Here is a 115343-nt window from a genome sequence, read left to right as displayed (position 1 = left end):
GCCGCTCGGCGATGTCCTCCACCACGGCGTTGAACTTGGCCTTCTCGGTCTTGTAGATCACGTCCGGCCGGTCCTGCCGGACCATCGGCCGGTGGGTCGGGATCGTCACGACGCCGACCTTGTAGACCTTGTTGAACTCGCCCGCCTCGGTCTGGGCCGTGCCGGTCATGCCGGAGAGCTTCTCGTAGAGGCGGAAGTAGTTCTGGAGGGTGATGGTGGCCAGGGTCTGGTTCTCCTGCTTGATCTCCACCCCCTCCTTGGCCTCGATGGCCTGGTGCATGCCCTCGTTGTAGCGGCGGCCGTGCAGGATGCGCCCGGTGAACTCGTCGACGATCAGGACCTCGCCGTCGCTGACGATGTAGTCCTTGTCGCGCTTGTAGAGCTCCTTGGCCTTGATGGCGTTGTTGAGGTAGCCCACCAGCGGGGTGTTGACCGACTCGTAGAGGTTGTCGATGCCCAGCCGGTCCTCGACCTTGGCCACGCCGCGCTCGGTGACCGCGATGGTGCGCTTGGAGTGGTCGACCTCGTAGTCGCCCTCGCCGTCCTTGCCGGGCTGGAGCCGGGCCACGACGCCCGCGAACTCCGAGTACCAGCGGGCGGAGTGCTCGGCCGGGCCGGAGATGATCAGCGGCGTGCGGGCCTCGTCGATCAGGATCGAGTCGACCTCGTCGACCACCGCGAAGTTGTGGCCGCGCTGGACCAGCTCCTCCTTCGACCACGCCATGTTGTCGCGCAGGTAGTCGAAGCCGAACTCGTTGTTGGTGCCGTAGGTGATGTCGCACTCGTAGGCGGCCCGGTGCTCGGTGGCCGGCCGGTTGGGCAGCACCACGCCGACGGTGAGGCCGAGGAACTCGTGCACCCGGCCCATCCAGGCGGCGTCACGCTGGGCCAGGTAGTCGTTGACCGTGATGACGTGCACGCCCTTGCCGGAGAGCGCGTTGAGGTAGACCGGCATGACCGAGGTCAGGGTCTTGCCCTCGCCGGTCTTCATCTCGGCGATGTTGCCGAAGTGCAGCGCCGCGCCGCCCATCACCTGGACGTCGTAGGGTCGCTGACCCAGCACCCGGGCGGCCGCCTCGCGGCACACCGCGAACGCCTCCGGCAGCAGGTCGTCGAGGGTCTCGCCGTCGGCGAGCCGCTCCTTGAACTGGTCGGTCATGCCGCGCAGCTCGTCGTCGGTGAGGTTGACGTAGTCGTCCTCGATCGAGTTGACGGCGGCGGCGATGGCCTTCAGCCGGCGCACCATACGGCCCTCGCCCGCGCGGAGGACCCTTTCCAGAATCGACACGGATCAACGCTCCCCTAGACAGTCTCGACCCATCGTAGGCGCTTCGTCGGCGCGATGGTCACTGGTGGCGGCCCTCCGAGCCGGCGAAACCGACATAACACGCTGGACTCGCGCCGCCCCGCCGAAATCCGGTTACGCCGTCCGCGAACGGCCGGCACGATGGCTCGGGTGGAACCTGTGGAGATCACCGAGGACGGCCTGTTGCTTCGACCCTGGCGGCCGACCGACGCCGAGGCGGTGCACCGGGCGTGCCAGGACCCGGACATCCAGCGCTGGACCACCGTACCTCGCCCGTACCTGCCCGAACACGCGCACAGGTTCGTGAGCGAGGTGGCCCCGGCCGACTGGGCGACGGGCGACGGGGCGCCGTTCGCGGTCTGCGACGCCGCCAGCGGCGAGCTGCTCGGCTCCTGCGGGCTGGTCTCGATCGACGCCGGCCTGCGCTCGGGCGAGGTCGGCTACTGGACCGCGCCCTGGGCCCGGGGCGCGGGCGTGAGCGTCCGGGCCGCCCGGGCCGTCGCCCGCTGGGCCTTCGACTCGCTGAAGCTGCGCCGGCTGATCTGGCAGGCCGAGGTGGGCAACCACGCCTCCCGGCTCGTCGCGCTCCGGGCGGGTTTCCGCGTCGAGGGTCGGCTGCGCCTCGCCGACCCCGCCCCGGACGGCGGCGCCGAGGGCTGGATCGGCTCGCTGCTCCCCGGCGAGGTGCCCGCCCCCGGGGAGACCGGTCCGGCCGGGCCGGGCACCCTGGAGGCCCGTCGCGCCGCCGTCTTCGGCGGGCCCCCGCCCGTCCTCTTCGCCACCGGCGGCACCACCGAGGTGCGGCTGCGCCCGATGGAGGAGCGCGACCTGGACGCGATCGTCGACACCTGCCGGGACCCGGAGACCATCCGGTGGACCAGCGTGCCCGACCCGTACGAGCGGGCGGACGCCGAGTCGTACCTGGGCTACACCCGGAGCACCTGGGCCGGCGGCACCAGCGCCTGCTTCGTGGTCGCCGACGCCGACGACCGGTACGTCGGCACGATCGACCTGCGGCTCTCCCCCACCGACCCGCTGCTGGCCGACGTCGGCTTCATGGCCGACCCCCGGGCCCGGGGCCGGGGCCACCTGCCGGCCGCGCTGACCGCGCTCAGCGCCTGGGGCTTCACCACGCTGGGCCTGGCCCGGATCGAGTGGCGGGCCAACGTCGGCAACACCGCCTCCCGACGGGTCGCCGAGAAGGCGGGCTTCACGGTCGAGGGCACCACCCGGGGCGGGCTCACCCACCGCGGCGAACGGGTGGACGCCTGGGTCGGCGCGCTGCTCGCCGGGGACCTGACGTGACGCCCGAGGTGATCGAGGCCGACGCGGTGCGGCTGCGGCAGTTCCGCCCCGGCGACGTCGCCGACCTCGCCGCCGGCTGCGGCGACCCGGTCAACCTGCGGTTCAACCCCGGCATGCCACGGCCGTACACCGAGGCCGACGCCCGCTGGTGGATCACCGAGGGCGCCCCCGCGGCCTGGGCCGCCGGCGGGGCCGCGTACGCCATCGCCGACCCGGCCACCGACCGGCTCGTCGGCGGCGCGGGCCTCGGCCAGGTCGTGGCGCCGCGCCGGCAGGCGGAGGTGGGCTACTGGGTCGCGCCGTGGGCGCGGCGGCGCGGGATCGCCACCGCCGCGACGCGGGCCCTGGCCGACTCCGCGCTGCGGCACGGCATCGACCGGCTGGAACTGATGACCCACGCCGAGAACCCGGCCAGCCAGCGGGTGGCGCTCGCCGCCGGCTTCCGCCACGAGGGGGTACGCCGGGCGGCCGGCCAGCTGCGCGGCGGCGGCCGCACCGACCTGCTCGCGTGGGTACGGCTCGCCGACGACCCGCCCGGTCCCGCGCCCCGGATCCTGCCCGACCTGCCCGACGGCCGGCTCACCGACGGCGTGGTGACCCTGCGCCGGCTCGGTCCGGACGACGTCGACCTGATGTACCGCCTGCACACCCGGCCGGAGGTGGTCGCGAACCAGGCCCCGCCGGTGCCGCCGACCCGGGCGGCCATCGAGCGGCGCTGCCTGCTCGCCGAGAGCGCGTGGCTCACCGGCACCAGCGCCCGCCTGCTGATCCTCGACGCGGCCACCGGCGAGCCGGCGGGCAGCTGCGGGCTCAGCCTCTCCGACCCGGAGGCCGGCGAGGGGTCGGTCGGTTACGCGCTCCTGCCCGAGCAGCGGGGACGCGGGCTGGCCACCAGGGCGGTGCGGCTCCTGGCCGGCTGGGCGTTCGGCCCGGCCGGGCTCGCCCGGCTGGTCGCCGGCACCGTGCCCGAGAACACCGCCTCGCACGGGGTGCTGGAGCGGGTGGGGTTCCGCCGGGAGGGCCTGCTGCGCGGGCGGCTCCCGGGACTCGCCGGCGCCCGGCTCGACGACCTGGTCTTCGGGCTGCTCCCCGACGAACTGCGCTGAGCCCTCCGCCCGGGCGCACGGGCGGCGTCGACCTCGGGGCGCCCGCCCGGAGCCCGGCCCGGGCGCCCCGGGCGGCCGTGGTGGCGGCGAGGGGCCGCCACCACGGCGCCCGACGGTCAGACGGCGAGGGAGATGATTCCGTAGTCGTAGGCGTGCCGCCGGTAGACGACGCTCGGGCGGCCGGACTCCTTGTCCTGGAACAGGTAGAAGTCGTGGCCGACGAGTTCCATCTGGAACAGGGCGTCGTCGACGGTCATCGGCTCGGCGGGGTGCACCTTCTCCCGCGCGATGTGCCAGGGCTGGTCGCGCTCCTCCTCCTCGACCCGTTCGGCGACGGCGGTGGCCGTGCCGGCGCCGTCGGGGGACGCGCCCAGCGGCGCGTCGAGGCCGGCCACGGGTAGGCCGGCGGTGGCGGCGGCGACGGAGAGCGGCGCGTGCCGGCCACGGTGGACGCGGCGGCGGTCGGCCGCCCGGCGCAACCGGGTGTCCAGCTTGGCGATGGCCGCGTCGAGCGCGCTGTAGAAGTCGTTCGTGCAGGCCTCCGCCCGGATCACCGGGCCACGGGAAACGCAGGTGATTTCGACGCGCTGGCAGTGGTCCGCCTGGCGTGGATTGCGCTCGTGAAACAGCTCTACATCGACACGAATAAGTTTGTGGTCGTAGCGTTCGATCTTTGCGAGTTTCTCCGCCACGTGCACCCGGTAATGATCCGGCACTTCGACGTTACGGCCCTTGACCACGATGTCCATGTGACCTCCCTAGTTCGGACGGTCGTTCGTTCCGGCATCCGGTCGCACGCCCCCGGGGGAGGTCCCACGCGGCGTCGACCGGTCAGTGCGGCTACGCCTCCTTTCACCACCGGGGGCGGGTGGAAAGACCTCCTACCCCCGACAGGAAAACGCTAACTCCTGTTCGCCCGACAGTCACCCCCGGTCGCCGGGACAGCCAATAATTTTTCACAGCTCATACACCAACGGGTGAAACGGAAACACGCACCGTCACGACGTGCGCCGTTTCTCGGTCGCGGCGAGCACCGCGGCGACCGTGGGTGACAGCCCGCTCGCGGTCAGCGCCCGCCCCACCGCGGCGAGGGTGGCCCCGGTGGTCAGGATGTCGTCGAGCACCACCACCGCCGCCGCGTCGGGCCCGGACGGGACCCGCGGGCGGACCCGGAAGGCGGCCTCGGCCGCCGCCGCCCGGCCGGCGCTGTCCAGCGTCACCGAGTCGGGGCGGGGCAGGGCGCGCAGGGGTCGCCGCACCCGCACCGGCCAGCCCGCCCGGCGCAGCCGGTCCGCACAGTGCCGGGTCAGCCGGCCGAGGTGGTCGCCGTACCGGGCGCGGGCCGCCGCCGCGGTGTCCGGCACCGGCACCAGCGTCACCGGGCGGACCTCACCCACCGCCGCCGCCACGACCTCGGCGAGCAGCGCCCCCAGCGGCCGGGCCAGCCCGTGCCGGCCGTGGTCCTTGTACGCCAGCAGCGCCTCCCGCAGCGGGCCGGCGTACGGGCCGAGGGCGACGCAGGGCGGCAGGTCGGGCGGGGCGGGAGTGGGGCGTACGGCCCGGGGACGCAGCGCGCCCAGCGCCGTCACGCACTCCGGGCAGACGCCGTGCCGCAGCCCCGGCCGGCGTTCCCGGCAGCCGGCGCACTCCACGGGCAGCACCAGGTCGGTGAGGTCCGCCCAGAGCCCGCCGAGATCCCGCACGGAGATCAGTAGAGGAAGAAGGGGGCGGTCGGGTTGCCGGCCCGCGCCCCGGCCGAGGGCGGCGCGACCTCCTGCACCTGCTCGGGCTGGATCCGCTCGAACGGGCCGCTGCGGTAGGCCACCCCGTTCGCCTCGTACATCGCGGCGCCGAGGCGGCCCACCGCGTTGGCCGGGTACGCGGCCAGGTGCGTCACCCGGGCGCCGATCTTGTCCTCCAGCCGGCTCTCCCGCGCGCCGTCCACGCTGACCTCGTAGACCGCCGGGCGGCCGACCGCGCCCGCGAGGACCAGGGTGTTCTCGCCGAACCAGTCGACGGCCGACAGGTTGGTCAGTCGGGTGTGCAGCCGCCGGGCCGGGCCGGGGGTGCCCCCCGCGCCGTCGGGGTTGAGGGCGGCGACGTAGAGCGTGCCCCCGGCGATGACGGCGATCCGGTGGCCGTCCGACGAGGCCGCCACCGCGGTCACCGGGCCGGGTACGCCCAGCGACACGGCGGTGAACTGCGCCTGGGCGTCGAAGCGGTACAGGCTGCCGTCGGCGACCACCAGCCCGGCCGACTGCCCCCGGTACGTCGAGCGCAGCCAGACGGGCCGGCTCATGGCGGCGTAGCCCTTGGCGCTGCGGGTGAACGCGGTCACCTGGTCCGTGCCGATGCCGACCGAGAGCCGCTGACGGCCGGCGTCGGTGACCACCAGCGCCGCGAGGATCCGGTTGTCGGCGCGGCTGAGCCCGGCGGAGACGACGTTCCGGTTCGCCTCGGCGTCCACGGGCACCGGGCCGCTCGGCTCACCGGCGTAGGCCAGCGGGTGGATGGCGCCCTCGTAGACGCAGAACCGCTGGAAGCTCTCCGTGAAGTGGTGCACCGGACGCTCGCGGCGGCGCCGCTCCAGGTCCGGGATGAACTCCTGGGACTGGTTGCGGATCTTGATGTCGAGCGGCCCGTCGAGGTCCGGCAGCGACCAGGCGAGCTGCGTGCCGAGCTGCTCCAGCCGGACCTTGTCCTCCGGCATCTCCAGGTCGACCTCCCAGCGGCCGTCCGTCCGGGTGGCGTTGTTGATCAGGCGGGTGCCGTCCGGCAGCCTGCTCACGGCCGTGCCGAGCCAGGCCGAGGGGCCGGCGGTCAGCCACTTGACCACCTCGCTCACCCGCCGCTCGTCCGGCACGGCGAGGGGCAGGTAGCGCTGGTCGGGGACGAGCCGGCTGCGGTCGTTGTTCCAGAAGTAGATCGTCCGGCTCTGGTAGTACGTCTCCAGCGCCTCGACGCTGAGCAGCAGCGCGGTCGGCGGGTTCGCCACGTACAACCCCCCGTCCGTCAGGCCCTCCTGCCCGGGCTGGCTGCGCAGCTCGAAGGTGTACGTCGTGGTGCTCGTCTCCGGCGGGGCCAGCGTGCCGTCGGTGCGCAGCTGCCCGACCTGCTGCACCTTGAGGGTGACCTCGGTCCGGTCCGGGGCGTACACGATCACTGGCTCCTCGGTGAGCCGGACGACGGCCAGCGCGACCTCGCTGCCCTGCTTCACCTGGAGGCGGTCGCGGTCGGCCGGCGTGATGAACTGCCGGACGCGCTGGTAGGCCCGGTCCGGCTCGCCGGCCGCGGCGGCGAGGAAGTTCTCGACGAACTGCTCCGCGTCGGTGCCGCCCGCGCTCCGGCTCGGGGGCTCGCCCCGGCTGCCGCTGGTCGAGCCGGCCTCCGCCGCCGGCCCCGGCCCCTTCACCCGGACCTCGGTGTTCTCCGGGATGCCGCAGCCGGCCGCGCCGCCCAGCAGCAGCGCCCCGCCGAGCAGGCCGGCGAGCAGCCGGCGCCTCACGACCCCACCTCCGCGTGCCCGCCGTTGCCCGGCCGCCCGGGACCGACGCTCAGCGCGCCGTCGGCGCCCGGGCCGATCGCGAGCGCGCCGTCGGTGCCGGGGCCGATGGCCAGCAGCCCGCCCGCCCGGGGGCCGCCGAAGGGCAGCGCGGCGTCGGCCGGCACCAGCCGCAGCGGCGAGGTGGTCAACCGGTCGCCGGCCCGCGACGGCAGGGTGAGCCGGAACTGGGCGCCCTGCCCGGGCGCCCCCCATGCCTCCAGCCAACCGCCGTGCAGCCGGGCGTCCTCCAGGCTGATCGACAGGCCGAGCCCGGTGCCGCCGGTCTGCCGGGCGCGGGACGGGTCGGCCCGCCAGAAGCGGTTGAACACCAGCTTCTCCTCGCCCGGCTTGAGCCCCACCCCGTGGTCGCGGACGGTGATCGCCACCGCCGTGTCGTCCACCCCGAGCGTGATCAGCACCGGCTTGCCCTCGCCGTGCTCGACGGCGTTGCCGACCAGGTTGCGCAGCACCCGCTCCACCCGCCGGGGGTCGACCTCGGCGATCACCGGGGTGCCGGGGACGTCCAGCTCGATGGCCACCCCGACGCGCTCGGCGAGGCCGGCCAGCCGGTCGGCCACCCGGTGCACGACCGGCACCAGGTCGGTCGGCTCGGAGTCCAGCATGGCGAAGCCGGCGTCGAAGCGGCTGATCTCCAGCAGGTCGGTCAGCAGCTCCTCGAACCGGTCCAGCTCGGCCTGGAGCAGCTCGGCGCTGCGGGCCACCGCCGGGTCGAACTCGTCCCGCTCCGCGAAGATCAGGTCGGCGGCCATCCGGACTGTGGTCAGCGGGGTGCGCAGCTCGTGTGAGACGTCGGAGGTGAAGCGGCGTTGCAGCCGGGACATCTCCTCCAGCCGCAGGATCTGCCGTTGCAGGTTGGTCGCCATCTGGTTGAACGACGCCGCGAGCAGGGCGAGGTCGTCCTCGCCGTCGACCACCATCCGCTGGTCGAGCAGGCCGGCGGAGAGCCGCTGGGCCGTGCGGGCGGCCACCCGCACCGGGGTCACCACCAGCCGGGTGACCAGGCCGGCGAGCAGGGCGAGCAGGAGCACCAGGGCCGCTCCGGTGGCGGCCACGGTGTCCCGGACGTCGGCGGCCGTGGCGTCCTGCCGGGCCAGCGGCACGAGGTAGTAGAGCTCCACCTGGCCGAACCGGGTGGGCACCGGCGAGCCGTAGACCAGGTATTTCGTGCGCTCCTCGCCGAGGCGCCCGGTGCGGATCTGGCTGGCGACCTTGCCACCGGCGACCGTCTCGCGCAGCTCCCGGCTGATCAGCGGGCGGACGTTGACCGCGGGCGAGGACCGGGGCTGGATCGCGTCGGTGTGGTTGTCGGCGGCGAGCGCCACGATCACGCCGGTGGTCTGCTGCGGGTCACCGCCGGCCAGGTAGTTGACCGTGCCCTCGATGGTCTCCTGGAACTGCGTGTCCTGCGGCTGGTTGTAGAGGCCGAACTGCTTCGCCGCGTAGTCCGCGCCGCTGCCCAGCCGCACCCGCACGTCGGTCTCGACGTTCTCCACCAGGATGCCGGTGATCTTGTCGGCGATCAGGTAGGCGAAGCCGCCCACCAGCAGGCTGGACGCGACCAGTGTGATGGTCACCACCCGCAGCTGGAGCGACCGCCGCCAGGCCTGGTGCAACCCGGCGAACAGGCGCGCGGCCCGGCCGTGCACGCCACGCCACAGCTCCCGCGCGGCGGGACGCCGGCGCGGAGCTGCCGTCGGGGGGTCCGGAATCGGGGAGGTGGCCACAGTGTGACCAGGCTATCCGGTGCCCGCCTTGTAGCCCACGCCCCGCACGGTGAGGATGATTTCCGGCCGCTCCGGATCCGGCTCGATCTTGGCCCGCAGCCGCTGCACGTGCACGTTGACCAGCCGCGTGTCCGCCGCGTGCCGGTAGCCCCAGACCTGCTCCAGCAGCACCTCGCGGGTGAAGACCTGGCGCGGCTTGCGGGCGAGCGCGACCAGCAGGTCGAACTCCAGCGGCGTCAGCTTCACCTCCTCGCCGTTGCGGCTGACGGTGTGCGCCGGCACGTCGATGGTGATCTGGTTGCCGGGCGGCCCGATGGTCAGCATCTCCGGGGCGACGTCCTCGCCACGGCGCAGCCGCGCCCGCATCCGGGCGACCAGCTCCTTGGGCTTGAACGGCTTGACCACGTAGTCGTCGGCCCCGGACTCCAGGCCGAGGACCACGTCGACGGTGTCGCTCTTGGCGGTCAGCATGACGATCGGCACCCCCGACTCGGCCCGGATCGACCGCGCCACGTCGATGCCGCTCATGCCGGGGAGCATGAGGTCGAGCAGGACGATGTCGGGGCGGTTCTCGCGGAACGCGGCCAGCGCCCGCTCGCCGTCGGCGACGAAGGAGGGCAGGAACCCCTCGCTGCGCAGGACGATGCCGAGCATCTCGGCGAGCGCGGGGTCGTCGTCGACCACCAGTACCCGGGCTCTCATGGGGTTAATGTTTGCATCCCCTTCAGTTCGGTGGGATCCGCGTCACCCGGCACGGTACTGCCGTGGGACGTCGCCGCCCAGCAACCGGTGCCCGGCGTCGCCGTCCCGACGTGCGGGTCCACCCGATCGGAACGGGCGTGTCACCATGATCCCCGGGTGCGCCGTCACGCGCCACCGCCGCCCGTCCCCAGGAGTACGCGTGCCCGACGCCGGCCCGACCGCCGTGCTCCCGCGCCGCCCCCTCACGGTCGGCGAGCTGCTGGACTCCGCGGTCCTGCTGCTGCGCGGCCAGGCCCGGGTGCTGGTGCCGGTCGCCCTCGCGCTGGCCGTGGCCGAGCAGCTCCTGCTCTACCCGCTGCGGCTCGCCGCCGGCACGGCGCCGCCCGTCTGGTTCCTGGAATTCGGGCGGTTCGGCGCGTACTGGCTGCTGCTGGCGGTGGGCGCGGCGACCGAGGCGGTGATCGTCCTGCTGCTCGGCAACCCGGCGGCGCGGGCCGCCGGGGCCGCGCTGTTCGGCCGCGCGGTGGGCCCCCGGGAACTGCTCCGCCCGGCCGGCGCGCGCTGGGGCGCCACCGCGCTGCTCGCCGTCCTGGTCGGCGTGGTGATGTGCGGGTTCGCGCTGTTCGGGCCGGCGTGGATCGTCGGCTTCGCCCTGCTCGGCGCCGTCGCACCGGCACTGGTCGTCGACCGGGTGCACCCGCTGCGCGCCCCGCTGCGCGCCGCCGCCCTGGCCGTGCGCGGCGCCGGCCGGGCCGGCTGGATCCGGCTGCTCGGCTACCTGGTCTGGTGGATCGTCCGCCTCGGCCTCGGCATCGGCGTCTACGTCGGGCTGGACTCGTTCGACCTCGTCGACCGGGCCTGGGCGGGGTGGCTGTCGCTGGCCGTCTGGGCGGGCGTCAACAGCGTCGCCTACCCGGCCCTGGCCTGCCTGGACGCGGTGCTGCACCTGGAGACCCGGATGCGTACCGAGGGGCTGGACATCCGGCTCTCCCGGGCCCGTCCGGGCACCCCGGAGACCGTCCTGCTGGCGGCCGGGCGATGAGCTTCAGCCGGTGGTGGACCGAGACCACGGCGGCGCTCGGCGACCAGGTGCCGCTGCCCCTGGTCGCGCTGCTGCTGGTGCTAGCCGCGGTGCTGGTCGCGGCCGGCTGGTACACGTTCCCGGCCTGGGTCCCCCGGCGGCTGCCCCGGCTGCGCCGCCGTCGCCGGAAGGCCTCGGTCCCGGACGCCCCGACGCCGGTCGTCCCCGCTCCCCGCGAGCCGGAGCTGCCGGCCGCCGCGTACGTCTCCCTCGCGGACCGGCTCGCCGCCGAGGGCCGGTACGCCGAAGCCGTCCGGGAGCGGCTGCGCGCGATGGTCCGGGAGCTGGCCCTCCGGCGCGTGGTGCAGCCGCAGCCCGGCATGACAGTCGTCGAGCTGGTACGTGCCGCGACGGAGAGCCGACCGCAGGTCAACCCGCCGCTGAGCGCCGCCGGCGCGATCTTCTCCGAGCTCTGGTACGGCCAGCGCCCCGCCTCCGCCGAGCACGACCACCGGATGCGGGAGCACGCCGCCGACCTGGAACGGGTGCTGACCGGCCTACCCGAGGACTGGCCACGACCATGAGCGCACAGGCCACCGCCGTCGCACCGGCGGCACGCACGGACGCCGCCCCCCGGCGACGACGCCGCCGGCACCGGCTGCTGATCCCGCTGGGCCTGGCCGCGCTGCTGCTGACCACCACCCTGGTCACCCACGCGGTCGACCAGCCCGACCCCGGCGACCGGGGGTTCCTCTCCCCCGTGGCGACGGGGGACGACGGCGGCAGCCGGCTCGCCGACGCGCTGCGCGAGCGGGGCGTCACCGTGCAGCGGGAGACGGACACGCTGCGCGCCCTGCTGGCCGCCCGCAACCAGGCGGCCACGCTCTTCGTGCCCGCGCCGGCGCTGCTGCACCCCGACACGGTCGGCGCGTTGGACTCGCTGCCCTCGACCACCAGGCTGGTGCTGGTGGACCCGCCGCGGCGGGTGCTGGAGACGGTCCGGCTGCTGCCGGTGGAACCGGCCGGCCGCCGGTGGGCCGCGCAGGCGGTGGGGCCGGACGCGCGGGGCCTGCCCTGCCCGCTGCCCGAGCTGCGCGACCTCGGGCGCGCGGCCGTCGGGCTGCAACGCTACGAGCTCGCCCCGGGCGCGTCCGCGCCCGTCCGGTTCTGCTTCGCCGACGGGCTCGCCCTGCTGTCCCGGGTCCCCGAGAGCACCGTGGCGGTGGGCGCCAGCGATCCGTTCCGCAACGACCGGATCGACGAGTGGGACAACCGGGCGTTCGCCACCGCGTTGCTCGGCGGGCCCGGTCGGGTGGTGTGGCTCGACCTGGACGGCCCCGAACCCCCGCCGGTCTTCGGCGACGGCAGCAGCGGCAGCCCGGCCTGGTCGCCCACGCCGGGCGGCTCCACCGGCAACGGTGGCCCCGGCAGCGGCACCGGGGACGGCACCGGCGACGGGCGCCCCGGCGGCCCGGCGGGCCCGGGCGGGGACTCCGACGACGAGAGCGAGGACGCCGACGGGAGCACCTCCCGCGCCGACCGGCCCGACCCGCCGAACCCGCTCTGGTCCGCCTTCCCCGGCTGGCTGTGGGCGTTGCTGGCCCAGCTCGCCGTGGCCGCCCTGCTGGCCGCGCTCTGGCGGGCCCGCCGGCTCGGCCCGCCGGCGGTGGAGCCGCTGCCGGTCACGGTCCGCTCGGCGGAGACGGTGCTCGGCCGGGCCCGGCTCTACGAGCAGGCCGGTGCCCGGGGCGCGGCCGCGCGGACGCTGCGGACCGCCGCCCTGGACCGGCTGACGCCCCGGCTGCACCTGCCGCCGACCGCGCCGCCGGCCGACGTGGCCGCCGCGGTCGCCGCCCGCACCGGCGACGATCCCCGGTGGACCGACGAGGTGCTGCACGGCGTCGAGCCCGAGACCGACCAGGAGCTGCTGGACCTGGCCCGCGCGCTGGACCGGCTGACCCGCGCCGTCGCCCCGCCGCCCGCCGACGGGCCCCCACCGGCCGCCCCGCCGCCCGCCGGGGGCCCGCCCCCGCCCGCCGCACCGCACCCGTACCGAGCCGAAGGAGACCCCCGGTGACCCGACCCGCCGGCACCGCCGAGCCGCCGACCACCGACCCCGTCGACCCCCGCGCCGCCCTGCACCGGCTGCGCGCCGAGGTCGCCAAGGCGGTCGTCGGGCAGGACGCGGTGGTCACCGGCCTGGTGATCGCCCTGCTCTGCCGGGGGCACGTGCTGCTGGAGGGCGTGCCGGGCGTGGCCAAGACCCTGCTGATCCGCACCGTGGCCACGGCCCTCGACCTGGGGTCCAAGCGGGTGCAGTTCACCCCGGACCTGATGCCGGGCGACGTCACCGGCTCGCTGATCTTCGACCCGCACACCGCCGCCTTCACCTTCCGCGAGGGGCCGGTCTTCACCAACCTGCTGCTCGCCGACGAGATCAACCGGACGCCGCCGAAGACCCAGTCGGCGCTGCTGGAGGTGATGGAGGAGCGGCAGGTCTCGGTCGAGGGCGAACGGCGGCTGCTGCCCGACCCGTTCATCGTCGCCGCCACCCAGAACCCGATCGAGTACGAGGGCACCTATCCGCTGCCGGAGGCGCAGCTCGACCGGTTCCTGCTCAAGCTCACCGTGCCGCTGCCCAACCGGGAGGAGGAGCTGGGCGTGCTCCGCGCGCACCACGCCGGCTTCGACCCGCGCGACCTGGGCGCCGCAGGCGTACGGCCGGTGGCCGACGCGGCCGACCTGGCGGCGGCCCGGGCGGCGGTCGGCCGGGTGCACGTGGCCGAGCCGCTCTTCGGCTACATCGTCGACCTCTGCCGGGCCACCCGCAACACCCCGGCGCTGGAGCTGGGCGCCTCGCCCCGGGGCGCCACCGCACTGCTCAACACGGCCAAGGCGTGGGCCTGGCTGGCCGGCCGCGACCACGTCGTGCCGGACGACGTGAAGGCGGTCGCCCGGCCGACGCTGCGGCACCGGCTGCGGCTGCGCCCCGAGGTGGAGCTGGAGGGCGTCGGCGTGGACGCGGTGCTGGACACGGTGCTCGCCACCGTGCCGACGCCGCGATGACCTGGCGGGCGGCGCTGCTGCTGGCGGTCGGCGCGCTGACCCTGCCGGCCTGGCCGTCGCCGTTCGCCGGGCTGCTGGTGATGACCGGGGCGGTGCTGCTGCTGGTGCTGCTCGACCGGGCGCTGGCCGCGCCGCCGGGCGCGCTCACGGCCGCCCGGCAGGGGGACCGCGCGGTCCGGCTCGGCGGCACCGCCACCGTCGCGCTGCTGCTGCACAACCCCTCCGGTCGTACGCTGCGGGCCCGGGTCCGCGACGCGTGGGTGCCCTCCGCCGGCGCCCGCCCCGACGTGCCCCCGACGCAGCTGGTACGCGTCGAGCCGGGCGCGACGGTGGCGCTGCCCAGCCGGCTCACGCCCCTGCGGCGGGGCGACCGGCCGGCGGTGGCGCTGACCGTGCGTTCGTTCGGGCCGCTGGGGCTCGGGTTCCGGCAGCGCGCCGGCCGGCCGGCCACCCCGCCGTGGACGGTGCGCGTGCTGCCCCGCTTCGACTCCCGCCGGCACCTGCCGGAGAAACTGTCCCGGCTGCGGGTCATCGACGGCACCCAGGTGAGCCGCGGGCGGGGCCAGGGCACCGAGTTCGACACCCTCCGCGAGTACGTGGTCGGCGACGACGTGCGGTCGATCGACTGGCGGGCGAGCGCGCGCCGGGCCGACGTGCTGGTGCGCACCTGGCGGCCGGAGCGGGACCGCCGGCTGGTGTGCGTGCTGGACACCGGGCGGACGTCGGCGGTGCGGGTCGGCGACGAGCCCCGGCTGGACACCGCGATCGACGCCGCGCTGCTGCTCACCGCCCTCGCGGCCCGCGCCGGCGACCGGGTCGACCTGCTCGCGGCCGACACGGCGGTCCGGGCCACGGTCACCGGCAGCGGCGGGCCGGCCCTGCTCCCCCGGGTGGTGCACGCCCTCGCCCCGCTCCAGCCGACGCTGGCGGAGACGGACTTCGACCTCATCGCCGGCGAGCTGCTGCGCCGGCAGCGGCAGCGCAGCCTGGTGGTGCTCTTCACCGCGTTGGAGGCCGGCGCCCTCGGCGAGGGGCTGCTGCCGGTGCTCCCTCGGCTGGCAGCCCGGCACAAGGTGGTGATCGCGGCGACGCACGACCCGGTGCTGGCCGCCCTCACCGGCACCGTCCCGCAGCGCCCGTCGGACGCCTACGCCGCGGCGGCGGCCTGGCGGGCGCTCGCCGAACGCGACCGGGTGCGCACCGCCCTGGGCCGGCACGGCGTGACCGTCGTCGACGCCCCGGCGGGCAGGCTGGCCCCCACGCTGGCCGACACCTACCTGCGCCTCAAGGCCCTCGGTCAGCTCTGAGGCGGATCGGCGGCGTGGCGGCGCTGCTCGGCGGTGGCCCGGCGACCGAGGACCACCACGTACGCCAGGAAGGCGAGCCAGACGGCGGCGCCCACGGCGACGCGGAGCGGAACCGGCACGGGCGCGGGGGTCACGAACGCCTCGATGACGGCGGAGACCGCGAAGAGGCCCACCAGCCCGACGGCGACCAGGACGCCCTCGCGTCCCGCCCGGGCCACCGCCTGCCCCCGGGTGAGCTGCGTCGGCGGCGCGATCCACGCCCACCCGATGCGCAGGCCCACCCCGGCGGCCACGAAGACCCCGGTGAGCTCCAGCAGCCCGTGCGGGGTGATCAGGCCGAAGAAGACGTCCGCGCGGCCGTAGGCGACCATCACCCCGCCGACCACGCCGATGTTGAGCGCGTTCTGCCAGAGCAGGTAGAGCACCGGGACGATCAGCACCCCGGCGGCGAGGCACTGGGCGGCCAGCCAGGCGTTGTGCGTCCACAGGTGGAAGGCGAACGTCGGCGCGGCGAACTCGGTGTAGTAGCCGGCGAAGCCGGACTCCACCAGGTCGGCGGCCGCCTCGTCGCCGATGAAGGCCGCCGCCGTCCCCGGGTTGCCCGCCACGAACCAGATCAGGAAGAGGCTGAGCAGGCTGAACCCGGTCGCCACCCCGCACCACCAGGGCCACGCGCGGTAGACCGCGCCGGGGAAGCCGGCCACGAAGAACCGCCCGACCGCCGCCCACGACGGGCGCGGGCGGCCGGTGAGCCGGGCCCGGGCGCGCAGCACCACCTGGGAGAGCTGGCTGACCAGCGCCGGGTCGGGTGAGCGGCTGCGCAGCACCGACAGCTGGGTGGCCGCCCGCTGGTAGAGGGCGACCAGCTCGTCGACCTCGGCGGCGTCGAGCCGGCCGCGCCCGGAGAGCTCCTCCAGCCGTCGCCACTCCCCGCCGTGTTCCGCGACGTACGCGTCGAGATCCACCGTCACCCCCGTCCGGCGATCATAGTGTTCACTGTCGGGGTGAGAGCACAACCACGACCGCCGGCCCGACCCGCCCCGTGGGGTGACGCCGGGCTGGTCAGCGGGGAGGCCGTGGAGCTGGACGTCCGGGCCGCCCGGATCGGTTCCCGGGTGCTCGCGCTGCTGCTCGACGTCCTGGCCCAGGCGGTCCTCATGCTGGTGCTCTCCATGAGCGTCGGCGTCGCGCTGCTCAACCTGCCGGAGGGGCTGGTCGACGGCGCCCTGGCCGGCGGGCTCGCGACGGTGGGCCTGATCCTGGTGCTGGTCGGCTACCCGGTGCTGTGCGAGCGGTTCAACCACGGCCGCACGCTGGGCAAGATGGCGGTCGGCCTGCGGGTGGTCAGCGCCGACGGCGCTCCGGTCGCGGCGCGGCAGTCGCTGATCCGGGCGCTGGTCGGCGTGGCCGTGGAGTGGCCCGGCCTGGTGCTGCCGCTGTTGAGCTGGGTGGCCGGGGTGGCGGTGATGATGACCGACCGGCGCGGGCGCCGGCTGGGCGACCTGGTGGCGGGCACGCTGGTCGTGCACACCCGGGCGGCGACCGCCTGGCGGCCCGTCCCCACGGCGGTGCCCGCGCTGGCGGGCTGGGCGGCCACGGTGGACCTGAGCCGGCTGGACGACGCCCTGGCGTTGGCCGCCCGGCAGTACCTGGCCCGGGTCCACCAGCTGGCGGAGCCGGCGCGCGGGCGGCTGGGGCGCGGGCTGTGGACCGAGATCTCCGCGGTGATCACGCCACCCGCGCCCCCGGGCATGCCCGAGTCGGTCTACCTGGCCGCGGTCCTCGGCGAGCGGCACCGGCGGGCGAGATACCGGCTGGGGCTCGGCCGGACGGCCGCCGCGACGCTCTGGCCGGAACTCGTGCCCGGTCCGCCCGCGCCGGCCGCCGCGGCCCCGCCGCCCGCCGCTCGGCCCGGGACCGACGCGTCGCCGGGCACGATCCGGCCGGCGGCGCCCGACCTCGCCCCGGTGGCCGGGCCCGCCGTGCCGGCGCAGGCCGCTCCGGCGCTACGACCGGCGGTCGTGCTGTCGACGCGGGACGGCGGCGCCTCGGCGTCCCCCGCCGGCACCCGGTCCGACGCCGGCTCCTGAGCGGCGGCCCGGTCCGGCCGGGCAGGCGGGGCGGGCGTCGGCTGTGGCAGGATCCGGCTCGCCCCTACGGAGACAGGATGACCGTGGCCGACGACCTGTTCACCCCCACGATCGCACCGGCGGCGTACGAGGTGCGACGCCCGCCGTGGCGGCCCCAGTCGCTGATCTTCCCGGCCGCGTTCGGCGGCCCGACGGCCGTCACCGTGCTGGCGCTGGTCAACGGGCGTCGCCTGGGGGTGTCCCGCCCGGCCCTCCTGGCGGTGCTCGGCACCGGGCTGGCCGGGCTGGTCGCCCGGCTGACGATCACGCTCGCGTTCTTCGACGACGGGGGCAACCGCCCCGTACGGCTGATCGGGGCGCTGGCCGGCGGGCTGGTCTGGCTCGTGGCAGCCGCCACGCAGAAGCGCCTGTTCCGGGCGTACGAGCTGCGCGGCGGCCAGCCCGCGTCGCTGTGGCTGCCCGGCCTCGGGGCGGTGTTCGTGCTCGGCTTCGCCGAGGCCGTGCTGGTCTTCCTGGTGGCCGTCGCGTGACCGCCCCGGAGTTGCAGCTCGCCCGGGTGGCCCAGTTGCTGGAGGTGAACCGCCCGGAGCAGGCCCTGGCGGAGGTCGACCGGCTGCCCGCCCCGCTGGCCACCAGCCTGCTCGCGTTCCGGCTGCGGGCGGGCGCGCTGACCGTGCTCGACCGCTGGGACGACGTGGTCGCCGTGGCCCGGCAGGGGCTCGCCGAGCACGGCCCGGACGCCGAACTGCTCGGCCGGCTCGGCCTCGCGCTGCGCCACCGCCGCGAGCACGCCCTCGCCGAGCGGGCGCTGCTCGACGCGCTCGCCATCGAGCCGGAGAACCCGTGGCTGCTCTGCCAGTACGCCGACCTCTGCTCCGCCGTGGGCCAGACCGACAAGGCGGAACGCCTGCTGGCCCGCGCGGCGGCGATCGCGCCGAACGCGCCGGTCGTCTTCGCCTCCCGGTTCCAGCTCGCGTACGCCCGGGGTGACGACCGGGGGGCCGAGCGGGTGGCCCGGGAGTTCCTCGGGGCGTGGCCGGACAACCCGGTGGCGCTCGCCCTGCACGGCGTCGCCGCCGCCCAGCGCGGCCGAATGGGCACCGCGCACCGCGCCTTCGGCCAGGCGGCGGCGCACGACCCGACCGACGCCGACTACGCCGACGCCGCCTGGGAGACCCGGGTGTACGCGCACCCGCTGCTGCTGCCGTTGCGCCCGCTCTACCGGCTGGGGATCTTCCGCACCTGGATGCTCGCGGTCGGCACGATCGTGCTGCTCAGCGCCGCCGGCCTGAACGTGCTCGGCGCCCTGTTCGCCGTGGCCTGGATGCTCTTCTGCGTCTGGTCGTGGATCGCTCCGCCGCTGGTGCGCCGGATGGTGCTCGGCCGGTGGCGGTCGTGAGGGCGTTCGGGCCCTGGCTGGCCGTCCTCGCCGCGGTGCTGCTGCTCGACGCGCTGGGGCTGCGGACGCTGGCCGCCGTGGTCTCGGTGGCCTGGCTCGTCTGGTGCGTGTGGAGCTGGGTCCGCCCCGCCCGCCGCCGCTCCCACCGGGACTGACCGCCCGACGGCACGCGTCCGCCCGCGCGGACGCCGGCCGGCCCGGCCCCCGTGCCGGCGCGCGTCCGCCCGCGCGGCAACGCCGGCCGGCTCGCCCCCGTGCCGGCGGCGCGCCCGCCCCGCAAACGCCGACCGGGCCGGCCGCTCGGCGGGGAGCGGTCGGCCCGGTCGGTGCGGCCGGGGTCAGTACCGGTAGTGCTCCGGCTTGAACGGGCCCTCCACGGAGATGCCGAGGTAGGCCGCCTGCTCCTTGGTCAGGGTGCTCAGCTTGGCGCCGAGCGCCTCCAGGTGCAGCCGGGCGACCTTCTCGTCGAGGTGCTTGGGCAGCACGTAGACGCCGATCGGGTATTCGTCGGTCTTGGTGAACAGCTCGATCTGGGCGATCGTCTGGTTGGCGAACGAGTTCGACATCACGAAGCTCGGGTGGCCGGTGGCGTTGCCCAGGTTCAGCAGGCGGCCCTCCGACAGCACGATGATGGCGTGCCCGTCGGCGAACTTCCAGAGGTCGACCTGCGGCTTGATGTTGACCCGCTCGACGTCGGAACGCTTCGCCAGGCCGGCCATGTCGATCTCGTTGTCGAAGTGGCCGATGTTGCCGACGATGGCCTGGTGCTTCATCCGGGCCATGTGCTCGTTGGTGATGACGTCGAAGCAGCCGGTGGCGGTGATGAAGATGTCCGCCTGCTCGACCACGTCGTCCAGGGTGGCGACCTGGTAGCCGTCCATCGCCGCCTGGAGCGCGCAGATCGGGTCGACCTCGGTCACCACGACCCGGGCGCCCTGGCCGCGCAGCGACTCGGCGCAGCCCTTGCCGACGTCGCCGTAGCCGAGCACGACCGCCATCTTGCCGCCGATGAGCACGTCGGTGGCCCGGTTGATGCCGTCGATCAGCGAGTGGCGGCAGCCGTACTTGTTGTCGAACTTGCTCTTCGTCACCGAGTCGTTGACGTTGATGGCGGGGAAGAGCAGGGTGCCGGCGCGGTGCATCTCGTAGAGCCGGTGCACGCCGGTGGTGGTCTCCTCGGTCACGCCCTTGATGCCGGCGGCGATCCGGGTCCACCGCTGGCCGTCGGAGGCGAGCGAGCGGTGCAGCACGCCGAGGATGACCGCGTACTCCTCGGAGTCGGCCGACTCGACCGGCGGGACGGCGCCGGCCTTCTCGAACTCGACGCCCTTGTGCACCAGCAGGGTGGCGTCGCCGCCGTCGTCGAGGATCATGTTCGGGCCCTGCCCGTCGGGCCAGGCGAGCACCTGCTCGGTGCACCACCAGTACTCCTCCAGGCTTTCGCCCTTCCAGGCGTAGACCGGGACGCCGGCCGGGGCCTCGGGGGTGCCGTCCGGGCCGACCACGATCGCGGCGGCGGCGTGGTCCTGGGTGGAGAAGATGTTGCAGGACGCCCAGCGGACCTGCGCGCCGAGCGCGACCAGGGTCTCGATCAGGACGGCGGTCTGGATGGTCATGTGCAGCGACCCGGTGATCCGGGCACCGGCGAGCGGCTGGGCGTCGGCGAACTCACGACGGATCGCCATCAGGCCGGGCATCTCGTGCTCGGCGAGCTGGATCTCCTTGCGCCCGAACTCGGCGAGCGACAGATCCGCCACCTTGTAGTCGCCCTCGGCGAGAGTGCTCGGCCGGGCCTCGGACGGCGTCCCGCTGGCGGACGCCGGGAGGGTGCTGGTCATGGAATCTCCTGTCGGACGATGTGCTGCGCGACCATTCACCTTACGCTCGCGGACCGCAGTCGCGAGGACCGGCCGGTGAAGAGAGCACGAAGACATCAGCGGACAGCGCACGGGGCGGTCGGTCGTGGACGGTGTCCCGTCCGCCAGCCGCCCGCCCCGTGCATCCCCCCGGTTTGGTTCCCCCGCACGTTCTCGGACCGTCGTCGCGATAACGCTGCGTACTCATAGGGTCACACTGCGCCAGTGGCAAGTCAAGCCATTCCGGGAAAGTCGGACTTGCGCCGTCGCCCCGCGCCTCAGCGCAGGCCGCAGCTCGCCACGTACGCCTGCCCCGCGCCGCCGAGGCGCAGCGGCCCGGCGGCGGCGCTCCCGACGGCCGCCCGCCCCGGCCCCAGCGTCACCGCGCCGGCCCCGTCGTCGGCCGAGACCTCGCCGGAGCCGCAGAGCACCACCCGGGGCCCGGGCACCTCGACGGTCACCTGGGGCAGCCCCGCGCCCACCGTCACCCGGTGCAGCGCGAAGTCCTCCACCGGCACCGGCCAGGTGACCACGCCCGGGGCCACCTCCAGCGGCGGCACCACCGGGTCGCGGAGCACCTCGAAGCGCAGCACCCGCAGCAGCTCCTCGACGTCCACCCGCTTCGGCGTCAGCCCGCCGCGCAGCACGTTGTCGCTGGCCGCCATGATCTCCACGCCGGTGCCGCGCAGGTAGGCGTGCAGGTTGCCGGCCGGCATCCAGATCGCCTCGCCGGGCGCCAGCCGCACCCGGTTGAGCAGCATCGCCACCAGCACCCCGGGGTCGCCCGGGTAGGCGGCGGCCAGGTCCCGCGCCAGCTCGGCGTCCGGCCCCGCGACCGGCGCCGACGCCACGGCCGCCACCAGCGCGTCGCGCCGGTCGGCGGGCCAGGTCAGCAGCAGCCGTACGGCCTCGCGCAGGCCCGCCGGCCCGGTGCGCAACGCCGCCAGCACCGGCTCCAGCGCGGGTACGCCGAAGCCGGCCAGCGCCGCCGCCGAGGCGGCCGGGTCCCGGAAGCCGCAGAGCGCCTCCATCGGCGAGAGCGCGACCAGCAGCTCCGGCTTGTGGTACGGGTCGACGTAGTTGCGCTGCCCGTCGGGGCGGGCCGCGTCGGCGGCGTGCCCGGCGCGGGCCTGCTCGGCGTCCGGGTGCGCCTGGAGGCTCAGCGGGGCGTCGGCGGCGAGCACCTTGAGCAGGAACGGCAGCCGGGTGCCGAACCGGCCGACGAGCCGCTCGCCGAGCCAGTGGTCCGGCTCGGCGAGCAGCAGGTCGGTGAGGCTCACCCGGTCACCGTCGCGGTCGACTGCGGCGGGGCCGCCCGGGTGGGCGCCCAGCCACAGTTCGGCCTCCGGGCCGTCGCTCGGCACCGGCCGCCCCTGCAACTCGGCGATGGCCGAGCGGGAACCCCAGGCGTAGTCGCGGATCGGTCCGTGCAGCAGCTCCACCGGTCAGCTCCCGGGCCGCCCGGCCGCCTCACCCGGCTCGACGCCCGGCCCGGCGGGCGACGCGGTCCCGGCGCCGGCCCGCTCGGCGGCGACGCTGTAGATGTCCGGCTCCAGGTAGATCACCCGGGCGGTCGGCACGGCGGCGCGGATCCGGGTCTCGACGGTGTTGATGCTGCGGGCCAGCACCTCGGCGGTGTCGCCGGACGGCACGGCGACCTTGGCGGCCACCATCAGCTCCTCGGGGCCGAGGTAGAGCGTCTTCATGTGGATGATCCGCTCGAACTCGGGACCGTCGGTGACGGCCTTCTCGATCGCCGCGACGTCCTGCGCCTCGGCGCCCTCGCCGAGCAGCAGGCTCTTGGTCTCGATGGCGAGGATGATCGCGATCACCACCAGCAGCACACCGATCATCGCGGTGCCCACCGCGTCCCACCGGCCGTTGCCGGTGATCAGCGTCATGCCGACGCCGAAGAGCGCGAAGACCAGGCCGACCAGCGCGCCCAGGTCCTCCAGCAGCACCACCGGCAGCTCGGGCGCCTTGGCCCGCCGGACGAACTTCACCCACGACTGGTTGCCCCGGACGAGGTTGGACTCGACGATCGCGGTGCGGAAGGAGAACGTCTCCATGATGATCGCGGCCACCAGCACCACGACCGGCACCCAGTGCCACGAGGTGATGCCCTCCTCGTGCGACCACTTGTGGTACGCCTCGTAGAGGGCGAACAGGCCACCGACGCTGAACAGCACGATGGACACGATGAACGCGTAGATGTAGCGCTCCCGGCCGTAGCCGAACGGGTGCTGCGGGGTGGCGGCCCGCTTGGCCCGCCGCCCGCCGAGCAGCAGCAGCCCCTGGTTGCCGGAGTCGGCGACCGAGTGGATCGACTCGGCCAGCATCGACGACGATCCGGTCAGCAGGAACGCGACGAACTTGGTGACGGCGATGCCGGCGTTGGCCAGCAGGGCGGCGACGATCGCCTTCGTACCACCGTTGGCGCTCACGCCGTCGCTCCGTCGTGTCGCGCGGCACCGCCGGGCATCGGCGCGGTGCGCCGCTCGACCCGTTCCCTGCTATCGCTCACTGGTTTGCCAGCTCCTTCATCTCGGTGATGGCCGGCACGGCCATCGGGTCCAGTCCGTGTGCCAGGGCGAGGTAGATCGAGGCGAAGTCCGGCACGGCGACCAGCGAGGCGAGCCGCTCCAGCGCGGAGCCGCCCTCGGCGGTCACCACGTCGCAGCGCACGCCCCGCCGCTCGGCGAGGGTCTGCACGGCGTCCGCGCGCCGCTCCTCGACGTCGAGGGGCTCGTCGGCGTCGTCCTCCGGGTTCAGCCCGCCGTCGCGCAGCAGCACCAGCCGCAGCCGGGTGCCCGACGGCTCCTCCTCGTCCGGGTCGGCGAAGATGTCCCGCTCCCCCTCGGCCAGGCCGCCGAAGACGCCGTCGAGCAGGCCGACCCGGCCGCGCCCCGCCTCGCCGAGCGCGCCGCTGACCACGGGGTAGCGGGCGTTGGCGGACAGGGTGTCGCCGAACCGGCGGGCCGCGACGGTCGCCAGCGGCGACGAGCCCCAGACGATCGGCACCGAGCCGGCCAGGCCCAGGGCCAGCGACTTCGCCGGGTTGACGAAGGACTCGGCCGTCGGACGGCAGCGATCGGCGTCGGCGTCCAGCCGGGCCGCCGTCTCCGCCAGATCCGCCTCGTTGACCTTCACGAGCCCGAGCGTACGGGCGGCGAGCAGGACCGGCACGGTGAGCGCCCACAGGCTGGCCCGGGCCGGGGCGCGCCGGGGCACCGGGATGAACGGCGCCCGGGCCCGCTCGGCCACGGACTGCAACTGCGAGTCGGGCGCGCCGACGGCGACCAGCCGGGCACCCCGCCGGTGCGCGGCCTCGGCGGCGCCCAGCGCCTCGGGGCTGCGACCGGAGGCGCTGACGGCGATGACCACGTCGGCGGCGCCCACCCAGCCGGGCACGCCGGCGCTGCGGTGCGGGATGACCGGCACCGGGCAGCGCGGCCCGGCGACGGTGGCCAGCACGTCACCGGTACGCCCGGCGGTGCCGATGCCGGCGATGACGACCGCCCGGGGGCGCCCCTCGTCGGCGAGCACCTGGAGGTTGGCCTCGGCGGCCAGGGCGGCCGTCTCGCGGACCTGCGCCCCGGCGGAGGCGGTGTGCCGCAGCATGCCGCCCGGGTCGCGCTCGGCCAGCGCGGCCGGGTCGTCGAGGAGTGCCTCGTCGGGCTCGCGCCGGCCGCTGACTCCGGCCGTACCGTCGATCATGACTGCTCCGCGGGGCCGCGCGCCTCGTCCAGCAGCAGCACCGGCACGTCGTCGCGGACCTCGAAGATCCGGCCGCACTCGGTGCAGGTCAGCGTCTGCGCCTGCGCGTCGTAGTCGAGCGGGGCGTGATGCGTGTCCGGACAGGCGAGGATTTCCAGCAACTGCGGGTCCAGGGCCACGGCGCGGCTCCTTCCACGTATGCGGTTTCACCGACCGACGGTGCCGACCGGCGCAGGCGATCTTATCGGCGAACCCGGTCGAGCACCTCGTCACGGAGGGCGGCCATCCGCTCCCGCGTCGGGGCCTCGACGTTGAGCCGCAGCAGCGGCTCGGTGTTGGAGGCGCGCAGATTGAACCACGCGCCGTCCGGGAAGCGCAGGGTGAGCCCGTCCAGCTCGTCGGCGTCGGCCTGCGGGTACGCGGCCCGCACCTCGGCCACCTTGGCGGCCTGGTCGGCCACCGTCGAGTTGATCTCGCCCGAGGCGACGTACCGCTCGTACTCGCTCGCCAGCACGGAGAGCGGCAGCGACTGCTCGCCCAGGGCGGCCAGGGTGTGCAGCGCGGCGAGCATGCCGGTGTCGGCGAACCAGAAGTCGCGGAAGTAGTAGTGGGCCGAGTGCTCGCCGCCGAAGATCGCGTTCGTCCGGGCCATCTCCGCCTTGATGAAGGAGTGCCCGACCCGCGCGACGACCGGCTCGCCGCCGTGCTCGCGGATGATCTCCGGCACGGCACTGGAGGTGATCAGGTTGTGGATCACCGTCGAGCCGGGGTGCTTGGCCAGCTCGCGGGCCGCCACCAGGGCGGTGATCGCCGACGGCGAGACCGGCTCGCCCCGCTCGTCGACCACGAAGCAGCGGTCGGCGTCGCCGTCGAACGCCAGGCCGATCTCGGCGCCGTGCTCGACCACCGCGCGCTGGAGGTCGACCAGGTTGGCCGGGTCCAGCGGGTTGGCCTCGTGGTTGGGGAAGGTGCCGTCCAGCTCGAAGTAGAGCGGCACGATCTCCAGCGGCAGCGCCGGCAGGACGGTGTCGCCGAGCACGGCCGGGACGGTGTAGCCGCCCATGCCGTTGCCGGCGTCGACGACCACCTTCAGCGGCCGGATGCCGGAGAGGTCGACCAGCTGCCGCAGGTACGCCGCGTAGTCGACCAGCAGGTCGCGGCGCTCGACCGGCGCGGACGGCGGCTCGGCCGGGTGGGCCTCGCCCTTGTCCAGCAGGGCCTGCGCCCGCTCGCGGATCTCGGCCAGCCCGCTGTCCTGCCCGATCGGGCGGGCCCCGGAGCGGCACATCTTGATGCCGTTGTACTGCGCGGGGTTGTGGCTGGCGGTGAACATCGCCCCGGGCAGCCCCAGCGCGCCGGAGGCGTAGTAGAGCATGTCGGTCGAGGCGAGGCCCAGCTCGACGACCGCGCGCCCCTCGGCGCGCACGCCGGTGGCGAAGGCGGTCGCCAGCCCCGGACCGGTGGCCCGCATGTCGTGCGCGACGAGCACGGCCTCGCCCTGCTCGCCGAAGCCGTTCAGCACCTGCGCGAAGGCCGCGCCGAGGGCCTCGGCGGCGCGCTCGTCCCACTGGTCCGGCACCGTCCCACGGACGTCGTAGGCCTTCACGATCTGGGACAGATCAGACACCGGTCTCGCTCCTTGCGCCGCAGGTCCTCAACGGGCTGAGCGTATCGGAGGGGCGCGGCGCGGCCCGGCTCAGCCAGGGAGCCGGGGCATGATCACGGTGTGGTCGCCGCCGCCGGCCTCCGGCGGCGGGTCACCGGGCCCACCCTTCGCGGGCGGCACGGACGGCGGCGGCCCGTACTGCCCCGGCACCGGGGGCACCGGCCGCGGGCCGGCGGGCGGGGCCGACACGGGCGGGGAGTCGGGCACCACCTGGGTGGCCTCCGGGGCCGGCGCCGGGCGGCTGCCGTACACGCCGCCGGCCGGGCGCGGGGCGGGTGTGCCGCCGTACAGGCCGGGGGCGGGGGGCTGCTGCCCGTACACCTGGCCGGGTGGGCCGGGGGCGGCGGCCGGGCCCTGCCCGGAGCGGTAGGTCGTGCCGCCGGGGTTGTGGGGCAGCGGGACGTGGCCCGGGTCGCCCGCCGGCTCCTTGTCCGCCCGCGAGCGGCGGAACAGCAGGACGATGAGCAGGATCCCGACCGCGACCATGGCGATGCCGAAGAACATGATCACGGAACCGCCGGAGGACTCCTCCTCGGCGGCGTTGCTGACGGCGCCGGCGCCCTGGCCGGCGGCGGCCAGGCTCGGGTCCGCCCCGGCGGCCCGCACCTCGGTGGCGGCCGCGCTGGGGGTGGGCGACGGCTCCTTCGAGGGCTTCGGCGTCGGCGAGGGCGTCGCCCGGTCACCGACCACCCGGGACGCCACCGCGCCCCGGCCCAGGGCCCGCCCGAGCGCGTCGCTGGCCACGCCGCTCACGGTCAGCCGGCCGCCCGGCACCTCCGCCGCGAACGCCACCCGGTAGCGCACCGTGATGCCCTTGCCCTTGCAGAGCCTCGGGTTCAGCGGCGAGGTGGCCGACGTGGCCGCGCTGCCGCGACCCCCGGAGAGCGGCACCGGGAACCAGCGTCCGCCCACGTAGACCTGCACGCTTGCCTGGTCGGCGCGCAGGCCGGCCAGGCGCAGCCCCAACGCGGTACGCAGCAGCACGCAGCCGTCGCTGCGCTTGCGCACCTCGATCGAGACGCCCCCGGCGGAGCCACCGGCGGTAAAGCTGCCGGCCGAACGCACCCGGACCGAGTCGCCCTCGGCGAGCGCCGGCGTCGCGCCGAGCGCCACCAGGCCGCCCAGCAACGCGCAGACCGTCGCGAGCCGCGCCGCGTGCCGACGTACCGCCATGATCACCTCGCCGTTCCTCCCCCGACGGGGGTCCGCCGGTCAGGCTACTACCGGTCCCGGTCGGAGCCCGGTCATTGAGCGCTCCGGATGTGCGCCGTATTACCCCCGCGGCCCGGCCTGCGCACCTGGCTGGCGGCGGGACTGTTCGCGCGCCCGGTGGCCCGGGGCCGCCGAACCGGCGGCGGCCCCAGGTGGCGGGGTGGGTCCGTGGTCGCCGAACCGGCGGTGGCCTGGGTGGCGCGGGGCGGTGGGCCCGGGGTCGCCGAACCGGCGGTGGCCTCAGGTGGCGTCGGCGGTGGGACGGGGCCGCCGAACGGCGGCGGCCTCAGGTGGCGCAGGCGGTGGGTCCGTGGTCGCCGGACTCAGGTGGCGCGGGCGGCGGGTCCGGCGGCCAGGGCGTCGCGGCAGAGCCGGTCGGCGGTACGGGTGGTCTCCGGCAGCCGGTAGCGCGGCGTCAACGCCAGCACCCGCGCGGTCGCCTCGTCGAGGCTCATCCGGTGGCCGACGCTGACGAAGACCGGCTTGACGCCGTCACGGGTACGCAGCACCCGACCCACGACCTCGCCCCCGTCGCGCAGCGGCGCCCACGCGCCCCGACGGTCGGCTGGCGGCGTCCACTCGCCCAGCAGCGGCGTCTTGCCCACGCCGATGGCCGGCAGGCCGGTCACCACACCCAGGTGGCAGGCGAGCCCGAACCGGCGCGGGTGGGCCAGCCCGTGCCCGTCGCAGACCAGCAGCTCGGGCCGCACGGTCAGCCGGTCGAGCGCGTCGAGCAGCGCGGGCAACTCGCGGAAGGCGAAGAGCCCCGGGACGTACCCGAACGCGGGCCGGCCCACGCTCACGGCCGAGTCGACCACCGCGAGGGTCCGGGCGTCCAGCACGGTCACGGCCGCCGCCAGCCGGTCACCGCTCTCGGCGTACGCCACGTCCAGGCCGGCCACCGTCGCGGGCTCGGCCGGGCCGGGCCCGACCAGGTCCACCAACGGTCGCAACCGCTCCTGTACGGCCAGCGCCTCCGCCACGCTGCCCGGCACCACCATCCGGACGTCCGGCGCCCCGGTCGTCTCCACGGGCCCGGCTCCCGATCCGCCCGACGTCACGACGACCTGTCCGTGCGCTGGCTGACGGCGCCCTGCTGGTGAGCGTCCTGCTCGCCGGCGTTATCGCTGACGGCGTCCTGCTCGTGGTCGTCCTCGTCGACGTCCTCGGCGCTGCCGGCCCCCAGGGCGACGGCGAAGGCCACGCCCATGGCGATGCCGACGCCGACGCCGGCCGCCCCGTCCAGTGCGGCCAGGCCGACGACCAGACCGAGCATGAGGCCGACCGGCCACGTCCAGACGTTGGACCGCCACCTACCGGTGCCGGACGACTTCTGCCCAATGTCTGATTCAGCCATTTCGCCATGGTATTCCGGCCCGGCAACCCGCCCCGATCCCGTAACCCTCAGCGGCGGACCGGATCGGCCTTAACGCGGTGGAGCTTCGGCGCGTCCTGCTGGTCATCGTCCGCCGGAACCAGCCCTTCTTCACCTCCGCCAGATGCCCGGACAGACCGAGCAACGACAGCGTCGGCGACGATACGGCCCTCCGGCGAGCACCTTTCCAGGTAAGCGCACTTCAGCTCACAGGTGAACCGTTGGCCCCACAGAGGCACTACGCCTCTTCCAAACCCAAGCTAGGGTCCGCGGCCGGATCGCCCAGCTGCCGGAGTTGCTCCTCGAACATGACGAACGTCCTGCGTTGAATTCCGGCGATCAGGGCGAGCTCGGTGGGATTCGGGTAACGCCTCTCGCGAGCCACCCCGTCTTGAATCGCCCGGACCGTTTCATACAGAGCGAAGATGGGACCCTCGCCGCGAAGGTAGTACCCACGGTCATGCTCAGTGCGTTGGATGAACTCTTCACGGGTCAGTTCCTCAACCTCATCGCCTTCACCGACAAGCAACTTGGTGATCAGGTGATTCGCCGGAACCCAGCCTCCCGTGTCCTTCGACAAGCGCCAGCCAGCGACACCTCCCCCGCCCGTTCGGACGAGTTTCAAGGGGGATTCGTAGTAGCTGTAGAAGGCCGGGAAAACGAAGCCAGGAGGCATCTCCATCACAGTCATTCCTCCCTCCGGTTATCGCCCATCGCCCGCCAATAGGCTTCCTGCCCTTCGCGGCTCAGCCCGTACCGCACGGCTTGCTCTGTCGGGGTGAGTGGTCGGTTCTGCGCTTCGGCGAGGGCCTCGATATCTCGCCGGACCTCGTATAGAGGATGTTCCCACTTGGCGACCTCGTCGATGGCGGCAAGGTGCAGGCGGAGCTCAGCAACGTGTCCGTTCGACATCCGGAGGTTAACGAGGATGTCGCGGTACCCGCTGCGCATCGGTCTCAGGAAGCGATCTTTAATGCCCACGATCACAACTTTGCGGTTCCGATCCAGCTCATCCAAAGCATTGTAGAGATCTTCGAGCCGCTGGAACTCCACCTTCGCCGCTGCTAGGTCCTTGAGCCGAGAGGCGTCGTTCTCGTACTCGACAAGCTTGTCCTTCACCCGGTCTATACCCTTCGGCTTGGCGCGCCAGCCTGGCCTGCCTACGCCACCGGCCAGACTAGTCGCCATCCGGTTCAACTCCCGCTGAGCGTCCTTCGACTCAGCAAAGAGACGTTGCACGAAAGCCCACCGGTAGCCGTCGTCGTGACGCCTCGTCGTGTCAAAGCCCATCTGCACCGGCGATTGTCCTCGAGCTGCGACACGTTCGCTCAGCAGCCGCTGTTCATTAGTGAGCTCCGCAGGTCGCGGGGAGGCTACGCCTTCTCCGATGACAGCCTCTGCGCCTCGCCGATCGATGTCATTGAGGACGAAGCCGAGGATGTCGATCGCCTGCTGCTGGCCGGCTAGATGGAGCATCGTCAACGGCCGAGCGGTCATCGAAGTCAGCAGGTCGGGCGTAGCAAGGATCATCCGCGCCAGGTCGGGCTGGTGGACAAGTTGACGGACCAGCGCCTCGGCGAGCATCGGCTCCCCGCGGGGCGGTTCCTGCCAGCTTTCGTTCAGCATCCGCTGCACGCGTGGATCCGCAAACAGCCGCGCCACGTCTCCGGCGCCCGCTTCGTCGAGTTGCGGTACGAGTCGCCGAAGTGCCGGTGGGTCGATCCCGGCCGCGACCTCGGCCGGCGTCACGCCGGCAGCGAACACCCGCTCCAGATCGGGCTCCGCAGCCAGGATCGCGGCGACGGGGATGGCGTTCCCCGCCCGCTTCGCCTGTGCGCGTTCCCGCGCCGCCCGTAGCTCCTCGGGCGAGGCGTCGCTCCGTTCGGGGGCAAGTCCCGTTTCGTGGGGCTGTCGCGGGAGCCCTGGTGACACCGACCCGTCGGACGGAGCCGAACCCGGCCCGTCGAGCAGGTGTACGCGGTTGAGGTGCAGCTCGCCGTACCCCTGGTCGGTTTCGACGGGTGGGTACTGCGGTAGGTCCGGTCGCTGGCTGAACCGCCCCCGCCGTAGTCCGCCCAGCGGCATCGGTCTGCCGTCCGAACCGAGCACCAGGACCTCGGTGTCTACGGCGTTGTGCGGGTGCGGAAAGCCGTGGTGCCGGTACAGGGGCGTGGTCGACACGGCCTGGGTCTGCGGGTCGAGGTAGAGGATGGTGCCGTTCTGGTTGAGGGCGACCCAGATGTGCGAACCGCCCCGTTCCCAGCTGTTGACGACGAAGGCGAAGCTGCCGTGGCCCCCGAGGCGGAGCTGGTCGTGGAGGTTGCGGTAGCCCGTGTCGATGGCCCGCTGCCGCTCGGCGCCCTGGATGTCCTCCGTCGGCTGGCAGAGGCGCTGGAAGCGCCCCCCGGTGATGTCCTCCACCCGTCCCATGCCGTCCCGCTCGCCGTGGATGGGGCGCGTGACGTCGCCAACCACGTAGGCGTCGAAGGTGCGGGGAGCGGCCACCCTGGGTCGGCCGTGCATCCAGGTGTCGAACAGCGACAGGGTGCAGTCGATGCAGTTGATGCCACGGGTCGGGTCGGCCCGAGGTCCCCCGTCGTTGACCAACCCGAACCAGCGGCCCACGCGCGGGTCGGCGTTCCGCCGGACGCTCCCGTCAGGCTCACGGGGCATCTGCCGTTCGATGTCGGTCTGGTGCAGGGCCAGCGGCGGACGCAGACCGCCGGGCTGGCCGTAGTTCCGTGACCGGTCGATCGGTGGCGGGTAGTCGTCGCCCGTCAGCGCCGAGCGGTCGGCGGTCTCCACGGCGCCGTACGCCAGATCGCCCACGTCGTCGTTGATCCGGTGGAAATCCGTACCACTGACGGCAACGACGCCCGGAGCGGCCACTCCGGCGAGGACCCTTTCCGCCATGTCGTTCTGCTGGTGATACCAGCGCTCCCGGTCACGGGCCCCCAGGAAGTAGCGCTCGGCGGTGGCGCGATGCCCGGCCTGTGCCAGGCGACGACCCTCGCTGACCAGCCACCGGGCTTCGTCGTAACTCCGTTCTGCGGCTTGGCGTAGTCGCGCCGCGCTGTCCAGACGGCGATTCTGCTCATGATTCGTGCGCTGGAACTCGAAGTGCCCCCGATAGCGGCGTCGCTCGAAAGCGTCCTGGTCCGCGGCCCACCTGGCGGCGTACCACTCGGGCGTACGCGGACGCGGTGGTGGCTGCCCTGCCGCTCTTGACGGGTGTGGTGCCGCCTCGGATGGTCGGTCTGTCGATGGCGGGTCCACGGGCGCCCCCGGCGCCACGTCTGGGGCGCGCAGGGCCCCCACCTGCGGGCCGCTGGTTCTCGCGACCGTCTCGCCGTACGGCGCCGGCCCCGTGGTGGTCACCGGGGACGCCTGCGTCGGGATACCGGCCAGCGGTGGGTTCAGCCCTGAGCCGTTGGGCGCGGGTCCGCCGGTCGTCGGCGGAGCGGGTGCCGTGACACCCGTGTTCTGCGCGGCCAGCCCCGTGCCGGGTAATGATTCGCCGACAGGACCAGGGACCGCTGGCAGGGCAGGAGCAACCGTCGCAGGTGCCGGCGGCGCGACGGAGGAGAGCGTCGGGTCGAGCGGAGCCCTCGACGCATCGACCTGCGACGCCGGGAGTACGGACCGATCCCCGGAGTCGACGCCAGGTATGGGCGGTGGAACGTTTCGTGCTTCCGCGAGCCCACCCTCAACTGTCGGGCCGGCCACGTGTGCAGCGGAGACGGCGTCGGCTGCCTGAGCCGGCGTGCTGGACGAAGCCGCGCGCTGCTCGGCGATCCGGCTGCCGGACTCGGCTGCACCAGCCTCGGGAGACGCAAGCGTCCCGGTCGCGGCTCTGGCCTCGACCGACGACGTCTCGACGCCGAGGGCAGACACTGACGGGGGCGTCGCCCCGTCCGACGTCGAGAGCGCGTGGCGGGACGCCTCCACGCCCGGCATCGAACCTGCTATGGAGGTCGAGGGCTGTCCGGAAGCCCCACCGTCCACGGAGATGGAAGGCATCCCGGCCAGGGCGCTCATCTGTCCGTTGAGCCGGGCCTGCAACGCCGCGTCGGCCTGGGCGGTGGCGGAACCACGGGCACCGGACGCCGCCGCGCGGGCCGCGTCCTCCACGGAGGTCAGCCCCTGGCCCGTGGCGAGGCTCGCGGCCTGGTCGGCCATCACCTCGCCGGCCATCTCGCGGCCGAAGTGCTCCCCGATCCGTGCGCCCCGCCCAGTGGCGTGCCGGCCGAGACCGGCCAGCGGTGCCACCGCCCCGCCGGCCATGCCGCCGAGCGCCGTGGTGCCCAACTCCGTCACGTCCAGCCCGTGCCGGCGGCCGGTCGAGTTCTGGTACGCCTGGGTGGCGAGGTTGATGCCGCTCTCCTCGGCCGCCTCCGACGCCCCGCTGAGCGCCGCACGGCGACTGAACCCGCGCACGCCGCCCTTGGTGACCTCCTTCGCCGCCCGCTCGCCGGCCTCCTTGAGCCCTTGCTTGATCGACTTGCGGGCCAGCTGTGCCATTAGCCGCTTGAAGATCTGCTGCACGATCAGCCTGGTGGCGGTGATCGCCGCCCCGGCGGCGGGCGAGGCCGCGCCCGCGGTGAGCACGGTCGCGACGGCCAGCGACAGCAGCTCGACCACCAGGATGCCCAGCTCGATCCAGACCTCGAGCTTGGCGCCCTCGATGTCGCAGCCGCACTCCTCCACCAGCCGCCCCAGCTCGGTGCTGACGGCGAGCAGCACGGGCAGCGGCGCCTCGTCGCCCTCCGCCACCCGACGCCAGGCGGTGTCGAAGGCGGCGGCGACCGCCCCGACGCCGCCGTACCCGCTGCGCACCTCGCCAGCGGCGGCGACGGCGTCGGCCCGCGGCCCGGCCAGTGCGGCGGCCACCGCGTACCACTGGTCGGCGAGCTCCCAGACCGCGCGTTCGTTCCCCTCCGGCCACTCGACACCGATGACCCAGTCGAGGGCCTCGTAGACCCAGCCGGGCAGCTGCCAGGGCGAGTAGTCGAGCGGGTGCGGGATGGGGCTCGGCAACAGACTCATCCGGGTCTCCTCAGCGGATCAGCGCTGCTGGTGCCGGTCGCCGACGCGGCCGAGGCGGCCCGCACTCGCCGCGTCCGTCCGCAGGTTGGCGTCCACCGACCGGACCACGTCGGTGCCGAGGCCCTCCAGGTGCCGGCCCACGCCCTCCCACGTGCGCAGGACCAGCTCCTCGAAGCCGCGGTACTTCTGCTCGAACGCGGCCCCGATGTCGTCCTTGCCCCATAGCGACCGGCCGCTCGCTGCTGCGATCGCGCCGCCCACCTGGCGGCGCCGTGCCGTGATCGCCTCGCCCGACAGCGAGAGGTCGACGCCGCCGCGCCGGGCGCGCTGCGGGTCGAGCCAGAGCTGGCCGTCCATCACTCGCTCCGGCGCAGCACGGCGTCGGCCCGGCCCAGCAACGAACCGAAGTCACCCGTACGCAGGAAGTCCGTCGCCCCGGAGCCGGCGGGCAGGTAGCCGGCCACGAGATCCTGGGTGGCGGCGACCGCGGCGGCCCCGGCCCGGTGGATGGTGGCGGTGACCTTCCGGCTCAACGCCTTGGCGTCCCGGTCATGGAAGACGGAGGGGTGCAGTTCCACCGAGATCACCTCGCCCCGGGCACCCGCGGTGGCGGTCACCTGGCCGTCCTCTGAGCGCTCGGTCACCCGCAGCTCGGCGAGCCGACCCTGCAGTTCGTCCAGACCGGACCTCAGTCGCTGGTAGTCCCCGTACACCTCGTCGAACCGCGCCCGCAGCGCGCGATTGGCGTCCCGGTCCACACTCTCGGCCAACGCCACCCTCCCCCGGTTACCGTCGGTAGGGCGAACCATACCGGGCGCCATGAATCCGTGGGGGTCCGGTACTTTCAAGCTGTGATCGATCGCCAGCAGGCCGAACAGCTCGCCGCCGTGTGGGCCCGCCGCGAGTCACAGCGCCTGGGACACGAGTGCCGCCCGAGCGTCGACGAGTTCGACCTCGGCTACGTCATCATGTCCACCGTGCCCGTCGAGGCGAGGACGGTGCCGGGCGACCTGCCGACCACGGTGGTGGACAAGCTGACCGGCGAGGTGACCACCTGGCCGCGCGTGCCGGTCGACGTGGTCGCGCAGATGTACCGCCGGAGCCGACCGGACGGCCCCGGGGTTCCCCGCACCGTCGACCCGGCGAGCCAACTGCTCCGCGAGATCCGCCGGTTGCCGACCCCCGGCACGGCGGCGCACCTGACGGTCGAGGGGCGGCTGTTCCGCGCGCAGGGCGCCAAGGGCGACGTCACGCTGAACCACCACCCACTGGTGCGGTCCTACCTGGACGAGCTACCTCCCGGGCACCTGGTACGCGGCGGCGACCGGCACGCCGAGCTGATCGTCGTCTCCGACGTCCTGCACGACTACGACCACCGCCGCGCCGCCGAGGGCATCGCGCCGCTCGGCATGGCCGACGCGGAGATGCTGTTGGGCAGTGCCCGCTTCGAGGTCTTCCGGGTGCGGGAGCCGGGCGATCCCTATGGCGGCAGGGCGGAGAGGGCCTGCGACTCGTGCGTCAACTTCCTGGTCCACTTCAACGCGTTGTCGTGGGCTGACCTGGCCTTCACCTCGGAGTGGCATCCGCAGCCACAGCACCCGCATCATCCGGGCCGCTTCCCGCCCGCCGTCGGCGACGCACTCATGGACGCCGGCTGGGAGGACAGCGAGTTCAACCCCGCCCTGGCCGCCGGGGCGATCCGGGAGACATGCGAGGTGGCCGGTCAACGACACCGTCACGAGCCCTTCCCGGCGGCGGAGCGGGCGCTGACCGCCTTTCCCGCGATCGTGAGCAGCCGCCGGGGGCCCGGCGAGCAGGTCTGGATCAGCCGGTTCACGACCAACCCGCTTCGGAGCGCGCACTCGGCCGACACGCTCGCCGACTTCGCCGCCGTGCTCGGGACGAGGCTCTTTCCCGTCGGGTCCGAGCACGGTGACAGCATCTTCGCCGTTGACGAGCGGGGTCGGATCTTCGCGTTGGACCAGGCCGGCGAGTGGTTCCTCGGCGAGGACATCGACGCTGCGCTGACCACCCTGCTGCTCGGCCGGGCGCCGGCCCGCGTCCGCGACGACGGCACCTGGTGAGCGGACAGCGCCCGGTGAGCGGACGACGCCTGGTGCGCGGGCGACGCCTGGTGAGCGGGCGGCAGCCGGCGGGCCGCTACAGCGGCAGGCCGGTCAGCACCATGACCCGGGGCTCCGTGTAGTCGTCCATGGCGCTGCGCAGGCCCTCGCGGCCGACGCCGCTGCCCTTCACCCCGCCGTACGGCATCTGGTCGGCCCGGTACGACGGCACGTCCCCAACGATCACCCCGCCCACCTCCAGGGCGCGGTGCGCCGCGAAGGCCGTGTCGAGGCGGTGGGTGAAGACGCCCGCCTGCAATCCGTACGCCGAGTCGTTGACGGCGGCGAACGCGGCCTGGTCGTGCGCGACGCGGGCGACCACCAGCACCGGCCCGAAGACCTCCTCGGCGCAGACCCTGGCGTCCGCCGGCACGCCGGAGAGCACGGTCGGCGGGTAGGTCGTGCCCTCGCGCCGGCCGCCCACCTCGATGGTGGCGCCGGCGGTGACCGCCTCGTCCACCCACGCCTCCACCCTCTGGGCGGCCTCGGCGGAGATCAGCGGCCCGACGTCGGTGAGCGGGTCGGACGGGTCGCCGACGCGTAGCTCCTGCACGGCCGCGACGAGGCGGGGCAGGAACGCGTCGTAGAGCCATTCGTGCACGTAGACCCGCTGCACGGCGATGCACGACTGCCCGGCCTGGTAGTTGGAGAACGTCGCGATGCGGTGCGCGGCGAAGGTCAGGTCCTCGTCGGTGTTCCAGTCCTCGCAGATCACGGCGGCGGCGTTTCCGCCCAGCTCCAGGGTGACGTGCTTCTCGGGCACGGAGCGGCGGATCGCCGCGCCGACCGGCCCGGAGCCGGTGAACGAGACCACCGGCAGCCGGGGGTCGGTGACCAGCTCGGCGGCGCGCTCGTTGGGCAGCGGCAGGACCGAGAACATCCCCTCCGGCAGGTCGGTCTCGGCGAGCAGCTCGCCCAACAGCAGCGCCGACAGCGGGGTGGCGGGGGCGGGCTTGACGATGATCGGGGCGCCGACCGCGATGGCCGGGGCGACCTTGTGCGCGACGAGGTTCAGCGGGAAGTTGAACGGCGCGATGCCGAGCACCGGCCCCCTGGGCGCCCGCCGGACCAGGGCGATCCGCCCGGTGGCGGCAGGGTCGGTGTCGAGGCGTTGCAGCTCGCCGGAGAAGCGGCGGGCCTCCTCGGCGGCCCAGCGGAAGGTGGAGACCGCCCGCCCGACCTCGGCGCGGGCCCACTTCAGCGGCTTGCCGTTCTCGTCGGTGATCAGCCGCGCGACCTCCTCGGCCCGCTCGGCGAGCCGCCGGGACACGTGGTCCAGGGCCGCCGCGCGGGCGTGCGCGGGCAGGGCCGCGGCCGCCGCGGCCACCCCGGCGGCTGCCGCGACGGCCGCCTCGACCTGGTCGGCGGTGGCCAGGGTGGTACGACCGACGGCGCGCCCGTCGTACGGGTGGTGGACGGTCAGCTCGCCCTCGCCGTGGGCGGGGCGGGAGGCGACATGAAAGGCGACGGGGTCCACGTGGAGCAGCGTAGACCTTCCGCACGGCAGTGAGCCCGACCGATCCCTTACCGCAGTTCCCCCTCCGAATACAAGGTGCCCGCACGTCTCCACATTTTGCCGTGGAGGCCCTACGATCTTGCTCACTTTGATCAATTGCGATCGATGGCGTACCCGCCGTCGTGTAGCGAGAGGAACACCCGAGGGATGACACTCCCCTACCCCGCCGCGCGCCGCTGGCGCGTCGGTGTGCTGACAGCCGCCGTCGCCACCGCCGTGGCGTTCGGCACCCCCGCGACGGCCGCCCCCGCCGAGGGACAGATCCTCCTGGCGGGCGGCGCCACCGCCGTCGACGACTCGTACATCGTCGTGTTCAAGGACACCTCGGTGGGCCGGACCGACGTCACGAAGAAGGCGCGTGACCTCGCCGGCCGGCACGGCGGCGCGGTCAACCGGACGTACCAGAACGCGCTGCGCGGGTTCGAGGCCCGGCTGTCCGAGGCGGAGGCCAAGCGGCTCGCCGCCGACCCCTCGGTGCGCTACGTCCAGCAGAACCACACCATGCGGATCAGCGGTACGCAGAGCCCCACCCCGTCCTGGGGCCTGGACCGGCTCGACCAGCGCGCACTGCCGCTGAACAGCTCGTACACCTACCCGAACACCGGTTCGGGCGTGAAGGCGTACATCATCGACACTGGCATCCGGTTCGGCCACAGCGACTTCGGCGGCCGTGCCGTCTCCGGCTTCGACGCGATCGACGGCGGCAGCGCGGACGACTGCAACGGGCACGGCACGCACGTGGCCGGCACGGTCGGCGGCGCCGCGTACGGCGTGGCCAAGGGCGTCACCCTGGTCGGCGTCCGGGTGCTCGACTGCGCGGGCAGCGGCACCAACGCGGGCGTCATCCAGGGCGTCGACTGGGTGACCGGCGACCACGCCGCCGGCCAGCTCGCGGTGGCCAACATGAGCCTCGGCGGCGGCTTCAACCAGGCCGTCAACGACGCCGTGGCCCGCTCCATCGCCGACGGCGTCAGCTACGGCCTGGCGGCCGGCAACGACAGCGGCGCCAACGCCTGCAACAGCTCGCCGGCCAGCACCCCCGCCGGCATCACGGTCGGCTCGACCACCAACACCGACGCCCGCTCGTCGTTCTCCAACATCGGCACCTGCCTGGACATCTTCGCGCCCGGCAGCTCGATCACCTCGGCCTGGCACACCGGCGACACGGCCACGAACACCATCAGCGGCACCTCGATGGCGACCCCGCACGTGGTCGGCGCCGCCGCGCTCGTGCTCGCCGCCAACCCGACGTTCACCCCGCAGCAGGTGCGCGACAAGCTCGTCGCCGACGCCACCAGCAACGCGGTGACCAGCCCCGGCACCGGCTCGCCCAACAAGCTGCTGTACGTCGGCGACGGTGGCACCACGCCCCCGCCGCCCACCGGCTGCACCCAGACCAACGGCACCGACGTGACCATCCGCGACAACACCACGGTGGAGAGCACGATCACCATCGCGGGCTGCACCGGCACCGCCGGCTCCGCCAGCACGGTCGCCGTGCAGATCGTGCACACCTACGTCGGTGACCTCGCCGTCAGCCTCGTCGCTCCCGACGGCAGCGCCTACACGCTGCACAACCGCACCGGCGGCTCCGCCGACAACATCAACCAGACCTACACCGTCAACCTCTCCTCCGAGGTCGCCAACGGCACCTGGAAGCTGCGGGTCCAGGACGCGGGCGCCGGCGACACCGGCTACCTGAACAGCTGGACGCTCAACCTGGGCGGCTCCGGCACGACGGACTGCACCGGCACCAACGCCAACAACGTCACCGTCGGCGACAACGCGACGGTCACCAGCAGCGTCGCGATCGCCGGCTGCACCGGCACCGCCTCGTCCACCAGCAAGGTGGCCGTGCAGATCGTGCACACCTACGTCGGTGACCTCGTGGTCAGCCTCGTCGCCCCCGACGGCAGCGTCTACACCCTGCACAACCGCAGCGGCGGCTCCGCCGACAACATCAACCAGACCTACACGGTGAACCTCTCCACGGAGACCCGCAACGGCACCTGGAACCTGCGGGTCCAGGACGCCGCCAGCGGCGACACCGGCTACATCGACAGCTGGACCCTGACCCTCTAGCCCGAACCCTCGACCGACCCGGGCCGACCCCCGGACCAAGGGCCCCTCGTCACGCTCCCGCCTGACGAGGGGCCCGCCTCGTGCGGCGGGCGCGCAGGGTGCTGGCCAGCACCAGCAGGAGCGCGATCACGAACATGGCGGTGCCGATGACGTTGACCTGCGGCGGGATGCCCCGCTGGGCGGCGCCCCAGACGTACATGGGGAACGTGACGGTGGTGCCGGCGGTGAAGTTCGTGACGATGAAGTCGTCGAAGGAGAGCGAGAACGCGAGCAGCGCGGCGGCCACGATGCCGGGCAGCGCCAGCGGCAGGGTGATCCGCCGGAAGGTCTGCCACTCGCTCGCGTAGAGGTCCATCGCGGCCTCCTCCAGCCGGGAGTCCATCCCGGCCAGCCGTGCCTTGACGGTGACCACCACGAACGACAGGCAGAACATGACGTGCGCGACGACGACGGTCCAGAAGCCCTGCGGCACCCCGGCGGAGACGAAGAGGGCCAGCAGCGAGGTGCCCATCACCAGCTCGGGGGTGGCCATCGGCAGGAAGATCAGCACGTTGATCCCGGCGCGGCCACGGAACCGGTGCCGCGCCAGCGCGAACGCCATCAGGGTGCCGAGCACCGTGGCGACCACGGTCGAGACGAAGCCGATCTGCACGCTGCGCACCACCGCGTCGCACATGTCGGAGGTGGCGCACGGGTTGCGCCAGTTGTCGAGGGTGAACTCGTTGAAGTCGTACGACAGGCGGCTGGAGGGCCGGTTGAAGGAGAGCGCGGCCACCACGGCGACCGGCAGGAGGAGGTAGCCGAGCACCAGCAGCGCCACGCCCGTCACCCAGCGGTCGGCCAGCCAGCGTCCGAAACGGTGTCCCACCGGTCAGAGCACCTCCTGCGTGCCGGTGCGGCGCAGGTAGCCGAAGACCACCGCGAGGATCGCCGCCATCAGCAGGAACGACAGCGCGGCGCCCTGCGGGTAGTCCAGCCGGACCAGGAACGCCGAGTCGATGACGTTGCCGATCATGTACTCGTTGGGGGTGCCGAGCAGTTCGGCGTTGATGTAGTCGCCGCTGGCCGGGATGAAGAACAGCAGCGTGCCGGCGACCAGGCCGGGCATGGAGAGCGGCAGCGTGACCCGGCGGAAGGTCCGCCACGGGCCGGCGTAGAGGTCGCCGGCCGCCTCCAGCAGCCGGGGGTCCAGCCGCTCCAGGCTCGCGTAGAGCGGCAGCACCAGGAAGGGCAGGAAGTTGTACGTCAGGCCGAGCACCACCGCGACGGGGGTGGCCAGCAGCCGGCCGTCGGGCGCGAGCAGGTGCACGTCGCGCAGCAGCCCGACGAGCCAGCCGTTGTCCGACAGGATGGTCTTCCACGCCAGCGTGCGCACCAGGAAGCTGGTGAACATGGGCGCGACCACGCAGACCAACAGCAGGTTCCTCCACCGGCCGGCCTTCTGGGCGATCGCGTACGCCAGCGGGTAGCCGGCCAGCAGCGCCAGCACCAGCGCGGCCCCGGCGTAGCCGAAGGAGCGCCCGAACTGCGGCCAGTACGCGGCGAGCGCGTCGGGGTAGTTGCCGAACGCCCAGGTCATCGCGTACCCGGTGGCGAGCGAGCCGGTCGGGTCGTAGAGGCTGGCGGCGGCGAGCTGGAGCAGCGGCACCGCGAAGAAGAGGAACAGCCACGCCGCCGCGGGCAGCAGCAGCAGGTACGGCAGGAGTCCGGGCCGGCGGGGCGGCGCGGGCGGCGCCGGCTCCCCGGAACCGGTGGGCAGGTGCGCGAGGGCGCTCACGAGGGTGCGCCGACCGGCTCGTCCCGCGCGGGCACGCTCCGGTCCTGCCCGCCGGTTTCCCTAGGCAGCAGGAAGGCGTGCCGCGGGTCCCAGTACGCCACCGCCTCGGCGCCCACGGGCAGCGGACGGGCCGTGCCGCTGTTGGCGACGAAGGCCGTCAGCTCGCCGCCCCAGCCGGTGCGCAGCAGGTACTGGGTGCTCACCCCCACGTAGGAGGCGTCGGTGACCACCCCGGTGACGTGCTGGCACCCGGCGGGGACCTGGTCGACGGAGTCGACCAGGTGCAGCTTCTCCGGGCGTACGCCCAGGTGCACCGGCCCCCGGTCGACCCGGGCCCGGCCGGCGGGCACCGAGAAGCGACGGCCGTGCGCCGACACCGCCACCTCGTCCCCGCCCGCGCCGGCCGCCTCGCCGGCGAGCAGGTTGGACTGGCCGAGGAAGTTCGCCACGAACGCCGTGGCCGGGTACTCGTAGAGGTCGGCGGGGGCGCCGAGCTGCTCGATCCGCCCGGCGTTCATCACCGCGACGGTGTCGGCCATCGTCATGGCCTCCTCCTGGTCGTGGGTGACGTGCACGAACGTGATGCCGACCTCGGTCTGGATCCGCTTGAGTTCGAGCTGCATCCGCCGGCGCAGCGTCAGGTCCAGCGCGCCGAGCGGCTCGTCCAGCAGCAGCACCTGCGGGCGGTTGACCAGGGCGCGGGCCAGCGCGACCCGCTGCTGCTGCCCGCCGGAGAGCTGGGCGGGGCGGCGGTGGCCGTGGTCGTCGAGCTGCACCAGCGCGAGCATGCCCATGACCTCGTCGTCGACGGAGCGGATGCCCCGCCGGCGCAGGCCGAACGCCACGTTCTCGAAGACGTCCAGGTGCGGGAAGAGCGCGTAGCTCTGGAAGACGGTGTTCACCGGCCGCTTGTACGGGCGCAGCCGGGTGACGTCCCGTTCGCCCAGCAGCACCCGCCCGCCGGTCGGCTCCTCCAGGCCGGCGATCATCCGCAGCGTGGTGGTCTTGCCGCAGCCGGACGCGCCGAGCAGGGCGAAGAAGGAGCCCTGCGGGACGGTCAGGCTGAGGTCGTCCACCGCGGTGACGGCGCCGAACCGCTTGGTGAGGTTGGCCAGCCGCAGGTCGCCGCCCGGGGTCTCGCGTCCCGCAGTCGTCCCGCCCATCCCGCTCACGCCCCGATGACCTGCTGGTACTTGCCCTCGTACTCGCGTTCCTGCTTCTCGTCCAGCGCCATGAAGACCTTGGACCGCGACAGCATGGCGTCGTCGGGGAAGATCAGCGGGTTGGCGGCCAGCGCCGGGTCGATCTTCTCCATCTCGGCCTGGGCGCCCCGGACGGGGCAGATGTAGTTGACGAACGCGGCGAGCCGGGCGGCGACCGCCGGCTCGTAGTAGTGGTCGACGAGTCGCTCGGCGTTGCCCTTGTGGGTGGCCTTGTTCGGCACCACCACGTTGTCCGACCAGATCATCACCCCGGACTCGGGCACCACGAACCTGATCCTGTCGTCGTCGAAGCCGAGCTGGATGGCGTCGCCGGACCAGCAGATGCAGGCGGCGATGTCGCCCTTGGCGAGCTCCGGCGCGTAGTCGTTGCCGGTGAACCTGCGGATCTGGCCGGAGTCGACGGCCTTCTTGAGCTTGGCGAGCGCGTCGTCGAACTGGGCGCTCGTGAAGTTCGCCGGGTCGTGGCCGTTCGACTGGAGCAGCAGGCCCATGGTGTCCCGCATCTCGGCCAGCGCGGTGACCTTGCCCTTGAGGTCGGGGCGGGTGAGCAGCTCGTCGACCGTCCGGATCTCCCTGGTCACCCTGCCGTTGTAGGCGAGGCCGGCCAGGCCGGACTGCCAGGGGATGGCGAGCTGGTCCGCCGGGTCGAAGGACCGGCCGCGCAGCGAGGGCAGCAGGTTGGCCTCGACGTTGGGCAGCTTCGACTTGTCCAGCTTCTGGACCCAGCCGAGCCGGATCATCCGGGCCGCCATCCAGTCGGTGAGGACGACGATGTCCCGCCCGGTCGACTGGCACCCGGCGAGCTGGTTCTGCACCTTGCCGAAGAACTCGTTGTTGTCGTTGACGTCCTCGGTGTAGGCGACCTGGATGCCGCTCTCGGCGACGAAGGCGTCGAGGGTCGGCCGCTTGGCGGAGTCGGCGTCGTCCACGTCCATGTACTGGGGCCAGTTCGAGAACGTCAGCGTCTTCTCGGTGCCGGAGAGGTCCTCGCTGACGCAGCCGGCCTCCGTCTGGGCGGCGCCCCTGGTGCCGCAGCCGGTCAGCGAGCCGCCCGCCGCCAGCAGTGCCGCCGAGCCGAGGGCGCCGGTCAGCAGCCCACGCCGGGTGAGGGGCCGGAGGGGAGTTCGCATGTGACGACTCCTCGAGGTCATCGTCGGTGGGCAGGCGGAGGCGGCGCGCCGACGGGACGTCAGGTGCGGTGAACGACAGATCTTGGCATGGGCCGACGGCGACGACGGACGGCGGGTCAGCGTGCGCGAAGGGCGAAGGCGCGACCACATTCCGCTCCACGCCGGGAGTGGTGCTGACCGTCCCGGGAGTGATGCTGGCCGTCGCGGAGGCGATGCGGATCGTCGCGGGAGCGATGCGGATCGTCGCGGCGATCGGCCGGTCTCGCCACTGCGGCGTCCGTCCGCCGCACGCCGCCTGGGCAGGCGTACGCCCAGAGGCGCCGCCCGATCAGCCGGCGCGCCCGTGCCGGCCGGCGGACCCGACGAACGCCCGCCAGGCGCCCGGCGCGAAGGTGAGCACGCCCCCGGCGCGGTCCTTGCTGTCCCGCACGAGCACCCGGCCGGGCAGGTTGTCGGCCACCTCGACGCAGTCGCCACCGTTGTTGCTGCTGCGGGTCGCGGTGCGCCAGCGGGCGTCGGTCATGTCCATGTCGTCGCCACTTCCCCGATCAGCTCGATCGACTGACGTCGCGGCAGCGCCTCGCCGGCGACGCTCTCCCATCTCGCGCCCAGGCTAGCAATGTCGGCACTCTCGGTCACGACCTGACCGCGCAGCTGGTTGTCCAGATAGGCCGTCTCGGCGCCGTCGGGCAGCCGGATCAGCACGAACGGGCCGGCGAGCCCGGTGTGCCACGGCGCCTCGGCGGGGATCACCCGGACCTGCACGTGCTCCTGCGCGGCGACCGCCAGCAGGTGGGCCAGCTGCCCGGCCATCACCGCCCGGTCCCCCACCCGCCGGCGCAGCACCACCTCGTCGATCACGGCGACGAGCTGGGGCGGGGCGTCCCGGGCCAGGATCGCCTGCCGGGCCAGCCGGCCGCCCACGATCTCGTCGGCCTCGGCCGCCGGCAGCAGGCCGCCGGTCGCCAGCACCGCGCGGGCATACCCCTCGGTCTGGAGCAGGCCGGGCACGAGCAGCGGCTGGTACGACCTGATCGTGACGGCGTCCTGCTCCAGTTCGGCCCATGGTCGGAACCACGGCAGGTCGCGGCGGCGGAACGGCTCGGGCCACAGCTCGGCGGCGTCGCGCCCGAGAACCTCGGCGACGGCGAGCCGGGTCCTGGGGTGCGGGATCCGGCCGGCCGCGAGCCACCGCCCCGCCGTCTTCGGGTCGACACCCACCTTCTCCGCCAGCGACTCGGCGGTCTCCCCCTTCTCGGCCATCGCCACCCGCAGCGCCTCGTTCACCCGCCAGCCCTCCGCTCCGCTCGCCCGCTCCACCGGGGGCGCCAGCGCCGCTCACGCACTCCGCCGCTCTGTCACGCTGTGGCGCACGGTAGCCACGCATCGTGCTGGCGTCTGCGGTCTGCCGGCGTGTCGGGGCGAGACATGTTCCGCCCATCTCAGGCGTGCCGAGAGAGTCCGGAAAGGGCCCGCAAGTGTCCAGGCGGGGCGCCCCCACACTGGACGCATGGATGGGGCAGCTCGACAGCGCGCGAAAGGTGTGTTGCGGCGGCGGGCCGGCTACCGCGCGGCCGGGAGGCCCGTGCGGGCGCGGGTCAGTGGTTCGGGGGGATGACGCGCAGGTGACCCCGGCGGCCCGTCTGGGGAGTCGAGTTGGTGGTGTGGTCGTCCTCGGGCGGGCGGGGCGCCACCGGGCGGGCGGCCTCGCGGACGGCCTCCGCCAGGGCGACCAGATCGTCGGTGGTCGGCGGCGGGGGCTCGAACTCGCCCTCGTGCCGGACGACGTCCCAGCCGCGCGGCGCCGTCAGGCTCCGGGCGTGCGGTTCACAGAGGTCGTACGTGTGCGGCTCGGCGAATGCCGCCAGCGGGCCGACCACCGCTGTCGACTCGTTGTAGACATAGGTCAGCGTGGCGACCGCTTGCCGGGGGCAGCCGTTACGGGAGCAGCGCCGTGGTGACCTCACGGCGGCAGGGTATCCCCATTACCGGGTCCGGCGCACTGCTTCGCGTTGCGACACGCCCGTCGCGGTGATCACAATTCGGCCGGCGTGGCCGCGCCGCGCCGCGTCTGAGGCGCTGCCGCAGGCCAGGTCGGTGCGGGCGCTAACCTTGCCCTCATGACGAGTCCGGAACACCGCCGCCCCGGCCCCGGCCGGCGCGCCCACCGCGACCGGCACGGGCGCGGTCTGCGCGGGCGGCTGGTCCCGGCGACGGTGCCGTTGGCGCGTACGAAGGCGGAGATCTTCGACGATCTGGTGCTGGACACGGTCGAGGCCCTCGAACGGCGGTTCGCCAAGGAGCTGGCCGGGGTCGAGTTCGCGGTGGAGGACGTCCCGCCGGACCTCAACGTCTACGACTCCGACGTGCTGGAGGACGGCGAGGTGCCGCTCGCCCGGCTGCTGCCCGGTCGGCCCGGCCGGCAGGAGGTGCCCCCGCGGATCGTGCTCTACCGCCGGCCGTTGGAGTTCCGTGCGATGGACCGCGAGGACCTCGCGGATCTCGTGCACGACGTGATCATCGAACAGGTGGCCAATCTGCTCGGGGTGGACCCCGACGAGTTGGCCTGAGCCGGGCGGCCCCCACCGCCCCGGCCCGGCAACGCTCAGGCGGCCCGCCGCTTGAGCTTGCGCCGCTCCCGCTCCGAGAGCCCGCCCCAGATCCCGAATCGCTCGTCGTGGCCGAGAGCGTATTCGAGGCATTCCGTCTTCACCTCACAGCGCGAGCAGATCCGCTTCGCCTCGCGGGTCGAGCCGCCCTTCTCGGGGAAGAACGCCTCCGGATCGGTCTGGGAGCAAAGCGCCCGCTCCTGCCACTCCGGCGCGTTTCCGAGCAGGTCGGCCACCTCAAGCTGGCCGTCCATCAGATGCCTCCTTGTCGCGCACCGGCGTCATCGCCGCTGCAACCCCCCACGCGGAAGGCGTGCTTGTCCGTACGGTCCCGATTTGTTGCGTTCCGTGCGAACAACCCCATTCAAATTACACGCGTGTAATACGTGCGCCGTCAAGCCGGACTTGATAATGGAGTCGTCCTCCCGACAACACTCCGGACGGCCACCCGGCCATCCGGCCTCGCAACCTGCCCTATCGATTCAGACCCCGGCCGAGTAACGCCCTCTCCGGCGAGTTGCCCGAGTTTTCTCCCGTGGCGCTCCCCCGCCGACCCGACGGGGCAGGTCGGCGGGGACCCTCGGAAGTCACCCACCACGATCCGTTGATCTTGGTGGGGCACAGGTTAACCCGAGTTGGCGCGGACCGCCCGTCGAGCGCGGGACGTCGACGTCGTACCGCCCACGATGTGGACGGTACGGGGCGGCGGGGCGGCGCCCCTGGGGTTCCGGGGAGCCGCCAAGGCGCTGCTGGGTCGGACGAATCAGGTCGCCGCTCCACAGAGGACAGAAATCCGGGCGGCCGGCAGCCGCTCGTCCCACCAGTCGGTACGGACGCGGTCGACCGGCCCGGCCGGACAGCGGCGGGACGCGCAGGGTCGGGTGTGGACGGTCAGGACAACCGTCGATGTCCACCCGCGACGACCTGCGGCGCTCCGCGGCGCGACCCCGCTGGCGGCGCCCGGCGCGTCAGGGGCGGGGGCGGCCGTACGCGGTCGTGCGCCTGCGGGCCGGCCGGCCGGCGGCCGTCGCGATGGCGATCAACTGCTCCTCCGTACGCGCCGAGCCGTTGCCGGAACCGGCCATCCGGGAGATCGTCTCCTCCATCAGCGTGCCGCCCAGGTCGTTGCAGCCGCCCCGGAGCATCGCCGCCGTGCCCTCGTCGCCGAGCTTCACCCACGAGCACTGGATGTTGTCGATCCGGCCGTGCAGCAGCAGCCGGGCCATCGCGTGCACGACCCGGTTCTCCCGCCACGTCGGCCCCGGGCGGGCGATGCCGGCCAGGTAGATCGGCGCGTTCGTGTGCACGAACGGCAGCGCCACGAACTCGGTGAACCCGCCCGTGCGGTCCTGCACCCCGGCCAGCACCCGGAAGTGCGCGAGCCACTGCGCGGGGTGGTCCACGTGGCCGTACATCATGGTGGAGCTGGACCGGATGCCCAGCTCGTGGGCCGTGCCGACCACGTCGACCCAGGCGGCGGCCGGCAGTTTGCCCTTGGTGAGCACCCAGCGCACGTCGTCGTCGAGGATCTCGGCGGCGGTGCCCGGGATGGTGTCCAGCCCGGCCTCGCGCAGCCCGGTCAGCCACTCCCGCACGGACACGCCGGCCTTGGCGGCGGCGGTGACGATCTCCATGGGCGAGAATGCGTGCACGTGCATCCCCGGCACCCGCGCCTTGATCGCCCGGACCAGGTCGGCGTAGACGGTCACCGGCAGCTTCGGGTCGATCCCGCCCTGGAGGCAGACCTCGCTGGCGCCGGCCGCCCACGCCTGCTCGGCCCGGTCGGCGACCTGGTCCACCGAGAGCCGGTACGCGTCGGCGTCCCGCTCCCGCTGGGCGAACGCGCAGAACCGGCAGCCGACGTAACAGACGTTGCTGAAGTTGATGTTGCGGTTGACCACGTACGTCACGTCGTCGCCGACCGCCGCCCGGCGGACGTCGTCGGCGAGGCGGCACAGCTCGTCGAGCGCCGGCCCGTCGGCGGCGAACAGCGCCAGCGCGGCGTCGGTGTGCCGCGGGTCCAGCAGCGCCGCCGGGTCGCCGGCCGCCAGCCGCAGCCCGGCCCGCAGGTCGCGGTCGGTCCCCGCCCCGCCCCCCGCGGTGACCTTGCCGGCCACCTCGGCCCAGTCGCCGTAGACGTGGTCGAAGTCGCCGCGCCGGTCGCCGGTCCGCCCGGTGGTGTCGATGGTGGCGTGCAGGTCGACCCGACCGCCGTACGTCTCGTCGGGCTCCTGCCAGGGGCGGCCCACCGGTCGGGCCTCCTCGACGGCCAGCCCCGTCGTCGGGTCGGCCAGCGCGCCGACGTGCGGCAGCAGGCGCGGGTCCAGCCACGGGTCGCCGGCCCGCACGTACTCGGGGTAGATCGTCAGCCGCTCGCGCAGGGTGAAGCCGGACTTCTCCGTGTGCCGGGCCAGCTCGTCGATCTGCGGCCAGGGGCGCTCCGGGTTGACGTGGTCCGGGGTCAGTGGGGAGACCCCGCCCCAGTCGTCGATGCCGGCGCGCAGCAGCAGGTCGTACTCGCCCGCGATGAGGTTCGGCGGGGCCTGGATCCGGGCCTTCGGCCCGAGCAGCACCCGGGCCACCGCCACCGTGGCGGCCAGGTCGTGCAGCTCGGCGTCGGGCATCCCCCGCATCGCCGTGTCCGGCTTCGCGCGGAAGTTCTGCACGATCACCTCCTGGAGGTGGCCGTACTCGCGGTGCGCGCGGCGGATCGCGAAGATCGCGTCGACCCGCTCGGCGGGGGTCTCGCCGATGCCGATCAGGATGCCGGTGGTGAACGGCACGCCGACCCGGCCCGCGTCGTCGAGCACCCGCAGCCGGACCGCCGGCTCCTTGTCCGGGGAGCCGAAGTGCGGGCCGCCCGGCTCCGACCAGAGCCGCGTCGCCGTGGTCTCCAGCATCATCCCCATGCTGGGCGCGACGGGCTTGAGCCGCTGCAACTCCGACCAGGAGAGCACGCCCGGGTTGAGGTGGGGCAGCAGCCCGGTCTCCTCCAGCACCGCCACCGCGCAGGCGCGCAGGTAGTCGAGCGTGGAGTCGTAGCCGCGCTCGTCCAGCCACTGCCGGGCCGCCGGCCAGCGCTCCTCCGGCCGGTCGCCGAGCGTGAACAGGGCCTCCTTGCAGCCCTGGGCCGCCCCCGCCCGGGCGATGGCGAGCACCTCGTCCCGGTCGAGGAAGGCCGCCGGCAGCCGGTGCGGCACCGTCGCGAAGGTGCAGTAGTGGCACCGGTCCCGGCACAGCCGGGTGAGGGGGATGAAGACCTTCTTCGAGTACGTGACCACGCCCGGCCGTCCGGCCTCGCGCAGGCCGGCGTCGCGGACGGCGCCCGCCACGTCGAGCAGCCCGTCCAGCGCCTCGCCTCGGGCGGCCAGCAGCGCGGCGGCCTCGTCGACGTCGAGCGCCCGCCCGCTCGCGGCCCGGTGCAGTGCCCGCCGCACGCTCGCGTCGGTCGGGCCGGGCACGGTGCGATCAACCATTCGCCCAGCCTAAGCGCTCGGCCACCCCGTCCCGCCCGCCCGGCCCACGCCGTGGACGGCGAGCGCCCCGCACGGGGGCCGTGCGGGGCGCTCGGGTGGGTCGTCGGCCGGTCAGCGCGGGGCGTCGGGGTTGTCGCCGGGGTTGATGCGCTGGGTGCGGTCGGTCTCGTCGGCGGCGGGACGCGGGATCGCCTGGGTGGGCTCCGTCAGCTCGCCGGACTGGCGCGGGATCGCCTGGGTGGGGTCGGCCGAGGGCGGCTGGCCGAACGGCGGGGCGCTCTGCGGCTGGCCGAACGGCGGCGCGGACTGCGGCGCCGGGGCGGCCGGGGGCGCCGACTGCGGCGCCGGGCTGAACGGCGAGCCCGGCTGCGGGCCGCCGGCGAAGGGCGCGGGCTGCTGGCCGTACGGGGCGCCGTAGGGGCCCGGCGCCTGCCAGCCGCCCTGCTGACCGGGGACCTGCTGACCCGGAACCTGCTGGCCGGGGACCTGCTGGCCGGGGGCCGGGTAGCCGCCCTGCTGCTGGGGCCACCCGGGCTGCGGCTGGCCGTACACGCCGGGCTGGGGCTTCGGCTTGGGCACGTGGTAGAGGGTGCGCCAGACCTTGAACACGACGTACGCGGCGACCGCGAACAGCGCCAGCCAGGCCACGCGGCTCAGCAGGCCCAGGAAGGCGTCGAGGATCTCGCCCTCGGCGAGCCGGTTGACCGTCCAGAAGAGGAAGGTCAGCCCGCCGAACAGCGCGCTGACGGCATACTCGCCCAGGGCGACCTGGGTGATCAGCTTCGCCTTCGGCACCGGGGGCTTCACGTGCGTGGCGAGCAGCACGGCCAGCAGCGGCAGGAACACCGCCTCCACGCCGACGAAGGCGTAGAAGGCGCTGCCCGCCCGACCGCCGAACGTGCTGTACTCGGTCGGCGTCACCATCCGGATCAGGCCGACGAAGAGGAACACGGCGTTCGCGCCGAGGAGCACGAACGCGGCGAGTTCACGCAGCGGCTTGGTCAGCTGGCTGGCCTGCGTCGCGTCGGTGGACGCGGGCTCGGCGGGGCTGGTCACGGGATCCCCCTCGGGGCGAATGCGGACAGTTGCCGACGTGAGCCTAGTCTCCCGGCCCATGGGCGGACCGGAGGCGGCCCGTACGCGAGGATGGTCGGCATGCGCATCGTGGTTCTGACGGGTGGCATCGGAGGCGCTCGTTTCCTGGTCGGCGTCCGGGCGTACGCCCGCGAGGTCGGCGCCGAGGTGACCGCCGTGGTCAACGTCGGCGACGATCTGCTCCTGCACGGGCTCAAGGTCTGCCCCGACCTGGACAGCGTGATGTACACGCTGGGTGGCGGCGCCGACCCGGAGCGGGGCTGGGGGCGCGTCGGCGAGAGCTGGACGGTCAAGCAGGAGTTGGCCGCCTACGGCGCCGAGCCGAGCTGGTTCGGGCTCGGCGACAAGGACATCGCCACCCACCTCGTGCGGACCACCATGGTCAACGCCGGCTACCCGCTGCACGCCGTCACCGAGGCGCTCGCCGCCCGCTGGCAGCCCGGCGTACGCATGCTGCCGGCGACCGACGACCGGCTGGAGACCCACGTGGTGGTGGAGCTCGACGGCGGCCAGCGGGCGATCCACTTCCAGGAGTGGTGGGTGCGCCACCGCGGCGACGTCCCCACCCACCGCTTCGTCTTCGTCGGCGCGGAGACCGCCCGGCCGGCGCCCGGCGTGACGGAGGCGATCGCCGGGGCCGACGTGGTGCTGATCGCGCCGAGCAACCCGGTGGTGAGCGTCGCCCCGATCCTGGCCGTGCCCGGGCTGCGCGAGGCGGTCGCCGACGGTCCCGCACCGGTGGTCGGCGTGTCGCCGATCATCGGCGGCGCGCCGGTGCGCGGCATGGCAGACCGTTGCCTGGCGGTGCTGGGGGTGGAGTGCAGCGCGGCCGGCGTGGGCCGGCTCTACGGCGGCCGGTCGGCCGGCGGGCTGCTCGACGGCTGGCTGGTCGCCGAGGAGGACGCCGGCACGGTGGTGCCGGAGGTGACGGTCCGCGCGGCGCCGCTGCGGATGACCGACGAGGCGGCGACGGCGGCCATGGTCCACGCCGCGCTGGAGCTGACGTGAGGCTGGAGATCCTGCCGGTGCCGGGCATCGGCCACGTGTCCGAGGGCGACGACCTGGCGGCCCTGATCGCCGCCGCCGCGCCCTGGCTGCGCGACGGCGACGTGCTGGTGGTGACCAGCAAGATCGTCTCGAAGGCGGAGGGACGGCTCGTCGACGTCCCGGCGGACGGGCCGGAGCGGCTCGCCGCGCGCGACGAGGTGCTGGCCGCCGAGACGGCGCGGGTGGTGGCCACCCGGGGCGCGACCAGGATCGTGCAGACCCACCACGGTTTCGTGATGGCGTCGGCCGGCATCGACGCCTCGAACGTCGACAAGACCCGGCTCGTGCTGCTCCCCGAGGACCCGGACGCCTCGGCCCGGGCGCTGCGCGCCGCCCTGCGCGAGCGCCACGGCGTGGACGTCGCGGTGATCGTCAGCGACACGATGGGCCGGCCCTGGCGCAACGGGCTCACCGACGTGGCGCTCGGCGTCGCCGGGATGGACGCGATCCGCGACCACCGGGGCGAGGTCGACCCGTACGGCAACGAGCTCCAGCTCACCCAGATGGCGGTGGTGGACGAGCTGGCCGGCGCGGGCGAGCTGATCAAGGGCAAGTGTGACCAGGTGCCGGTCGCGGTGGTGCGCGGCTACCTCACCACGCCCCGACCAGACGACGGCGTCGGCGCGTCCGCGCTGGTCCGGGACGCCGCGATGGACCTCTTCTCGCTGGGCACCGCCGAGGCGAAGGCCGCCGGGCTGGCCGCCGCCGCCACCCTGCCGGACGGCCCCAACCCGACCCCGCCCGACCCCGAGGCCGTACGCCGGGCGATCGGCGTCGTGGCGGACGTGGTCGCCCCCGGCACGGTCTTCAGCCTGGTCGCCGACGAGGAGACCCGCGCCGGGCTGACCGCCCGGGTGCCCGGCTGGCCGGCGGAGGCGACGACGCTGCTGCTCGGCTCGCCGGCCACCCCGGCCGGCCCGACCGACCTGGTCCGCTTCGGCGCCGACCTGCAACGCCTCCGCACCGCCCTGGCGGCCGAGGGCGTCGCCTCCCTGCTGATTCCCCCGCCCCCCGGCACCGCCGCCAGCGCCGCCCTGGCGCTGTGACGGCGCCCGGGCGGGCACGGGCGGCGCTCAGGAGTTGAGCATCGCCCGTCCCAGCGGGGTCAGGGTGTGCAGGACGGTGTTGCGGTCACGCTGGCTGACCAGGAGGCCGGCGTTGCGCAGCACGGTGGTGTGCTGGCTCGCGGCGGCGGCCGAGATGTTCAGCCGGCGGGCCACCTCGCCGGTGGTGCAGCCGTCGTCGCTGGCCGCCAGCACGGCGGCCCGGGTGCGGCCGAGCAGCGCGGCCAGCGCCTCCCGCCCGGGATCCGGCGCGCCGGGGCCGCCGCCCTCGCCGGGGGCCGGCAGCAGGCCGCCGAGCCGGTCCACCGGGTAGACCAGGACCGGGGGCAGCGCCGGGTCGAGCAGGGCGACCGGCCTGGCCGAGCAGAAGAACGACGGCACCAGCAGCAGCCCGCGCCCGCCCAGGTGCAGCTCCCGGCTGTGCGGGTAGTCGCGGATCTCCAGCACCCCGGACTCCCAGCGCATGGCGGGCCGGAGGCTGGCCAGCAGCCCCTCCACCCCGCCGTCGAGCAGGGCCCGGGCCCGCCGGGACCGGTCGGCCTCCACCGCCGCCTGGATCCGGGTCCAGTACGGGTCGATCGCCAGGCCGCGGTACCGCTCCATCGCGCCGGTCAGGCCGCGCAGCGTGTCCGGCTCCCCCCGGGCCAGCGCCGCGGCGCCGGCGGGGAGGGAGCCGTTGGCGGCGAGCAGCGCCACGTCGCGGTGCAGCAGCGCCACGGGGGTGTTGCGGACCGCCTCCATGCCGGCCTCGAAGCCCGACACGCTCTCGTACGGGGTGAGGAAGTCGGGGAAGTAGCCGCGGGGCGGGTTGAGCGTCAGCAGGAGCCGCAGCCCCGCCGAGCCGTTGCCCTCACGCAGCCCGCGCGTCACACTGCGCCGCCAGCCGGTCAGCAGCGGATCCCGGCCACGGCCGGGCAGCAGGTGCAGGCTGAGAACCAGCTCCCACACCGGATCCGCCGCCGGAGCCACCCGGGTCCGGAGGATGTCCTCGGCGGAAAAATAGATCTTCAGCATGGACGGCTCCCGCGTCGCCGGGCAGAGGGGATGCCTGGCAACCGTTTGCACTGTACCTGGCCGGCACTTATCTCCGTCTTTAAGCGTGGGCTGAAAGACCTCGACGTCCGCAGGGGGCGTTGGGCATGCTTCCACTGCCCGCGCACGGGGGCGGGCGCGTCACCCGACACGCCCGGAACCGGGCGCCCGGGGGACGGGGAAGGACCGGCGGCCGGGCGGCACCACGAGGGTCTGCGGCCTTGCTCCGCGGAGGTGCCGCCCGCTCGTCGGTCCACCGCCGGTCAGGCGACCCAGAGCGCCACCCGATGGTCCTCGTCGGTGACGTAGAAGCTCTGCCCCTCCCACTCGGCCACCCCCTCCACGTGGTGGAACGGCGCGAGGTCGGCCACCAGCTCGCCGGGGACGAGGTGCCCGTCGCCGGGCGCGGGGAACCGGACGTGCCGGGAGGTGACCCCGCCGCCGGCCGGGTGGTCGTCGAGCAGCACCGAGCCCTTGCCCAGCGCGTCGATCGACCCGATGATCGCCGCGTAGCCGCCGTCGTCCGTGGGCGCGATCGCCCGGAAGCCGGCCAGCGCGCCGGGCGGCGTCACCCCGGTCAGGACGTACGCCCCCGCCGCCCGCGGCCAGGCCGGCGCGGGGTCGAACATGCCCGGCACCCCGGTCAGCTCGACCAGGATCGGCTCGCCGTCGGCGGTGACCGGGAACCGCAGTCCGAGCAGGACACTCCCGGCCGGCGTGAAGGCCGCCGCCTCGACGTTCAGCGGCAGGTCGTCGGGGACGAGCCGGCTGACCCAGCCCTTCGACCGGGCGGTGCCCCGGGCGACGGTCTCCCCGATGAACCGGGCCCGCACCCGCTCGCCCGGCGGCAGCGGCGTGAACGCCGCCTTGAGCAGGGCGTCGTTGACCGCCCGGTGCAGCCGGAACCGGTTGCGGACCACCTGCACCGGCACCGGCCCCGCCGCCGCGTCGTCCTCGCGGAACCGCGCCACGAAGGCGCGTCGCGGGCGCAGCGGGCCCGCCTTCGAGCCGAAGTGGGAGCCGAAGACGTACACCCAGCCGTCGTGGTGGGCGAGCGCCTCGCCGTCCTCCGTGCGGCCGTTCTCCGCCCCGGCGTCGGCGACCACGTGGTGGGCGACCCAGCGGCCGTCGTCCAGCTCCAGCAGCAGGGCCAGGCAGTGCTCCACCGGACCCTCGTCGAGCACGGTCCAGAAGCCGCGCCGGGCGCCGTGCGCCCGCAGCAACGGCGCGGAGCGCACCGGCAGCAGGTCGCTGGCCTCGTTGCCGGCCACGACGAACTCCAACAGTCGCAGGGTCACCTGGCCAGGGTACGAAGCGCCGGCTCGTACAGTGTCGACATGGCCGACTCCCCCACCGCCGCCGCCTCCCGACCGTCGTCGGACGCCGAGGCGTACGCGGCGCTGCACGCCGACGCCGTCGCGACGCTGAGCCGATGGGAACCGACCGGCCCGGCCGCCGCCGAGGCCCGCGACCGCACCGTGGCGCTGCTGGCCGCCGGGCCGGTGGCGATGAGCCGGGCGCACCGGCCCGGGCACGTCACGGCGAGCGCGCTGGTGCTCGACGCCACCGGCTCCCGGGTGCTGCTGTGCCTACACGGCAAGTTCCGGCGGTGGGTGCAGCTCGGCGGGCACTGCGAGCCGGCCGACCGGACCCTCGCCGCCGCCGCCCTGCGCGAGGCCGGCGAGGAGTCCGGCATCGCCGGCCTGCGGATCGACCCGGTGCCGATCGACGTCGACATCCACCCGGTGAGCTGCCAGGGCGGCTCGCTGCACCACGACGTACGCTTCGCCGTGCTCGCCCCGCCCGGCGCGGTGGAGCGGGTCAGCGAGGAGTCCGAGGCGCTGGGCTGGTTCCCGCCGGACCGGCTGCCGCAGCCGCTGGCCGGCGGGACGGCGCACCTGGTCGCCCCGGCCCTGGCGACGCTCAGACGAGCCCCTCTTCGCCCCGTTCCTTGAGTTCGTCGACGACCTTCTTGACGTCCTGCGCCCGGTCGCGGGGGCAGACCAGCAGCGCGTCCGGGGTGTCGACGATGATCAGATCGTGCACGCCGACGGCGGCCACCAGCCGCCCGGAGTAGGGCACCACCACCAGTCCGCCGCTGTCGCGCAGCAGCACCCCCGGCTTGGCGTCGGCGCCGAGCACCACGTTGCCGTCCGCGTCGGCGGGCAGCACCTCGCCGAGGGTGTGGAAGTCGCCGACGTCGTTCCAGCCGAAGTCGCCCGGCACGGTCGCCACCCGACCGGCGGTCGCCGCGCCCTCCATCACCGCGTAGTCGACGGAGATCTTCGGCAGCGTCGGCCAGACCGTGCCGAGCACGTCGTCCTGCTTCTCGCTGCCCCACGCCTCGGCGATCGCGACGATCCCGGCGTGCAGGGCCGGCTGCTGGCGGGCCAGCTCGGCGAGGAAGACGTCGACCCGCCAGACGAACATGCTGGCGTTCCAGAGGTGCCGCCCCGAGCGCAGGTACGCCTCGGCCACCTCGGCGCTCGGCTTCTCCTTGAACTCGGCCACCGGCCGCAGCGGGCCCCCGTCGACCGGGTCGCCGGTCTGGAGGTAGCCGTAGCCGGTCTCGGCCCGCGTCGGGGTGATGCCGACCGTCATCAGCAGGCCCCGCTCGGCGCCGCGGACCGCCTCCCGGACGACCTCCCGCCAGCGCTCCGGGTCACCGATCAGGTGGTCGGCGGCGAAGGAGCCCATCACCGCCTCCGGGTCGCGCCGCGCGATGACGGCGGCGGCCAGGGCGATCGCCGCGCACGAGTCCCGGGGCGAGGGCTCGACCAGGATGTTCTCCTCCGGCAGCCCGGCGAGCTGGCGCGCGACCGCCGTCACGTGCGCTGTCCCGGTGACCACCAGGGTGCGCTCGGCGCTGGTCAGCGGGCCCAGCCGGTCCACCGTCGCCTGGAGCAGCGAGGCGGCGGAGCCGGTCAGCGGGTGGAGGAACTTGGGATGCCCGGCGCGGGACAGCGGCCACAACCTCGTGCCACTGCCACCCGCCGGGATGACGGCGTAGATCACCCGCACATCATGCCCGATTCGCCTGACCGGGGACGCATTCTCACGCCCCCGGTCGCGGCGGTCAGGACCGGGCCCGGCTCCAGGCGGCGATGTGCACCTCGGCGCTGGACTCCCAGGTGAACTCCTTGGCCCGGTCGAAACCGGCCTTGGCCAGGGACAACCGCCGCTGCTCGTCGTCGAGCAGCGCGGCCAGGTCGGTGGCGATCTGGTCGGGCGCCTCGCTGGTGTACGCGACCGCGTCGCCGCCCACCTCCGGCAGCGACAGCCGAGGCGTGGTGAGCACGGGGGCGGCGCACGCCATCGCCTCCAGGATCGGCAGGCCGAAACCCTCCCCGTAGGACGGGTAGGCGGCCACCAGGGCCCCGCCGAGGAAGCCGGGCAGGTCCGCGTAGCGGAGGTAGCCGGGGCGGAGCAGCCGCAGGTGCGACGGGACCTCCGCCACCGCGCGGTCGATGTCGTCGTCGTGCCCCTGGCCGCCGGCGATCACCAGGGCCGGCGGCTCCTCCCGGTCGGCCACCGCGCGGGCCCAGCCGCGGATCAGGTTCGGCACGTTCTTGCGCGGCTCCTTCGCCCCGAGGAAGGCCACGTAGTGGGTGCCGCCGAGCCCCAGGCGGGCCCGGACCCGGGCCTTCTCCTCGTCGCTGGGCGCGTGGAAGGCGGCGTGGTCGACGCCGTGGTAGGCGACGTCGATCCGGGTGGGGTCGGCGTCGAGCAGCCGGATCAGCTCGTCCCGGGTGGCCTTGCTCGGCACGATCACCCGGCTGGCGCGGCGCAGGGACGTCTTGATCGCGCTGCGGAAGAAGGTGCGCCGCGACTTGTCGTAGTGCTCCGGCTCGGTGAAGAACGTCGCGTCGTGCACGGTCACCGTGACCGGGCACCCGGCGCGCAGCGGGCAGGTGTAGAAGGGCGAGTGCAGCACGTGCGCGCCCACCTGCTGGGCGAGCAGCGGCAGGCCGGTCTGCTCCCAGGCGAGCCGGGCGGGGCGGTGCGCGACGGCGGCCGGGGCCGGGATGATCTCCGCGCCGGGCAGCATCCTGGCGTAGCGCTCCAGGTCGGTGCGGAGGCAGACGACGGCCAACTCCACCCCCGACCCGCACACCTTGCCGAGGGCGCCGAGCAGGCCGTCGACGTATCGACCGACACCACCACGGTCGACGGGGACACTCGTGGCGTCGATGAGCACGCGGGGCGGGCGACCGGCGGTCACGGGGCGACTCCTTGCACTGACGGGCCTGTGGGGAACAACACTCCGGCAAGCCTACGCCGGAGCCCGGCACGGACGCTGACTGCGACCCGACGGTACGCCGACTTGTCGCCGTCATCGAGTACGGCCGCTGGGGGCGTATCGTTCGCGCCGATGGCCGACAACATTGCCCGGGTCTTCGCCGACGCGATCGCCACCGACCCGACCCGACCGCTGCTGACCTGGTACGACGACGCCACGGGCGAACGCACCGAGCTCTCCGGCGCCACACTGGCGAACTGGGTGGCCAAGACGGCCAACCTACTCGTCGACGAGGTGGCCGTGGGCCCCGGTGACGTCGCCGGGGTGCTGCTCCCCCCGCACTGGCAGACCGCGGCGGTGCTGCTCGGCTGCTGGTCGGCCGGGCTGACCGTCGCCGACACGCCGGGCGACGTGGACGTGCTCTTCGCCGCCGCGACGCGGCTGACCGAGGCGGACGCCTGGTCGGCGGGCGAGCGGTACGTCCTCGCCCTCGACCCGTTCGCCCTGCCGATGCGCCAGGTGCCGGCCGGCTTCGCCGACTACGTGTCGGTGGTACGCGCCCACGGCGACCACTTCAGCCCGTACGCGCCGGGTGGCCCGGGCGAGGCGGAGCTGCTGGGCCGCGCGACCGCCCGCGCGGCGCAGTGGGGCATCGGTCGCGGCGACCGCGTCCTGATCGACACGGGGACGTACCCGGACCCGGCCGACTGGCTGCTCGCCCCCCTGACGGCCAGGGCCACCACGGTCCTCTGCGCCAACGCCGACCCGTCGACCCTCCCCACCCGCGCCACCACGGAACGCGTGACCCGCCCCCTCCCCTGACCCACCCACCCCCTCCCCCTCACCCCGCCCCCGCGCCCTCGCCCTCCCCCGCCCCTGCGCGTCGATCATGGAGTCGTGGTGGCCGGAAGGTGCGGACATGCGCCTTTTGCGGGGCACCACAACTGCATGATCGACGCGCCGAGCGGGGGGTGGGGCGCGCAGGGGTGGGGTGCAGGGGTGGGTGGGGGTCAGGGGCGGGGGGTGCGGTGCTGGGCGAGGGTGGCGAAGGCCGTGAGGGACTCCGGGTTGGCCAGGGCGCCCCTGGCCGCCGCCGAGTCCACCGGGGTGCCGGTGAGGATCTTCTTCACCGGGACCTCCAGCTTCTTCGCCGACAGGGTGCGCGGGACGGCCTTGACCTGGTGGATCTCGTCCGGGACGTGCCGGGGCGACAGCGCGGTACGCAGCTCGCGGCAGATCTTCTTCCGCATCGCGTCGTCCAGCTCCAGCCCCTCGGCGAGCACCACGAACAGCAGCAGCTCACCGGCGCCGCCCTCGTCGTCCTCCAGGTGCACCACCACCGAGTCGACGACCTCGTCGAGCCCCTCGACCACCGAGTAGAACTCGGCCGTGCCGAGCCGCACGCCGCCCCGGTTGAGGGTGGCGTCGGAACGGCCCGTGATCACGCAGCCGCCCCGGTCGTTGATGGTGATCCAGTCGCCGTGCCGCCAGACGCCCGGGTAGACGTCGAAGTACGCCTCCCGGTAGCGGGTGCCGTCGGCGTCGTTCCAGAAGCCCACCGGCATGCTCGGCATCGGCTCGGTGATCACCAGCTCGCCCAGCTCACCGATGACCGGGGTGCCGTCGGCCGAACGGGCCTCCACCTTGGCGCCGAGCGCCCGACAGGTGATCTCCCCGGCGTGCACCGCCAGCAGCGGCACCCCACCGACGAAGCCGGTGCAGACGTCCGTGCCGCCGGAGAGCGACTGGAGCTGGAGGTCGTCGCCGACGTTCTCGTACACCCAGGTGAAGCCCTCGGCGGGCAGCGGCGCGCCGGTCGAACCGACCCCGCGCAGCGCCGTGAGGTCGGCGGTCTCCCTCGGCACCAGCCCGGCCTTGCGGCAGGCCAGCAGGAACGGCGCGGACGTGCCGAAGTACGTGGTGCCGGTCTCGCCAGCCAGCCGCCACATCGCGCCCAGGTCGGGGTGGCCCGGGTTGCCGTCGAAGAGGACGATCGCCGCACCCACCGCCGGCCCGGAGACCAGGAAGTTCCACATCATCCAGCCGGTGGTGGTGAACCAGAAGAACCGGTCCGCCGGGCCCAGGTCGTGGTGCAGGGCCAGCATCTTCAGGTGCTCCAGCAGGATGCCGCCGTGGCCGTGCACGATCGGCTTCGGCAGCCCGGTGGTGCCGGAGGAGTAGAGCACGTAGAGCGGGTGGTCGAAGGCGACCGGGGTGAAGGTCAGCGGCTCGTCGCTCTCGGCGGCCAGCTCCGACCAGGCGAGCGCGCCCTCGAACGGGGCCGTCGTCCGGTCCGGAGCGCCGCCCGACGGCGCGGAGCCCGGATCCCCGGCCGGGTCGAGGTAGGCGATGCCGACGGTGTGCTCCAGCGACGGCAGGGCGGCCCGGATCGCGGCCACCTCGGCCCGCCGGTCCACGGGCTTCTCGCCGTAGCGGTAGCCGTCCACCGCGACCAGGACCTTCGGCTCGATCTGCTGCCACCGGTCGGTGACGCTGCGGGTGCCGAACTCCGGGGCGCAGGAGGAGAAGATCGCGCCCAGGCTGCTGGTGGCGAGCAGCAGCACGTACGTCTCGGGGATGTTCGGCGCGTAGGCGGCGACCCGGTCGCCGGCGGTGACGCCGAGCCGGCGCAGCCCGGCGGCCACCCGGCGGACCTGCTCGCGCAGCCCGGCGGCGGTGAGGATCACCGGCGCCCGGGTCTGCCCGTGCGCGATCACCATCGGGTCGTCGTCGGCGCGGCCCGGCATCCGCAGCACGTTCTCGGCGTAGTTGAGCGTGGCGCCGGGGAACCACCTGGTCCCGGGCATCCCCCGGTCGGTCAGCGTCGCGGTCGGCGGGGTGTGCGCGACCACCCCGAAGTGGTCCCAGACCGACCGCCAGAACGCGTCGAGGTCCGTGACCGACCAGCGCCACAGCTCGTCGTAGTCGGCGAAGTCCAGCCCCCGGTGCTCACGCAGCCAGCGCAGGTAGCTCCCGATCCGGGACCGCTCGCGTACGTCCGCCGGCGGCGTCCACAGCACGTCACCCACTGCTCCACCCTCCCCTGGCCCCGCACGACACTGTGAAATGGGCCGTGGCGCCATCTTGCCCTACCTCAGAGCGCCATTCTCCGCACCCGACCTCCGTCGGCGCACGTGCGGAACCCACATGCCCCGGCACCACCCTGTGTGGGCGAGGCGGGGCGGGGCCCCTTCCTGAGCGGAAGCGCCCTTCCTGACGCCTCAGCCGGCGCGGTGGGCCTGGATGGCCCGCCGCCGGGCCAGCCGGTGGGCGCGGCGGATCTCCGCCTCCCGGAACCGGCGCTCGTCCTCCGGGCTCTCCGGCAGCACCGGCCGGACCACCCGCGGCGCACCGCCGAGGTCGACGCCCACGAAGACCAGGTACGCGGTGGCCACCCGCACCGGCTCGTCCTCGGCCGAGTCCCACCGCTCGGCCACCACCCGGACGCCGACCTCCATCGAGGTCTGCCCCGTCCAGTTCACCTGGGCGTGCGCGTGCAGCAGGTCCCCGACCCGGACCGCCTCGGTGAAGACGATCTCGTCGATGGCCGCGGTGACCGCCGTGCCGCCGCTGTGCCGGGCCGCGGCGGCCCCCGCCACGTCGTCGATGAACTTCATCAGCACCCCGCCGTGCACGGTGCCGTAGAGGTTGACGTCGACCGCGGTCATGATCCGGCTCAGGGTGACCCGGGAGTACGAGGTCGGCTTGCCGGCCGGCGCGGTGGAGGGGTGCTCGGTCATGTCGAAAACGGTACGGTGCGCGGATGCGACATCTCTGGAGCTTCCTCGCGGGGTTGGTGGTGGCGCCCGTCACGTGGGTGCTGGTCACCCTCGGGCAGGACGGGTCGGCGCGCACCGTCGACCGTTGGGTCGAGATCGGCACGTCCAACTCGGCCAATCTCATCGAGCCCGCCGTCTACCTCGCCGTCGGCGGGATCCTGCTCGGCCTGCTCGGCACGCTGCGCACCTCACCGCTCGGCCCGCTCGTGGCCGGGCTGCTGCTCGCCACCCCGTACGTGGGGATGTTCGTCGCGCCCTTCGAGGTGCGGGACCGGATCCCGGACGGCTGGAAGGTCTTCGGCGACCCCCTGCCGCTGCACCTGCCGGTGGAGAACGGCACGCTCTTCCTGATCGGCCTGCTGCTGGTCGTGGCCACCTTCAGCGGCCAGCGCTGGCGGCAGTGGCCCCGCCCGGTCGTCGAGCCGACGCCGGCGCCCGCCGAGGGGCCGGAGCGCAACGACTTCACGCTGACCGACTGGCCCCCAGCCGACTCGAACGACCGGGACACCGCCCCACCGAGCCTCGGCTACCCGGACCCGACGCCGGCCGAGCCGCTGCCGCGCCGCACCGGCGGGGGGTCGCCGTGGTCGGCGCCGCCGCGCGGCACCAACCGGCCCGAGGACGAGGACACGGCCGAGATCCGGTGACGAGCCGGCCGTACGCGGGCCGGGGTGCGGTTCGGCCGCACGACGGGCCACTGCGCGCGGCGGGCGACGACGGGACCGGGATCAGGTGACGATCGCGGGCGGGCCGGACGGACCGGCCCGCCCGCCGAACCACTCAGCCCTTGAGGAGCTGACGGGCCATCACGATGCGCTGCACCTGGTTGGTGCCCTCGTAGATCTGGGTGATCTTGGCGTCCCGCATCATCCGCTCGACCGGGTAGTCCCGGGTGTAGCCGTAGCCGCCGAGCAGCTGCACCGCGTCGGTGGTGATCTCCATGGCCGCGTCCGAGGCGAAGCACTTGGCCGCCGCGCCGAAGTAGGTCAGGTCGGCGTCGCCCCGCTCGGACTTTCCGGCCGCGGCGTACGTCAGCTGCCGGGCCGCCTCCAGCTTCATGCCCATGTCGGCGAGCATGAACTGGACGCCCTGGAACTCGGCGACCGCCTTGCCGAACTGCTTGCGCTCCTGGACGTAGCCCTTGGCGTAGTCGAGCGCGCCCTGGGCGATGCCGACGGCCTGCGCGGCGATGGTGACCCGGGTGTGGTCCAGGGTCTTCATCGCGGTGCCGAAGCCGGTGCCCTCGGCGCCGATCATGCGGTCCGCGGGGATCCGGACGTTGTCCAGGTAGACCTCGCGGGTCGGCGAGCCCTTGACGCCGAGCTTCTTCTCCGGGGCGCCGAAGCTGACCCCGGCGTCGGACTTCTCGACCACGAAGGCGGAGATGCCCCGCGACCGGGCCGACGGGTCGGTCACCGCGAAGACGGTGTAGAACTCCGAGACCCCGGCGTTGGTGATCCAGCGCTTCACGCCGTTGAGCACCCAGTGATCGCCGTCACGCACCGCGCGGGTGGTCATCGACGCCGCGTCACTGCCGGCCTCCGGCTCGGAGAGGCAGTACGAGAACATCGCGTCGCCCGCCGCCACCGGGGTCAGGTAGCGCCGCTTCAGCTCCTCGGAGCCGGCCAGCAGCAGCGGCATCGTGCCGAGCTTGTTGACCGCCGGGATCAGCGAGGACGAGGCGCAGGCCCGCGCCACCTCCTCGATCACGATGGCCGTGGCCAGGGCGTCCGCGCCCGCGCCGCCGTACTCGACGGGGACGTGCGGGGCGTGGAAGTCGGCGGCCCGCAGCGCGTCGTAGGACGCCTTCGGGAACTCGCCGGTCTCATCCGCCTCAGCGGCGTGCGGCGCCACCTTGGCCGCACAGACCTCACGGACCGCCTCCCGGATCGCCTCGTGCTCCTCGGGCAACCGGTAGACGTCGAACGACTGCTCTGCGGCCATGTCGGCCCCTCCCCTTCACCGCTATCATGCGCAGTCTGTAGCGTCTCCTGACCGCCGACGGCGCAGACTGAAGGATAGCGACAGAGTTCAGCTCATGTTACCGCCGCGTAGCCTCACCCGTGACGGAGCGCCGACGCCGCCCGGCGATGATGGAACAGACAGACGTTAGAGTCCCTCCGGTGCCCGCCCAGGCGCCGCAGCAGAACGCGACGCGACGACGCGACGCCAGCGCGAGCGGAGAAGACAGGCGTGACGATCCCGTACCCGAACACCCAGCCGATGCCCGCCATCGCCGCGGTGACGCCCCCCTCCGGCGCACAGCGACCGCGGGTGACCTTCCTGGGCACCGGCTATCTCGGTGCGACCTACGCCATCTGCTACGCGGAACTCGGCTACGAGGTCCTCGGCTTCGACGTCGACGACGACAAGATCGCCATGCTGAACGCCGGCGAGGTGCCGATCCACGAGCCCGGCCTCGACGAGCTGCTCAAGCGCAACCTGGCGGCCGGGCGGCTGCGGTTCAGCACCGACATCGCCGAGGTCGCCGAGTTCGGTGACGTGCACTTCATCTGCGTCGGCACTCCCCAGCGCGCCGACGGGATGGGCGCCGACCTGTCGTACGTCGAGGCGTCGGTCACCAGCCTGGCCCAGCACCTGACCCGCAAGGCGCTGATCGTCGGCAAGTCGACCGTGCCGGTCGGCACCGCCGAGTGGGTCGAGCAGCTGGTCAGCAAGCACACCCCCGCCGACCTGGGGGTCGAGGTGGCGTGGAGCCCGGAGTTCCTCCAGGAGGGCTTCGCCGTCGACGACGTGCTGCGACCCAACCGGATCGTCGTCGGCGTCAAGAGCGAGTGGGCCAACGGCATGCTCTACGCCGCCCACAAGGGCGTCTTCGACCTGGCCGCCACGGAGGACCGCGAGGTGCCCCTGGTGGTCACCGACTTCGCCACCGCCGAGCTGGTCAAGGTCGCCGCGAACGCCTTCCTCGCCACCAAGATCTCCTTTATCAACGCGATGGCCGAGGTCTGCGAGGCCTCCGGCGGTGACGTGACGCACCTCGCCCGGGCCATCGGCTTCGACCCGCGCATCGGCAACCGGTTCCTCCAGGCCGGGCTCGGCTTCGGCGGCGCCTGCCTGCCCAAGGACATCCGCGCGTTCCAGGCCCGCGCGCAGGAGCTGGGCGCCGGGGAGGCGCTGCGCTTCCTGCACGAGGTCGACCTGATCAACCTGCGCCGCCGGACCCGGGTGGTCCAGCTCGCCGCCGAGCTGCTCGGCCGCCGCTCCGGGCCCGCCGGGCCGGATCTCTCCGGCACGCGCGTGGCCGTGCTCGGCGCGACCTTCAAGCCCAACACCGACGACGTACGCGACGCGCCCGCGCTCTCCGTCGCCTCGCTGCTGCGCAAGGCCGGCGCCGACGTGCACGTCTACGACCCGCAGGGCATGGAGCGGGCCCGCGCGGTCGCGCCCGAGCTGGTCTACGAGCCCGGCATCAACGAGGCCGTCACCGGCGCGGACCTGGTCTGCGTGCTCACCGAGTGGGCCGACTTCCGCAACGCCGACCCGGTCGCCCTCGGCGAGCTGGCCGCCGGCCGCAAGGTGGTCGACGGCCGCAACTGCCTGGACTCGGCACTGTGGACGCAGGCCGGTTGGGAGTACCGCGGCATGGGCCGCCCCTGACGATCGCCGACCGACGGCCGGTCGCGGAGCACGCTCCGCGACCGGCCGTTCGCCGTCCGCGCGGACGATCTTTGCCCCGGACCCGCCGACAACTGTCGAAATCCGCGCCCACATTGGGCATGCTGCCAAGGTGGTAGTCCACAGTGCGGGTGGAGGGGTGTCGTGGCGACCTTTGAGTGCTCCTCGTGCGGCCGGGAGATCAAACCGGCTGTCAGCTGCCCACACTGCGGTGCGCACCAGCCACAGTGGGTCGAGCACCTGGCGGAGATCGAGCGGTCCATCGCGGAGATGAAGGCCCGCGAGGCCGCCATCGCCAGCGAGCAACGGCAGATCGCCGCCAAGATGCAGGCCGCGCTCTTCCAGCGGGACATCCTCGCCCACGCCGGTGAGGAACGTCTCAAGCAGGCCGCCCGCCCCCGCCGGGTGCTGCGCCGCCGCCCGGGTCGCCGACCGCCCACGGCCGCCACCGGCGCCCCGCCCCGGGTGCCCCGGCAGGGCGCCCCGGCCGGCCCGGACGACCCGCCCCCTCCCCCGCCCCCGTCGTCGACCGCCACCTGGCTCGACGCCGACGACCCGGAGCACCCGCCGGAGGCGTCCTCCCGGGAGGTGCAGAACATTCCCCTCGGGCTCGGCGCGCTGCTGCTCGGGGTCGCCGCCGTGGTCTTCGCCGCGGTGGCCACCAGCTCGATGGACGCGCTGGCCCGGCTGGGCGTCCTGCTGCTCGCGACCGTGCTGATGCTGCTCGCCCCGCCGGTGCTGGCCCGGCGCGGGCTCACCTCGACCGCCGAGACCATCTCCGCGGTCGGCCTGCTCCTGGTGCCCCTCGCCGGCTACGCGCTGTGGGCGGTGGACCGGATCGGCAGCGGCGGCGCCTCGGGCGCGGTCTTCGCCGGGATCATCTTCGCCGTCACCGCCGGCGTCTCCTTCGGCTACGCGGGCTGGACAGGGCTGCGCGCCCCCCGGTTCGCCACCGTGCTGGCCGCCCAGCCGGTGCTGCCGCTGCTGGCGTACGACCGGATCACCGGCCCGGGCGGCTGGGCGCTGGTGCTGACCGTGGTGGCCCTGCTCGACCTCTGGCTGGCGCGTTCGACGGTCACCGTGGAGCGGCCGGTCCGCCGGGACCTGCCCGAGCCCTCGGCCCCGCCCGCCGGAGCCCCGGCCGCGCCCCGGCAGCGCCGCGCCGACGGCCGGCCGGAGGGGGCACCCGAGGAGGCCGGCGAGGTGCTCGACGGCGGGCTGCCGGCGCAGGAACGCGCCCCGGCCACCCGGCCGGTGCCGTGGCTGCGCGAGCTGACCTGGGTGCTGCACGGGGTGGCGGTCGCCCTCGCCCTCGCGTACGCCGTGTCTGCCCTGCTCCGCGCGAGCACCGTGCCGGCCGCCACCGGGGCCGGGCTGGCACTGCTGCTGGCCGCCGCGGTGGGGCTGGCCGGGACGCTGGTGCTGCGCCGCCCGCCGCTGCCCGACCTCGGCGCCGGGATCTTCACCCTCGCCGTCATCGGCGCGCTGAGCCGGATCGCCTCGGTGGCCTTCCCCGGGCGGGCGCTGCTGCTGATCGCGGCGGTCATCACGCTCACCGGGCTGGCCGTCCGGGCGGTGCCGGAGGCGGCCCGACGCGGGCCGCAGCTCGCCTCGGCGGTGGCGCTCACGGTCAGCGGAGTGGTGGTCGCCGGGGGTGCCCTGCGGGCCGGGGTCGCCCCCGTCCGGGCCGCGCTGCCCGCCTGGGCGGCCGACCTGGACCGCTACCCGGCGGAGCTGGCGGCGGCCGCGGGCCCGGCCGCCTGGCAGCTCGCCGCCAGCGCCTTCCTGCTGACCGTCGCCGCGGTGCTGGCCCTGCCGCCGGAGATCCGCCGGGAGTTCGCCGTGGTCGGCGCGGCGCTGACCGCGCTCGCCGTACCGGCGTCGTTCGGCCTCGGGTGGGCGGTGGCGCCCTGGCCGATGGTGCTGACGGCGGTCGGCATCGGGGTGGTCGGGCTCTCCGCCCGCACCGAACGCGCGGCCCTGGCGCACGCGGCGGCCGCCGCCGGCGTCGGCCTGTTCGGCGCCGGCGCGGGACTGGCCCGGCCGGCGTTGACCACCGCGGTCCTGCTCACCCTGTTCGCCGCCGGGGTCCTGGTCGCCGTGGCGCCCCGGATGCGACTCGCCCCGGCGGCGGCCGACACGGTCTCGGCGTGGGCCGCCGGGGGCGCGGCGTTCGCGCTGCCGGGCGCGGTGGCCGCCTTCGTCGCCGCCACCGTGCCCGCCGACCCCACGCCCACCCCGGCGAGCCTGCGCGAGGTCACCGTCCCGGTGCTCGCGGCCAGCTTCCTGGCGGTCTGCGTCACCCTCGGCTACGCCGCCATCGTGCAGGTCTCCCAGCGCCGCATCCCGACGCCGCTGGCGGTGGGCACCGCCCTCGGCGCGGTCACGGTCACCGCCGCCGCGTTCGGGGCCCCGGGGGCCACCGCCGCCGACGCCTGGGTCGGCGGCCTGCTGCTCGTCGCCGCCGCGATGGTGGTGTTCGCCGGCCCCATCGACGCCGGCCGACGCTCCGACCTCACCCTGGACGGCTCCGACCTGGCCGCCGCGGCGGTGACCGCCGCCCTGATCGCCACCCTGGCCCGGATCGCGGCCGTCCTCGCCCCCGGCGGGCAGCTCGCCGTCGCCGCCGCGCTGGTGCTGCTGGTGGCCGTGGCCGCGCGGGCGATGCCGGAGGAGTGGCGCCGCGGGCCGATCGTCGGCCTCGCCGTCGGCGGCGTGCTGATCGGGCTGCTCGCCGGCTGGAGCGCGCTGCGGGGCGGGCTGGGGGTGCTCGCCACCCCGGGCCCGATCTGGGCCGGGGACCTGACCGGTTGGCCGGCCGGCCCGACCGGCGGATCGACGTGGCAGGCCCCGGTCGCGCTGGCCCTGCTCGGCGTCGCCGCCGCGGTCCTGCTGCCGCCACCGTGGAAGTACGACGTGTCGGGCGCGGCGGCCGTGCTCGCCACGATCGGCGCGCCGGCCGCGTTCGACCTGGCGTGGTGGTCGCCCGTCCTGGTCGGCGGGATGGTCGCCACCGTCTTCGGGGCTGCCGCCGTGGCCGCCGTCGACCCCCGCGCCGGCCTGTCCCGGGCGGTCGTGGCCGGTGTCGTCGCCCTGCACGCCGCCGGTGCGGGACTGGTCCGGCCGTGGACCACCGCGCTGGCGCTGGGCAGCATCGCGCTGATCGGCGTCGTGGTGGCGGGGCTGGCGCGGTCGCTGGCCGTACCGCTGGTGGATGACGTCGAGACCGAGGGGATGCCGCCGCACCTGGCCCAGATCGGGGGTGCCGCGGCCGGCGCCGCCCTGCTCGCGTTCCCCGGCGCCGTCGCGGCGCTGGCGGCCGAGTTCGAGCACGCGCCGGAGGTGGTGCTCACCGCCGCGCTGGCCGCGTCGAGCCTGGGCCTGGCCGCGGTTGCCGCCGTCCGGCGGCGGATCCCGCAGTACCTGCCCTGGACGAGCGCGGCGGTGGCCGGCGGCGCCACGGTGAGCGCCCTGGCGGCCGTCCCCGCCGGCCAGCCCGTCGGTGTCTACGCCGCCGCCGCGGCCCTGCTCGGGGTGCTCGCCGAGCTGGTCCGGGGCGCGACCGAACCGCCGGTCGGCGCGGCCCAGCCGGTGCGGCGCTGGGCGGTGCTGCTCGACGGCGCGCTGCGGCGGCTGCCCGACGACGGGACGCAGCGCCGCTGGCGGGTCAGCCCCGCCGCCGGTGCGCTCGCCGCCGCCGCGCTGCCCACCGCGCTGGCGCTGGTGTCGATCGCGCCGTCCCTGGTGGTCGCCCTGGTCGATCCGCACCGCAGCCTCGCCCGGGTCTGGCAGGGGCCACCACCGGAGCTGCTCACCCCGCCACCCGACGCGGTCGACCCGACCCACGTGCTGACCGCGCTGCTGCTCACCGCGACCGCCGCGCTGGCCGCCACCGGCTTCAGCGGCGGGCGACGCTCCCGCGCGGTGCCGGTGGTGCTGCCCGGTGCCGCCGTGACCCTGCTGATCACCCCGGTGTCGCTGGGCAACGGCTGGCCGGCGAGCACCCTGGCGGCGCTGGCCGTGTTCACCATCTCGATGCTCGGCCTGGCGCTCACCCCGCCCCCGCCGCTGGCCGAGCGGGCCCGCTCGCTGCGCCTGACCCGGGTGCTCGTCTTCGCCATCGGGCTGGCCGCCGGGAGCGCGGGCCTGGTGGGCAGCCTGGCGACCCGGGAGCTGACCCTGTTCACCCTCGGTGGCGCGGTCGGCGTCGGCACGGTGGCCGCGCTCTTCGGCATCACCCAGCGGGCGCGCATCCTCGGCTGGCTGTTCGCCTCGCTGATGGCGCAGCTCTTCGTGCTCACCGCCGGCCTGGTTGCCGGCCTCGCGGCCGTCTGGTCCGCGTTCGGTGTGCTGGCCGTCGGCGCGGCCCTGCAGGTGTTCGCCGCGACCCTGCCCCGGCTGCGTCGCCCGGAGGCCCAGCGGGAGGCGGCCACGGTCGAGTGGAGCGGGTACGCCGCCGCCCTCATCGCCCTGGCGCTGGCCTTCGACTCGCCCCGGCACATCGCCGCCCTGCTGGCCGGCTGGGGCGCGGTCCTCGGCGTGGCGGCCACCCGACCCGGCCGCCGGCCAGTGGAGCGGCGCATCCTGTTCTGGGCGGTCGTGGTCTGCGAGATCGCCGCCTGGTGGATCCTGATGCGGGTCGCCGACGTGGCGCTGCCGGAGGCCTACACGCTGCCCTTCGCGGCGCTCGCCCTGCTCGTCGGCGTGCTGGAGCTGCGGCACCGGCCCGACCTGAGCAGCTGGGTCGCGTACGGGCCCGCGCTGGTCGCCGCGTTCGTGCCCACCCTGGCGATCGTGCTGGCCACCGACTCCAGCACGCTGCGCCAGGTGCTGCTGCTGCTCGGCGCGGTGGCCGTCCTCGTCTTCGGATCGATGAGCCAACAGCAGGCACCGGTGATCGTCGGCGCGGCCGTGACCGCGATCGCGGCGGTGCACGCGCTGTTCAGCCTCGGGCCGTGGCTGGCCCTGATCCCCGTCGGCATCCTGCTGCTGGCACTCGGCGCGAGCAACGAGCGCCGGCGCCGCGCCCAGGAACGCCTCCAGACGGCCCTGCGCGGAATGCGCTGAGGCCGGCGGGTCCAGCCCGCGGCTGCCGCCGTGGGCGGGCCCGCTGCGCCCTGCGGCAGCCGGCCGTTCGGGCCCGGTTCCTCCCGCCGACGCCGGCCGGCCGAGCCTGAATCGTCCCGCAGTCGCGGCCGGCAGCGCTCGGACCGTCCCGGTCCGGGTTCGACGCCCGCAGACGCCCTCCGACGCCGACGGACGCCGACGGATGCCCACGGACGCCGGCCGTCCGGGGTCCGGGGTCCGGGCCGCAGCGGATCGCCTCACCGGCAGAGCCGTAGGCGTCCGCGACGGACGCGGTGACGGCTGGGGAAGGTCGCGCCGCTGCACGCGAGTTGCGCCGCTGCACCGCGAGTCATGGCGCACCCGCCGCCCGCTTCAGTCAGCCGGCATCCCGCGCGACCGGCTCCGGGCTGGCCCCGGCGGTCGCTGGCCGCCCCGATCGCCGTTCCGGCCGCCGAGCCAGGAGCCACAGAGCGTGAATTCCCGGCCGGGACGGCCATCAGCCCCTCGGCCCCTTTGCTCTGCAGCCATATACGCAACAGTCGCTCTACGTCACCGATGCTTGCGGCCTCAACCATCGGCGCCAGGGCAAAACCCTAGCCCAGAAGGCCGGTGCGTGGATGGCTGCAGAGCAAAGGGGCCGAGAGGGCACTGTTGTCACGAGCCCTCGCCGTAACCCTGGGTAACACGAGCGCTCGTCACTGACAGCGACGATCCTCGGGGTCTGCCCCACCCCTCCGCCGCCGCCTCTCCCCCGCGCGGAAGTACCGGCCATCGGAAAAAACCGACGGGTGGAGGCCACAAGAGGGGGATCGACAACAGGCGGAGGGGCCATCTAACGGGCGCACCGAAGACGACGCGGACCGGAGATGCCAGAGAACCGAAGACGCCAGCGGGCCGAAGACGAAGCGGCCCCAAGACCAGCGGGCCGAAAACGCAGCGGACCGAAGATGCCAGCGGCCCGAAGGCGCAGCAGATCGGACGGGGCCGATCTGCAGGGGCCAGACCGAAGGTGGGGGGAGGGAGGAAGCGGGGCGGAGACGGCGGGCCGAGGGATCAGGCGAGGGAGGCGCGCAGGGCGGCGTCCTTCTCGGCGACCAGCTGCTCCAGGTCGGCCTGGTAGGCCGACATGCGGTCGAGCAGGGCGCGGTCGGCGGCGGCCAGGATCCGGACGGCGAGCAGCCCCGCGTTGCGGGCGTTGCCGATCGACACGGTGGCCACCGGCACGCCGGCCGGCATCTGCACGATGGAGAGCAGCGAGTCCATCCCGTCGAGGTGCTTCAACGGCACCGGAACGCCGATCACTGGCAGCGGGGTGACCGAGGCGACCATTCCGGGCAGGGCGGCGGCGCCACCCGCCCCGGCGATGATGACCTTCAGGCCCCGGTCGGCTGCGGCGCGTCCGTAGTCGATCATCTTGATCGGGGTACGGTGCGCCGAGACGACCTCGACCTCGTACGGCACCTCGAACTCGTCCAGCACCTCCGCGGCGGCCTTCATCGTCGGCCAGTCCGAGTCGCTGCCCATGATCAGCCCAACGACGCTCACTGCGGTCCGCCTCTCGTTCGCGACTGCGGGGCTCGCAAGCTCACTCCTCGCGCTCACCCCGTGTGCCTTTCGTTCGCGACTGCGGGGCTCGCAAGCTCACTCCTCGCGCTCACTGGTGCCCCTCGCGCAGCCAGCGGGCGGCCCGCGCGGCCCGCGTCCGTACGTCGTCCAGGTCGTCGCCGAGCACCGTGACGTGCCCGATCTTGCGGCCCGGCCGCACCTGCTTGCCGTAGAGGTGCACCTTCGCGCCCGGCTCGGCGGCGAAGAGATGGTGCAGCCGCTCGTCGATCGACATCCCGCCCGGCGCGCCACCGAGCACGTTCGCCATCACCACCACGGGAGCGGTCAGCGAGGTGTCCCCCATCGGGTAGTCAAGCACCGCCCGAAGGTGCTGCTCGAACTGCGACGTGCGGGCGCCCTCGATGGTCCAGTGCCCCGAGTTGTGCGGCCGCATCGCCAGCTCGTTCACCACGATCCGGCTGCCCCCGGGCGCGGCCTGGTCGGCGACCTCGAACAGTTCCACGGCGAGCAGGCCGACCACGCCGAGCGCGGTGGCCAGGTCGATGGCGAGCTGCTGGGCGGCGACCGCCAGCTCCTCCGGCAGGTCGGGCGCGGGGGCGAGCACCTCGACGCAGATGCCGTCGCGCTGCACCGTCTCGACCACCGGGTACGCGGCGACCTGCCCGAACGGCGAGCGGGCCACCTGAACGGCGAGTTCCCGGCGCAGTGGCACCCGCTCCTCGACGATCAGCCGGGTGCCGCCGGCCAGCAGGGTCGTGGCCAGCTCCTCGGCCTGCGCCGCGTCGTCGACCAGCCAGACGCCCCGGCCGTCGTACCCGCCGCGGGCCGCCTTGAGCACCACCGGCCAGCCGGTGTCGTCGCCGAACGCCACCAGGTCGGCGGGCTCGGCGACGGGTCGCCACGCCGGGTTCGGTGCGCCCAGCTCGCCGAGCCGCTCCCGCATGGCCCGCTTGTCCTGGGCGTGCAGCAGCGCGTCGGCCGGCGGGAAGAGCTTCACGCCCTCGGCGGCCAGCGTGCGGATGTGCTCGGTGGGGACGTGCTCGTGGTCGAAGGTGACCACGTCGCAGGCCTTGGCGAAGGTGCGCAGCGCGGCGAGGTCGGTGTGGTCGCCGTACTGGACGTCGGCGGCGACCAGCGCGGCGCCGTCGTCGGGGGCCAGCGCGAGCACGCGCAGCGACTGGCCGAGGGCGATCGCGGACTGGTGGGTCATCCGGGCCAGCTGGCCACCGCCCACCATGCCGACAACGGGCAGACCGGTACGGGAATCCATAGCCGCGCCAGCCTATCGGGGCGCCCCGCCACCTGCGCCGCCGGATGGCCGATCGCACACGGCCGCCGCCGTGCGGCTCAGCGCCGGGCGAGCTGGCCGACCAGGTCGTCCACCGTCGTCACCGGGCGCTCGCAGACGAAACCCCGGCAGGCGTACGCGGTGGGCCGCCCGTCGACCATCGGCCGGTCGGCGAGCAGCGGCACGCCGGGCTGCCCCGGGCGGCCGGCCACGATCACCGCGCCGGGCGGGGCGTGCCGGTGTGCCGCCGCGACCAGCGGGTCCCCGGTCGGCTCGTCGGTGACCACCGCGATCTCGTACGGCCCGGAGAGCAGCGCCTCGCCGACGGTCGCCGCGTAGCCGGTGAAGCGGGCGTGCCGGCCGACGATCGGCGCCACGGTCGACAGCGCCGCCTCGGCGGCCTCCCGGTAGCGGGTCTCGCCGGTCAGCGCCGCGTACGCGACCAGCGCCGCGACGATCGCGGAGCGCCCGGACGGGGTGGCGTTGTCGGTGGGGTCGGCGGGCCGGGTGACCAGCCGCTCGGCGTCGTCGGCGGTGTCGTAGAACCCGCCGCCGGGGGCGGCGAACCGCTCCAGCGCGACGTCGAGCAGCCGGCCGGCCAGTGTCAGCCAGCGCCCCTCCCCGGTGAGCTGGTGCAGCGCGCAGAACGCCTCGGCCACGCAGCCGTGGTCCTCCAGCACGCCGGCCGGCTCGCCGACGACGCCGGCCCGGGAGACCCGGCGCAGCCGTCCGTCGACGATGTGCCGGTCGGCGAGCACCTCGCCGATCCGGACGGCCGCGGCGGCGGTGACCGGGTCGCCGGTGAGCGCGCCGTGCTCGACCAGCGCGGTGACCGCGAGCCCGTTCCAGGCGGCGACCACCTTGTCGTCGCGGGCCGGTTGGGGCCGGGTGTCGCGTACCTCGCGCAGCCGGGCCCGGATCCGCTCCCAGCGGGCGGCCACGTCCGGGGCGACGTCGTCGACGTCCCGGGCCAGCCGCAGGACGCTGGTGCCGTGCTCGAAGGAGCCCTCCTCGGTGACCGCGAACAGGTCGGCGGCGAAGCGGCCGTCGTCCTCCCCCAGCGCCTCGACGAGCTGGGCCGGCGTCCAGGAGTAGGTGAGCCCCTCGACGCCCTCGGTGTCGGCGTCCAGCGCGGAGGCGAGCCCGCCCTCGGGGGTGCCCAGGTCGTCGATCATGAAGGCCGCGGTCTCGGCGGCGACCCGGGCCGCCAGCGGGTCGCCGGTCAGCCGCCAGAGCTGGGTGTACGTCCGCAGCAGCAGCGCGTTGTCGTAGAGCATCTTCTCGAAGTGCGGCACGGTCCAGTGCCCGTCGACGGAGTAGCGGGCGAAGCCGCCGGCGAGCTGGTCGTAGATGCCGCCCCGGGCCATCGCCTCGCAGGTGTGCCGGGTGATCTCCAGGCTCCGCTGCGAGCCGGTGCGCTGGTGGTGCCGGAGCAGGAAGAGCAGGTTCATGTGCGGCGGGAACTTCGGCGCGCCGCCGAACCCGCCGTTCGTGGCGTCGTACTCCTCGGCGAGCTGGTCGGCCGCGGCGTCGAGCAACGCGGTGTCCAGCGGCGCGGTGGGCCCGCCCACGGCCTGCGCGCCGCCGATCGCCTCGACCACGGCGGCGCCCTGGCTGATCACGGCGTCGCGCTGGTCCCGCCAGGCGGCGGCGACCGACTGGAGCAGCCGGACGAAGTTCGCCCGGGGGAAGTAGGTGCCGCAGAAGAACGGGGTGCCGTCGGGCGTGGCGAAGACGGTCATCGGCCAGCCGCCCTGCCCGGTCATCGCCTGCGTGGCGGTCATGTAGACGGCGTCGACGTCGGGGCGCTCCTCGCGGTCCACCTTGATGGCGACGAAGTCGTCGTTGACCAGGGCGCCGACCTGCTCGTGCTCGAACGACTCGTGGGCCATGACGTGGCACCAGTGGCAGGCGGCGTAGCCGACCGAGATGAGCACCGGCACGTCCCGCCGTTTCGCCTCGGCGAACGCCTCCTCGCACCACGGCCACCAGTCGACCGGGTTGTCGGCGTGCTGGAGCAGGTACGGGCTCGTGGCGTCAGCGAGTCGGTTCACCCGACGACCATAACCACCCGGGGACGCGCCCGCCCGCGCTCCGGCGGGCGGATGCCTGCCCTCGTCGGGGGTGGGTCAGGAGGCGCCGTCGGCGCGCAGCGGCAGGACGTTGGGGCGGGCCTCGTCGAGGAGGGTGCCCAGCACCGCGCCGATCTTGTCGGCCGGCATCGGCTTGAAGAAGTGGTAGCCCTGGGCGGCGGTGCAGCCCAGCTCGGCCAGCGCCAGGCGCTGCTCGGCGGTCTCCACGCCCTCCGCGACCACCCGCAGCCCCAGCTCGTGGGCGAGGCCGACGGTGGTACGCACGATCGCCGCCGCCTCCGGGGAGTCGGCCATCCGGATCACGAAGGAACGGTCCACCTTGAGCTCGTCCACCGCGATCCGGGTGAGGAACGTCAGCGAGGAGAAGCCCGTGCCGAAGTCGTCGACCGCGAGCTGCACGCCCATCGACCGCAGGGTGGCGAGCACCTCGTCGATGATCTCCAGCTCGCTCATCACCACCGTCTCGGTGATCTCCAGGACCAGCCGGTCCGGCGGCACCTGGTGCCGGCGCAGGGCGTCGGCGATCTCGGTGGGCAGGCGGGGGTCGAGCAGGCTGCGCGCCGACAGGTTGACCGAGATCGGCACGTCGAGCCCGTCCCTGGCCCAGCCGGCGGCGACGGCGAGCGCCTTGTCCAGCACGTAGCGGGTGAAGGTGCCGAGCTGCTCGCTGTTCTCCACCGGGCGGATGAAGTCGTGCGGCCCGAGCCAGCCCCGGCGCGGGTGCCGCCAGCGGATCAGCGCCTCCACCCCGGTCGGGGCGCCGGTGGTCAGGTCGACGGCCGGCTGCAACGCCAGCACGAGCTGGTCGTCGGTCTTGAGCGCCTCGCGCAGCTCGGCCAGCAGGGCCAGCTGGTCGGTGCTCGCGGCGTCCCGGGTGGAGTCGTACGCGGCGACGCTGCCGCCGCCCTCCTTGGCCTGGTACATGGCGATGTCGGCCCGGCGCAGCAGCTCGGTCAGGTCGGCGGTGCCGGCGTCGGCGACCACCACCCCGACGGAGACCTCGACGGACATCCGCACCCCGGCCACCTCGGTCGGCGCGGCGAGCCGCTCGGCGATCTCGCGGGCCTGCCGCAGCGCGTACGCCATCGGGGCGGCCCGGTCGCCGATCACCGGCACCGACGTCAGCAGCAGGGCGAACTCGTCGCCGCCGAGGCGGGCGAGCAGGTCCCCGGGTCGGGCGAGGGTGCCCAGCCGGTTGGCGGTCAACCGCAGCAGCTGGTCGCCGGCGGCGTGCCCGAGGGTGTCGTTGACCTCCTTGAACTGGTCGATGTCGAGCAGCAGCAGCGCCACCGGGTGGTCGTGGGCGAGCTGGCGCAGCGCCTGGTCGCCCTTGCTGAGCATGGCCGACCGGTTCACCAGCCCGGTGAGCTGGTCGTGCACCGCCTCGTACGACGAGCGGGCGGTGACCAGTCGCAGCTCCCGGTGGGTCGCGGCGTCGTGCAGCGCGGCGGCGAGAGCGTCGCCGAAGGCGGCCACGGCGTCGCGTTCCCGGGCGTTGGGGGGCGCGCAGCGCGGGAACCGGACCCGCAGCTCGCCCACCCGGGCGGCACCCACGGTGAGGGTGCGCACCAGCTCGTGGTCCTCCGGCTCGGTCCCGCCGGGCGGTGCGACCTCCCGGTCGACCAGCTGGCCGCCCGGGTCGCCCCGGTAGCGTCGCCACCGGCCGTCGCCCCGGGCCACGTCGACGTCGACGAGTTCGGCGTTGAAGAGGGTCAGCGCGCCGGTCACCGCGGCCGTGGCGACGCCCCGCTCGTCGAGCTGGTTGAGCGCGGCGGTGGCCTCGGCGAAGGCCCGCCAGGTGCGGCGCTCCTGGTCGGCGCGGAGCCGGTGCCGGTAGGTCTGCTGGAGCAGCCAGAGCGGCGGCGGGAGCAGCAGCAGCCAGCGCGCGTCGAGCTCCAGCAGCGCCACCACGACCAGGCCGACGGCCACGTTTCCGACGAACATCAGCAGCTTGCCCCGCAGCGCGGCGAGCAGCGGCGGCGCGACGGGAATGCCGTGCCGCAGCGCCAGGGTGGCGCCGCCGAGCCAGGCGGTGGCCAGCAGGTAGGTGACCGAGCCCGCGAGCACGGCCAGGGCGAGCGCCGGGGTCGGCGTCGCCAGCAGCGGCTCACCGAGCAGGGTGGTGACCGAGACGGCCAGGGCGGTGGCGGCGGTCAGCGAAGCCGTGATCCGGACGACCTCCAGCACCGGCCGCCGGTCGCCGAGCAGCGACATGGCCGACCAGGCGAGGGCGGCGCCGAGGAGCGCGGCGGTGGGGAGCCAGCCGGGGGGCGTCAGGTAGAGGCAGATGATCAGCGCCGCCTCGCCCCAGGTGATGCTCACCATCCCGGCGGCGGTGCGGAACCGCAGCCGGGCCAGCTGGGCGACGGCGAACACGCCGACGGCGAGGCCGAACCGGGCCGGCCCGCCGAGCGGGTCGTCGGCGGGGAGGCGGGTCGGCGCGGTCCACCCCAGCCCGGCGGCGATCAATGCGGTGAGCGCGACGGCGGCGGTGAGCAGGAGCAGCCGCGCGGGGGTGCCGCGGGCTCCGAGCCGGTCGGTCGACTCGCCGGCCCTGCCGGAGGTCACCGGGCCGCTCCGCCGGCGGGCCGCTCGCCGGTACGACGGGCGGCCGCTGGTGTGGTGGTCATCGGCGCCCCCTCCCGCGCACGGCTCGGGAACTCTTGGTCCCCCCGGCGAGAGGCTAAGGCAAACCCGGTGGCCGCAACAGGGGGCGACCACCGGGTTCGACGTGAATCATGGACGGCCTAGCCGTTGCGACGCTGCTGGCGCCCGGTGGGAGCGGCGGAGGATGAATCCTGCGCCTGCGCGCCTTCTGTCGGATCGACGACTGCCGCGTCCGCCCGGTCGGGGGTCACCGACGGGCCCTGCTGGGGAAACCGGTCGGGCAGCCGACGCAGCCGGGAGTTCATGTTGCGGATCAGCAGGACGGTGGCGGCGGCCAGAACGAGGATGAGGAAGAGGCCCATCGGCCCGGCCAGGCCACCCGTGCGGGTGTCCCCGAAGTTGTTCTGGGCGAGCACCTGTGCAGCGGTCAGCATGGCGTTCCTCCGGTGTGCGGTTGGTGACCAGGGTAGCCGGGCGCCGGATCAGCGGGCATGGACCGTCTCGCGCACCCCGGCGAAGAGGTCCGACTCGGGCAGCGGGCTGTCGACCAGCGAGCGGACCAGCTCGAAGTCCTCCGTCGGCCACGCCTGCTTCTGCATCTCCATCGGCACCTGGAACCAGAAGCCGTCCGGGTCGATCTGGGTGGCGTGGGCACGCAGCGCGTCGTCGCGGACCGGGAAGTAGTCGGCGCACTCGACCCGGGTCGTGATGCGGGGACCCTTGTCGGGGCGGTCCTCCCAGCGCTTGATCCACTCTTCGTAGGGCGAGTTCAGGCCGGCGGCGAGCAGCCCCTCGTGCAGCGCCATGATCTTGCCCTTGGAGAAGCCGATGTCGTAGTAGAGCTTGAGCGGCTGCCACGGCTCGCCCAGCTCCGGATAGCGCTCCGGGTCCCCGGCGGCCTCGAACGCGGCCACGCTGATCTTGTGGGTCATGATGTGGTCGGGGTGCGGGTAGCCGCCCTCCTCGTCGTACGTCGTGACGACGTGCGGACGGAACTCGCGGATCAGCCGCACCAGCGGGCCGGCCGCCACCTCGACGTCCTGGAGGGCGAAGCAGCCCTCGGGCAGCGGCGGGAGCGGATCGCCCTCGGGCAGCCCGGAGTCGACGAAGCCGAGCCACGCCTGCTCGACGCCGAGGATCGCCCGCGCGGCGTCCATCTCCGCCCGGCGGACCTCGGCGATGTTGGCCCAGACGTCCGGCCGGTCCATCTTCGGATTGAGCACGCTGCCGCGCTCGCCGCCGGTGCACGTGACCACCAGGACGTCCACGCCCTCGGCGACGTACTTCGCCATGGTCGCGGCGCCCTTGCTCGACTCGTCGTCGGGATGTGCGTGGACGGCCATCAGTCGCAGTCGCTCTGCCAACGTCGGCGCTCCTCGTCTCTGCCGGCCGGCGGACCCCCCGCAGGACCGCCCGGCTGACCTGCCGGAATCCTCCCCCCGCGCCGGGACCTGCCGGTGCCGACCTGTCATATTTGACGACGGGACGGGCTGGGAAGATGGAACTCTGCCATTCTTGCCGATGCCGCCGACAACGACGCCAGGAGATACCCGCCGGTGACCGAGACGCACGCCACACTTCCGCCGGGCGCGCCGGCCTTCCCGCCGGGCCGGTACGGCCGCCGCCGGGAGCCCGGGCGCCGCCGGCCGCTGTTGACGGCGTTGCTGGTGGTCGCCCTGGTCGCGGTCATGACCCTGGTCGCGGTGCGGCTCTACCGGCAGTACGGCGACCCGAACTACGACGCCAAGGTGATCACCTACACCGGGATCACCGACAGTCAGGTGCTCGTCGACTTCCGGGTCACCGTGCCGGAGGGCCGCTCGGCGGTCTGCCTGCTGCGCGCCCGGGACCGCGACGGCGCCGAGGTCGGCCGGGAAGAGGTGACCGTGACCGCCCGGCCCGGCCAGCGGCAGGTGACCACGCAGCACCGGCTGGCCACCACCGCCCGGCCCTTCATCGGCGAGGTGGTGCGCTGCCGGCCCCCCGGCTGAGCAGGCACGACGCGGGCCGGACGCACCGGCGCGGGCCCCGCCGGCCGCCTCGGAGCCGGCGGCACCGCCGGTGTTCGAGCGCACCCTGTGTCGTACGGCACTGGTAACTTGGAAGTTCACCTGTCAGCCAGCACGCACGAACGAGGAGAACGCCTGTGTCCACTGGAAACGAGGCGCCCGCCACCTGGCTGTCCCAGGACGCATTCGACCGGCTCCAGGCCGAGCTCGACGAGCTGATCGCCAACCGGCCGGTCATCGCCGCCGAGATCAACGCCCGGCGCGAGGAGGGCGACCTGCGGGAGAACGGTGGCTACCACGCCGCCCGCGAGGAGCAGGGCAAGGCCGAGGGGCGCATCCTCTACCTCAAGGAGCTGCTCCGCACCGCCAAGGTGGGCGGCGCCCAGGCCGCCGACGCGGTGTCGCCCGGCATGGTCGTGACGATCTACTTCGACGACGACAAGGACGACACCGAGACCTTCCTGCTCGGCTCCCGGGAGATCGCGTCGACCACCGAGCTGACGGTCTACAGCCCGGAGTCGGCGCTGGGCAAGGCGATCCTGGGCGGTCGGGCCGGCCAGACCTGCACCTACACCGCCCCCAGCGGGGCCGACATCAAGGTGACCGTGGTCAGCTTCGAGCCGTTCTCCGGCTGAGCCTCCGCCGCCCGCCCGGGTTGGACCGGTCGGGCGCACCGCCGCCCCGGGGGTGACCCGGACGGCACGGCCGCCCGGGCACCCACCCGGCGGGGCGGCGACGACGAGCGACCCGGCGAGGCGTGGCACCGTTCCCGGTGTCACGCCTCGCCGGCGAAGACCACCTGGTAGCCGCTGGCCCGTAACGCGCTGATCAGCGTGTCGGAGTGCTCGACCCCCCGGGTCTCCACCGACAGGGCCACCTCCACCTCGCCCAGGCGCAGGTGCGGATTGGCCCGTTGGTGCTCCACGTCCACCACGTTCGCCCGGTGCTCGGCGATCTCGCCGAGCAAGGACGCGAGCTGGCCCGGGCGGTCCGAGCAGCGCACGGTCACCCGCAGGTAGCGCCCGGCGGCGGCGAGGCCGTGCTCGATCACCCGGAGCATCAGCAGCGGGTCGATGTTGCCGCCCGAGAGCACCGCCACCACCGGCGCCTCCACCTCGACGAGGCCCGCCAGCAGCGCGGCCACGCCCACCGCGCCGGCCGGCTCGACCACCTGCTTGCCCCGCTCGAGCAGCATCAGCAGCGCGCGGGAGATGTCCTCCTCGGAGACCGTGACGATCTCGTCCACCAGCTTGCGGACGTGGGTGAAGGTGAGCTCCCCCGGCCGGCCGACGGCGATGCCGTCCGCGATGGTGCCGAACGCCGGCAGTCGCACCGGCTCGCCGGCCGCCAGGGAGGGCGGGAAGGCCGCGGCGCCGGCTGCCTGCACCCCGATGACGCGTACGTCGGGCCGCAGCGCTTTGGCCACCACCGCCATGCCGGAGACCAGGCCGCCGCCGCCGACCCCGGTGATGATCGTCCTGACCTCGGGACACTGTTCGAGGATCTCCAGGGCCACCGTGCCCTGCCCGGCGATGACGTCCCGGTGGTCGAACGGGTGGATCAGCGTCGCCCCGGTCCGCTCGGCGTAGGTCTGCGCCGCGACCAGGGACTCGTCGACGGTGTTGCCGACCAGCTCGACCTGCGCGCCGTACCCCTTGGTGGCGGCCACCTTCGGCAGGGGCGCGTTCACCGGCATGAAGACCGTGGCGTGCGTGCCGACGAGGCCGGCGGCGAGCGCCACCCCCTGGGCGTGGTTGCCGGCGCTCGCCGCGACCACGCCGTCGGCCCGCTCCGCCTCCGACAGCCGGGAGATCCGCACGTACGCGCCACGCACCTTGTACGAGCCGGCGCGTTGCAGGTTCTCGCACTTGAGCCACGTCGGCCCGCCCAGCGCCGCGCTGAGCGGCCGGGAGGGCTCCAGCGGGGTGGTGCGGACGACGCCGGCGAGCAGTTCCCGCGCGGCCCGTACGTCGTCGAGACCGACCAGTTCCGTCATGCCCTGATCGTGCCACCCGCCACCCGCGCCGGCGCGCGCACGCCACCTGTCAGACGGCGGCGGGGATGCGGGGGTAGCCGGGGGCGTGGCGGGACCAGGGGGCCTGCATCTCGAACTGGCCGGCGACGCCGAGCAGCAGCAGCTCGCTGCCGGGCGGCCCGACCAGCTGCACGCCGACCGGCAGCCCGTCCGGGCGGCGGCCGACCGGCACCACCAGGGCGGGCAGGCCGGCGATGTTCCAGGGCGCGGCGAACGGGGCGTACCGGATGTTGGCCAGCATGTTGGCCCGCCAGGACCGGCCGGCCCAGCCGGTGGCCTCCGGCGGCACGGTCGCCAGCGCCGGCGTGAGCAGCAGGTCGACCGAGTGGTCGGCGAAGAAGCCGATCGAGCGCTCACGCCAGGCGGCCCGGTCCGCCTCGCGGACGTACCCGCGCCGCTGCGCCCACTCGCCGAGGGCGACGTGCCGGCGGCTGCGCCGCTGGAGGCCGCGCCGGTCCAACCCGGCGGCGCGGACGTCGGCGGCCGCCGCGGCCAACCAGGTGGCGATGCCCTGCAGGCCCACCGCCGTCGGGTAGACCGGATCGGCCGGCACGGTGTCGTGGCCCGCGGCCGCGAGCAGCCGGCCGGCGGCGGCGACCGCGTCGCGGTTGGGCGCGTCGGCGTGCACGCCCCGCACCGGCGAGCGGAGCGAGACGCCCACCCGCAGCCGCTGCGGCGGCACCAGCTTGTCCGGGCGGCGGCCGGCCAGCACCGAGAAGCCGACGGCCGCGTCGGCGACCGTGCTGGTCAGCATGCCGTGCTCGGTGAGCCCGAACCAGTCGTCCGCGCCGAGCTGGCAGGGGACCACGCCCCGGCCCGGCTTGAGCCCGACCAGGCCGCAGCAGGCCGCCGGGATGCGGATCGAGCCGAGGCCGTCGTTGGCGTGGGCGATCGGCACCAGACCGGCGGCGACGGCGGCGGCCGCGCCGCCGGACGAGCCACCGGGGGTACGCCGGGTGTCCCAGGGGTTGCGGGTCACGGCCGTCTCGTCGTCGGTGCTGCCCCACAGGCCGAGCTCCGGCATCCGGGTCACCCCGAGGATCACCGCCCCGGCGCCGCGCAGCCGGCGGACCACCTCGTGGTCGGCCTCGGCCACGCCGCTGCGTACCGCGGCCGACCCGTTCCAGGTGGGCAGGCCGGCGACGGCGGTGTTCTCCTTGACCGCCACCGGCACCCCCGCCAACGGCAGGTTGGCCAGGTCCTCCTGCTCGTCGACCTTCTCCGCCTCGGTGATCGCCTCCCCGCCGCGTACCGCGCGGAACGCGGCGAGGTCGGCGTCGACCCGGGCGATGTGGTCCAGGTGGTCCGCGACGACCTGGGTGGCCGTGACGTCGCCCCGGCGTACGCCTCTGGCGATCTGCTTGGCGGTCGCCCCCACCCAGGTCGGCATGATGTCCTGCACGGCCACCCTCCCTGCCAGCGGTCAGCCCAGCGCCTGCTCCAGATCGGCGAGCAGGTCGTCGACCGTCTCGATGCCGACAGACAGTCGCACGAGATCGCCGGGAACTTCAAGCGGCGAGCCGGCAGCACTTGCGTGTGTCATCCGGCCCGGGTGCTCGATCAGGGATTCCACGCCGCCGAGCGACTCGGCGAGAATGAAGAGCTCGGTCCGGTTGCAGATGTCGACGGCGTGCTCCTCGCCGCCGGCGGCCCGGAACGAGATCATGCCGCCGAACCGGCGCATCTGCTTCGCGGCCACCTCGTGGCCCGGGTGCGCGGGCAGCCCCGGGTAGATGACCTGACCGACCTTGGCGTGCCCGTCCAGGTACGCCGCGATCCGCTCGGCGTTGTCGCAGTGCCGGTCCATGCGTACGCCCAGGGTCTTGATGCCGCGCAGGGTGAGCCACGCGTCGAAGGGGCCGTTGATCGCGCCCATCGCGTTCTGGTGGTAGCGCAGTTCCTCGCCGAGTCCGGCGTCCGCCGCGATCAGCGCGCCGCCGACCACGTCGGAGTGGCCGCCGATGTACTTGGTGGTGGAGTGCACCACCACGTCCGCGCCGTGCGCGATCGGCTGCTGCAGGTACGGCGAGGCGAACGTGTTGTCGACGACCAGCAGGGCGCCCGCGTCGTGCGCGACGCCGGCCAGCGCGGCGATGTCGGCGATGCCGAGCAGCGGGTTCGTGGGGGTCTCCACCCAGACGATGCGGGTCCGGCCCGGCTCGACGGCGGCCCGGACCGCGTCGGGGTCGGAGACCTTCGCCGGGGTGAAGTCCAGCCCCCAGCGCTCGGCCACCCGGGCGAAGAGCCGGTACGTGCCGCCGTACGCGTCGTCGGGGATCACCACGTGGTCGCCCGGCTTGCAGACGGTACGCAGCAGGGTGTCCTCGGCGGCCAGGCCGCTGGCGAAGGCGAGCCCGACCGGGCCGCCCTCCAGCGCGGCGAGGCACTCCTGAAGTGCGTCGCGGGTCGGGTTGCCGGAGCGGCTGTACTCGTAGCCCAGCCGGGGCGCGCCGACGGCGTCCTGGGCGTAGGTGCTGGTCTGGTAGATCGGAGGGATCACCGCGCCGGTGCGGGCCTCTGGGTCCTGGCCGGCGTGGATGGCGAGCGTGTCGAAGCCGTGACTCATCCCGTGAGGCTAATGCCCCGTCCCGAGGGCTGGAACGGAACGGTGGTGCCGTACCCGCGCGCGGCAGGCCGGCGCGGTGGTCGGGCCGGGCGGCCCGCCCCCGTCGTGGGGTCCGGCATAGCCTGGACGGGTGAGCGGGTGCGTGTTCTGCGGGATCGTGGCGGGCGAGGTCCCCGCCTTCCGGGTCGTCGACGAGCCCGACGGGGTGGCGTTCCTGGACACCCGGCCGGTCTTCAAGGGACACGTGCTGGTGGTGCCACGCACCCACCTGGTCAGCCTCGCCGATTTGCCCGCCGAGGCGCTGGCCGGCTACTTCGGCCTGGTGCGGCGGCTGGCGGTGGCGGTGGAGGCCGGCACGGGGGCCGGCGGGACGTTCGTGGCGATGAACAACAAGGTGTCCCAGTCCGTCCCGCACCTGCACACCCACGTGGTGCCGCGGACGAAGGGCGACGGCCTGCGCGGCTTCTTCTGGCCCCGTACCCGCTACGCCGACGACGCCGAGGGCGAGGCCTACGCCGCCCGCATCACCGTGGCGCTCTGACGGACCGCGGCGCACCCAGCGGCCCGCTGGCCCCGGCACTCCAGCGGCCGACGCACTCCCGGCGGGCGCGGCCGTGCCCTGCCCGCGTCGCCTCCTGAAGGTCCCCCACGCCACCGAGAGTGACGATGACACTCCCCTACGTTCTGTGACGGCCGCGCGCGGCGGCCACAGTGTCACTTTTCCCCTTTGCTCTGCATCCACATCCGCACCACGGCTCTGACCTGCGGCGACACGCTATGGGGATGCGAGCGCAGCGAAGTCCGCCGACACTGGCGGTAACCGGTGCGCATGAGGATGCAGAGCAAAGCGCGCGAAGGGGGGGTCCGGCCCCGCCGGCAGTCGGCATCACTCAAAGTAGCGACGCCGCAACCCGCGCGGCGCCTTGTGTGGCGCCTCGCGCCGGTTTCGGCGGCGGCCCGCCTGAGTGTGGGCGGAGCGGGTAAGGAAGGTGAGTCCGGCGGTGTTGCACGCTGGGAGAGGTACGAGAGGAGTCCCACCGTGTTCCTGCGCCGCATGAAGGCCGAGCTGCCCACCACCGATCAGGCCCTGCCGGGTCGCCTGATCGCGATGCCGATCGCGGATCGGCACGAGGTGCTGGGCACCCCGCTCAAGGGCCCCTTCCCTGAGGGCTCGCAGGTGGCCGTGTTCGGCATGGGCTGTTTCTGGGGCGCCGAGCGGCTGTTCTGGACCCTGCCGGGCGTGATCACCACGTCCGCCGGCTACGCGGGCGGCATCACGCCGAACCCGACGTACGAGGAGGTGTGCTCGGGCATGACGGGGCACGCCGAGGTGGTCCAGGTGGTCTACGACCCCACCACGATCAGCTACGAGGACCTGCTGAAGGTCTTCTGGGAGAACCACGACCCGACCCAGGGCATGCGCCAGGGCAACGACGTGGGCACCCAGTACCGCTCGACGATCTACGTGACCACGGACGAGCAGTTCGCCACCGCGCAGGCGTCGCGGGACGCGTTCGCGCCGATCGTGGCGCGGGCCGGCAAGGGCGAGATCACCACCGAGATCGAGCGGCTCGGCGACTACTACTTCGCCGAGGACCACCACCAGCAGTACCTGGCGCCCACGAAGAACCCGAACGGGTACTGCAACCACGGCCCGAACGGGCTGAGCTGCCCGGTGGGCGTCGCCCGCACCTCGGGCTGAGCCCAGCGGCACACCACGGAGGCCGGCACGGCGTCAGCCGCGCCGGCCTCCGCACTCTCCCGGAACAGAGCGGCCTCCGCAAAACCGGAACAGAGCGGCCCCGCACTCCGGAAACCGAGCGGCCTCCGCACCACCGGAACCGAGCGGCTCCGCGCTACCGGAACTGAGCGGTCGATCACATCTGTCCCGGTGCGAAACCGCCCCGGTCGTCACTCGCGACGCGGTCCGCCACCAGGGCCGACACGTGCCGTGACGAAATCGCGCAGTGTAGCAAATCTTCAAGAAACTGTTATCAGCCCAACGGGCAATCCTCGCCGCCCTCTGGCAGCATTGCCTGGCATGTGCGGACTTGCGGGAGAGTTCCGCCGTGACGGCTCGCGCGCCGACGTGGCGGCAGTGGAGCGCATGGCGGCCACGATGAGCGACCGGGGGCCCGACGACAGCGGCGTCTGGGCCCAGGGCCCGACGGCCCTCGGACACCGACGTCTGAAGATCATCGACCTCTCCGCCGCGAGCGGGCAACCGCTGGTGGACCCCGGTGCGGGGCTGGCCGGCGTCTTCAACGGGTGCATCTACAACTACCGCGAGCTGCGCGAGGAACTCCAGGCCAAGGGCCACCGGTTCTTCTCCTCGGGCGACAGCGAGGTCGTGCTCAAGGCGTACGCCGAGTGGGGGCTCGACTTCGTCGACCACCTCATCGGCATGTTCGCCGTGGCGATCAGCGAGCGGGACACCGGCCGGCTGGTGCTGGCCCGGGACCGCCTCGGCATCAAGCCGCTCTACCTGGCCGAGACGCCCGGCGCGGTGCGCTTCGCCAGCACCCTGCCCGCGCTGCTGGCCGGGGGCGGCGTCGACACCGGCATCGACCCGGTGGCGCTCGCGCACTACCTGAGCTTCCACAGCATCGTGCCGCCGCCGCGCACCATCCTGCGCGGGGTCACCAAGCTGCCCCCGGCGACCGTACGGGTCTACGAGGCGGACGGCCGCACCTCCGAGCGGGTCTACTGGGACCCGGCCTTCACCCGCTCCGCCGAACGGGCCGGCTGGTCCGAGAAGGACTGGCAGGACGCCCTGCTGGAGTCGCTGACCACCGCCGTACGACGGCGGATGGTCGCCGACGTGCCGGTGGGCGTGCTGCTCTCCGGCGGCCTGGACTCCAGCCTGGTGGTCGCCCTGCTCGCCGGCGAGGGCCAGCGCGGGCTCTCCACCTTCTCCATCGGCTTCGACGCCGTCGGCGGCCGGGAGGGTGACGAGTTCCGCTACTCCGACCTCGTCGCGAAGACGTTCGACACCGACCACCACCAGATCCGGGTGGCCGCCGCCGACCTGGTGCCGCCGCTGGAGGCGGCCGTCGCCGCGATGTCGGAGCCGATGGTCAGCCACGACTGCGTGGCGTTCTACCTGCTCAGCGAGGTGGTGTCGCAGCACGTCAAGGTGGTCCAGTCCGGCCAGGGCGCAGACGAGATCCTGGGCGGCTACCACTGGTACCCGCCGCTCGCGCGGATCGGCCGGGACCAGGCGCTCGACACGTACGCCGGGGCCTTCTTCGACCGGGACGCGGCCGGGCTGGCCCGGGTGCTGAACCCGGCCTGGCTGACCGACGGCGACCCGGCGCGGGAGTTCGTGGCCGCGCACCTGGGCCGGGCCGGCGCCGAGACCGCCGTCGACGCCGGCCTGCGGATCGACACCCAGGTCATGCTGACCGACGACCCGGTCAAGCGGGTGGACAACATGACCATGGCGCACGGGCTGGAGGCCCGCGTGCCGTTCCTCGACCACGAGTTCGTCGAGCTCGCCGCGAGCTGCCCGCCGGAGCTCAAGCTGGCGCAGGACGGCAAGGGCGTGCTCAAGGAGATCGGCCGCCGGGTGCTGCCGCACGAGGTCATCGACCGCCCGAAGGGCTACTTCCCGGTCCCGGGCCTCACCCACCTGGAGGGCAAGCTCCTCGACCGGGTACGCGACGCGCTCTCCGCGCCCGAGGCCCGCCGCCGCGACCTGTTCCGCGCCGACTACGTCGACGCCCTGCTCGCCGACCCGAACGCCGAACTGACCCCGTTGAACGGAAACAAGCTGTGGCAACTCGGACTCCTGGAAATGTGGCTCCAGAGCCACGGAATCGACTGACCGTGACCGACACCCTGGCGACCGGCGCGGCCCGGTCCGACCGGTTGCGCAACGGCCGGCGACGGGAGCGGGTGGGCCCCGGCGGCGACCCGATGGCACCGGGACCGGCGGAGCCGCCGACCCGCGAGGGCGACACCGACGTGGTGCTGGACTGCGGCTGGGGGCGGCTCGTCTTCGGGCAGACCTTCGCCGACCAGGCCGCCGTCGCCGCCGTGCTGCGTTCCGAGGCCGCCGGCTCCCGGGACATCTGCATCTACCTGCGCGACCCGCACGTGCTGGTGTCCCGGCTGCCCGACGAGCTGTTCATCGATCCGTCGCTGACCTACCGGCTGCCGCTCGGCGGCGACCGGCCGACCGGGGACGACGACGTCCCGGGGCTGACCATCCGACCGCTGGCCGACGCCGCCGACGCGGACGCGGTGAACCGGATCTACGCCCGCAACGGCATGGTCACCGCCGGGGTCGACGTGCTCGTGGCCAACGCCCGCACCGAGCGCTTCCTGCACCTCGTGGCCGAGGACGCCACCAGCGAGATCGTCGGCACCATCACCGGCGTCGACCACGTCGCCGTCTTCGACGATCCGGAGAACGGCGCCAGCCTGTGGTGCCTCACCGTCGACTTCAACACCGCGCCGCCGGGCACCGGCCAGGCGCTGATCACCGCGCTGGCCACCCGGCTGGTCGAGCGGGGCCGGGCGTACGTGGACCTCTCCGTGCTCGCCGAGAACGCCGGGGCGATCCGGCTCTACGAGCGGCTCGGCTTCTACCGGACGTCGACGCTCTGCGTGAAGCGGAAGAACCCGATCAACGAGCGGCTCTTCCTGCCCGCCACGCCCGACGGGTACGACCAGCTCAACCCGTACGCGAAGATCGTCGCCGACGAGGCGATGCGGCGCGGCATCCGGGTGGAGGTCACCGACCCGGCCTGGGGTGAGCTGCGGCTGAGCAACGGCGGGCGGACCGTCCTGACCCGCGAGTCGCTGTCGGAGCTGACGTCGGCGGTGGCGATGAGCCGCTGCGACGACAAGCGGGTCACCCGCCGGATCCTCACCGAGGCGGGGCTGTCCGTGCCGCGCGGCCGGACCGCCACCGGCGACGGCGGCGACGCCGCCTTCCTCGCCGAGGTCGGCCGGGTGGTGGTCAAGCCGGCGCGGGGCGAGCAGGGCAACGGCATCACGGTGGGCGTACGGAGCCCCGAGGCGCTGACCGCCGCCGTCGAGCTGGCCGCCCGGTTCTGCCCGGACGTGCTGATCGAGGAGATGCGGGCCGGCGAGGACCTGCGCGTCATCGTTATCGACCACGAGGTGGTGGCCGCGGCGATCCGGCGACCCGCCTCGATCACGGGCGACGGGGTGCACGACATCGCCGAGCTGATCGAGCGGCAGAGCCGCCGCCGGGCCGCCGCCACGGGTGGCGAGTCCCGGATCCCGCTCGACGACATGACCCGCGACGTGCTCGCCGAGGCCGGCCACGAGCTGCACGACGTGCTGCCCGAGGGGCAGGTGCTGGCCGTACGCCGGACCGCGAACCTGCACACCGGCGGCACCATCCACGACGTCACCGCCGCGCTGCACCCGGCGATCGCCGAGGCCTGCGTGGCGGCCAGCCGGGCGCTGGACATCCCGGTCACCGGGCTGGACCTGCTGGTCGAAGCCCCGGACCGGCCGGAGCACGTCTTCATCGAGGCCAACGAGCGGCCCGGCCTGGCCAACCACGAGCCGCAGCCGACCGCCGAGCGCTTCGTGGACCTGCTCTTCCCCGGCACCCGGGCGCCGCAGCGGCTCTGGACCCCGGCCGGCCCGGGAGGTGCCGCGTGAGCCCGAGGCCCCTGGAGATCGACCTGGACTACCTACGCCAGGTGCTGCTGGAGCTGCTGGAGATCCCGAGCCCGTCGGGGCGTACGGACCACGTGCAGCAGTACGTCGGCGAGCGGCTCTCCGCGCTCGGCATCCCCTCCACGCTGACCCGGCGCGGCGCGCTCAGCGCCTGCCTGCCCGGCCCCCGGTCCACCGGCGCGGACCGGGCGATCGTGGTGCACACCGACACCATCGGCGGCATGGTCAAGCGGCTGAAGGAGAACGGCCGGCTGGAGCTGAAGACGATCGGCACGCACAGCGCCCGGTTCGCCGAGGGCGCGCACGTGCGGATCTTCACCGACGACCTGGAGCGGGTGATCACCGGCCAGGTGCTGCCGCTCAAGGCCAGCGGCCACCGCTACAACGACGACGTGGACCTGCAGGGCGTCGGCTGGCAGCACGTCGAGGTCCGGGTCGACGAGCCGGTCTCCGACGTCGCCGGGCTGCGCGCCCTCGGCATCGACGCGGGCGACTTCGTGGCCTTCCTGCCGAACCCGACGATCACCCCCAGCGGGTACGTCAAGTCCCGGCACTTGGACGACAAGGCCGGCGTAGCCGCGGTCCTCACCGCGCTCAAGGCGATGGTCGACGCCGGCGTACGCCCGGCGGTCACCGCGCACCTGCTGGTCACCGTGACCGAGGAGATTGGGCACGGGGCGTCCCACGGCCTCGACCCGGACGTGGCGGAGATCGTGTCGGTGGACGCGGCGGTGGTCGCGCCCGGCCAGCAGTCCCGCGAGGACGCGGCCACGCTGGCCATGGGCGACGGGGTGGGCCCGTTCGACTACCACCTGACCCGCAACCTGGCCTCGATCGCCGCCGAGCACGGGGTAAACCTGGTCCGCGACGTCTTCGAGTACTACCGCTCGGACGTGGCGGCGGCCGTGGAGGCCGGCGCGCACGCCCGGGTGGCGCTGCTCGGCTTCGGCGTGGACGCCACCCACGGGCACGAGCGCACCCACCTGGAGGGCCTGCGCCAGCTCACCCAACTGCTCTGCCTCTACCTCCAGAGCGACCTGGTCTTCCCCGAGTGGGACGCCGAGCCGGAGGGCGACCTGGCCGACTTCCCGTCGCTGGCGGTGCAGCCGGCCAGCGAGGAGGGCCCCCGCGAGGGCCCGATCGGCATCGCCGAGAACTCCTGAGCCTCGGCCCGCCATTCCCGGGCGCCGTGTGATCGAAATCCGTTGCCCGGGGCGCGAGGGCTGGATAGCGTGGCGGTACACGGGAAAGGAGGTGGTCCAGACTTGTATAGCAATCGGACTCGTGAGGTGGCTGTCCGCTAGCCGCTGTCCTCGACAGTAAACTCGTCCGCCGCGAGGCGGGCACAGCACCATCGTCGAGACCGTGTGGCAGCGGTGCGGCGAAACCACGACAGCCACCCGACCCCCGGGGTGCCGGCCCAGTCCAGCCGGCCCGCGCGCGAGCGCGGAAGCCCCGGGGGTCGACCCTTTCCGCGGCCGGGTGGCCGACGCAGCCGGAGGTCACCGTGTCGATGCGCGAGCTGGTGGTGCTCGGGACGGCCAGCCAGGCCCCCACCCGGCAGCGCAACCACAACGGGTACGTGCTGCGCTGGGACGACGAGGTGATCCTCTTCGACCCGGGCGAGGGCAGCCAGCGGCAGCTCCTGCACACCACGGTCACCGCCACGGACCTGACCCGGATCTGCGTCACCCACTTCCACGGCGACCACTGCCTCGGCCTACCCGGCACCATCCAGCGGCTCTCGCTGGACCGGGTGCCGCACCCGGTGGCGGTGCACTTCCCGGCGGGCGGCGCGGAGTACTTCGCCCGCCTGCGGCACGCCTCCAGCTTCCACGAGACCGCCGAGCTGCGCGTCGAGCCGATCGACGCCGACGGGCAGCGGATCGCGCTGGGCGTCGGCACGCTGGAGGCCCGCCGGCTGCGGCACCCCGTCGAGACGTACGGCTACCGGCTCGTCGAGCCGGACGGCTGCCGGATGCTGCCGGAGAAGCTGGCCGCGTACGACATCGCCGGGCCGGCGGTCGGGGAGCTGATCCGCGTCGGCCACCTCGACCTGGACGGGCGCCGCGTCACCCGCGAGGAGGTGAGCGTGCCCCGGCCCGGGCAGCGCTTCGCCTTCGTCATGGACACCGGCCTCTGCGACGGGGTGTACGCCCTCGCCGAGCACGCCGACCTGCTGGTCATCGAGTCGACGTTCCTCGACTCGGAGGCCGCGCTGGCCGCCGAGGTCGGCCACCTCACGGCCGGCCAGGCCGCGCGGGTGGCGGCCGAGTCGGGCGTACGCCGGCTCGTGCTCACCCACTTCTCCCAGCGGTACGCCGACCCGAGCCGCTTCGCCGACGAGGCCCGCGCGCACTTCGACGGTGACCTGGTGATCGCCGAGGACCTGACGACCGTGCAGGTCCCGCCCCGGCGGGTAGCCTCGGCCGGGTGACGGTCACCCTGCGCCCCGCCACCGTCGACGACCTGACGGCGGTGGGCGCGCTGCACCAGCGGTCCCGGGTCGCCGCCTACTCGGCCTTCCTGCCGGCGCAGGCGCTGGTCGACCCGACCCCCGAGGCGATGGGCGCCTACTGGACCGAGCGGTGGACGTGGGAGCGCGACGAGCACCGGATGACCGTGGTCGAGCGCGACGGCCGGCTGGTCGGCTTCAGCTACCTCGGCCCCGACGACGAAGGCGACCCGGCGACCGGCCTGCTCAACGCGATCCACCTCGACCCGGCCGAGCGCGGCCGGGGCACCGGCCGCCGGCTGATGGTCGACGCGCTGGACGCCATGCGGGGCCGCGGCTGGTCCCGTGCGGTGCTCTGGGTGCTGCGGGACAACGCGCACGCCCGCCGCTTCTACGAGCGCGGCGGCTGGGCCCCCACCGGCGTCGAACGCGACAACCACGTCGGCCCGGCGCTCACCCCCCAGCTCCGCTACGCCCGACGGCTCTGACCGCCGCCGTGCCTGCCGCCCCGCGCGGGTACGGCGAGGGCCCTCCCCCGGTCGGGAAGGGCCCTCGCGCGGACGTCGTGCGGGTCAGCGCGCGCCGAGGTGGGCCAGCAGGTCCTGCCGGGTGAGGACGCCCTTCGGCTTGCCGTCGACCAGCACCAGGGCGGCGTCGGACTTCTCCAGCAGGCCGACCGCCTCGCTCACCGGCTGCCCGCCGCCGATCATCGGCAGCGGCGCGGCCATGTGCCGCTCGATGGTGTCGTGCAGGTGCGCCTGGCCGGTGAAGAGCGCGTCGAGCAGGTCCTTCTCGGCGATCGAGCCGGCCACCTCGCCGGTGACCACCGGAGGCTCGGCCTTGAGAACCGGCAGCTGCGAGACGCCGTACTCGCGCATGTAGTCGATCGCGTCGCGGACCGTCTCGGTCGGGTGCACGTGCACCAGCTCGGGCAGGCCGCCCGGCTTGCCGGCGAGCGCGTCGGCGACCGTCGGCTCCGTGCCCGAATTATCCAGGAAGCCGTACCGGGCCATCCAGGTGTCGTTGAAGATCTTGGACAGGTAGCCCTTGCCGCTGTCCGGCAGCAGCACCACGACCACGTCGTCCGGGCCGGCCTTGCGGGCCACCTCCAGGGCGGCCACCACGGCCATCCCGCAGGAGCCGCCGACCAGCAGCCCCTCCTCGCGCGCCAGCCGCCGGGTCATCTCGAAGGACGCCTTGTCGGAGACCTCGATGATCTCGTCGGCGACGCCCCGGTCGTACGTCTCCGGCCAGAAGTCCTCGCCGACGCCCTCGACCAGGTAGGGCCGGCCGGTGCCGCCGGAGTAGACGGAGCCCTCCGGGTCGGCGCCGACGACCCTGACCCGGCCCTCCGAGGCCTCCTTCAGGTAGCGCCCGATGCCGGAGATGGTGCCGCCGGTGCCGACGCCCGCCACGAAGTGGGTGATCTCGCCCCCGGTCTGCTCCCACAGCTCGGGGCCGGTGGTCTCGTAGTGCGAGCGCGGGTTGGCCGGGTTGCTGTACTGGTTGGGCTTCCAGGCGCCGGGGATCTCCCGCGCCAGCCGGTCGGACACGTTGTAGTAGGAACGCGGGTCCTCCGGGGCCACGGCGGTCGGGCAGACCACCACCTCCGCGCCGTACGCGCGCAGCACGTCCTGCTTGTCCTGGCTGACCTTGTCGGGGCAGACGAAGACGCACTTGTAGCCCCGCAGCTGCGCCACCAGCGCCAGGCCGACGCCGGTGTTGCCGCTGGTCGGCTCGACGATCGTGCCGCCCGGCTGGAGCAGGCCCGCCTTCTCCGCGTCCTCCACCATCCGCAGGGCGATCCGGTCCTTCACCGAACCGCCCGGGTTGAGGTACTCCACCTTCGCCAGCACGGTGGCCTGGATCCCGGCCGTGACGTTGCGCAGCCGTACCAGCGGGGTGTTGCCGATCAGCTCGACGACGTTGTCGTAGTACCGCACCTCGTTGTGCCCTTCTCCTCCGGCGCCGCCGGCGGCGGCCGGGCAGACGTGTTCTCGACGCCCCAGGGTACGTGGGTTCAGGACGCCACGTGCCCGGGGATCACCGAGCTGCGCCGGGCCTCCCACTCCAGGAACCGCTCGGTCTCCGCCAGCACGCTGCCGGCCAGCCAGGTCACCATGACCGCGTCGTCGGCCAGCCCGAAGATCGCCAGCGGGATCTCCGGAAGCAGGTCGACCGGCGAGACGATGTACGCCGTCGCCGCGGTCATCAGGGCCAGCCGCAGGCCGCCGTCGTACTCCCCCCGGGCGGTCGCCCGGATCATCCGGGGCAGCGCGCCCAGCCGCGCCCCGAGCGTCGGCCCGCCCCGCGATCCGGCCGCGAGCGCCCGGGCCAGCGCGCTGAACGCCGCGCTGCGCTTCAATGTCTTCCCCATGTTCGGCCCCTCTCCACGTGCCAGGGTGACGTGCCGGCGCAACCGTCCCCCGGTCACCCGTACAGGTACCCAGGACCGTCGCCTTCCAGGCACCCACGAGCCGACACGACGACAGCGGCGTGTCGTGCCGGCGCGATAATGTCGCTGTATGGGGGTCGCTGATTCCGTCGTCCCGGTCGGTCCGCGCTGGCAGCGCGCCCGGCAGCTCGCCCGCCTCGCGGCGATCGGCACGGGCGCCACCGCCGCGGCCGCGGTGGCGACCGGCGGGGTGCTCCTCGGGCAGGCCCGGCAGGCCCGTCGCACGATCCCGATGGCCGAGGCGCCGCCGCCGCGCTGCGACGGCGTCTACGGCGCGAAGCTGCCCGGCCCGCCGGTCACCGTCGTCGTGCTCGGCGACTCGTCGGCCGCCGGCTACGGCGTGCACCGCCGCCGGGAGACGCCCGGCGCCCTGCTCGCCACCGGCCTGTCCCGCCGCCTGCAACGCCCCGTCCGGTTGCACCGCTTCGCCGTGGTCGGCGCCATCTCGGCCGTGCTGCGGCACCAGGTGGAGGCGGCGCTGGAGTGCCGCCCCGACGTCGCGGTGATCCTGATCGGCGGCAACGACGTGACCAACCGCACGCCGCCCGCCCTGGCGGTGCGCTACCTGGTCGAGGCGGTCCGCACGCTGCGCGCCGCCGGCTGCGAGGTGGTCGTCGGCACCTGCCCCGACCTGGGCGCGATCCAGCCCATCCAGCCGCCGCTGCGCTGGCTGGCGCGCCGCTGGAGCCGGCAGCTCGCCGCCGCCCAGACGGTGGCCGTGGTCGAGGCCGGCGGCTGGACGGTCTCCCTCGGCGACCTGCTCGGGCCCCGGTTCGCGGCCGAACCGACCCGGATGTTCGCCTGGGACCGGTTCCACCCCTCGGCGGAGGGCTACGCGGTGGCCGCGGCCGCGCTGCTCCCGACCGTGCTGTCCGCGCTCGGCGCGGGGCAGGACCGGCGGCCGACCCTCATCCGGGGCGAGGGCGTACGGTCGCTGCCGCAGGCCGCCCAGGAGGCGGCCCGCCACGCGGGCACCGAGGTCAGCGGCACCCGGGTCCGGGGGCGCGAGCGCGGCCCCGCCGGCCGGTGGGCGCAGCTGCGCCGACGGGCCTTCTTCGGTGTCGGCGCGATGCCGCAGCCAGGCCCCGCCGCCGACTCACCAACACTGGAGGGACTGGCATGAGCGAGCGCTTCACCCCCTCGGGGCTCGCCAACCGACTGGGCCGGGCGGCGACGCTCGGCCTCCTCGCCGGCACGGTCGGCGGCGCCGCCGTCCTCGCCGGTCAGGCCGTCGCCGCCCGCAACCGCCGGTACGCCCAACCGGAGCTCGCGCTCGCGCTGCGCGCCACGGTCGGGCGCGCCGACGCGCCGCCGCTGCGACTGGTGCTGCTCGGCGACTCGTCCGCCCTCGGCGTCGGGGTCGGCCGCCTCGACGAGACCATCGGCGGGCAGCTGGCCAACCTGCTCGCCGAGGGCCCGACCGGCCGCCGGGTGCACCTGTCCAGCGTCGGTGTCTCCGGCTCGCGCTCGACCGACCTGGCCACCCAGGTGGCCCGGGCGCTGCTCGGCGAGCGTCCCGACGTGGCGGTGATCCTGATCGGGGCCAACGACGCCACCTCCCTGCGTCGCCCGGTGGAGGCCGCCGCCTACCTCGGGGCGGCCGTGCACCGGCTCCGGGAGTCCCGCGTGGAGGTCGTGGTCGGCACCTGCCCCGACCTGGGCGCCGTACGCGCGATCGCGCCGCCGCTGCGGCACGTGGTCGGCTGGTCGGGGCGGCGGATGGCCCGCGCCCAGACGGCGGCGGTGCTCGACGCGGGCGGCACGGTGGTCGACCTGGCCACCGAGACCGGCCCGGTGTTCCGGGCCGACGCCGGAACGCTGTGCCACGACGGCTACCACCCCTCCGCCGACGGCTACCGGGTCTGGGCGCACGCCCTGCTGCCGGCCGTCGCCGCCGCCGCGGCGGTCGCCTCCCGGCACTGATCCGCCGGCCGTCCCTCGCCCGGGGCCGGCGAGCGGTTCGTCGGGGACCGGCGCGGGCGTGACATTTCCCGGCCGGCGGCGGCTTCCGCCCGAAGTTACCGACGGGTTAACGTTGGTTCATGCCGACTGAGTCGTCCCGCGACGCCGTCATCGTCGCCACCGCCCGCTCCCCCATCGGCCGGGCGCACAAGGGGTCCCTGCGCGACGTCCGCCCGGACGACCTCGCCGCGACCATCGTGCGGGCCGCTCTGGACAAGGTCCCCCAGCTCGACCCGACCGAGATCGACGACCTCTACCTGGGCTGCGGCCTGCCCGGCGGCGAGCAGGGCTTCAACATGGCCCGGGTGGTCGCCACCCTGATGGGCCTGGACACCCTGCCCGGCGCGACGCTCACCCGCTACTGCGCGTCCTCGCTGCAGACCACCCGGATGGCCATGCACGCGATCCGGGCCGGCGAGGGCGATGTCTTCATCTCCGCCGGCGTGGAGACCGTCTCCCGGTACGCGCGCGGCAACTCCGACGGGCTGCCGAAGGAGGCGCAGGCGCTGGTCGGCGGCGGCTGGGAGAACCCGCGCTTCGCCACGGCGGCCGAGCGCTCCAAGGCCCGCGCCCAGGGCGGGGCCCCGGTCTGGACCGACCCGCGCGAGGCCGGGGAGCTGCCGGACATCTACCTCACCATGGGGCAGACCGCCGAGAACCTGGCCCAGGTGTACGACGTGAGCCGCGCCGACATGGACGAGTTCGGCGTACGCAGCCAGAACCTCGCCGAGAAGGCGATCGCCGACGGCTTCTGGGCCCGGGAGATCACCCCGGTGACCACGCCGGACGGCACGGTGGTCGGCACCGACGACGGCCCGCGCGCCGGGGTCACCCTGGAGGGCGTCTCCGGGCTGAAGCCCGTGTTCCGTCCGGACGGCCGCATCACCGCCGGCAACTGCTGCCCGCTCAACGACGGCGCCGCCGCCGTGGTGATCATGAGCGCCCAGCGGGCCAGGGACCTCGGGATCACGCCGCTGGCCCGGATCGTCTCCACCGGCGTCACCGCCCTCTCGCCGGAGATCATGGGCCTCGGCCCGGTCGAGGCCACCCGGCAGGCGCTCAAGCGGGCCGGGATGACCATCGACGACGTCGACCTGGTCGAGATCAACGAGGCGTTCGCCGCGCAGGTGATCCCCTCGTACCGGCAGCTCGACATCCCGCTGGAGAAGCTGAACGTCTCCGGTGGCGCGATCGCCGTCGGGCACCCGTTCGGCATGACCGGCGCCCGGATCACCGGCACCCTGCTCAACGCCCTGGACTGGCACGACAAGACGATCGGCCTGGAGACCATGTGCGTGGGCGGCGGTCAGGGCATGGCCATGGTGGTCGAGCGCCTGAGCTGAGACCAGACCGGTCGGGGCGCGGCGACTCGGCGACCCGAGCCCGGGGCCGGGGCCGGGGCCGGGGCCGGGGCCGGGGCCGGGGCCGGGGCCGGGGCTAGAGCGTGTCGCGGGTCGCCGTCACCTCGGCGGCGGCCCGCGCCAGCACCTCGGGCGGCGGGGCGGCGGCGACCAGGTCGGCGGCCACCACCCGGAGCTGGTCGGGCAGCGCCAGGTCGTTGTCGAGCCGGGGCACCGTACGCCGGGGCCCGCCCTCCGCGTCGGCGGCCCGGTTGGCGATCTCCTGCACCAGCCGGTGCACCAGGTCGGCGCGGGACATGTTGCCGCCGGCGGCCGTGGCCGCCCAGCGCGGCTGCTGCCAGTGCCCGACCTGACGGACCAGCAGCGCCACCGCCCGGTCCAGCTCCCCTGCGCTCACCACTCCAATTCTACGAACCCACCCACCCCACCCCACCCCGCCCGTCGATCATGGACTTGTGATGGGCGGCTCAGCCTGTTTCGCCCCTTCTGTGGGGCACCACAACTGCATGATCGCGCGGGACCGGGACCGGGACCGGGGGCGGGACCGGGGGCGGGACCGGGACCGGGGCGGGACCGGGACCGGGGGCGGGAGGGCGGGAGGGGAGACGACGGCGCCCGCCCCCGCGGGTGCGGGGGCGGGCGCCGGTCGGACGGTGACGACGGTCAGTCGTCGCCCTGGAAGTAGCTCAGCAGGCGCAGGATCTCGATGTAGAGCCAGACCAGGCTGACCAGGATGCCGAAGGCGGCCACCCAGGAGTAGCGCTGGGGCAGACCCATCCGGACGCCGTCCTCGACCTCCTTGAAGCTGAGCACGAAGCTCAGCGAGGCGACCACGATGCAGACCAGGCTGAACCCGATCGCCAGCGGGCTGCCGTCGCGCAGGCCGGTGTTCACGCCGAAGAGCGCGAACACGAGGTTGATCAGCATGACGGCGAAGAGACCGGCCATCACGGCGATCATGCCCTTGACGAACTTCGGGGTCGCCCGGATGACCTTCGCCTTGTAGAGCATGGCCATCACGAAGAAGACACCGAACGTGGCGGTCACCGCCTGGACCACGATGCCGTCGTAGAGCGAGTTGAAGAACTTGCTGACCATGCCGACGAAGACGCCCTCGACGACGGCGTACGCGACGACCAGCGCCGGGTTCGCCATCCGGGAGAACGAGATGATCAGGCCGAGGACCAGGCCGACCACCGCCGCGCCGATCCAGGCCGCGCCGAGCAGGGCGTCGGGCACCAGCACCCAGGCGGCCGCGGCGGAGACGCCGAGGATGCCGAGGAGCGTGACGGTCTTGACCACCACGTCGTCGATCGACATGGTGTTGACGGTCGGCGGGGCCGCCGGGTAGCCGGCCTGCGTCGGGTACTGCTGCGGATAACCGGGCTGTCCGTACGGCCCGGTCGGGGCGTACCCGGCGGAGCGCTCCCGCTCGGCCGCCTGGCCGAGCCGGGCGAGCACCGGGTTCGAAGTCTTCACTGTCAGGCCTCCCTCAGGGGGTCGTTGCACGTGAACGTGCACCCCCAAGAGTAAACGCCCAGGGCAGTCCCGTGGAGATCGCCAAGCTGAGCGGAAGCTGAGAGTGCGGGTGCCCGGGGCGGGGGTCGAACCCGCACGCCTTGCGGCAGCCGCTTTTAAGGCGGCCGTGTCTGCCGTTCCACCACCCGGGCGGGTGACACCGCGCGGGTCGACACGCGCGGTGCAGTGTCACGGTAGCGGGTCGCCGGCGACCCGGCGTACCCCGGCGGGCGGGTCGCACTAGGGTCGAGACCGTGAGCAGCGCAGCCCCCACGGCCCCCGACGCCGTTCCTGACCAGGCTGTCCTCGCCGCCGACCGGCCGCCCCGCCGGCTCCGGCCGGCGCGCCTGCTGACCGCCGTCCGCCGCCGCCGGACGGACGTCACCGTCGCGCTGCTCTTCGTGGCGCTGGCCGGCTGGCTCACCCACGGGCTCTGGCCCGACCCGGCCGCCCGGGTGCTGGCGCTCAACCCGGAGGACCAGGCCCTCTACGAGTGGTTCCTCGCCGTCGACTCCCGGGCGCTGCTCGGCGACTTCGACCTGCTCACCCGGCGGCTCAACGCGCCGGACGGGGTCAACCTGATGACCAACACCACGGTCATCGCGCTCGGGGTGCTCCTCGCCCCGGTGACCCTGCTGTTCGGCGCGCCGGTCACCTTCGCCCTGCTGGCCATGGCGAACCTGGCCGGCACCGCCATCGCCTGGTACCTGCTCTTCACCCGGGTGCTGCGTGCCCGCCGGGTCGCCGCCGCGCTCGGGGCGGCGCTCTGCGGCTTCGGCCCGGGAATGGTCTCGCAGACCAACAGCCACCTGCACATGACCGCGCAGTGGCTGGTTCCGGTGATCGTCTGGCTGGTGGTCCGCCTGCTGCGGGCCGCCGACCCGGCGGGCACCCCCGACGGGCCGGACCGCCGGCGGATGGTCAGCTCGGCCGTCGGCCTGGCGGCGGCGGTCACGGCGCAGGTCTTCGTCGGCGAGGAGGTGCTCTTCCTCTGCGCGGTCACGCTGCTGGTGATGGCAATCACCTACGCGGTGGCGGACCGGAACCTGGCCCGCCGCGCCCTGCCCGGCTTCGCCGGCGGGATGCTGCTCGCCGCCGGGCTGGCCCTGCTCGTGCTGGCCTGGCCGCTGTGGTTCCAGTTCGCCGGCCCGCAGGGCGTTGCGGACGGGATGTTCAGCCCGCACTACTTCTCGGCGGACCTGCGCAGCTGGTGGACGGTCTCGCCGCTGTCGATCGCGGGCGGCGACGGGGCCGCCCGGCTGACCACCGGGCCGGCCGAGTACAACACCTTCCTCGGGCTGCCCCTGCTGCTGGTCGCCGCCGCCTGCGCGCTCTGGCTGGGCCGCCGCCCGCTGGTCGTCGCGTGCGTGGTCGGGACGCTGGTGACGGGGGCGCTGTCGCTCGGCCCCCGGGTGGTCGTCGACGGCGAGCACACCGCCGTGCCGGGCCCGTACGCCCTGCTCTCGGGGCTGCCCGTGGTGGACGGTGCGCTGCCGATGCGGTTCGCCCTCGCGGTGCTCCCGCTGGTCGCCACGCTGCTGGTGCTGGCGGTCGACCGGGCGCTGCGCGGCACCGGCCTGGCCCGCCGGCTGGTGCCCGCCGGGGTCGCCGTGGCGCTGCTGCCGCTGCTGCCGACGCCGCTGCCCACCGCCGAGCGGCCGCCGCTGCCCGAGTTCGTCACCGGTGGGCACTGGCGCCAGTGCGTCGAGCCGGGCGGGGTGCTGGTGCCGGTCCCGCTCGCCACGCCCAAGCAGCCCTGGCCGATGCGCTGGGCGACCGCCGCCGACGCGGCGTTCGGCATGCCGGAGGGCTTCTTCATCGGCCCGTACGGCCGCAACGGCACGGCGGCGATGGGCACGTACTCGCAGCCCACCTCGGCGCTGCTCGCCGAGGTCGCCAGGCGCGGCGGGCAACCGGTCGTCGACGACCCACAGCGCCGGCAGGCCGCGGAGGACGCGAAGTTCTGGGGCGCCTCCTGCGTGGCGCTGGCCGTCGACACGCCGCACGCCGACAGCCTGCGCGGCACGCTGGAGCAGCTCTACGGGCCCGCCACCCGGATCGCCGACGCCTGGACCTGGCGCGTCTGACCCGCACCGGGTCGCGCAGCCGCAGCCCCGCGCGCCGACGGCCGGACATGCGAAAGCCCTCTCCACCCGGAGGCGGAGAGGGCTTCGCGTGCTCCGTCAGGCGGCGCGGCCGGCGCCGACCGGCGGCTGGGACGCCTCGGCGAACTCCTCGCGCGGATCGTGCAGCTGACCGAGGGCGACCACCTCACGCTTGAGGACGAACGCCAGCGTCCAGTCGACCACGACCCGGACCTTGCGGTTGAACGACGGGATCCGGCTCATGTGGTACGTCCGGTGCATGAACCACGCCGGCCAGCCGGTCATCTTGATCCCGTAGACCTGGGCCACGCCCTTGTGCAGGCCGAGGCTGGCGACGCTGCCGGCGTGCTTGTGCTTGTACTCCACCGGCTCCCGGCCGCGCACGACGTTGACGATGTTGTCGGCCATCCGGGCGGCCTGGCGGACCGCGTGCTGGGCGCTCGGCGAGCAGTAGTTGCCGGGCTCCTTGGTCAGGTCCGGCACGGCCGCGCAGTCACCGGCGCTCCAGGCGCCCTCGACCACCCGGTCGCCGTCGACCACCTGGAGGGTCGGCAGGCAGGTGACCCGCCGCCGCTCGTCGCGGGGGAAGTCCGTCGCGTCCAGCATCGGCGACGGCTTCACGCCGGCCGTCCAGACGATGGTGTCGGAGCGGAAGCTGTCGCCGTCGGAGAGCTTCACGACCCCGTCGAGGCAGGACTCCAGGCGGGTGTCCAGCCGGATGTCCATGTTCCGCTTGAGCAGCTGCTGCACCGTGTAGGCGCCCATGTCCCGGTCGACCTCGGGCAGCACCCGCTGGGTCGCCTCGACCAGCACCCAGCGCATGTCCTCCGGCTTGAGCTCCGGGTAGTACTTCAGCGCGTCCCGGGCCATGTCCTCCATCTCGGCGAGCGCCTCGATGCCGGCGTACCCGCCGCCGACGAAGGTGAACGTCAGCGCGGAGCGCCGGACGGCCGGGTCCGGCGTGGCAGCGGCCACGTCGAGCCGGTCCAGCACGTGGTTGCGCAGGTAGATGGCCTCGCCGATGGTCTTGAAGCCGATGCCGTGCTCGTGCAGGCCGGGGATCGGCAGCGTCCGGGACACCGAGCCCGGGGCGACGACGACGTGGTCGTACGGGATCTCCCGGGTGGGGCCGCTGATGGGCTGCACCACGGCGGTCTTGCGGGCGTGGTCGATGCGGGTGACCGTGCCCGCCACCACCTTGCACCGCCGCAACTCCCGCCGCAGCGGCACCACGGAGTGCCGGGGCGAGATGTTGCCGGCCGCCGCCTCGGGCAGGAACGGCTGGTAGGTCATGTGGGGCTGAGGGTCCACCACGACGACCTCGGCCTCTCGGGAGCTGAGCTTCTTCGACAGGCGCAGGGCCGCGTAGAGACCGACGTGCCCGGCACCCACCACAAGGATCCGCTTCGGGTTCACGTCATCTATCTTTCCCCGCGCGGCCCGGCTAATCCCGCTCGCGCCCCTTCTCTGTGACGGAGCACAACCCCTGTGACCTGCACGACTTCACCCGGAAGGGGCTGTCACCTGCGGCGCAGCAGCCACCCCAGCAACGCCACCACCGCCACCGCCACCGCCAGCCCGACCACCGTCGCCGCCTGGTGTCCGGCGTCACCGGCGAGCCCGCCGACCTCGACCAACAGCACACCGAGCACGAAGGTGGCCAGCAGCACCGCGCCCGCCCGGGCCAGCCACCGCACGATCAGGTCCGGGTCGACCACCGCGTCGTACGGCAGCACGGCGGCCAGCGCGCAGAGGGTGTGGGTGAGGTAGAGTACCGCCGCCACGGCGAGCAGCCGCCAGAGGGCGATCGGCCGGCCGTAACCGTCGGTGGCGACCAGCCAGCCGCCGACCGTGACCAGCGCCGCGAAGGTCGGCCAGACCCGGCGCGGCCCGACCGCCGGCAGCACCGCCACCGCCAGGAGGGCGAGCAGCGGCCGCCCGAGGAGCACCTCCGACGGGTACGCCAGCACGAGGCCGACCAGCACGGTGAGGAAGATGCCGGCGCGCACCAGCAGCGGCGTCAGGCTGATCCGGGTGGCGGCGTGGCGCAGCGCCCGGACCCGCTCGGTGACGGCGTCCACCGGCGCGCTCACCGGGCCCGCCTTTCGTTCGCGACTGCGGGACTCCGCTGCGCTACATTCCTCGCGCTCACCGGGCCCGCCTTTCGTTCGCGACTGCGGGACTCCGCTGCGCTACATTCCTCGCGCTCACCGGGCCACCCTCGGGGCGGTCGCCAGGCGGGCCACGTCCCGCAGCACCTCGTCGAGGCTGCCCGCGCCGGCCCAGCGCACCACCGGCACGCCGTGCTCCCGCAGCTGCCCGATCATCGTGTCCCGGTCCAGCCGCCACAGCCGGTACGCCACCTCGGCCCAGCCCCGGTCCTTCGGCGGGGCGAGGTCCGCCGGCAGGGTGTCCACCGCGACCACGAACCGACCGGAGCGGGCCAGCCGGGCGAGCATCTGCGCCGACCGCTCGTCGAGCAGCGGGGTGAGCACCACCACCAGCGCGTCCGCCGAGAGCAGCTGCGGCCCGAACACCTGGTCGTACGGCTCGTGCGGGGAGGACTCCGCCCGCACCTCCAGCAGCCACTCCAGGACGGTGAGGTACTGCCGGCGGCCGGTGGCCGGGCGCAGCCGGCGCGCGGCCGGGCCGTACTCGAGCATCGAGACCCGGTCGCCGCGGTGCAGGTAGTGCTCGGCGATGGCGGCGGCGGCCCGGACGGTGGTGTCCAGCACGGAGGCGGCACCGGAGACGCCCCCCGAGCGGCCCGCCTCGGCGAGCACGTCGAGCAGCACCACCACCTCGGCGTCGCGGTCGGAGAGGGTGGCCGCCACGTGCAGTTGCCGGGCGCGCAGCGAGACCCGCCAGTCGATGCGGCGTAGCCGGTCCCCCGGCGCGAAGACCCGTACGCCGGCCAGCTCGCCGCCCTCGCCGGGCCGGCGCGAGTGGTGCGCGCCGACCAGGCCGGCGGCCCGGGGCATCGCCTCGACGGCGTCGAACGGCTCGGTCTTCGGGTAGACCCGCAGCCGGGCCGGCTCGGCGATCACGGCGCGGGAGACCAGCAGCCCCTGCGCGGCGGCCACGCGTGCGCCCGCCGGGCCGACGGGGTGCCGGCCCCAGCGCAGCGCCCTGCCGGTCAGCTCCAGGTCCACGGCCGCGGCCGTCGGGACGGCCGTCACGAAGGGCCGCTCGGCGACGGACGGGACGGCCGCCGAACCCGCCCCGGACGCCGCGGTCGCCGCGGTCGCCGCGGTCGCCCCGGCGATCGTCGCCCGCTCGATGCGCAGCCACGGCGAGACCCGGCTGCGGATGACCGCCACGTCGTAGTCGAGCAGGTCGGGGTTGCCGACGGTGACCGTGCCGGTCAGCTCGCCGCCCTCGACCAGGTGGCCCTCGTCGGCGGAGATCCAGACCTGCGGCAGGGCGGTCGGCCGGCGGCGCAGCGCGTACGCGGTGCCGATCGCGAACGGGGCGGCCAGCACGACCAGGTCGACCCGGCCGAGGAGCACCCCGGCGATCAGCAACAGCCCGGTCAGCAGGACCGCCCGGCCCAGCGCCCAGGTGGGCGCCCAGCCGGCCGCGGGCTCCGGCCCCTGCGACGGCGACTCGCCCCGGGGCGACACGGCGGGCGCGACCATCAGTGCCCGGGGCCGGCGGCGTAGCTGGGCAGCGCGCCGCTGGCGGGGGCCGGGGTGGCCTCCAGCACCTCGCCGACCACGAAGGACGGGTCGACGCGGCGCAGCCACATCTCCGGGCGCAGCGTGATCCGGTGCGCCAGGGCGGGCGCCGCGACCTCCTTGACGTCCTCCGGCACCACGTAGTCGCGGCCGGCCATGACGGCCCGGACGCGGGACAGCAGCAGCAGCGCCAGCGAGCCGCGCGGCGAGGCGCCCACCAGCACCGACGGGTGCTCGCGGGTGGCGGCGGTCAGCGCGACGATGTAGCGGCCGATGGAGTCCTCCACGACCACGTCCTCCAGCGCGGCCTGCATGGCGCGCAGGGTCTCCGCGTCGACCACCGGTTTGATGTCCGCCTCCTCGCGGCGGCGGGCCATCCGCCGGCGCAGCACCTCCCACTCCTCCTCGGCCTCGGGATAGCCGAAGGAGACGCGGAGCAGGAACCGGTCGAGCTGCGCCTCCGGCAGCGGATAGGTGCCCTCGTACTCGATGGGGTTGGCGGTGGCCAGCACGTGGAACGGCTCGTCCAGCTTGTACGTCACGCCCTCCACCGAGACCTGCTTCTCCTGCATCGCCTCCAGCAGGGCCGACTGGGTCTTCGGCGGGGTCCGGTTGATCTCGTCGGCGAGGAGCAGGTTGGTGAAGACCGGCCCGGCCCGGAACGCGAAGTCGCCGCTGCGCTGGTCGTACAGGAACGAGCCCGTCACGTCGGCCGGCAGCAGGTCGGGGGTGAACTGGAGCCGGCGGAAGTCAAGCCCGAGCGCCTGCGCGAAGGACCGCGCGGTCAGCGTCTTGCCGAGGCCCGGCAAATCCTCCAGCAGTACGTGCCCGCCGGCCAGGATCCCGGCGAGGACCAGCTCCAGCGCGTCCCGCTTGCCGACCACGACCTGACCGACCGCCTCGAGCACCGACCGGGCGAGGTGGCCGACCTCGGCGGCGGGCATGCTGCGGTCCACGTCGTTCATATCTTCTCCAGTTCGGCGACGATCGCCGCGAGGTCGCGCGGCGACGGGGGGCGGCGGGAGGGGGTGCTGAGGAAGGCCCAGAGCCGGTCGCCGAGCAGGGCCCGCGCCCGCTCCGGGTCGGATTCGCGGGTCAGGCCGTGGCGCTGGCGCAGCCGCTCGTCGGCCAGTTCGCCGATCCGGGGCAGGATCCGCTCGGCGAACCGCTTCCGGTCCCTGCCGGCCCAGTCCAGCGGCCGTTCCCAGCCGTTGATCGCGGCGCGCAGCGCGTCCCGGGCGCCCCAGTTCCAGGTGCCGTCGTCGTCGGCGGCCGGACCCCGGCCGCCGGAGCGGGGCGGGGGCGGGGGCGCGAGGGCGGCGACGACCCGGCGGACCAGGAACAGCGCGACCACCCCGGCCACGAGGACCGGCAGGGAGACCCGGAGGCCGACCACGCGCAGGCCGGCGACCAGCACGACCACGACGGCCGCGACGCCGGCCAGGGTGCGGAGCACCTGACCCGCCCGTCCGCCCCGGGACCGCTCGGCGGGCGCCGGCCGCTCCTCCTCGAAGCTGAGCAGGTCGTCGATGCTGGTGCTGCTCACCGCGCCACCTCGCCACGCCGGGCGGGTGTCGGCCACGCCCCGGTCACGCGGGCACCCGTCCCGGTCACGCGGGCACCTCGACGTCGTCGTCGACCACCGCGGTCAACTCGCCGCGCAGCCGGCGCAGCGCCGCCCGGGCCTGGTCGCGGGTGCGCTCGTCGACCTCCCGGGTGGCGTACCGGGCCTCGCGGTAGACGTGCGCGAACTCGGCCAGCACGTCGGCGCTGGCGATGGCCGGGACCCCCGCCGACGGGTCGCCCCGCAGCAGGCGGGTGACCAGGTCGGTGGGGGTGTCGCCGGCCAGCCGGGGCACGCCCGCCCCGGCGGCGGCCTCCTCCAGGCGCACCCAGCAGGCGATCACCGCCGTGCGGGGATCGGTGTCCCGGTCGTCCAGCACCTCCAGGCCCGCGTCGAGGGCGGCGGCCACCTCGCGGGCGGTGCCCTCGGGCGTACGCCGGGGCCGCCGGGCCGGCAGCGCCCGGGTGGTGCGCCGCATCGCGCCCCGGACCAGCGTCCAGGTGAGGTAGCCGAACGCGGCGAGCAGAGCCAGCCCGAGCAGCACGACGACGGCGGTGACGACCCACTGCGGGATCCGCGCCCCGGTGGCCTCGGCGGTGTCCCGGGGCTCCACGGGGATCGAGGGGACCGGCTCGGCGGTCGGATACTCCGGGATGTAGGGGATGTTGTCGGCGGCGGGCGGGACCCGGCTGGCGCCGATCGACGAGTGGGCGGACGACAGCGCGGCGACGGCCAGCAGGAGCACCACCGCCGCGACCGGCCACCACCTGCGCAGGACGCTGAGTTCCATCGAGGGCTACCTCCGGGCCACCAGGGCGGGTCGCACGGGCCGACGCGTCGCGTCCGTCATCGCCACCGCCCCCACGCCTCAGTCCACCCCGGCCAGTTCCTTGGCCCGGGCGAACACGTCGTCCAGCATCCCTGGTGTCAGCCGCCCGGTGAAGGTGTTCTGCTGGCTGACGTGGTAGCAGCCGAGCAGCTCCGGCGCGCCCGTGCCGGACCAGTGTGCCCCATGGCCGAACGCCGGTCGCGGGCTGGGCGGGCGCTGGCCGTACACCTGGCGCAGCACCGGCCACCACGCGGCCCACGCGAAGGCGCCCAGCGCGACCACGACGCGCAGGGTGGGCCGGATCAGCGTCACCTCGCGGTGCAGCCACGGCGCGCACGTGTCCCGCTCGTCCGGGGTGGGCTTGTTGTCCGGCGGCGCGCAGCGCACGGCGGAGAAGATCCGCAGGTCGCGCAGGGTCAGCCCGTCGTCGGCGGCGACGCTGGTCGGCTGGTTGGCCAACCCGGCCCGGTGCAGCGCGGCGAACAGGACGTCACCGGAGCGGTCGCCGGTGAAGATGCGGCCCGTGCGGTTGCCGCCGTGCGCGGCGGGCGCCAGGCCGAGGATGGCGATGCGCGCGTCGGGGACGCCGAGACCGGGCACCGGGCGGCCCCAGTACTCCTGGTCGCGGAACGCCGCCCGGCGGGTGCGGGCCACCTCCTCCCGCCACCGCACGAGGCGAGGGCAGGCGAAGCAGTCGCTGACCTCCGCGTCGAGGTCGGCCAGGTCGGTCGCCCGCGCGGCGCGGGCGACCACCTCGTCGGGCGTACGGGGCTCAGCCAAGCTTGGCCCGGAAGAGTTCGAGGGTGCGGGCCCAGGCGGTGGCGGCGGCGCGCTGGTCGAAGTGCTCCGGCCGGTCCTCGTTGAAGAAGGCGTGCGAGGTGCCCGGGTAGTCGTAGGTCTGGCAGGTGCCGCCGGCGGTCTCGATGGCGCGACGGACGGTCCGCACGCCGTCGGCGGCGGAGGTGCCGTCCTCTTCGGAGCAGTGGATGAGCGCCGCCTTGCCCGCGTAGTCGGCCCACTCGGAGCGCATCCCGTCCCAGGGCAGCCGGGGGTAGAAGGCGGCGGTGGCGACGATCCGCTCGGAACGGCTCGCCGCCCAGAGGGCCAGGCTCGCGCCGGCGCAGAAGCCCGCGCAGCCCACCTTGCCGGTGACCTCGGGCCGCCCGGTCAGGTAGTCCGCCGCGCCGGCGATGTCCGCCGCCGCCTCGTCCATCTGCGAGCTGTTCAACATCTGCCGGGGCTCACTCGGCTTGCTGGCCGGGCCGCCGTGCCGGAAGTCCGGGGCGAGTGCGACGAAGCCGGCCTCGGCGAAGCGGTCCACGACCGCCCGGACGTGCGGCACCAGGCCCCACCAGTCCTGGATGACGATGACCGCAGGGCTGGTCGCACCGCCGGAGGGTATCGCGAGATACCCCTCGCTCGTCCCCCCGTTGCCGCGGTAGCTCACCATCTCGCCCATCGGCCGTCCTCCTAGCGGTCAGTCATCGTCGGCTGGTCGCACAGTGGTGCTACGTGCCGGTAGCCTGCCACGCCGTGAGCGCCCCGGGGAAGACGCCGGAACAGTGGCATTCACCTCCTGTTCGCCCCCCGTCCCCACGGACGCCGACGGCGGCGCGGACGATGTCCGCGCCGCCGTCGGCGGTGTCGTGGTGCCGGGCGATCAGGCCTTCTTCGTCAGGCAGAGCAGGTAGCCGGTCTTGCCGGGCTCGATGCTGTAGTAGACGTAGCCCTCCTGCCCCTCCTTGATGTACTGCCCGCACGCCTCGCCGGAGCGGGCCTGCGCCTGGGTCTGCCCGTCGACGCGGCCGACCACGTTGTAGATCGCGTCGGTGGAGGTGCACTCGACGACCTTCGCGCCGTCGACCTCCTCCTCCTTGGTGCCGGTCACCTCGGGCAGCTCGGCGATGCAGTCGCCGACCTTGGCCTCGGCGGTCTCGTCCTTGTTGAAGAAGTTGCCGATGGCCGAGCCGATGCCGAACTTGAGACCCGCGACGACCAGGAACACGACGATCGCGCCCACGATGCCGAGCAGCTTCTTGGACCCGGACTTCTCCGCCGGGGGCGGCGCCTGGACGGCCGACGGGGGCTGGGTGGCGTCCGGCGCGGGGGGCGGTGCGACCTGCTCTGACACGCGTTTTCCTTCCGGGGGGTGAGTGAGCAGACGACACCGTAGCGACCGGGACCGACAGCCGTTGCCCCGCTGGACTCATCCGTTCAGCTATTTCCCAGCTTCACGGCATGATCCGCTTCACGTCCGGCTCGGGGCCGGCGTGCCGGTCGGCGTCGCCGTCGGCGCGGATCCCGTGGTCGGGGCGCCGCTCGGGGTGGGCGTGGGCTCGGCCGGGTCCTCCGACGCGGTGGGCGGCGGCAACGGTGGCACGCCCGTCGACGGCAGGGAACCCACCGGCGCCCGGGGCGCGAACGGCGCCTGCTGCGGGCAGTACGGGTAGGAGCGCAGCAGCGGGTTGCCGAGGCCGTTCGGGTCCCGCGCGTCCAGGCAGTCCGGGTAGCCGAGGCGGATCGGGTCGCCGTTCTGGTCGAAGAGCCGGGCGTTCTCCACCAGCCGGCCCTCCCGGTCGTAGACGAAGACGTCCCGGACGTGGTCGTACCGGTCGTCGATCGAGATCTGCTCGTAGCCGAGGTCGCCGCTGCCGACCCTGCCGTTCATGTCCGCCAGGCCGACCAGCCCGAAGATCACCAGCACCGCCGTGCCGGCGTGCAACATCCGCCGCTTGGGCCGGGTCAGGCCCGGCGTGTGGTGGCCGAGCCAGATCGAGGCGAGCACGCTGCCGGCGAGCAGCACCAGGCCCGCCAGCAGGCTGCCGTTGAGCTCGGGCAGCACACCGAACGTGTCGCCGGTCGTGACCACCGTGACGAGCATGGCGGCCAGGTAGCCGCGCAGCACCCACCACGCCGGCCGGAGCAGCCGGAGGAACTCGCTCGCCGTGGCGTACCCGAGGGGTGGTCCGAGTTGGACGTCCCAGCGGTGCGCCCGCGCGCGCAACCGGTCCACGGCGGGACCGAGGCGCCGGTCCAGGCGGCGCCCGCCGGTGGCGGCGACGCCGACCCCGGCGGCGGCGCGCAGCTCGGCCGCGTACGCCTCGGGCTCGCCGAGCCGGTCGACCAGCGAGCCGTCGGCCTCGGCGGCGACCTCGGCGAGGTGCTCCGGCAGGTCCTCGGTCAACTCGTCGCGGTGTGCCGGCGGCAGGTCGGCCAGCGCGGCCCGGACCCGTCCGGCGTAGTCCGCGATTTCCTGCTCCGTGACGGTCATGCCGCCATCCCCCGATCGTCGAGCAGTGCGTCCATGGTGGTGGCGAACGAGCGCCAGAGCTTGCCGGAGCGGGTCAGCTGGTCCCGGCCGGCGGCGTTGAGGGAGTAGTACTTGCGGTGCGGGCCGGACTCGCTCGGCACGACGTAGGTGGTCAGCAGGCCGGCGGCGTAGAGCCGGCGCAGCGTGCCGTAGACCGAGGCGTCGCCGACCTCCTGCAACCCGGCCTCGCGCAGCCGGCGCAGGATGTCGTAGCCGTAGCCGTCCTCCTCCCGGAGCACGGCGAGGACCGCGAGATCCAGTACGCCCTTCAGCAGTTGCGTGGTGTCCACGCAATGCACACTAGTACGCAATGCGAAGTACCGTCAAAGGAACGCGCCGCGCGGGGTGAGGGTGTTCCGTTCAGGCGGGTGTCAGGCGCCAGTAGCCGAACGGGTTGTGGAAGAGGTCGTCGGTCTCGTGACGGTCGTCCGGGCGGTGCTCCAGCAGCCAACGCGGGGAGTCGGCGCTGAGGCGGAACCCTTCGCCGTCGGCCATCTCCGCCGCCCGCTCGTCGGTCAGGAGGTAGAGCGCCAGCGTGTCCAGCAGGGTGACGCGGTCCTCGACCCCGCCGTCGGTGGTCAGCAGTTCCACGTCGGGCGCGCCGAGCAGATGCATGCCGCAGCTGTACGACGACTCGCCGGCGCGGATCGGTCGCTTGACCGAGGCGCGGTACAGCACGCCGGCCAGCTCCGCGTCCGTCGTGGCGGCCGCCGCCTCGTCAGCCAGGGAGAGCCACCGGTCCCGGCCGTGCGCGACACCGTTGCTCTCGTTCTTCACAGCGGTGGCACCGGAGCGCAGGAGCGCGGCCGACACGGCCAGCGCCGCGCGCGAGACCTCCAGCAGCGTCGGCCGCAACAGCTCCGGCGGCATCGTGACCGCCCGCAGGGGCCGGGACAGCACGTACGCGACGCTGTCGTGCGCCGCTACCGCCTCCCAGTCGGCGTCGGTGAAGCTGGCGCCGGCCAGGCTCGCCTCGAACGCGTAGGACATCCGCGGGTCGTGCTCCCGCTCGGAGTACTCGTCGTCGAGCGTGAAGCCGGCCGCGGCTCCCGCCTCGGCCGCGACCTTGCCCACCGTGTCGAAGTCCAAGCCGACGCCGAGCACGCACAGCACCGGACGGGGCAACAGCTGATCGGGATCGGCGAGCATGGCGAGACCATACCGGTGACCCCCGTCGCGCGGTGGGGTCGCCGGCATCCCTGCTGATCCACCGCCGGCCTCGCGTCATCGGCTGCGTACGGCGGCACGCAGGCGGCTCCGGCGCTATCGGTCCGCCGAGGCGGGGCGGAACGTTCGCCGATAGGCACGCGGCGAGACCCCGGTGGCGGCCAACAGGTGCTGCCGGAGCGAACCACCCGAGCCGAACCCGGCCTGCTCGGCGATCCTGTCGACCGGGAGGTCCGAGCTCTCCAGCAGCTCCCGGGCGCGTTCGACCCGCTGCTGGGTGAGCCACGTCATCGGGCTCACCCCCACTTCGTCCTGGAACCGCCTGCTGAACGTCCGCACGCTCATGTTCGACCGGGCGGCGAGCTCAGCCAGGGTCAACGGGCGATCGAGGTGTTCGAGCGCCCACACTCGGGCCTGTGCCGTCGTCGAGTCCGCCTCGACCATCGGGCGCCGGATGTACTGGGCCTGGCCCCCGTCGCGCCAGGGTGGCACCACGCAGGAACGCGCTGCCTCGTTGGCGATCTCGCTGCCGTGGTCCCGGCGGATCATGTGCAGGCACAGGTCGATCCCCGCCGAGACGCCCGCCGAGGTGAGCACGCTGCCATCGTCGATGAAGAGGACGTCGGCGTTGACCATGAGGTCCGGATACAGGCCCTGAAGGCGGTCGGACTCACGCCAGTGGGTCGTCACCGGGCGTCCGTCGAGGAGGCCTGCCGCCGCCAGGACGAAGGAACCCGTACAGATCGCCATTACCCGCGCGTCGGGGCGGACGAGCCCCAGCGCGTCCCGCAGCGGCACCGGAAGGGCCTTCTCCTCGCCCCACTGCCGCCCGCTCGCGGAGGGCGGGATCACCACGGTGTCCGCCTGGGCCAGCGCGGTGCGGTCGTGGTCCACGGCGATCGCGAAGTCGGCCGAGGTGTCGACAGGGCCGCCGTCGAGCGAGCAGGTGGTCACCGAGTACAGCGGATTGCCGCCGGAGCCGAGGGCGGCGCCGAAGAGGCGCGCGGGGATGGCCAGCTCGAACGGGACGACGCCGGGAAGCGCGAGCACAACGACGCGATGCATGGCCAGATCCTGACACATGTTGTCCATCTGGCCGCGGCAGCGGCACCGCCCCTCCGGAGATGCTGGACGGGCACGGCCGCCTCACGCGGCCGGCACGACAGGTGAGGAGTCCAGTGACAACCAGCTCAGTGCGAGCGCCGTACCGGATGCTCGCCGTCAGCCAGGACGTGGCCGGGGCACCCGACGTCCTGAAGATCATCGAGATGGCGCGTCCGGTCCCCGCACTCGGCGAGATCCTCGTCCGGGTCCACGCCGCGGGGGTGAACCCCACCGACTGGAAGACCCGCGCTCGCGGGCAGTTCGCCACCGGCGCACTCCCCCCGTTCGTCCTGGGCTTCGACGTCTCCGGGGTGGTCGAGGAGGTAGGGCCCGGGGTGACCCTGTTCGCGGCGGGCGACGAGGTGTTCGGCATGCCGCGCTTCCCGCATCCGGCAGGCGCGTACGCGGAGTTCGTGACCGCGCCCGCCCGGCACTTCTGCCGTAAACCGGCGAACATCGACCACACGACCGCCGCCGCGCTGCCCCTGGCGTCCCTGACCGCGTGGCAGGCTCTCGTCGACACCGCCGACATCCGGCCGGGCCAGCGCGTCCTCGTCCATGCCGCCGCTGGCGGAGTCGGGCACCTGGCGGTGCAGATCGCCAAGGCCCGGGGCGCATGGGTCGCCGGCACCGCGAGAGCCGGCAAGCACGACCTTCTTCGCGGACTCGGCGCGGACGAGTTGATCGACTACACGACGGACGACTTCGGCGTCGTCCTCCGGGATTTCGATGTCGTGCTCGACACCATCGGCGGGGACTACACCCCGCGCTCACTGCGCACCCTGCGCAGGGGCGGGATCCTCGTCTCCCTCCTCCCCGTAGCCCCGGACTTCCCCGCCGACCTCGCCGAGGAACTCGGCGTCCGCGCCACCCGGCTCCTCGTCGAGCCCGACCATGCGGGCATGAAGGCGGTCGCGGATCTGGTCGCCCGCGGGCAGCTGCGGCCAGTCGTCGACACGACTCTCCCGCTGCGGGAGGCGGCTCGCGCCCACGAGCGCGGCGAGACCAACAGCACCACCGGAAAGATCGTCCTTTCCGTCATCGCCTGAGGCCCGCCCTCGCACCCGCCCGCGAGGGCGTCAACCAACCACGTCACGCACAGAGGAGTTCCACCCACATGAGCAACGCGACACGTAGCAGCACAGCCGCCGTCGTCGAATCCTTCTTCGCGCGGTTCGGCGCCGGCGACGTACCAGGACTCGTCGACCTCTTCGCCGACACGTTCGACCTCGTGGTCGACGGGACCCCCAACATCCCCTGGTCCGGGCGGCGCTCCGCCCCGGCCGAACTGCCGGACTTCTTCGGCTCGTTCGGACGCGTGCTCGGACCGGCCCAGGAGTACGAGATCACGACGACGGTCGTCGACGGGGGGAACGCGGTCGTGCTCGGACACAACAAGTTCGAGGTCCTCGCCACGGGAAGGTCGTTCACCAACCACTTCGCCCTGCACATCGCCGTCAGGGACGGCAAGATCACGACCTATCACATGTACGAGGACACCTACGCGATCGACGCCGCGTTCGCGGGCTGAGTCGCGGACCGGCTGGCCCGGGTCGAGCCGTGGGGGGGGGGGGGGGCGGGCGCCGGGCCGGCCACCCCCACCCCCGCGCACCCACCCCCGGGCGGGCGGGGGGGCACGGGGAGACGGG

Annotated in this window: 99 protein-coding genes, 1 tRNA gene and 2 pseudogenes (1 of these 102 running past the window's edge); 36 read left to right on the top strand and 66 right to left on the bottom strand. The window is 74.3% G+C overall.

Features of this window, described 5'->3' with window-relative positions:
• A protein-coding gene (secA, locus tag AB0G08_RS10170) for a preprotein translocase subunit SecA (RefSeq protein ID WP_358085830.1) crosses the window boundary here: on the bottom strand, positions 1-1288 show its start. 1634 nt of this gene lie to the left of the window's left edge; 1288 of the gene's 2922 nt are visible here — the first part of the coding sequence; its start codon is at positions 1286-1288; its stop codon lies beyond the left edge, outside the window.
• Between the two features lie 159 nt (positions 1289-1447).
• Between secA and AB0G08_RS10165 the strand changes: the two genes are divergently transcribed.
• A complete protein-coding gene (locus AB0G08_RS10165; protein WP_358085828.1) occupies positions 1448-2611 on the top strand; it encodes a GNAT family N-acetyltransferase in 1164 nt (387 codons plus the stop codon).
• The gene (locus tag AB0G08_RS10160; protein ID WP_358085826.1) at positions 2608-3717 is read left to right on the top strand and encodes a GNAT family N-acetyltransferase; all 1110 of its coding nucleotides are present in this window, start codon (positions 2608-2610) and stop codon (positions 3715-3717) included. Before AB0G08_RS10165 ends, AB0G08_RS10160 begins: the two co-directional genes overlap by 4 nt.
• 116 nt (positions 3718-3833) lie before the next feature.
• Here the strand turns inward: AB0G08_RS10160 and raiA are convergent, their stop codons facing one another.
• From raiA to mtrA, 5 genes are all read right to left on the bottom strand, one after another.
• A complete protein-coding gene (gene raiA / locus AB0G08_RS10155; RefSeq protein ID WP_121396464.1) occupies positions 3834-4466 on the bottom strand; it encodes a ribosome-associated translation inhibitor RaiA in 633 nt (210 codons plus the stop codon).
• Positions 4467-4715: 249 nt separating this feature from the next.
• Positions 4716-5420: a ComF family protein gene (locus tag AB0G08_RS10150; protein ID WP_358085824.1), complete on the bottom strand. Its 705-nt coding sequence runs from the start codon at positions 5418-5420 to the stop codon at positions 4716-4718.
• Positions 5421-5425: 5 nt separating this feature from the next.
• Positions 5426-7222, bottom strand: a complete 1797-nt coding sequence (locus AB0G08_RS10145; protein WP_358085822.1) for an LpqB family beta-propeller domain-containing protein — start codon at positions 7220-7222, stop codon at positions 5426-5428.
• Positions 7219-9006, bottom strand: coding sequence for an MtrAB system histidine kinase MtrB (gene mtrB, locus AB0G08_RS10140; RefSeq protein WP_358085820.1), 1788 nt, complete (start codon positions 9004-9006; stop codon positions 7219-7221). The genes AB0G08_RS10145 and mtrB overlap by 4 nt, the downstream gene beginning before the upstream one ends.
• 12 nt (positions 9007-9018) lie before the next feature.
• The gene (mtrA, locus tag AB0G08_RS10135; protein ID WP_089001893.1) at positions 9019-9708 is read right to left on the bottom strand and encodes an MtrAB system response regulator MtrA; all 690 of its coding nucleotides are present in this window, start codon (positions 9706-9708) and stop codon (positions 9019-9021) included.
• 199 nt (positions 9709-9907) lie between these two features.
• Here mtrA and AB0G08_RS10130 point away from each other — a divergent pair, with 199 nt between their 5' ends.
• The 5 genes from AB0G08_RS10130 to AB0G08_RS10110 are packed head-to-tail and all read left to right on the top strand — an operon-like array spanning position 9908 to position 15102.
• Complete coding sequence (locus AB0G08_RS10130; RefSeq protein WP_358085818.1) at positions 9908-10750, top strand: hypothetical protein; 843 nt, start codon at positions 9908-9910, stop codon at positions 10748-10750.
• Positions 10747-11313: a DUF4129 domain-containing protein gene (locus AB0G08_RS10125; protein ID WP_358085816.1), complete on the top strand. Its 567-nt coding sequence runs from the start codon at positions 10747-10749 to the stop codon at positions 11311-11313. Before AB0G08_RS10130 ends, AB0G08_RS10125 begins: the two co-directional genes overlap by 4 nt.
• Positions 11310-12806, top strand: a complete 1497-nt coding sequence (locus AB0G08_RS10120; protein ID WP_358085814.1) for a DUF4350 domain-containing protein — start codon at positions 11310-11312, stop codon at positions 12804-12806. The genes AB0G08_RS10125 and AB0G08_RS10120 overlap by 4 nt, the downstream gene beginning before the upstream one ends.
• The gene (locus AB0G08_RS10115) at positions 12803-13795 is read left to right on the top strand and encodes a MoxR family ATPase (RefSeq protein WP_358085813.1); all 993 of its coding nucleotides are present in this window, start codon (positions 12803-12805) and stop codon (positions 13793-13795) included. The genes AB0G08_RS10120 and AB0G08_RS10115 overlap by 4 nt, the downstream gene beginning before the upstream one ends.
• Complete coding sequence (locus tag AB0G08_RS10110) at positions 13792-15102, top strand: DUF58 domain-containing protein (RefSeq protein ID WP_358085811.1); 1311 nt, start codon at positions 13792-13794, stop codon at positions 15100-15102. The genes AB0G08_RS10115 and AB0G08_RS10110 overlap by 4 nt, the downstream gene beginning before the upstream one ends.
• Here AB0G08_RS10110 and AB0G08_RS10105 read toward each other — a convergent pair.
• The gene (locus AB0G08_RS10105) at positions 15093-16073 is read right to left on the bottom strand and encodes a stage II sporulation protein M (protein WP_358085809.1); all 981 of its coding nucleotides are present in this window, start codon (positions 16071-16073) and stop codon (positions 15093-15095) included. The genes AB0G08_RS10110 and AB0G08_RS10105 overlap by 10 nt on opposite strands.
• Before the next feature lie 33 nt (positions 16074-16106).
• On the opposite strand from AB0G08_RS10105, the gene AB0G08_RS10100 reads away from it, so the two are divergent.
• The 4 genes from AB0G08_RS10100 to AB0G08_RS10085 all read left to right on the top strand — a co-directional run bounded on the left by AB0G08_RS10100 (position 16107) and on the right by AB0G08_RS10085 (position 18746).
• Positions 16107-17192 (top strand): RDD family protein, encoded by a 1086-nt coding sequence (locus AB0G08_RS10100; RefSeq protein ID WP_358085807.1) that lies wholly within the window; start codon positions 16107-16109, stop codon positions 17190-17192.
• Between the two features lie 77 nt (positions 17193-17269).
• Complete coding sequence (locus AB0G08_RS10095) at positions 17270-17722, top strand: hypothetical protein (RefSeq protein ID WP_358085805.1); 453 nt, start codon at positions 17270-17272, stop codon at positions 17720-17722.
• Complete coding sequence (locus AB0G08_RS10090; RefSeq protein WP_358085804.1) at positions 17719-18591, top strand: tetratricopeptide repeat protein; 873 nt, start codon at positions 17719-17721, stop codon at positions 18589-18591. Before AB0G08_RS10095 ends, AB0G08_RS10090 begins: the two co-directional genes overlap by 4 nt.
• Entirely contained in the window at positions 18579-18746 is a 168-nt protein-coding gene (locus AB0G08_RS10085; protein WP_358085802.1) for a hypothetical protein, read from the top strand. Before AB0G08_RS10090 ends, AB0G08_RS10085 begins: the two co-directional genes overlap by 13 nt.
• Positions 18747-18929: 183 nt before the next feature.
• Here the strand turns inward: AB0G08_RS10085 and ahcY are convergent, their stop codons facing one another.
• From ahcY to AB0G08_RS10015, 14 genes are all read right to left on the bottom strand, one after another.
• Positions 18930-20429 carry an adenosylhomocysteinase gene (ahcY, locus tag AB0G08_RS10080; RefSeq protein ID WP_358085800.1) on the bottom strand — a complete coding sequence of 500 codons (1500 nt, stop codon included), beginning with the start codon at positions 20427-20429 and terminating at the stop codon, positions 18930-18932.
• Positions 20430-20725: 296 nt separating this feature from the next.
• Positions 20726-21889, bottom strand: a complete 1164-nt coding sequence (manA, locus tag AB0G08_RS10075; protein WP_358085797.1) for a mannose-6-phosphate isomerase, class I — start codon at positions 21887-21889, stop codon at positions 20726-20728.
• A gap of 3 nt (positions 21890-21892) precedes the next feature.
• Entirely contained in the window at positions 21893-22891 is a 999-nt protein-coding gene (locus tag AB0G08_RS10070) for a cation diffusion facilitator family transporter (protein ID WP_358085794.1), read from the bottom strand.
• 76 nt (positions 22892-22967) lie between these two features.
• The gene (locus AB0G08_RS10065) at positions 22968-24164 is read right to left on the bottom strand and encodes an SIS domain-containing protein (protein WP_358085791.1); all 1197 of its coding nucleotides are present in this window, start codon (positions 24162-24164) and stop codon (positions 22968-22970) included.
• Entirely contained in the window at positions 24161-24343 is a 183-nt protein-coding gene (locus tag AB0G08_RS10060) for a Trm112 family protein (RefSeq protein WP_089001904.1), read from the bottom strand. Before AB0G08_RS10060 ends, AB0G08_RS10065 begins: the two co-directional genes overlap by 4 nt.
• A gap of 62 nt (positions 24344-24405) precedes the next feature.
• Entirely contained in the window at positions 24406-25791 is a 1386-nt protein-coding gene (locus AB0G08_RS10055; RefSeq protein WP_358085789.1) for a phosphomannomutase/phosphoglucomutase, read from the bottom strand.
• A 69-nt stretch (positions 25792-25860) separates the two neighbouring features.
• A complete protein-coding gene (locus tag AB0G08_RS10050) occupies positions 25861-27003 on the bottom strand; it encodes a hypothetical protein (protein WP_358085939.1) in 1143 nt (380 codons plus the stop codon).
• A 362-nt stretch (positions 27004-27365) separates the two neighbouring features.
• The gene (gene nfi, locus AB0G08_RS10045) at positions 27366-28043 is read right to left on the bottom strand and encodes a deoxyribonuclease V (RefSeq protein WP_358085937.1); all 678 of its coding nucleotides are present in this window, start codon (positions 28041-28043) and stop codon (positions 27366-27368) included.
• 56 nt (positions 28044-28099) lie between these two features.
• Complete coding sequence (locus AB0G08_RS10040) at positions 28100-28399, bottom strand: hypothetical protein (RefSeq protein ID WP_358085786.1); 300 nt, start codon at positions 28397-28399, stop codon at positions 28100-28102.
• Positions 28392-28562, bottom strand: a complete 171-nt coding sequence (locus AB0G08_RS10035; protein WP_358085784.1) for a hypothetical protein — start codon at positions 28560-28562, stop codon at positions 28392-28394. The genes AB0G08_RS10040 and AB0G08_RS10035 overlap by 8 nt, the downstream gene beginning before the upstream one ends.
• A 93-nt stretch (positions 28563-28655) precedes the next feature.
• On the bottom strand, positions 28656-29108 hold the full coding sequence (locus AB0G08_RS10030) for a hypothetical protein (RefSeq protein ID WP_358085781.1): 453 nt from the start codon (positions 29106-29108) through the stop codon (positions 28656-28658).
• Positions 29105-33463, bottom strand: coding sequence for a toxin glutamine deamidase domain-containing protein (locus AB0G08_RS10025; protein ID WP_358085778.1), 4359 nt, complete (start codon positions 33461-33463; stop codon positions 29105-29107). Before AB0G08_RS10025 ends, AB0G08_RS10030 begins: the two co-directional genes overlap by 4 nt.
• Positions 33464-33481: 18 nt before the next feature.
• Positions 33482-33820 (bottom strand): hypothetical protein, encoded by a 339-nt coding sequence (locus AB0G08_RS10020; RefSeq protein ID WP_358085775.1) that lies wholly within the window; start codon positions 33818-33820, stop codon positions 33482-33484.
• The gene (locus AB0G08_RS10015; protein WP_358085772.1) at positions 33820-34239 is read right to left on the bottom strand and encodes a YbaB/EbfC family nucleoid-associated protein; all 420 of its coding nucleotides are present in this window, start codon (positions 34237-34239) and stop codon (positions 33820-33822) included. The genes AB0G08_RS10020 and AB0G08_RS10015 overlap by 1 nt, the downstream gene beginning before the upstream one ends.
• A gap of 75 nt (positions 34240-34314) precedes the next feature.
• Here AB0G08_RS10015 and AB0G08_RS10010 point away from each other — a divergent pair, with 75 nt between their 5' ends.
• The gene (locus AB0G08_RS10010) at positions 34315-35547 is read left to right on the top strand and encodes an SUKH-3 domain-containing protein (protein ID WP_358085769.1); all 1233 of its coding nucleotides are present in this window, start codon (positions 34315-34317) and stop codon (positions 35545-35547) included.
• Positions 35548-35623: 76 nt separating this feature from the next.
• Here the strand turns inward: AB0G08_RS10010 and AB0G08_RS10005 are convergent, their stop codons facing one another.
• Entirely contained in the window at positions 35624-37063 is a 1440-nt protein-coding gene (locus tag AB0G08_RS10005; protein WP_358085766.1) for an aldehyde dehydrogenase family protein, read from the bottom strand.
• Between the two features lie 186 nt (positions 37064-37249).
• Between AB0G08_RS10005 and AB0G08_RS10000 the strand changes: the two genes are divergently transcribed.
• Positions 37250-39184 (top strand): proprotein convertase P-domain-containing protein, encoded by a 1935-nt coding sequence (locus tag AB0G08_RS10000; protein WP_358085764.1) that lies wholly within the window; start codon positions 37250-37252, stop codon positions 39182-39184.
• A 49-nt stretch (positions 39185-39233) separates the two neighbouring features.
• Here the strand turns inward: AB0G08_RS10000 and AB0G08_RS09995 are convergent, their stop codons facing one another.
• From AB0G08_RS09995 to AB0G08_RS09965, 7 genes are all read right to left on the bottom strand, one after another.
• Positions 39234-40052 (bottom strand): ABC transporter permease, encoded by an 819-nt coding sequence (locus AB0G08_RS09995; RefSeq protein ID WP_358085761.1) that lies wholly within the window; start codon positions 40050-40052, stop codon positions 39234-39236.
• 3 nt (positions 40053-40055) lie between these two features.
• A complete protein-coding gene (locus AB0G08_RS09990) occupies positions 40056-40961 on the bottom strand; it encodes an ABC transporter permease (RefSeq protein ID WP_358085758.1) in 906 nt (301 codons plus the stop codon).
• Positions 40958-42124, bottom strand: coding sequence for an ABC transporter ATP-binding protein (locus AB0G08_RS09985; RefSeq protein WP_358085755.1), 1167 nt, complete (start codon positions 42122-42124; stop codon positions 40958-40960). The genes AB0G08_RS09990 and AB0G08_RS09985 overlap by 4 nt, the downstream gene beginning before the upstream one ends.
• A gap of 5 nt (positions 42125-42129) precedes the next feature.
• Entirely contained in the window at positions 42130-43314 is a 1185-nt protein-coding gene (locus AB0G08_RS09980; protein WP_358085752.1) for a spermidine/putrescine ABC transporter substrate-binding protein, read from the bottom strand.
• Between the two features lie 328 nt (positions 43315-43642).
• On the bottom strand, positions 43643-43843 hold the full coding sequence (locus tag AB0G08_RS09975; RefSeq protein WP_358085749.1) for a DUF397 domain-containing protein: 201 nt from the start codon (positions 43841-43843) through the stop codon (positions 43643-43645).
• Entirely contained in the window at positions 43834-44601 is a 768-nt protein-coding gene (locus AB0G08_RS09970) for a helix-turn-helix transcriptional regulator (protein WP_358085935.1), read from the bottom strand. The genes AB0G08_RS09975 and AB0G08_RS09970 overlap by 10 nt, the downstream gene beginning before the upstream one ends.
• Positions 44602-44912: 311 nt before the next feature.
• Complete coding sequence (locus tag AB0G08_RS09965; protein ID WP_121396491.1) at positions 44913-45281, bottom strand: DUF3499 domain-containing protein; 369 nt, start codon at positions 45279-45281, stop codon at positions 44913-44915.
• Between the two features lie 153 nt (positions 45282-45434).
• Between AB0G08_RS09965 and AB0G08_RS09960 the strand changes: the two genes are divergently transcribed.
• Positions 45435-45884 (top strand): metallopeptidase family protein, encoded by a 450-nt coding sequence (locus AB0G08_RS09960; RefSeq protein WP_358085746.1) that lies wholly within the window; start codon positions 45435-45437, stop codon positions 45882-45884.
• Between the two features lie 35 nt (positions 45885-45919).
• On the opposite strand, the gene AB0G08_RS09955 is transcribed toward AB0G08_RS09960, so the two are convergent.
• From AB0G08_RS09955 to AB0G08_RS09945, 3 genes are all read right to left on the bottom strand, one after another.
• A complete protein-coding gene (locus tag AB0G08_RS09955) occupies positions 45920-46177 on the bottom strand; it encodes a WhiB family transcriptional regulator (RefSeq protein ID WP_007455784.1) in 258 nt (85 codons plus the stop codon).
• Between the two features lie 714 nt (positions 46178-46891).
• A complete protein-coding gene (locus tag AB0G08_RS09950; protein WP_358085742.1) occupies positions 46892-49399 on the bottom strand; it encodes a bifunctional FO biosynthesis protein CofGH in 2508 nt (835 codons plus the stop codon).
• A gap of 111 nt (positions 49400-49510) precedes the next feature.
• On the bottom strand, positions 49511-50455 hold the full coding sequence (locus AB0G08_RS09945) for a hypothetical protein (protein WP_358085740.1): 945 nt from the start codon (positions 50453-50455) through the stop codon (positions 49511-49513).
• A gap of 99 nt (positions 50456-50554) precedes the next feature.
• On the opposite strand from AB0G08_RS09945, the gene cofD reads away from it, so the two are divergent.
• Both cofD and AB0G08_RS09935 read left to right on the top strand, forming a co-directional pair.
• On the top strand, positions 50555-51502 hold the full coding sequence (cofD, locus tag AB0G08_RS09940; protein WP_358085737.1) for a 2-phospho-L-lactate transferase: 948 nt from the start codon (positions 50555-50557) through the stop codon (positions 51500-51502).
• Positions 51499-52587, top strand: coding sequence for a coenzyme F420-0:L-glutamate ligase (locus tag AB0G08_RS09935; protein WP_358085734.1), 1089 nt, complete (start codon positions 51499-51501; stop codon positions 52585-52587). Before cofD ends, AB0G08_RS09935 begins: the two co-directional genes overlap by 4 nt.
• 27 nt (positions 52588-52614) lie before the next feature.
• Here AB0G08_RS09935 and AB0G08_RS09930 read toward each other — a convergent pair whose 3' ends face one another.
• Both AB0G08_RS09930 and AB0G08_RS09925 read right to left on the bottom strand, forming a co-directional pair.
• Positions 52615-53619, bottom strand: coding sequence for a winged helix-turn-helix domain-containing protein (locus tag AB0G08_RS09930; RefSeq protein WP_358085731.1), 1005 nt, complete (start codon positions 53617-53619; stop codon positions 52615-52617).
• A 281-nt stretch (positions 53620-53900) separates the two neighbouring features.
• Positions 53901-54935, bottom strand: coding sequence for a hypothetical protein (locus AB0G08_RS09925; protein ID WP_358085728.1), 1035 nt, complete (start codon positions 54933-54935; stop codon positions 53901-53903).
• 39 nt (positions 54936-54974) lie between these two features.
• Between AB0G08_RS09925 and AB0G08_RS09920 the strand changes: the two genes are divergently transcribed.
• Complete coding sequence (locus AB0G08_RS09920) at positions 54975-55592, top strand: NUDIX domain-containing protein (RefSeq protein WP_358085726.1); 618 nt, start codon at positions 54975-54977, stop codon at positions 55590-55592.
• On the opposite strand, the gene AB0G08_RS09915 is transcribed toward AB0G08_RS09920, so the two are convergent.
• Both AB0G08_RS09915 and AB0G08_RS09910 read right to left on the bottom strand, forming a co-directional pair.
• On the bottom strand, positions 55561-56652 hold the full coding sequence (locus AB0G08_RS09915) for a sugar phosphate nucleotidyltransferase (RefSeq protein WP_358085723.1): 1092 nt from the start codon (positions 56650-56652) through the stop codon (positions 55561-55563). The genes AB0G08_RS09920 and AB0G08_RS09915 overlap by 32 nt on opposite strands.
• A 61-nt stretch (positions 56653-56713) precedes the next feature.
• Positions 56714-57859, bottom strand: a complete 1146-nt coding sequence (locus AB0G08_RS09910) for a glycosyltransferase family 1 protein (RefSeq protein ID WP_358085720.1) — start codon at positions 57857-57859, stop codon at positions 56714-56716.
• Positions 57860-58009: 150 nt separating this feature from the next.
• On the opposite strand from AB0G08_RS09910, the gene AB0G08_RS09905 reads away from it, so the two are divergent.
• Positions 58010-58699: a TIGR03089 family protein gene (locus tag AB0G08_RS09905; protein ID WP_358085717.1), complete on the top strand. Its 690-nt coding sequence runs from the start codon at positions 58010-58012 to the stop codon at positions 58697-58699.
• A 188-nt stretch (positions 58700-58887) separates the two neighbouring features.
• On the opposite strand, the gene AB0G08_RS09900 is transcribed toward AB0G08_RS09905, so the two are convergent.
• Both AB0G08_RS09900 and AB0G08_RS09895 read right to left on the bottom strand, forming a co-directional pair.
• Positions 58888-60906 carry an acetoacetate--CoA ligase gene (locus AB0G08_RS09900; RefSeq protein WP_358085714.1) on the bottom strand — a complete coding sequence of 673 codons (2019 nt, stop codon included), beginning with the start codon at positions 60904-60906 and terminating at the stop codon, positions 58888-58890.
• A 192-nt stretch (positions 60907-61098) separates the two neighbouring features.
• On the bottom strand, positions 61099-61617 hold the full coding sequence (locus tag AB0G08_RS09895; RefSeq protein WP_357867876.1) for an acyl-CoA thioesterase: 519 nt from the start codon (positions 61615-61617) through the stop codon (positions 61099-61101).
• A 23-nt stretch (positions 61618-61640) separates the two neighbouring features.
• Between AB0G08_RS09895 and AB0G08_RS09890 the strand changes: the two genes are divergently transcribed.
• Entirely contained in the window at positions 61641-62303 is a 663-nt protein-coding gene (locus AB0G08_RS09890; protein WP_358085711.1) for a hypothetical protein, read from the top strand.
• A gap of 133 nt (positions 62304-62436) precedes the next feature.
• Here the strand turns inward: AB0G08_RS09890 and AB0G08_RS09885 are convergent, their stop codons facing one another.
• The gene (locus AB0G08_RS09885) at positions 62437-63600 is read right to left on the bottom strand and encodes an acyl-CoA dehydrogenase family protein (RefSeq protein ID WP_357867882.1); all 1164 of its coding nucleotides are present in this window, start codon (positions 63598-63600) and stop codon (positions 62437-62439) included.
• Between the two features lie 249 nt (positions 63601-63849).
• Here AB0G08_RS09885 and AB0G08_RS09880 point away from each other — a divergent pair, with 249 nt between their 5' ends.
• A complete protein-coding gene (locus AB0G08_RS09880) occupies positions 63850-65277 on the top strand; it encodes a UDP-glucose/GDP-mannose dehydrogenase family protein (protein WP_358085708.1) in 1428 nt (475 codons plus the stop codon).
• A 162-nt stretch (positions 65278-65439) separates the two neighbouring features.
• Entirely contained in the window at positions 65440-70362 is a 4923-nt protein-coding gene (locus AB0G08_RS09875; protein ID WP_358085704.1) for a permease, read from the top strand.
• 1053 nt (positions 70363-71415) lie between these two features.
• Here AB0G08_RS09875 and purE read toward each other — a convergent pair.
• The 6 genes from purE to mca all read right to left on the bottom strand — a co-directional run bounded on the left by purE (position 71416) and on the right by mca (position 79280).
• A complete protein-coding gene (gene purE / locus AB0G08_RS09870) occupies positions 71416-71907 on the bottom strand; it encodes a 5-(carboxyamino)imidazole ribonucleotide mutase (protein WP_311414331.1) in 492 nt (163 codons plus the stop codon).
• Between the two features lie 109 nt (positions 71908-72016).
• Positions 72017-73198, bottom strand: coding sequence for a 5-(carboxyamino)imidazole ribonucleotide synthase (locus tag AB0G08_RS09865; protein ID WP_358085701.1), 1182 nt, complete (start codon positions 73196-73198; stop codon positions 72017-72019).
• A gap of 77 nt (positions 73199-73275) precedes the next feature.
• Positions 73276-75270 (bottom strand): thioredoxin domain-containing protein, encoded by a 1995-nt coding sequence (locus AB0G08_RS09860; RefSeq protein WP_358085698.1) that lies wholly within the window; start codon positions 75268-75270, stop codon positions 73276-73278.
• 75 nt (positions 75271-75345) lie between these two features.
• Positions 75346-77814, bottom strand: coding sequence for a bifunctional diguanylate cyclase/phosphodiesterase (locus AB0G08_RS09855; RefSeq protein WP_358085934.1), 2469 nt, complete (start codon positions 77812-77814; stop codon positions 75346-75348).
• Positions 77815-78056: 242 nt separating this feature from the next.
• Positions 78057-78350: a hypothetical protein gene (locus AB0G08_RS09850; RefSeq protein WP_358085696.1), complete on the bottom strand. Its 294-nt coding sequence runs from the start codon at positions 78348-78350 to the stop codon at positions 78057-78059.
• Positions 78351-78398: 48 nt separating this feature from the next.
• Positions 78399-79280 carry a mycothiol conjugate amidase Mca gene (gene mca, locus AB0G08_RS09845; RefSeq protein WP_358085694.1) on the bottom strand — a complete coding sequence of 294 codons (882 nt, stop codon included), beginning with the start codon at positions 79278-79280 and terminating at the stop codon, positions 78399-78401.
• A 192-nt stretch (positions 79281-79472) separates the two neighbouring features.
• Here mca and AB0G08_RS09840 point away from each other — a divergent pair, with 192 nt between their 5' ends.
• The gene (locus AB0G08_RS09840) at positions 79473-79907 is read left to right on the top strand and encodes a DUF4307 domain-containing protein (protein WP_358085692.1); all 435 of its coding nucleotides are present in this window, start codon (positions 79473-79475) and stop codon (positions 79905-79907) included.
• A 155-nt stretch (positions 79908-80062) separates the two neighbouring features.
• On the top strand, positions 80063-80560 hold the full coding sequence (greA, locus tag AB0G08_RS09835; protein WP_358085689.1) for a transcription elongation factor GreA: 498 nt from the start codon (positions 80063-80065) through the stop codon (positions 80558-80560).
• Between the two features lie 140 nt (positions 80561-80700).
• Here greA and ilvA read toward each other — a convergent pair whose 3' ends face one another.
• From ilvA to AB0G08_RS09820, 3 genes are read right to left on the bottom strand one after another with little or no spacing between them, the layout of a single operon-like run.
• On the bottom strand, positions 80701-81921 hold the full coding sequence (gene ilvA, locus AB0G08_RS09830) for a threonine ammonia-lyase (RefSeq protein WP_358085686.1): 1221 nt from the start codon (positions 81919-81921) through the stop codon (positions 80701-80703).
• A 49-nt stretch (positions 81922-81970) separates the two neighbouring features.
• Entirely contained in the window at positions 81971-83368 is a 1398-nt protein-coding gene (locus AB0G08_RS09825) for an amidase (RefSeq protein ID WP_358085683.1), read from the bottom strand.
• A 15-nt stretch (positions 83369-83383) separates the two neighbouring features.
• A complete protein-coding gene (locus tag AB0G08_RS09820) occupies positions 83384-84526 on the bottom strand; it encodes a cystathionine gamma-synthase (protein WP_358085680.1) in 1143 nt (380 codons plus the stop codon).
• A 130-nt stretch (positions 84527-84656) separates the two neighbouring features.
• Between AB0G08_RS09820 and AB0G08_RS09815 the strand changes: the two genes are divergently transcribed.
• The 7 genes from AB0G08_RS09815 (at position 84657) to AB0G08_RS09785 (ending at position 93130) form a co-directional block, all read left to right on the top strand.
• Positions 84657-85067 carry an HIT family protein gene (locus tag AB0G08_RS09815; protein WP_358085677.1) on the top strand — a complete coding sequence of 137 codons (411 nt, stop codon included), beginning with the start codon at positions 84657-84659 and terminating at the stop codon, positions 85065-85067.
• 498 nt (positions 85068-85565) lie between these two features.
• Complete coding sequence (msrA, locus tag AB0G08_RS09810; RefSeq protein WP_358085675.1) at positions 85566-86228, top strand: peptide-methionine (S)-S-oxide reductase MsrA; 663 nt, start codon at positions 85566-85568, stop codon at positions 86226-86228.
• Positions 86229-86567: 339 nt separating this feature from the next.
• Entirely contained in the window at positions 86568-88352 is a 1785-nt protein-coding gene (locus AB0G08_RS09805; protein ID WP_358085672.1) for an N-acetylglutaminylglutamine amidotransferase, read from the top strand.
• Positions 88353-88354: 2 nt separating this feature from the next.
• Positions 88355-90169, top strand: coding sequence for an N-acetylglutaminylglutamine synthetase (gene ngg / locus AB0G08_RS09800; RefSeq protein WP_358085669.1), 1815 nt, complete (start codon positions 88355-88357; stop codon positions 90167-90169).
• Entirely contained in the window at positions 90166-91350 is a 1185-nt protein-coding gene (locus AB0G08_RS09795) for an osmoprotectant NAGGN system M42 family peptidase (RefSeq protein ID WP_358085666.1), read from the top strand. Before ngg ends, AB0G08_RS09795 begins: the two co-directional genes overlap by 4 nt.
• Positions 91351-91694: 344 nt before the next feature.
• Entirely contained in the window at positions 91695-92624 is a 930-nt protein-coding gene (locus AB0G08_RS09790) for a ribonuclease Z (RefSeq protein ID WP_358085664.1), read from the top strand.
• Positions 92621-93130 carry a GNAT family N-acetyltransferase gene (locus AB0G08_RS09785; protein ID WP_358085661.1) on the top strand — a complete coding sequence of 170 codons (510 nt, stop codon included), beginning with the start codon at positions 92621-92623 and terminating at the stop codon, positions 93128-93130. Before AB0G08_RS09790 ends, AB0G08_RS09785 begins: the two co-directional genes overlap by 4 nt.
• An 84-nt stretch (positions 93131-93214) precedes the next feature.
• Here the strand turns inward: AB0G08_RS09785 and AB0G08_RS09780 are convergent, their stop codons facing one another.
• Positions 93215-94585 carry a cystathionine beta-synthase gene (locus AB0G08_RS09780; RefSeq protein ID WP_357867936.1) on the bottom strand — a complete coding sequence of 457 codons (1371 nt, stop codon included), beginning with the start codon at positions 94583-94585 and terminating at the stop codon, positions 93215-93217.
• Positions 94586-94662: 77 nt separating this feature from the next.
• A complete protein-coding gene (locus tag AB0G08_RS09775) occupies positions 94663-95019 on the bottom strand; it encodes a YkvA family protein (protein WP_357867939.1) in 357 nt (118 codons plus the stop codon).
• Between the two features lie 148 nt (positions 95020-95167).
• Between AB0G08_RS09775 and AB0G08_RS09770 the strand changes: the two are divergent.
• The 3 genes and pseudogenes from AB0G08_RS09770 to AB0G08_RS09760 form a co-directional block, all read left to right on the top strand.
• Positions 95168-96228: pseudogene (locus AB0G08_RS09770) on the top strand (SGNH/GDSL hydrolase family protein); the annotation flags it as partial.
• Positions 96217-97020 (top strand): SGNH/GDSL hydrolase family protein, encoded by an 804-nt coding sequence (locus AB0G08_RS09765; protein WP_358085932.1) that lies wholly within the window; start codon positions 96217-96219, stop codon positions 97018-97020. The pseudogene AB0G08_RS09770 and the gene AB0G08_RS09765, both read left to right, overlap by 12 nt.
• Positions 97021-97139: 119 nt before the next feature.
• Entirely contained in the window at positions 97140-98402 is a 1263-nt protein-coding gene (locus tag AB0G08_RS09760; RefSeq protein ID WP_358085659.1) for an acetyl-CoA C-acetyltransferase, read from the top strand.
• A gap of 94 nt (positions 98403-98496) precedes the next feature.
• On the opposite strand, the gene AB0G08_RS09755 is transcribed toward AB0G08_RS09760, so the two are convergent.
• The 3 genes from AB0G08_RS09755 to AB0G08_RS09745 form a co-directional block, all read right to left on the bottom strand.
• Positions 98497-98820 carry a hypothetical protein gene (locus AB0G08_RS09755; RefSeq protein WP_358085656.1) on the bottom strand — a complete coding sequence of 108 codons (324 nt, stop codon included), beginning with the start codon at positions 98818-98820 and terminating at the stop codon, positions 98497-98499.
• A 263-nt stretch (positions 98821-99083) separates the two neighbouring features.
• A complete protein-coding gene (locus AB0G08_RS09750) occupies positions 99084-99899 on the bottom strand; it encodes a Bax inhibitor-1/YccA family protein (protein WP_357867955.1) in 816 nt (271 codons plus the stop codon).
• A 110-nt stretch (positions 99900-100009) separates the two neighbouring features.
• Positions 100010-100090 (bottom strand) — tRNA-Leu (locus tag AB0G08_RS09745).
• Between the two features lie 102 nt (positions 100091-100192).
• Here AB0G08_RS09745 and AB0G08_RS09740 point away from each other — a divergent pair.
• On the top strand, positions 100193-102025 hold the full coding sequence (locus AB0G08_RS09740) for a hypothetical protein (protein ID WP_358085654.1): 1833 nt from the start codon (positions 100193-100195) through the stop codon (positions 102023-102025).
• 96 nt (positions 102026-102121) lie between these two features.
• On the opposite strand, the gene AB0G08_RS09735 is transcribed toward AB0G08_RS09740, so the two are convergent.
• From AB0G08_RS09735 to AB0G08_RS09675, 13 genes and pseudogenes are all read right to left on the bottom strand, one after another.
• Positions 102122-103459, bottom strand: a complete 1338-nt coding sequence (locus AB0G08_RS09735) for an NAD(P)/FAD-dependent oxidoreductase (protein ID WP_358085651.1) — start codon at positions 103457-103459, stop codon at positions 102122-102124.
• A 104-nt stretch (positions 103460-103563) separates the two neighbouring features.
• The gene (locus AB0G08_RS09730) at positions 103564-104124 is read right to left on the bottom strand and encodes a hypothetical protein (protein ID WP_358085931.1); all 561 of its coding nucleotides are present in this window, start codon (positions 104122-104124) and stop codon (positions 103564-103566) included.
• A 126-nt stretch (positions 104125-104250) separates the two neighbouring features.
• Positions 104251-105681, bottom strand: coding sequence for a DUF58 domain-containing protein (locus tag AB0G08_RS09725; protein WP_358085648.1), 1431 nt, complete (start codon positions 105679-105681; stop codon positions 104251-104253).
• Entirely contained in the window at positions 105681-106685 is a 1005-nt protein-coding gene (locus AB0G08_RS09720) for a MoxR family ATPase (protein WP_357867969.1), read from the bottom strand. The genes AB0G08_RS09725 and AB0G08_RS09720 overlap by 1 nt, the downstream gene beginning before the upstream one ends.
• Positions 106682-107266 (bottom strand): hypothetical protein, encoded by a 585-nt coding sequence (locus AB0G08_RS09715; protein WP_358085644.1) that lies wholly within the window; start codon positions 107264-107266, stop codon positions 106682-106684. The genes AB0G08_RS09720 and AB0G08_RS09715 overlap by 4 nt, the downstream gene beginning before the upstream one ends.
• 64 nt (positions 107267-107330) lie before the next feature.
• Positions 107331-108074: a DUF4129 domain-containing protein gene (locus AB0G08_RS09710; RefSeq protein ID WP_358085641.1), complete on the bottom strand. Its 744-nt coding sequence runs from the start codon at positions 108072-108074 to the stop codon at positions 107331-107333.
• 78 nt (positions 108075-108152) lie between these two features.
• Positions 108153-108866, bottom strand: a complete 714-nt coding sequence (locus tag AB0G08_RS09705) for a uracil-DNA glycosylase (RefSeq protein ID WP_358085929.1) — start codon at positions 108864-108866, stop codon at positions 108153-108155.
• Positions 108867-108885: 19 nt separating this feature from the next.
• The gene (locus tag AB0G08_RS09700) at positions 108886-109572 is read right to left on the bottom strand and encodes a dienelactone hydrolase family protein (RefSeq protein ID WP_358085638.1); all 687 of its coding nucleotides are present in this window, start codon (positions 109570-109572) and stop codon (positions 108886-108888) included.
• A gap of 201 nt (positions 109573-109773) precedes the next feature.
• Positions 109774-110163, bottom strand: a pseudogene (locus tag AB0G08_RS09695) (hypothetical protein); the annotation flags it as partial.
• 198 nt (positions 110164-110361) lie between these two features.
• The gene (locus tag AB0G08_RS09690) at positions 110362-111384 is read right to left on the bottom strand and encodes a hypothetical protein (RefSeq protein WP_358085635.1); all 1023 of its coding nucleotides are present in this window, start codon (positions 111382-111384) and stop codon (positions 110362-110364) included.
• Positions 111381-111713, bottom strand: coding sequence for a PadR family transcriptional regulator (locus AB0G08_RS09685; protein WP_357867987.1), 333 nt, complete (start codon positions 111711-111713; stop codon positions 111381-111383). The genes AB0G08_RS09690 and AB0G08_RS09685 overlap by 4 nt, the downstream gene beginning before the upstream one ends.
• Positions 111714-111783: 70 nt before the next feature.
• Positions 111784-112572, bottom strand: a complete 789-nt coding sequence (locus AB0G08_RS09680) for a hypothetical protein (protein WP_358085632.1) — start codon at positions 112570-112572, stop codon at positions 111784-111786.
• Positions 112573-112686: 114 nt separating this feature from the next.
• Complete coding sequence (locus AB0G08_RS09675) at positions 112687-113655, bottom strand: helix-turn-helix domain-containing protein (RefSeq protein ID WP_358085629.1); 969 nt, start codon at positions 113653-113655, stop codon at positions 112687-112689.
• Positions 113656-113768: 113 nt separating this feature from the next.
• Here AB0G08_RS09675 and AB0G08_RS09670 point away from each other — a divergent pair, with 113 nt between their 5' ends.
• Both AB0G08_RS09670 and AB0G08_RS09665 read left to right on the top strand, forming a co-directional pair.
• A complete protein-coding gene (locus AB0G08_RS09670; RefSeq protein WP_358085626.1) occupies positions 113769-114743 on the top strand; it encodes an NADP-dependent oxidoreductase in 975 nt (324 codons plus the stop codon).
• Between the two features lie 68 nt (positions 114744-114811).
• Entirely contained in the window at positions 114812-115225 is a 414-nt protein-coding gene (locus AB0G08_RS09665) for a nuclear transport factor 2 family protein (protein WP_358085623.1), read from the top strand.
• The last annotated feature ends 118 nt before the right edge of the window (positions 115226-115343 follow it).

It is taken from the genome of Micromonospora sp. NPDC023644 (assembly GCF_040640115.1).
In the GTDB taxonomy this organism is placed as follows: domain Bacteria; phylum Actinomycetota; class Actinomycetes; order Mycobacteriales; family Micromonosporaceae; genus Micromonospora.
This window is presented reverse-complemented; position numbering and strand designations above follow the sequence as displayed.

What these genes read in the sequence shown, in the direction of transcription:
- AB0G08_RS09775 (WP_357867939.1), bottom strand. Translation starts at nt 95,019, where the DNA reads ATGGGGAAGACATTGAAGCGCAGCGCGGCGTTCAGCGCGCTGGCCCGG.
- AB0G08_RS09765 (WP_358085932.1), top strand. Translation starts at nt 96,217, where the DNA reads ATGAGCGAGCGCTTCACCCCCTCGGGGCTCGCCAACCGACTGGGCCGG.
- AB0G08_RS09760 (WP_358085659.1), top strand. Translation starts at nt 97,140, where the DNA reads ATGCCGACTGAGTCGTCCCGCGACGCCGTCATCGTCGCCACCGCCCGC.
- ahcY (WP_358085800.1), bottom strand. Translation starts at nt 20,429, where the DNA reads ATGACCAGCACCCTCCCGGCGTCCGCCAGCGGGACGCCGTCCGAGGCC.
- AB0G08_RS09985 (WP_358085755.1), bottom strand. Translation starts at nt 42,124, where the DNA reads ATGGGCGGGACGACTGCGGGACGCGAGACCCCGGGCGGCGACCTGCGG.
- AB0G08_RS09675 (WP_358085629.1), bottom strand. Translation starts at nt 113,655, where the DNA reads ATGCATCGCGTCGTTGTGCTCGCGCTTCCCGGCGTCGTCCCGTTCGAG.
- raiA (WP_121396464.1), bottom strand. Translation starts at nt 4,466, where the DNA reads ATGGACATCGTGGTCAAGGGCCGTAACGTCGAAGTGCCGGATCATTAC.
- AB0G08_RS09720 (WP_357867969.1), bottom strand. Translation starts at nt 106,685, where the DNA reads ATGAACGACGTGGACCGCAGCATGCCCGCCGCCGAGGTCGGCCACCTC.
- AB0G08_RS09950 (WP_358085742.1), bottom strand. Translation starts at nt 49,399, where the DNA reads ATGGTTGATCGCACCGTGCCCGGCCCGACCGACGCGAGCGTGCGGCGG.
- AB0G08_RS10065 (WP_358085791.1), bottom strand. Translation starts at nt 24,164, where the DNA reads ATGATCGACGGTACGGCCGGAGTCAGCGGCCGGCGCGAGCCCGACGAG.
- AB0G08_RS09850 (WP_358085696.1), bottom strand. Translation starts at nt 78,350, where the DNA reads ATGCTGACCGCTGCACAGGTGCTCGCCCAGAACAACTTCGGGGACACC.
- AB0G08_RS09820 (WP_358085680.1), bottom strand. Translation starts at nt 84,526, where the DNA reads ATGAGTCACGGCTTCGACACGCTCGCCATCCACGCCGGCCAGGACCCA.
- AB0G08_RS09725 (WP_358085648.1), bottom strand. Translation starts at nt 105,681, where the DNA reads ATGGTCGCGCCCGCCGTGTCGCCCCGGGGCGAGTCGCCGTCGCAGGGG.
- AB0G08_RS10030 (WP_358085781.1), bottom strand. Translation starts at nt 29,108, where the DNA reads ATGACTGTGATGGAGATGCCTCCTGGCTTCGTTTTCCCGGCCTTCTAC.
- AB0G08_RS09710 (WP_358085641.1), bottom strand. Translation starts at nt 108,074, where the DNA reads ATGGAACTCAGCGTCCTGCGCAGGTGGTGGCCGGTCGCGGCGGTGGTG.
- AB0G08_RS09960 (WP_358085746.1), top strand. Translation starts at nt 45,435, where the DNA reads ATGACGAGTCCGGAACACCGCCGCCCCGGCCCCGGCCGGCGCGCCCAC.
- AB0G08_RS09980 (WP_358085752.1), bottom strand. Translation starts at nt 43,314, where the DNA reads ATGCGAACTCCCCTCCGGCCCCTCACCCGGCGTGGGCTGCTGACCGGC.
- AB0G08_RS09890 (WP_358085711.1), top strand. Translation starts at nt 61,641, where the DNA reads ATGCGACATCTCTGGAGCTTCCTCGCGGGGTTGGTGGTGGCGCCCGTC.
- AB0G08_RS10020 (WP_358085775.1), bottom strand. Translation starts at nt 33,820, where the DNA reads ATGGACGGCCAGCTCTGGCTCGACCCGCAGCGCGCCCGGCGCGGCGGC.
- AB0G08_RS09865 (WP_358085701.1), bottom strand. Translation starts at nt 73,198, where the DNA reads ATGGATTCCCGTACCGGTCTGCCCGTTGTCGGCATGGTGGGCGGTGGC.
- mtrA (WP_089001893.1), bottom strand. Translation starts at nt 9,708, where the DNA reads ATGAGAGCCCGGGTACTGGTGGTCGACGACGACCCCGCGCTCGCCGAG.
- AB0G08_RS10095 (WP_358085805.1), top strand. Translation starts at nt 17,270, where the DNA reads ATGACCGTGGCCGACGACCTGTTCACCCCCACGATCGCACCGGCGGCG.
- nfi (WP_358085937.1), bottom strand. Translation starts at nt 28,043, where the DNA reads ATGGTGGTGCCGGGCAGCGTGGCGGAGGCGCTGGCCGTACAGGAGCGG.
- AB0G08_RS10000 (WP_358085764.1), top strand. Translation starts at nt 37,250, where the DNA reads ATGACACTCCCCTACCCCGCCGCGCGCCGCTGGCGCGTCGGTGTGCTG.
- AB0G08_RS09690 (WP_358085635.1), bottom strand. Translation starts at nt 111,384, where the DNA reads ATGACCGTCACGGAGCAGGAAATCGCGGACTACGCCGGACGGGTCCGG.
- AB0G08_RS09930 (WP_358085731.1), bottom strand. Translation starts at nt 53,619, where the DNA reads ATGCTGAAGATCTATTTTTCCGCCGAGGACATCCTCCGGACCCGGGTG.
- AB0G08_RS09885 (WP_357867882.1), bottom strand. Translation starts at nt 63,600, where the DNA reads ATGGCCGCAGAGCAGTCGTTCGACGTCTACCGGTTGCCCGAGGAGCAC.
- cofD (WP_358085737.1), top strand. Translation starts at nt 50,555, where the DNA reads ATGCGCATCGTGGTTCTGACGGGTGGCATCGGAGGCGCTCGTTTCCTG.
- AB0G08_RS10025 (WP_358085778.1), bottom strand. Translation starts at nt 33,463, where the DNA reads ATGAGTCTGTTGCCGAGCCCCATCCCGCACCCGCTCGACTACTCGCCC.
- AB0G08_RS09700 (WP_358085638.1), bottom strand. Translation starts at nt 109,572, where the DNA reads ATGGGCGAGATGGTGAGCTACCGCGGCAACGGGGGGACGAGCGAGGGG.
- AB0G08_RS09955 (WP_007455784.1), bottom strand. Translation starts at nt 46,177, where the DNA reads ATGGACGGCCAGCTTGAGGTGGCCGACCTGCTCGGAAACGCGCCGGAG.
- AB0G08_RS10110 (WP_358085811.1), top strand. Translation starts at nt 13,792, where the DNA reads ATGACCTGGCGGGCGGCGCTGCTGCTGGCGGTCGGCGCGCTGACCCTG.
- AB0G08_RS10125 (WP_358085816.1), top strand. Translation starts at nt 10,747, where the DNA reads ATGAGCTTCAGCCGGTGGTGGACCGAGACCACGGCGGCGCTCGGCGAC.
- AB0G08_RS09975 (WP_358085749.1), bottom strand. Translation starts at nt 43,843, where the DNA reads ATGGACATGACCGACGCCCGCTGGCGCACCGCGACCCGCAGCAGCAAC.
- AB0G08_RS09895 (WP_357867876.1), bottom strand. Translation starts at nt 61,617, where the DNA reads ATGACCGAGCACCCCTCCACCGCGCCGGCCGGCAAGCCGACCTCGTAC.
- AB0G08_RS10050 (WP_358085939.1), bottom strand. Translation starts at nt 27,003, where the DNA reads ATGGCGGTACGTCGGCACGCGGCGCGGCTCGCGACGGTCTGCGCGTTG.
- AB0G08_RS09905 (WP_358085717.1), top strand. Translation starts at nt 58,010, where the DNA reads ATGGCCGACAACATTGCCCGGGTCTTCGCCGACGCGATCGCCACCGAC.
- AB0G08_RS10120 (WP_358085814.1), top strand. Translation starts at nt 11,310, where the DNA reads ATGAGCGCACAGGCCACCGCCGTCGCACCGGCGGCACGCACGGACGCC.
- AB0G08_RS09665 (WP_358085623.1), top strand. Translation starts at nt 114,812, where the DNA reads ATGAGCAACGCGACACGTAGCAGCACAGCCGCCGTCGTCGAATCCTTC.
- AB0G08_RS09680 (WP_358085632.1), bottom strand. Translation starts at nt 112,572, where the DNA reads ATGCTCGCCGATCCCGATCAGCTGTTGCCCCGTCCGGTGCTGTGCGTG.
- AB0G08_RS10165 (WP_358085828.1), top strand. Translation starts at nt 1,448, where the DNA reads ATGGCTCGGGTGGAACCTGTGGAGATCACCGAGGACGGCCTGTTGCTT.
- AB0G08_RS10040 (WP_358085786.1), bottom strand. Translation starts at nt 28,399, where the DNA reads ATGGCTGAATCAGACATTGGGCAGAAGTCGTCCGGCACCGGTAGGTGG.
- AB0G08_RS09920 (WP_358085726.1), top strand. Translation starts at nt 54,975, where the DNA reads ATGGCCGACTCCCCCACCGCCGCCGCCTCCCGACCGTCGTCGGACGCC.
- ilvA (WP_358085686.1), bottom strand. Translation starts at nt 81,921, where the DNA reads ATGACGGAACTGGTCGGTCTCGACGACGTACGGGCCGCGCGGGAACTG.
- AB0G08_RS09805 (WP_358085672.1), top strand. Translation starts at nt 86,568, where the DNA reads ATGTGCGGACTTGCGGGAGAGTTCCGCCGTGACGGCTCGCGCGCCGAC.